The 102,928-nt window shown below is 54.9% G+C and carries 90 protein-coding genes, 2 tRNA genes and 1 pseudogene (1 of these 93 only partly in view); 47 read left to right on the forward strand and 46 right to left on the reverse strand.

Annotation, left to right across the window (positions count from 1 at the left end):
* The 5 genes from ACP7A4_RS17570 to ACP7A4_RS17590 all read left to right on the forward strand — a co-directional run.
* Positions 1 to 66 carry the 3' end of an NAD(P)/FAD-dependent oxidoreductase gene (locus tag ACP7A4_RS17570; RefSeq protein WP_059762447.1) on the forward strand. Its footprint begins 1,182 nt before the window's first position, so the window shows 66 of its 1,248 coding nt (coding positions 1,183-1,248); its start codon lies off the left edge, out of view; it ends in the stop codon at positions 64 to 66.
* Complete coding sequence (locus ACP7A4_RS17575; RefSeq protein WP_426247868.1) at positions 63 to 863, forward strand: DUF1365 domain-containing protein; 801 nt, start codon at positions 63 to 65, stop codon at positions 861 to 863. Before ACP7A4_RS17570 ends, ACP7A4_RS17575 begins: the two co-directional genes overlap by 4 nt.
* On the forward strand, positions 850 to 2,121 hold the full coding sequence (locus tag ACP7A4_RS17580; protein WP_059762441.1) for an SAM-dependent methyltransferase: 1,272 nt from the start codon (positions 850 to 852) through the stop codon (positions 2,119 to 2,121). Before ACP7A4_RS17575 ends, ACP7A4_RS17580 begins: the two co-directional genes overlap by 14 nt.
* On the forward strand, positions 2,114 to 2,641 hold the full coding sequence (locus tag ACP7A4_RS17585) for a DUF2878 domain-containing protein (RefSeq protein ID WP_059762439.1): 528 nt from the start codon (positions 2,114 to 2,116) through the stop codon (positions 2,639 to 2,641). The genes ACP7A4_RS17580 and ACP7A4_RS17585 overlap by 8 nt, the downstream gene beginning before the upstream one ends.
* A gap of 145 nt (positions 2,642 to 2,786) precedes the next feature.
* The gene (locus ACP7A4_RS17590) at positions 2,787 to 3,092 is read left to right on the forward strand and encodes a YkgJ family cysteine cluster protein (RefSeq protein WP_048363115.1); all 306 of its coding nucleotides are present in this window, start codon (positions 2,787 to 2,789) and stop codon (positions 3,090 to 3,092) included.
* 1 nt (position 3,093) lies between these two features.
* On the opposite strand, the gene ACP7A4_RS17595 is transcribed toward ACP7A4_RS17590, so the two are convergent.
* The 6 genes from ACP7A4_RS17595 to hemA all read right to left on the reverse strand — a co-directional run bounded on the left by ACP7A4_RS17595 (position 3,094) and on the right by hemA (position 8,458).
* Complete coding sequence (locus ACP7A4_RS17595) at positions 3,094 to 3,612, reverse strand: acyloxyacyl hydrolase (RefSeq protein WP_426247869.1); 519 nt, start codon at positions 3,610 to 3,612, stop codon at positions 3,094 to 3,096.
* 113 nt (positions 3,613 to 3,725) lie between these two features.
* On the reverse strand, positions 3,726 to 4,517 hold the full coding sequence (gene murI, locus ACP7A4_RS17600; protein ID WP_059762438.1) for a glutamate racemase: 792 nt from the start codon (positions 4,515 to 4,517) through the stop codon (positions 3,726 to 3,728).
* Positions 4,510 to 5,265, reverse strand: a complete 756-nt coding sequence (locus tag ACP7A4_RS17605) for a molybdopterin-synthase adenylyltransferase MoeB (RefSeq protein ID WP_059762437.1) — start codon at positions 5,263 to 5,265, stop codon at positions 4,510 to 4,512. The genes murI and ACP7A4_RS17605 overlap by 8 nt, the downstream gene beginning before the upstream one ends.
* On the reverse strand, positions 5,259 to 6,089 hold the full coding sequence (gene prmC / locus ACP7A4_RS17610; RefSeq protein WP_059762436.1) for a peptide chain release factor N(5)-glutamine methyltransferase: 831 nt from the start codon (positions 6,087 to 6,089) through the stop codon (positions 5,259 to 5,261). The genes ACP7A4_RS17605 and prmC overlap by 7 nt, the downstream gene beginning before the upstream one ends.
* On the reverse strand, positions 6,090 to 7,172 hold the full coding sequence (prfA, locus tag ACP7A4_RS17615) for a peptide chain release factor 1 (protein ID WP_426247870.1): 1,083 nt from the start codon (positions 7,170 to 7,172) through the stop codon (positions 6,090 to 6,092).
* Positions 7,172 to 8,458: a glutamyl-tRNA reductase gene (hemA, locus tag ACP7A4_RS17620; RefSeq protein WP_048363109.1), complete on the reverse strand. Its 1,287-nt coding sequence runs from the start codon at positions 8,456 to 8,458 to the stop codon at positions 7,172 to 7,174. The genes prfA and hemA overlap by 1 nt, the downstream gene beginning before the upstream one ends.
* A gap of 212 nt (positions 8,459 to 8,670) precedes the next feature.
* Here hemA and ACP7A4_RS17625 point away from each other — a divergent pair, with 212 nt between their 5' ends.
* The 19 genes from ACP7A4_RS17625 (at position 8,671) to ACP7A4_RS17715 (ending at position 24,659) form a co-directional block, all read left to right on the forward strand.
* A complete protein-coding gene (locus tag ACP7A4_RS17625) occupies positions 8,671 to 10,395 on the forward strand; it encodes a tetratricopeptide repeat protein (RefSeq protein ID WP_426247871.1) in 1,725 nt (574 codons plus the stop codon).
* Between the two features lie 3 nt (positions 10,396 to 10,398).
* Positions 10,399 to 11,025: a lipoprotein insertase outer membrane protein LolB gene (lolB, locus tag ACP7A4_RS17630; protein ID WP_059762434.1), complete on the forward strand. Its 627-nt coding sequence runs from the start codon at positions 10,399 to 10,401 to the stop codon at positions 11,023 to 11,025.
* A 1-nt stretch (position 11,026) separates the two neighbouring features.
* On the forward strand, positions 11,027 to 11,875 hold the full coding sequence (ispE, locus tag ACP7A4_RS17635; RefSeq protein ID WP_048400283.1) for a 4-(cytidine 5'-diphospho)-2-C-methyl-D-erythritol kinase: 849 nt from the start codon (positions 11,027 to 11,029) through the stop codon (positions 11,873 to 11,875).
* Between the two features lie 37 nt (positions 11,876 to 11,912).
* Positions 11,913 to 11,987, forward strand: a tRNA-Gln gene (locus tag ACP7A4_RS17640).
* 45 nt (positions 11,988 to 12,032) lie between these two features.
* Positions 12,033 to 12,974, forward strand: coding sequence for a ribose-phosphate pyrophosphokinase (locus ACP7A4_RS17645; RefSeq protein WP_019825119.1), 942 nt, complete (start codon positions 12,033 to 12,035; stop codon positions 12,972 to 12,974).
* 140 nt (positions 12,975 to 13,114) lie between these two features.
* Positions 13,115 to 13,705 carry a 50S ribosomal protein L25/general stress protein Ctc gene (locus tag ACP7A4_RS17650; protein ID WP_059762432.1) on the forward strand — a complete coding sequence of 197 codons (591 nt, stop codon included), beginning with the start codon at positions 13,115 to 13,117 and terminating at the stop codon, positions 13,703 to 13,705.
* 165 nt (positions 13,706 to 13,870) lie between these two features.
* A complete protein-coding gene (gene pth, locus ACP7A4_RS17655) occupies positions 13,871 to 14,455 on the forward strand; it encodes an aminoacyl-tRNA hydrolase (protein ID WP_048363104.1) in 585 nt (194 codons plus the stop codon).
* A 23-nt stretch (positions 14,456 to 14,478) separates the two neighbouring features.
* Positions 14,479 to 15,579: a redox-regulated ATPase YchF gene (ychF, locus tag ACP7A4_RS17660; protein WP_059762431.1), complete on the forward strand. Its 1,101-nt coding sequence runs from the start codon at positions 14,479 to 14,481 to the stop codon at positions 15,577 to 15,579.
* A 375-nt stretch (positions 15,580 to 15,954) separates the two neighbouring features.
* A complete protein-coding gene (locus ACP7A4_RS17665) occupies positions 15,955 to 17,007 on the forward strand; it encodes an FUSC family protein (protein ID WP_426247872.1) in 1,053 nt (350 codons plus the stop codon).
* Positions 17,008 to 17,512: 505 nt separating this feature from the next.
* Positions 17,513 to 18,430, forward strand: coding sequence for a sigma 54-interacting transcriptional regulator (locus ACP7A4_RS17670; RefSeq protein WP_426247873.1), 918 nt, complete (start codon positions 17,513 to 17,515; stop codon positions 18,428 to 18,430).
* Between the two features lie 93 nt (positions 18,431 to 18,523).
* A complete protein-coding gene (locus tag ACP7A4_RS17675; protein ID WP_203303678.1) occupies positions 18,524 to 18,712 on the forward strand; it encodes a hypothetical protein in 189 nt (62 codons plus the stop codon).
* 58 nt (positions 18,713 to 18,770) lie between these two features.
* Positions 18,771 to 19,043 carry a hypothetical protein gene (locus ACP7A4_RS17680; protein WP_203303679.1) on the forward strand — a complete coding sequence of 91 codons (273 nt, stop codon included), beginning with the start codon at positions 18,771 to 18,773 and terminating at the stop codon, positions 19,041 to 19,043.
* A 127-nt stretch (positions 19,044 to 19,170) separates the two neighbouring features.
* Positions 19,171 to 19,539, forward strand: a complete 369-nt coding sequence (sctI, locus tag ACP7A4_RS17685; RefSeq protein WP_426247874.1) for a type III secretion system inner rod subunit SctI — start codon at positions 19,171 to 19,173, stop codon at positions 19,537 to 19,539.
* A 9-nt stretch (positions 19,540 to 19,548) separates the two neighbouring features.
* Entirely contained in the window at positions 19,549 to 20,361 is an 813-nt protein-coding gene (gene sctJ, locus ACP7A4_RS17690) for a type III secretion system inner membrane ring lipoprotein SctJ (RefSeq protein WP_426247875.1), read from the forward strand.
* 570 nt (positions 20,362 to 20,931) lie between these two features.
* A complete protein-coding gene (gene sctL / locus ACP7A4_RS17695) occupies positions 20,932 to 21,543 on the forward strand; it encodes a type III secretion system stator protein SctL (protein ID WP_059762423.1) in 612 nt (203 codons plus the stop codon).
* 26 nt (positions 21,544 to 21,569) lie between these two features.
* Entirely contained in the window at positions 21,570 to 21,788 is a 219-nt protein-coding gene (locus ACP7A4_RS17700; RefSeq protein ID WP_059762422.1) for a type III secretion protein HrpF, read from the forward strand.
* A 99-nt stretch (positions 21,789 to 21,887) separates the two neighbouring features.
* The gene (gene sctC, locus ACP7A4_RS17705) at positions 21,888 to 23,972 is read left to right on the forward strand and encodes a type III secretion system outer membrane ring subunit SctC (protein WP_059762421.1); all 2,085 of its coding nucleotides are present in this window, start codon (positions 21,888 to 21,890) and stop codon (positions 23,970 to 23,972) included.
* Positions 23,969 to 24,172, forward strand: coding sequence for an HrpT family type III secretion system protein (hrpT, locus tag ACP7A4_RS17710; RefSeq protein WP_082706766.1), 204 nt, complete (start codon positions 23,969 to 23,971; stop codon positions 24,170 to 24,172). The genes sctC and hrpT overlap by 4 nt, the downstream gene beginning before the upstream one ends.
* A gap of 88 nt (positions 24,173 to 24,260) precedes the next feature.
* A complete protein-coding gene (locus tag ACP7A4_RS17715; protein ID WP_048363091.1) occupies positions 24,261 to 24,659 on the forward strand; it encodes a type III secretion system chaperone in 399 nt (132 codons plus the stop codon).
* A gap of 59 nt (positions 24,660 to 24,718) precedes the next feature.
* Here ACP7A4_RS17715 and ACP7A4_RS17720 read toward each other — a convergent pair whose 3' ends face one another.
* The 12 genes from ACP7A4_RS17720 to sctW all read right to left on the reverse strand — a co-directional run bounded on the left by ACP7A4_RS17720 (position 24,719) and on the right by sctW (position 39,390).
* On the reverse strand, positions 24,719 to 28,933 hold the full coding sequence (locus tag ACP7A4_RS17720) for an AvrE-family type 3 secretion system effector (protein WP_426247876.1): 4,215 nt from the start codon (positions 28,931 to 28,933) through the stop codon (positions 24,719 to 24,721).
* Positions 28,934 to 29,204: 271 nt separating this feature from the next.
* Entirely contained in the window at positions 29,205 to 30,302 is a 1,098-nt protein-coding gene (gene sctU / locus ACP7A4_RS17725; RefSeq protein ID WP_203303684.1) for a type III secretion system export apparatus subunit SctU, read from the reverse strand.
* A complete protein-coding gene (gene sctT, locus ACP7A4_RS17730; RefSeq protein WP_203303685.1) occupies positions 30,299 to 31,096 on the reverse strand; it encodes a type III secretion system export apparatus subunit SctT in 798 nt (265 codons plus the stop codon). The genes sctU and sctT overlap by 4 nt, the downstream gene beginning before the upstream one ends.
* A 9-nt stretch (positions 31,097 to 31,105) precedes the next feature.
* On the reverse strand, positions 31,106 to 31,369 hold the full coding sequence (gene sctS / locus ACP7A4_RS17735; protein WP_048363087.1) for a type III secretion system export apparatus subunit SctS: 264 nt from the start codon (positions 31,367 to 31,369) through the stop codon (positions 31,106 to 31,108).
* A 10-nt stretch (positions 31,370 to 31,379) separates the two neighbouring features.
* Complete coding sequence (sctR, locus tag ACP7A4_RS17740) at positions 31,380 to 32,033, reverse strand: type III secretion system export apparatus subunit SctR (RefSeq protein ID WP_059762417.1); 654 nt, start codon at positions 32,031 to 32,033, stop codon at positions 31,380 to 31,382.
* The gene (locus tag ACP7A4_RS17745) at positions 32,030 to 33,040 is read right to left on the reverse strand and encodes a FliM/FliN family flagellar motor switch protein (protein ID WP_059762416.1); all 1,011 of its coding nucleotides are present in this window, start codon (positions 33,038 to 33,040) and stop codon (positions 32,030 to 32,032) included. The genes sctR and ACP7A4_RS17745 overlap by 4 nt, the downstream gene beginning before the upstream one ends.
* Complete coding sequence (locus ACP7A4_RS17750) at positions 33,037 to 33,243, reverse strand: type III secretion system HrpP C-terminal domain-containing protein (protein WP_165599918.1); 207 nt, start codon at positions 33,241 to 33,243, stop codon at positions 33,037 to 33,039. Before ACP7A4_RS17750 ends, ACP7A4_RS17745 begins: the two co-directional genes overlap by 4 nt.
* 233 nt (positions 33,244 to 33,476) lie before the next feature.
* Positions 33,477 to 33,806 (reverse strand): type III secretion protein, encoded by a 330-nt coding sequence (locus tag ACP7A4_RS17755; protein WP_238938497.1) that lies wholly within the window; start codon positions 33,804 to 33,806, stop codon positions 33,477 to 33,479.
* An 85-nt stretch (positions 33,807 to 33,891) separates the two neighbouring features.
* Positions 33,892 to 35,250, reverse strand: coding sequence for a FliI/YscN family ATPase (locus ACP7A4_RS17760; protein ID WP_059762413.1), 1,359 nt, complete (start codon positions 35,248 to 35,250; stop codon positions 33,892 to 33,894).
* Positions 35,247 to 36,155, reverse strand: a complete 909-nt coding sequence (locus ACP7A4_RS17765; protein ID WP_059762412.1) for an FHA domain-containing protein — start codon at positions 36,153 to 36,155, stop codon at positions 35,247 to 35,249. The genes ACP7A4_RS17760 and ACP7A4_RS17765 overlap by 4 nt, the downstream gene beginning before the upstream one ends.
* Before the next feature lie 17 nt (positions 36,156 to 36,172).
* Positions 36,173 to 38,266, reverse strand: a complete 2,094-nt coding sequence (sctV, locus tag ACP7A4_RS17770) for a type III secretion system export apparatus subunit SctV (RefSeq protein WP_426247877.1) — start codon at positions 38,264 to 38,266, stop codon at positions 36,173 to 36,175.
* Entirely contained in the window at positions 38,263 to 39,390 is a 1,128-nt protein-coding gene (sctW, locus tag ACP7A4_RS17775; RefSeq protein ID WP_338101721.1) for a type III secretion system gatekeeper subunit SctW, read from the reverse strand. Before sctW ends, sctV begins: the two co-directional genes overlap by 4 nt.
* A 251-nt stretch (positions 39,391 to 39,641) precedes the next feature.
* Here sctW and ACP7A4_RS17780 point away from each other — a divergent pair, with 251 nt between their 5' ends.
* Positions 39,642 to 40,181: an RNA polymerase sigma factor gene (locus ACP7A4_RS17780; protein ID WP_059762410.1), complete on the forward strand. Its 540-nt coding sequence runs from the start codon at positions 39,642 to 39,644 to the stop codon at positions 40,179 to 40,181.
* Positions 40,182 to 40,261: 80 nt separating this feature from the next.
* Here ACP7A4_RS17780 and ACP7A4_RS17785 read toward each other — a convergent pair whose 3' ends face one another.
* Complete coding sequence (locus ACP7A4_RS17785; protein WP_059762409.1) at positions 40,262 to 41,479, reverse strand: MFS transporter; 1,218 nt, start codon at positions 41,477 to 41,479, stop codon at positions 40,262 to 40,264.
* Between the two features lie 173 nt (positions 41,480 to 41,652).
* Here ACP7A4_RS17785 and ACP7A4_RS17790 point away from each other — a divergent pair.
* The 8 genes from ACP7A4_RS17790 (at position 41,653) to ACP7A4_RS17825 (ending at position 49,580) form a co-directional block, all read left to right on the forward strand.
* Positions 41,653 to 41,729, forward strand: a tRNA-Met gene (locus ACP7A4_RS17790).
* A gap of 167 nt (positions 41,730 to 41,896) precedes the next feature.
* Positions 41,897 to 43,138, forward strand: a complete 1,242-nt coding sequence (locus ACP7A4_RS17795) for a tyrosine-type recombinase/integrase (RefSeq protein WP_426247878.1) — start codon at positions 41,897 to 41,899, stop codon at positions 43,136 to 43,138.
* 245 nt (positions 43,139 to 43,383) lie between these two features.
* Complete coding sequence (locus tag ACP7A4_RS17800) at positions 43,384 to 44,304, forward strand: hypothetical protein (RefSeq protein WP_426247879.1); 921 nt, start codon at positions 43,384 to 43,386, stop codon at positions 44,302 to 44,304.
* Positions 44,305 to 44,385: 81 nt separating this feature from the next.
* On the forward strand, positions 44,386 to 44,652 hold the full coding sequence (locus ACP7A4_RS17805) for a helix-turn-helix transcriptional regulator (protein WP_097191333.1): 267 nt from the start codon (positions 44,386 to 44,388) through the stop codon (positions 44,650 to 44,652).
* A 2-nt stretch (positions 44,653 to 44,654) separates the two neighbouring features.
* Positions 44,655 to 44,954 (forward strand): hypothetical protein, encoded by a 300-nt coding sequence (locus tag ACP7A4_RS17810; RefSeq protein WP_426247880.1) that lies wholly within the window; start codon positions 44,655 to 44,657, stop codon positions 44,952 to 44,954.
* Between the two features lie 530 nt (positions 44,955 to 45,484).
* Entirely contained in the window at positions 45,485 to 45,769 is a 285-nt protein-coding gene (locus tag ACP7A4_RS17815) for a hypothetical protein (protein WP_055102046.1), read from the forward strand.
* Positions 45,766 to 48,648: a DUF927 domain-containing protein gene (locus tag ACP7A4_RS17820; protein ID WP_426247881.1), complete on the forward strand. Its 2,883-nt coding sequence runs from the start codon at positions 45,766 to 45,768 to the stop codon at positions 48,646 to 48,648. The genes ACP7A4_RS17815 and ACP7A4_RS17820 overlap by 4 nt, the downstream gene beginning before the upstream one ends.
* Before the next feature lie 92 nt (positions 48,649 to 48,740).
* Entirely contained in the window at positions 48,741 to 49,580 is an 840-nt protein-coding gene (locus ACP7A4_RS17825) for a chromosome segregation protein SMC (protein ID WP_426247882.1), read from the forward strand.
* Between the two features lie 504 nt (positions 49,581 to 50,084).
* Here ACP7A4_RS17825 and ACP7A4_RS17830 read toward each other — a convergent pair.
* The 4 genes from ACP7A4_RS17830 to ACP7A4_RS17845 form a co-directional block, all read right to left on the reverse strand.
* Positions 50,085 to 50,843 carry a hypothetical protein gene (locus ACP7A4_RS17830; protein ID WP_426247883.1) on the reverse strand — a complete coding sequence of 253 codons (759 nt, stop codon included), beginning with the start codon at positions 50,841 to 50,843 and terminating at the stop codon, positions 50,085 to 50,087.
* A gap of 500 nt (positions 50,844 to 51,343) precedes the next feature.
* A complete protein-coding gene (gene upx, locus ACP7A4_RS17835) occupies positions 51,344 to 55,159 on the reverse strand; it encodes an anti-phage protein Upx (protein ID WP_426247884.1) in 3,816 nt (1,271 codons plus the stop codon).
* 234 nt (positions 55,160 to 55,393) lie between these two features.
* Positions 55,394 to 56,224 carry a nucleotidyltransferase domain-containing protein gene (locus ACP7A4_RS17840; protein WP_426247885.1) on the reverse strand — a complete coding sequence of 277 codons (831 nt, stop codon included), beginning with the start codon at positions 56,222 to 56,224 and terminating at the stop codon, positions 55,394 to 55,396.
* Positions 56,224 to 57,096 carry an ion channel gene (locus tag ACP7A4_RS17845; RefSeq protein WP_426247886.1) on the reverse strand — a complete coding sequence of 291 codons (873 nt, stop codon included), beginning with the start codon at positions 57,094 to 57,096 and terminating at the stop codon, positions 56,224 to 56,226. The genes ACP7A4_RS17840 and ACP7A4_RS17845 overlap by 1 nt, the downstream gene beginning before the upstream one ends.
* 1,492 nt (positions 57,097 to 58,588) lie before the next feature.
* Between ACP7A4_RS17845 and ACP7A4_RS17850 the strand changes: the two genes are divergently transcribed.
* From ACP7A4_RS17850 to ACP7A4_RS17875, 6 genes are all read left to right on the forward strand, one after another.
* Positions 58,589 to 58,810, forward strand: a complete 222-nt coding sequence (locus ACP7A4_RS17850) for a hypothetical protein (protein WP_314400790.1) — start codon at positions 58,589 to 58,591, stop codon at positions 58,808 to 58,810.
* Between the two features lie 397 nt (positions 58,811 to 59,207).
* On the forward strand, positions 59,208 to 59,738 hold the full coding sequence (locus ACP7A4_RS17855; RefSeq protein ID WP_048363078.1) for a fimbrial protein: 531 nt from the start codon (positions 59,208 to 59,210) through the stop codon (positions 59,736 to 59,738).
* Positions 59,739 to 59,837: 99 nt separating this feature from the next.
* Positions 59,838 to 60,566: a fimbrial biogenesis chaperone gene (locus tag ACP7A4_RS17860; RefSeq protein ID WP_059762408.1), complete on the forward strand. Its 729-nt coding sequence runs from the start codon at positions 59,838 to 59,840 to the stop codon at positions 60,564 to 60,566.
* A gap of 16 nt (positions 60,567 to 60,582) precedes the next feature.
* The gene (locus tag ACP7A4_RS17865) at positions 60,583 to 63,222 is read left to right on the forward strand and encodes a fimbria/pilus outer membrane usher protein (RefSeq protein WP_059762407.1); all 2,640 of its coding nucleotides are present in this window, start codon (positions 60,583 to 60,585) and stop codon (positions 63,220 to 63,222) included.
* 39 nt (positions 63,223 to 63,261) lie between these two features.
* Positions 63,262 to 64,575 carry a fimbrial protein gene (locus ACP7A4_RS17870; protein WP_426247887.1) on the forward strand — a complete coding sequence of 438 codons (1,314 nt, stop codon included), beginning with the start codon at positions 63,262 to 63,264 and terminating at the stop codon, positions 64,573 to 64,575.
* A gap of 2 nt (positions 64,576 to 64,577) precedes the next feature.
* On the forward strand, positions 64,578 to 65,339 hold the full coding sequence (locus tag ACP7A4_RS17875; RefSeq protein ID WP_059762405.1) for a fimbrial biogenesis chaperone: 762 nt from the start codon (positions 64,578 to 64,580) through the stop codon (positions 65,337 to 65,339).
* 12 nt (positions 65,340 to 65,351) lie between these two features.
* Here ACP7A4_RS17875 and ACP7A4_RS17880 read toward each other — a convergent pair whose 3' ends face one another.
* From ACP7A4_RS17880 to ACP7A4_RS17910, 7 genes and pseudogenes are all read right to left on the reverse strand, one after another.
* Positions 65,352 to 65,999 (reverse strand): response regulator, encoded by a 648-nt coding sequence (locus tag ACP7A4_RS17880; RefSeq protein ID WP_059762404.1) that lies wholly within the window; start codon positions 65,997 to 65,999, stop codon positions 65,352 to 65,354.
* A 70-nt stretch (positions 66,000 to 66,069) separates the two neighbouring features.
* The gene (locus ACP7A4_RS17885; RefSeq protein ID WP_426247888.1) at positions 66,070 to 69,279 is read right to left on the reverse strand and encodes an ATP-binding protein; all 3,210 of its coding nucleotides are present in this window, start codon (positions 69,277 to 69,279) and stop codon (positions 66,070 to 66,072) included.
* A 116-nt stretch (positions 69,280 to 69,395) separates the two neighbouring features.
* Positions 69,396 to 70,586, reverse strand: a complete 1,191-nt coding sequence (locus tag ACP7A4_RS17890; RefSeq protein ID WP_059762402.1) for an EAL domain-containing response regulator — start codon at positions 70,584 to 70,586, stop codon at positions 69,396 to 69,398.
* Complete coding sequence (locus tag ACP7A4_RS17895; RefSeq protein WP_059762401.1) at positions 70,576 to 73,407, reverse strand: response regulator; 2,832 nt, start codon at positions 73,405 to 73,407, stop codon at positions 70,576 to 70,578. The genes ACP7A4_RS17890 and ACP7A4_RS17895 overlap by 11 nt, the downstream gene beginning before the upstream one ends.
* A 92-nt stretch (positions 73,408 to 73,499) precedes the next feature.
* On the reverse strand, positions 73,500 to 74,384 hold the full coding sequence (locus ACP7A4_RS17900) for a Dyp-type peroxidase (RefSeq protein WP_203303694.1): 885 nt from the start codon (positions 74,382 to 74,384) through the stop codon (positions 73,500 to 73,502).
* Between the two features lie 97 nt (positions 74,385 to 74,481).
* On the reverse strand, positions 74,482 to 74,913 hold the full coding sequence (locus tag ACP7A4_RS17905; protein ID WP_236442637.1) for a methyl-accepting chemotaxis protein: 432 nt from the start codon (positions 74,911 to 74,913) through the stop codon (positions 74,482 to 74,484).
* Positions 74,914 to 75,021: 108 nt separating this feature from the next.
* Positions 75,022 to 75,798: pseudogene (locus tag ACP7A4_RS17910) on the reverse strand (PAS domain-containing protein); the annotation flags it as partial.
* Positions 75,799 to 76,011: 213 nt separating this feature from the next.
* Here ACP7A4_RS17910 and ACP7A4_RS17915 point away from each other — a divergent pair.
* Together ACP7A4_RS17915 and ACP7A4_RS17920 are read left to right on the forward strand one after the other, a co-directional pair.
* Positions 76,012 to 76,242, forward strand: a complete 231-nt coding sequence (locus ACP7A4_RS17915; protein WP_426247889.1) for a DUF6555 family protein — start codon at positions 76,012 to 76,014, stop codon at positions 76,240 to 76,242.
* A 129-nt stretch (positions 76,243 to 76,371) separates the two neighbouring features.
* On the forward strand, positions 76,372 to 77,790 hold the full coding sequence (locus tag ACP7A4_RS17920) for a short-chain fatty acid transporter (RefSeq protein ID WP_203303696.1): 1,419 nt from the start codon (positions 76,372 to 76,374) through the stop codon (positions 77,788 to 77,790).
* Between the two features lie 54 nt (positions 77,791 to 77,844).
* Here ACP7A4_RS17920 and can read toward each other — a convergent pair whose 3' ends face one another.
* Positions 77,845 to 78,489, reverse strand: a complete 645-nt coding sequence (gene can, locus ACP7A4_RS17925; protein ID WP_426247890.1) for a carbonate dehydratase — start codon at positions 78,487 to 78,489, stop codon at positions 77,845 to 77,847.
* Between the two features lie 152 nt (positions 78,490 to 78,641).
* Between can and ACP7A4_RS17930 the strand changes: the two genes are divergently transcribed.
* Positions 78,642 to 79,055 carry a hypothetical protein gene (locus ACP7A4_RS17930; RefSeq protein ID WP_059762396.1) on the forward strand — a complete coding sequence of 138 codons (414 nt, stop codon included), beginning with the start codon at positions 78,642 to 78,644 and terminating at the stop codon, positions 79,053 to 79,055.
* A 57-nt stretch (positions 79,056 to 79,112) separates the two neighbouring features.
* On the opposite strand, the gene rimI is transcribed toward ACP7A4_RS17930, so the two are convergent.
* Positions 79,113 to 79,565 (reverse strand): ribosomal protein S18-alanine N-acetyltransferase, encoded by a 453-nt coding sequence (gene rimI, locus ACP7A4_RS17935; protein ID WP_426247891.1) that lies wholly within the window; start codon positions 79,563 to 79,565, stop codon positions 79,113 to 79,115.
* On the reverse strand, positions 79,558 to 80,352 hold the full coding sequence (locus ACP7A4_RS17940) for an SPOR domain-containing protein (RefSeq protein ID WP_426247892.1): 795 nt from the start codon (positions 80,350 to 80,352) through the stop codon (positions 79,558 to 79,560). The genes rimI and ACP7A4_RS17940 overlap by 8 nt, the downstream gene beginning before the upstream one ends.
* Before the next feature lie 168 nt (positions 80,353 to 80,520).
* Between ACP7A4_RS17940 and mksB the strand changes: the two genes are divergently transcribed.
* From mksB to ACP7A4_RS17965, 5 genes are all read left to right on the forward strand, one after another.
* The gene (gene mksB, locus ACP7A4_RS17945) at positions 80,521 to 81,801 is read left to right on the forward strand and encodes an Mks condensin complex protein MksB (RefSeq protein WP_059762393.1); all 1,281 of its coding nucleotides are present in this window, start codon (positions 80,521 to 80,523) and stop codon (positions 81,799 to 81,801) included.
* The gene (mksE, locus tag ACP7A4_RS17950; protein WP_059762392.1) at positions 81,791 to 82,453 is read left to right on the forward strand and encodes an Mks condensin complex protein MksE; all 663 of its coding nucleotides are present in this window, start codon (positions 81,791 to 81,793) and stop codon (positions 82,451 to 82,453) included. Before mksB ends, mksE begins: the two co-directional genes overlap by 11 nt.
* Complete coding sequence (gene mksF, locus ACP7A4_RS17955) at positions 82,450 to 85,290, forward strand: Mks condensin complex protein MksF (RefSeq protein WP_059762391.1); 2,841 nt, start codon at positions 82,450 to 82,452, stop codon at positions 85,288 to 85,290. The genes mksE and mksF overlap by 4 nt, the downstream gene beginning before the upstream one ends.
* Positions 85,291 to 85,786: 496 nt before the next feature.
* On the forward strand, positions 85,787 to 86,416 hold the full coding sequence (locus ACP7A4_RS17960) for a response regulator transcription factor (RefSeq protein ID WP_059762390.1): 630 nt from the start codon (positions 85,787 to 85,789) through the stop codon (positions 86,414 to 86,416).
* A complete protein-coding gene (locus tag ACP7A4_RS17965) occupies positions 86,413 to 90,042 on the forward strand; it encodes a transporter substrate-binding domain-containing protein (protein ID WP_426247893.1) in 3,630 nt (1,209 codons plus the stop codon). The genes ACP7A4_RS17960 and ACP7A4_RS17965 overlap by 4 nt, the downstream gene beginning before the upstream one ends.
* A 70-nt stretch (positions 90,043 to 90,112) precedes the next feature.
* On the opposite strand, the gene ACP7A4_RS17970 is transcribed toward ACP7A4_RS17965, so the two are convergent.
* The 13 genes from ACP7A4_RS17970 to ACP7A4_RS18030 form a co-directional block, all read right to left on the reverse strand.
* Complete coding sequence (locus ACP7A4_RS17970; protein ID WP_203303697.1) at positions 90,113 to 91,042, reverse strand: fimbrial protein; 930 nt, start codon at positions 91,040 to 91,042, stop codon at positions 90,113 to 90,115.
* A gap of 102 nt (positions 91,043 to 91,144) precedes the next feature.
* On the reverse strand, positions 91,145 to 92,086 hold the full coding sequence (locus tag ACP7A4_RS17975; RefSeq protein ID WP_059762387.1) for a fimbrial protein: 942 nt from the start codon (positions 92,084 to 92,086) through the stop codon (positions 91,145 to 91,147).
* 68 nt (positions 92,087 to 92,154) lie between these two features.
* Positions 92,155 to 92,709 (reverse strand): fimbrial protein, encoded by a 555-nt coding sequence (locus tag ACP7A4_RS17980; protein ID WP_426247894.1) that lies wholly within the window; start codon positions 92,707 to 92,709, stop codon positions 92,155 to 92,157.
* A gap of 12 nt (positions 92,710 to 92,721) precedes the next feature.
* Positions 92,722 to 93,201, reverse strand: coding sequence for a fimbrial protein (locus ACP7A4_RS17985; RefSeq protein ID WP_203303699.1), 480 nt, complete (start codon positions 93,199 to 93,201; stop codon positions 92,722 to 92,724).
* 13 nt (positions 93,202 to 93,214) lie between these two features.
* Positions 93,215 to 93,709 carry a fimbrial protein gene (locus ACP7A4_RS17990; protein ID WP_059762509.1) on the reverse strand — a complete coding sequence of 165 codons (495 nt, stop codon included), beginning with the start codon at positions 93,707 to 93,709 and terminating at the stop codon, positions 93,215 to 93,217.
* Between the two features lie 10 nt (positions 93,710 to 93,719).
* A complete protein-coding gene (locus tag ACP7A4_RS17995) occupies positions 93,720 to 94,295 on the reverse strand; it encodes a fimbrial protein (RefSeq protein WP_059762385.1) in 576 nt (191 codons plus the stop codon).
* A gap of 21 nt (positions 94,296 to 94,316) precedes the next feature.
* The gene (locus ACP7A4_RS18000) at positions 94,317 to 95,078 is read right to left on the reverse strand and encodes a fimbria/pilus periplasmic chaperone (protein WP_426247895.1); all 762 of its coding nucleotides are present in this window, start codon (positions 95,076 to 95,078) and stop codon (positions 94,317 to 94,319) included.
* Positions 95,075 to 97,645 (reverse strand): outer membrane usher protein, encoded by a 2,571-nt coding sequence (locus tag ACP7A4_RS18005; protein WP_426247896.1) that lies wholly within the window; start codon positions 97,643 to 97,645, stop codon positions 95,075 to 95,077. The genes ACP7A4_RS18000 and ACP7A4_RS18005 overlap by 4 nt, the downstream gene beginning before the upstream one ends.
* Positions 97,646 to 98,212, reverse strand: a complete 567-nt coding sequence (locus tag ACP7A4_RS18010; protein ID WP_371260624.1) for a fimbrial protein — start codon at positions 98,210 to 98,212, stop codon at positions 97,646 to 97,648. It lies immediately after the preceding gene.
* Positions 98,213 to 98,269: 57 nt separating this feature from the next.
* Positions 98,270 to 98,803 (reverse strand): fimbrial protein, encoded by a 534-nt coding sequence (locus ACP7A4_RS18015; protein WP_059762382.1) that lies wholly within the window; start codon positions 98,801 to 98,803, stop codon positions 98,270 to 98,272.
* 460 nt (positions 98,804 to 99,263) lie between these two features.
* Positions 99,264 to 101,567, reverse strand: coding sequence for a PqiB family protein (locus tag ACP7A4_RS18020; RefSeq protein ID WP_059762381.1), 2,304 nt, complete (start codon positions 101,565 to 101,567; stop codon positions 99,264 to 99,266).
* The gene (locus tag ACP7A4_RS18025) at positions 101,560 to 102,183 is read right to left on the reverse strand and encodes a paraquat-inducible protein A (RefSeq protein WP_059762380.1); all 624 of its coding nucleotides are present in this window, start codon (positions 102,181 to 102,183) and stop codon (positions 101,560 to 101,562) included. Before ACP7A4_RS18025 ends, ACP7A4_RS18020 begins: the two co-directional genes overlap by 8 nt.
* Complete coding sequence (locus tag ACP7A4_RS18030) at positions 102,170 to 102,829, reverse strand: paraquat-inducible protein A (protein WP_059762379.1); 660 nt, start codon at positions 102,827 to 102,829, stop codon at positions 102,170 to 102,172. The genes ACP7A4_RS18025 and ACP7A4_RS18030 overlap by 14 nt, the downstream gene beginning before the upstream one ends.
* Between the last annotated feature and the right edge of the window lie 99 nt (positions 102,830 to 102,928).

Raw genomic sequence — 102,928 nt, forward strand, 5'->3', positions numbered from 1 at the left:
GGCTTCCATGAAGACGGCGTGGTCAGCGCACTGCGCGTGGCCAAAGCTTTCGGCCAAACGTTATGAACAGCGCCCTGTACAGCGGCTGGATCGCCCATCGACGCTTTACACCGCGGGATCATGCGTTCCGCTATCGCATCGGCCTGCTGTATCTGGACCTGGATGAGCAAGACGCTGTGCTGGGGCTGTCACCGCTGGCCGGCAAAAGTCGCTTTGCGCCCTTCTCCTTTCGTGAAAGCGATTACTTAAAAACCTACACCGAAACCGGCATGCGCCTGATTGATGCAGTGCGCCAGCAAGTGGGCATAGCATTAGGCCGCACGCCACAAGGTGCGGTTCGTTTATTGACTCAAGCCCGCAGCTGGGGGCTGTCCTTCAACCCGGTGAGTTTCTTTTACTGCTACGAAACGGATGGAAAACTGGCCGCCATCCTGTGCGAAGTGACCAACACACCGTGGCGCGAACGCTACCACTACGTACTCCCCGTCGAGGGTGACAGCTTTGCGCATGTCGCCGTGGCCAAGGCCTTTCACGTCTCGCCGTTTTTACCGCGCGATCTGGAATACCGCATGAGTTTCAGCCCTCCAGGCGCCCGTCTTGGCGTGCACATGGCGGACTGGCAAGGTGAACTGAAGGTCTTTGATGCCACGCTCAACCTGCACCGTACAGAACTGGACCGCGCGAGTTTGCACCGCTACCTGCGCCAATTTCCGTGGATGACGGCCAAAACCTGCCTGGCCATTTACTGGCAAGCCTTACGCCTTTTTCTTAAACGTACACCGATTGTTTCTCACCAGGCCGCCGACGGCGCCTTTCGCATTGCTGCCCTGCAACCCAAGGATCAACGCCATGAAAAGCCCTAGTCTGGTGAGCAAGTCCTCGCTCTCGAGCACCCACAATCTGACCAGCGTGCTGTTAAGGCGCGGGGTGATGCACCAATTGAATCAATTGAAAAATGGCCATCTGGTCATCATCGAAAACGGTGAGCCGCATGTTTTCGGGGATCGCAGTGCGAGCATGGTCGCTGAAGTACAGATTCACGACGCCAGCGTGTGGGGCATGATCGCCAGCAACGGCTCGATTGGCGCAGGCGAAGCGTTCATACACGGCTACTGGAGTTCACCCGATCTGACCAAAGTGATTCAGGTACTGGTCAGTAACATGCAGGTACTGGATGCCCTGGAAGGCGGGCTGGCGCGACTGGGGCGGCCGTTGATTCGCGCTCTGCATTGGGTCAATCGCAATACGCGTAAAGGCTCACAAAAAAATATTGCCGCGCATTACGACTTGGGCAATGAAATGTTCGAGCAGTTTCTCGACCCCACCATGATGTATTCCGCGGCGCAGTTCCTCAGCCCCGACGACACGCTGGAGCAGGCCCAGCTCAATAAACTGGAGCGTATCTGCCAAAAACTCAACCTCAAACCCGAAGACCATTTACTGGAAATCGGTACGGGTTGGGGCAGCATGGCACTGTTCGCCGCACAGCATTACGGCTGCAAAGTGACCACCACCACCTTGTCCAAAGAACAGTTCGACTACACCCAGGCCCGCGTTGAAACCCTGGGCTTACAGGACCAAGTGACCTTGCTGCTGGAGGATTACCGCGACCTGACAGGGCAATACGACAAGCTGGTGTCGATTGAAATGATTGAGGCGGTCGGTCATCGCTTCTTGCCGAACTATTTCAAGCAATGCTCGCACTTGCTCAAACCCCACGGTTTGATGCTGCTGCAAGCCATCACGATTCGCGAACAGCGCTACGAACAGGCCAAAAGCAGTGTGGACTTTATCCAACGCTACATTTTCCCCGGTGGCGCATTGCCCAGCGTGCAAAAAATGCTGGCCATTGTGGGCAGCGATACCGACATGAACCTCATGCACATGGAAGATTTTGGCCTGCACTACGCCAAAACCCTGCGCCTGTGGCATGAGAATTTTCGTCGCGCCCACGGGCGTTTGACGGAGCTGGGTTACGACGAGTACTTCCTGCGCTTGTGGGAGTTTTACCTGTGTTACTGCGAAGGCGGCTTTTTGGAGCGCAGCATCGGCACCGCACAATTACTGCTGGCTAAACCCGCCGCCATGAACCCACCATTACTCGGCCGCTTCAATGCTTGAAAAGCAGCTGGCCAATGCCGTGCTGTTTCAGCTCGGCTGGTTTGCCTGTGTGTTGGGCGGCAACAGTGCCTGGCTCTGGCTGGCGGCTGGCGCGCTGCTGATCCACGTGGTGTGGATAAGTCGCTCATGGGCCGAACTGCGTTTGATGGTGTGCGTGTGCATGCTCGGTACGCTGGTCGACAGCCTGCTCCTCAACGCGGGCGTGTTTGCGTTCACGCAGGCCCAGTGGCTGATCCCGTTCTGGTTGATAGTGCTTTGGGCCTTACTGGCGACGACGCTGAACCATTGCCTGGCATGGACCGCACAACCTCGTTGGCGGGCCGCACTGCTGGGTGCCATCGGCGGCCCGCTGTCCTATTACGCCGGGCAACGGCTGGGAGCCGTGACGTTCCCGTTCGGTGTGTGGCCAACGCTGCTTGGACTAGGCGTGTTGTGGGCGGGATTGTTTGCAGCACTGCAATGGATAGCCGCAAAACACGTCAACACCCGTAGCCGTGAGCTTGCTCGCGACCCGACCTAACCACGGTGCGACGCCTCGGGGGTCGCGCAGTGACAGGGTTTGCGATCGCAGCCTCGCGCTGTTCGCCAGCGACTACAGAACGTAGAGGTGTGCGATTGTCAGCTGTTTTACACCTGAACGCAGCACTGCCTTACACTGCGCGCCTATGACCAACATCCCCCTGACTGAAATTACCGAACCCGCCGTCACCTGTTCGACGTGTGCGGCGTGCTGCTGCCAACTGGAAGTGATGCTGATCACCGAAACCGGTGTGCCTGAACGCTTTATCGACACCGATGACTGGGGAGGCGAAGTGATGTTGCGCCTTGACGATGGCTGGTGTGCGGCCCTGGACCGCAACACCATGATGTGCACCATTTACGAGAAGCGCCCGCTGATTTGCCGCGAGTTCGAGATGGGTGACGTTGAATGCCTCAACGAACGCCAAGGCATCGCCACCGTCTATCGTTAGGCTACAACGGCATCGTGTAATGCAGTGCGTAGCTTTCCACCCCGTCGTTGGTGCTGGAAAGTCCGGCGTTGGAGTAGTGGGTAGCGCGAATGCCCACCTCATGCCCGCCGGTAAAGCGCAAACCGAAACCAATCCGGTCCTCAAACTGAAACGCGGTCCCCAGTTTTTGCTCTTCGACTTCGGTCTTGGAAAACAGCGCGATGCCGATCCCGGCTTCGATGTAGGGCTTTACCGTTTCACCGGCAAATTCGTACACAAATACCGGGGAGAACGACAGGCTGTTGCTGCTGGATGACTTTTTGCCATCCCAATACGTATAAGCGCCATCCCAATACCCCGTCAGACGGCCGACATCGCTTTGTAACCAACTCTTGTCCCAGTCGGACTTAAGGCCCAAGCGATACGTCATGCTCGACTGACTGGTATGCCCTACCCCAAATTCGATACCGGCCGCTTGTGCCGTGAAACTGTGCCCCAGAACGGTTGCTGTAAGAACAGCCAAGCTAAAAAAACGCGTCATAAGAAAATCCTATTTTCGAATGCATAGGTCGTGTGTGGTGTGCCCCATCAGGCAGGCGGTATGAATCCAATCAAAAGGTGAAGTTCAACCCATTTGAACAAGCACACATTTTTTTACAGGTCGAAGCTTCGCACAACGCCAGATTTATTCCACAGCACAGGTAGGATTTTTCGCATTTTTTCAGGTGAAGCGCTGGTCCAGAACTGCGTGTCTTGGGCCGGGCCACTGGCTAACAGACCACGTTCGTGGAGCAAGCGTTGCAGTTGCCGGGCCACGGCGGCACCGGTATCGATCAGACAGATCGAGGGCGGGAGCATCTGACTGAGCAGAGGCTTGAGGAAGGGATAATGCGTACAGCCCAAAATAATCGTGTCGCAACCTGCGGCCAATAACGGCTCCACATAGCCACGCAGCAGCGTGACCAAGGCTTCGCTGTGCAGGTCGCCGGTTTCAATCAGTTCAACCAAACCGGGGCAAGGTTGGGTAATGACGCGTACATCGCTGGCAAATCGATCCAGCAAGGCGGCAAACTTGGCACTTTGTAACGTGCCAGTGGTAGCGAGTACGCCCACCACGCCACTGCGCGTGGCCGCCGCGGCCGGTTTGACGGCCGGCTCCATGCCAACAATCGGCCAGTTCCCATAGCGCTGACGCACATCTGCCACACCTGCGACGGTGGCGGTATTACAGGCCAGGACAAACGCTTTGGCGCCTTGGCGCTGGAAGAAGTCAGCCATCACTACACACCGCTGACGGATGAATTCTGGGGTTTTCTCGCCATAGGGAATATGCCCACAGTCGCCGACGTAGAGCAGCGACTCATTGGGCAGTAATGCGCGGATCTCATTGAGCACCGACAGCCCGCCTACACCGGAGTCGAACACCCCAATCGGCGCGTCACTCATGGGCAGGGCCGCACACACTGCACGCCGGGTCGCGCTTGACCCGCAACTCGCGAAACCGCGTACCCAGCGCATCAATCAATAACAAGCGCCCCACCAACGGCTCACCAAAACCTGCCAGTAGCTTGAGCGCTTCGAGGGCCTGCAAACTGCCCACCAACCCCACCAGCGGCCCGATCACCCCGGCTTCGCTGCACGTCAGGTCGTCATCGCTGCCGTGCCCGTATAAACAGTGATAGCAGGGGCTGGCAGGTTGGCGCACGTCAAACACGGACAACTGGCCTTCAAGGCGAATGGCTGCACCACTGACCAACGGTTTACGCGCCGCGACACAGGCGGCGTTGACCGCTTCGCGAGTGGCGAAGTTATCGCAGCAGTCGAGCACTAAATCCACCGCGTCCACGGCCTTGGCCAGCGAGTCGGCGTCCAGCGCGCAGCGATGGGCCAGCAAGGTGATTTCAGGGTTGATCGCGGCCAGTCGAGCCATGGCCGAGTCGACCTTGCTCTGACCGACACTGGCCGTGTCATGGATGATCTGGCGTTGCAGATTGGTCACATCGACGTGATCGAAGTCAGCCACATGCAGTTCACCCACACCCGCCGCGGCCAAATACAACGCCACTGGCGAACCCAGCCCGCCCAGACCGACGATCAGCACGCGGCTGTGCTTGAGTTTTAACTGGCCGTCGATGTCGACCTGTTGCAAGAGGATCTGTCGGCTGTAGCGCAACAGCTCCTGATCGGTCAGCACGGCAGGCGGCCCAACGTAATGCGCTCATGAGCGCCCAGGTCCTTGCGGCTTTGAACCTGGGTAAAACCGGCACCTTGCAGCAAGTCACGCACGGGCGCGCCCTGGTCGTAACCGTGTTCGAGCATCAGCCATGCCCCCGGGTTGAGGTGCTGCGGGGCTGCGGCGACAATCTCGCGAATATCGTCCAGCCCGTCGGGGCCCGCCACCAACGCACTTTCGGGTTCGAAACGCACGTCGCCTTCAGCCAGGTGAACATCACCCGCCGCAATGTAAGGCGGGTTGCTGATAATCAGGTCAAAACGATGGTCGGCCAAAGCACTGAACCAATGACTGTTGAGCACAGTGACGTTGTCCAGCGCCAAGCGCTGGCGATTACGCTCGGCCAGAGCAACGGCCTCAAGCACACGGTCAACCGCCGTCACCTGCCAGGCCGCACGTTCACTGGCCAAGGCCAGCGCAATGGCGCCGCTGCCGGTGCCCAGATCCAGCACGTTAGCCGGTGTTGCAGGCAGCAGCTGCAATGCTGTCTCAACCAGCAATTCGGTGTCCGGGCGCGGAATCAACGTGTGTGGCGCCACTTCCAGGTCAAGATTCCAGAACCCTTGCTGACCCAAAATGTAGGCCACCGGCTCACCCGCCCGACGGCGTTGCAGGTAGTCGGCAAAGATCAGTGCCGATTCGCTGCTGACAATTTTCTCGGGCCATGTGTGCAGGTAACTGCGCGACTTGCCCAGGGCGGCGGCCAACAACAACTCGGCATCCAGTCGGGCCGTGGGCGAGTCAGGCAATTCGGCAGCCCGTAACAAGCTGGCAATAATGGTCATTTATTCACCCAACGCGGTCAGTTGATCGGCCTGGTATTCGGCTAACAACGGCTCGATCACGGCTTCTACGCCGCCTGCCAGCACTTCATCCAATGAATACAAGGTGAGATTGACGCGGTGATCGGTCACTCGTCCTTGCGCAAAATTGTAGGTCCGGATGCGCTCGGAGCGGTCTCCCGAGCCCACCAGCAACTTACGCTCGCTGGCAATGGCATTGGCCGCAGCGCTGGTTTGCTGGTCATTCAATTTAGCTGAAAGCCACGACATCGCCCGCGCACGGTTTTTATGCTGCGAACGCTCCTCCTGGCACTCCACCACGATGCCCGAAGGCAAGTGAGTGATACGGATGGCCGAGTCGGTCTTGTTGACGTGCTGACCGCCCGCGCCGGAAGAACGGTAGGTATCGACACGCAAATCGGCCGGATTGATCTCGATGGCTTCCTGCTCATCGGGTTCAGGCAACACTGCCACGGTGCAGGCAGAGGTGTGAATACGGCCCTGAGACTCGGTGGCCGGGACTCGCTGAACGCGGTGCACGCCGGACTCGAACTTCAACTTGCCGTAAACGTTGTCCCCTTCGACGCGAGCAATGACTTCTTTATAGCCGCCATGCTCACCCGGGTTTTCAGACAGGATTTCCAGCCTCCAGCCACGACGCTCAGCGTAACGGGAGTACATGCGAAACAGGTCACCGGCAAAGATCGCCGCCTCATCACCGCCCGTACCGGCACGAATTTCAAGGAATACGTTACGCCCGTCGTTCGGGTCTTTGGGCAGCAGCATGCGTTGCAAATCACCTTCGAGCTCAATCAGCCGCTCTTTGGCTTCGCGCACCTCCTCGACCGCCATTTCACGCATGTCGGGGTCGCTGTCTTTGAGTAACGCTTGTGCGCCTTCAAGGTCAGCCTGGACTTTTAGCCATTGGCTATAAGCACCAGCAATAGGCTCAACTTCTGCGTACTCCTTGGAATACGCACGAAATTTGGTTTGATCCGAAATGACCTCGCCATCACCAAGCAACGCGGTCAATTCTTCAAAACGGTCCTGGAGGATGTCCAGCTTATTAAGCAGTGACGCTTTCATTACGATTTTTTATCCGCAGAGCTATCCGATGAGCCCTCACCGAGGGCAAAAAGTTCTTGGGCCATGGCCAGCGCATCGAGGCGGCCTTCGGCGGAAAGCTTTTTCAGCTGCACGCTGGGGGCGTGAAGCAGTTTATTCGTCAAGCCGCGTGCCAGTTGTGCCAGCACGTCTTCAGGGTTGCCGCCATTGGCGAGCATTTTCTGGGCTTTTTGCAATTCTTCGTCACGCAGGCGCTCGCCTTGTTGACGGTAAGCCTTGAGCACATCAACCGCGGCCAATTCACGTAAACGCACCATGAATTCGTCAGCGCCAATACTGACCAGTTCTTCTGCCGCTTGCGCGGCGCCCTGACGGCTCTTGAGGTTTTCAGCCACGACCTCATGCAAGTCATCGACGGTATAGAGATAAACGTCGTCTAACTCGCCGACTTCAGGTTCGATATCGCGCGGAACAGCGATGTCGACCATAAAAATAGGTTTGTGCTTGCGCAGCTTTAAAGCGCTTTCAACCGCGCCCTTACCCAAGATCGGTAATTGGCTGGCGGTAGAACTGATGACGATATCGCTGTGCACCAACTCTTGGGGAATGTCCGACAACAACACCGCATGTGCGCCGAACTGTTCAGCCAAAATGCTGGCGCGTTCAAGCGTACGGTTTGCCACCACGATACGTTTAACCCCCAGGTCATGCAGGTGACGGGCGACCAGCGTAATGGTTTCGCCTGCACCGATGAGCAATGCCTGACTGCGCTGCAAGTCGCTGAAAATCTGCTTCGCCAGGCTGACCGCGGCAAACGCCACCGACACCGGGTTCTCGCCAATAGCCGTTTCAGTGCGCACTTGCTTGGCCGAGTTAAAGGTGGCCTGAAACAGGCGCCCCAACAACGGCCCGACAGTGCCCGCTTCACGCGCCACGGCATACGCCGACTTCAACTGACCGAGAATTTGCGGCTCACCCAATACCAGCGAGTCGAGGCCCGCCGCCACTCGCATCATGTGGCGAACCGCTGCGTCCTCTTCATGGATGTAGGCGCAGGACCTCAGCGCATCGAGGTCGAGCTTATGATAGTCAGCCAGCCATTTCAGGACCGTATCGGCTGAAAGGTGGTCTTGCTCTATATACAGCTCACTGCGATTGCAGGTTGAGAGGATCGCAGCTTCGCGACTGTCGGTGAGTCGGCAGAGCTGCTGCAAGGCCTCAACCAACTGCTCAGGGGTAAAAGCCACGCGCTCGCGCACGTCTACTGAAGCAGTCTTGTGGTTAATACCGAGTGCAAGGAAGGCCATTCAAGATCGCTGATGATGACGAGAAGCCGGCAATTGTCCTACTTCGCCAGATTGAGAACAACCATTGCTGACTATTGTCTCTATAGTTAAGGTCTGTTGACGCCCAATTAGCCATCATCCTGGCCCTTCATATCGATAGTCGCAGCTGTTAGGGTTTGCCCTGTCGCATGTGTCATGATGCCCCGACCGCAGGTAAGTCGCCCTTCTCTTATATGAATAGATCCTCCGCGTTGCTCCTTGCTCTCGTCTTCCTCAGTGGCTGCCAGGCCTTGGCTCCCACGTCGCCGAACGAATCGTCCCCGGTCGAAGACGCCACCTCCGCACCCGAAAAACCAACGGTCTACAGCTCATTCAGCGAAGACACGCTGTACAGCTTGTTAAGCGCCGAATTGGCGGGCCAGCGTAATCGACTGGACCTGGCACTGGATAACTACGTGACCCAGGCCATCAACACCCAGGACCCGGGAATTTCCGAGCGCGCCTTTCGCATTGCCGAGTACCTGGGCGCCGATCAGGCCGCACTCGACACATCGCTGATTTGGGCCAGAAACGCACCGGATGATCTGGAAGCACAACGCGCGGCCGCTATTCAGTTGGCACGCAACGGCCGGTATGACGATTCCATGGTGTACATGGAAAAAGTCCTGCAAGCCAAAGGCGATACTCACTTTGACTTTTTAGCCTTATCGGCCGCCGAAACAGACCCAGACACCCGCAGCGGATTGCTCAAAAGCTTTGATCAATTACTCGCCAGGCATCCGGACAACGGCCAGCTTATTTTCGGCAAAGCCTTGTTGATGCAGCAGGACGGTGACGCACAAGGCGCACTCAAGCTGCTGGAACGCAATCCGCCGCAAGCCGGTGAAGTCGCACCGGTGCTGCTGCGAGCGCGCATCTTGCAAGGGCTTGATCGCGGCGACGAAGCCCTGCCGCTGCTGAAAAAAAGTGTCGAACAGTACCCTGAGGACAAGCGCCTGGGCCTGACGTATGCCCGCACACTGGTTGAACAGAACCGCATGGATCAAGCCAAAGCCCAGTTCGCCAGCCTGCTCCAGCAATACCCCGAAGACGATGAACTGCGCTTTTCGCTGGCATTGGTGTGCCTTGAAGGCAAAGCCTGGGACGAGGCCGAAGGCTATCTGCAAACACTGATTGAGCGCGACAGCCACGTAGACTCCGCGCATTTAAACCTTGGCCGGATTGCCGAGGAGCGCAACGACCCGCAAGGCGCACTGATCGAATACGCCCTGGTGGGCCCCGGCAATGACTATTTGCCCGCCCAACTGCGCCAGGCTGACATTTTGATCAGCCACGGCCGGGGCGCTGAAGCATCCACCAAACTTGCCACTGCACGAGATGAGCAACCGGACTACGCGATTCAGTTGTTTTTGATCGAAGCAGAAACATTGAGTGCGAACAATCAGACAAACCGTGCCTGGAATGTCCTGCAACAAGCGCTGAAACAGTACCCGGATGATCTGAACCTGTTGTACTCACGCGCCATGCTGGCCGAAAAGCGCAATGACCTGCCGCAAATGGAAAAAGACTTGCGCGCCATCATTGCCCGCGAGCCTGACAACGCAATGGCATTGAACGCACTGGGCTACACCCTGTCAGATCGGACGACGCGCTACGCCGAAGCCAAAGCACTGATTCAGCAGGCTTACGACATCAACCCGGATGATCCGGCCGTGCTCGACAGCTTGGGCTGGGTGAATTATCGCCTTGGCAATCTGGATGAAGCCGAGCGTTTGTTGCGCCAGGCACTGGAGCGCTTCCCGGACCAAGAAGTCGCCGCGCACTTGGGCGAGGTGCTTTGGGCCAATGGCAAGCAGCGCGAAGCCAAGCAAATATGGGCCACGTTTCTTAAAGAAAACCCCGACAGCCCTCTCCTGCGCAAAACCGTTTTGCGCCTGACCGGATCCGAGACTCTTTAAATCATGTTTTATCGCCACCTGCGACACCTTATTGCCTTTGGCTTGATCGCCCTTTTGGCCGGCTGCTCGATGTTTGGCGCCCGTGAATCGGTTGAGGGTCACGGCAGCCCGGCGCTGTGGACAGAACACAAACAGCATTTGACGCAACTCGACGGCTGGCAGATCAACGGCAAGGTCGGAATTCGCGCCCCTAAAGACTCCGGCAGCGCGACCTTGTTTTGGTTGCAGCGCCAGGACTATTACGACATTCGCTTGTCAGGCCCACTGGGCCGGGGTGCCGCCCGCCTGACCGGACGGCCCGGAAATGTGAGCCTGGAAGTTGCCAATCAGGGCCGCTATGAAGCGTCCACACCAGAACAACTGCTGGGCGAACAACTGGGCTGGAGCCTGCCCGTGTCACATTTGGTCTGGTGGGTGCGCGGACTACCGGCTCCCGGCAGCAAAAGCCGGGTCACACTCAATGCAGACAGCCGCCTGGCCAATCTGGAACAGGACGGCTGGAAAATTGAATACCTGAGTTACGTCGAACAAAACGGCTTCTGGGTCCCTGAGCGCATTAAGCTGCACGGTACCGATCTGGACGTCACTCTGGTGGTGAAAGATTGGCAACCCCGTCAGTTGGGTCAATGACATGCAAAAAAATCCACTGACTTTGCCTTCACCGGCAAAACTGAATTTGATGCTGCACATCCTTGGCCGTCGCGAGGACGGCTATCACGAGCTGCAAACATTGTTTCAATTTCTCGATTACGGCGATGAAATGACGTTTTCGGTGCGCGATGACGCAAAGATCTGCCTGCACACCGAGTTCCCCGGCGTGCCCCATGATCAGAACTTGATCGTCAGAGCAGCAAAACTACTTCAGCAACACGCCGCCTGCCCGCTGGGCATTGATATCCGGATCAAAAAAGTGCTGCCTATGGGCGGCGGCATTGGCGGCGGCAGCTCCAATGCCGCCACCACATTGCTGGCCCTCAATCATCTTTGGCAACTGGGTTGGGATGAGGATCGCCTGGCCGCATTGGGTTTGAGTCTGGGGGCTGACGTACCGGTTTTCGTACGCGGCCACGCCGCTTTCGCTGAGGGCGTGGGCGAAATCCTGTCACCCGAATACCCCGAAGAGCCTTGGTATGTGGTGCTTGTACCGCAAGTCTCTGTAAGCACAGCAGAAATTTTTTCACATCCTTTGTTGACACGTAACTCTTTGCCCATTAAAGTGCGCCCCGTTCCCAAGGGAAACAGCCGAAACGACTGCGAAGCAGTAGTGACGGAGCTTTACCCAGATGTACGTAAAGCTTTGAATTTGTTAGGTAAATATACCGAGGCAAAATTAACTGGAACTGGAAGTTGTATATTTGGGGCCTTCCCAAACGAAGCAGATGCTGATAAAGTCCTGCACCTTCTTACAGAGACCCATACAGGGTTTGTAGCAAAGGGAAGCAACGTTTCGATGTTGCATCGCACACTACAAAATCTGTAAGCGGAAACGGGTACACGGTACTCGTAGCAACAGATACAGGGGCGTCGCCAAGCGGTAAGGCAGCAGGTTTTGATCCTGCCATGCGTTGGTTCGAATCCAGCCGCCCCTGCCATTTCTTATACTCATCCAGGTTACCCTCAGCCTTCAGGTACTGCGCGTGTCCAAGATGATGGTCTTTACGGGGAACGCTAACCCCGATCTGGCTCGGCGTGTCGTACGTCAGCTGCATATCCCACTCGGTGACATTTCTGTCGGTAAGTTTTCCGACGGCGAGATTACCGCTGAGATTAATGAAAATGTCCGCGGTAAAGACGTTTTCATCATTCAGCCGACTTGTGCTCCGACCAACGATAACCTGATGGAACTCGTCGTGATGGCTGATGCCTTCCGCCGCTCCTCAGCGACTCGTATTACTGCTGTTATTCCTTACTTTGGTTATGCCCGTCAGGATCGCCGTCCGCGCTCCGCACGTGTGGCTATCAGCGCAAAAGTTGTTGCTGACATGCTTACCGTAGTCGGCATCGATCGTGTTCTCACGGTTGATTTGCATGCTGACCAAATTCAGGGCTTCTTCGATATTCCTGTAGATAACATCTATGGCTCCCCAGTTTTGGTGGATGACATCGAAGATCAGCGCTTTGAGAACCTTATGATTGTGTCCCCGGATATCGGCGGCGTCGTGCGTGCACGTGCTGTTGCAAAATCCCTGGGCGTTGATCTGGGTATCATCGACAAACGCCGTGAGAAAGCCAATCACTCGGAAGTGATGCATATCATTGGTGATGTCGAAGGGCGTACCTGCATTCTGGTTGATGACATGGTCGATACCGCCGGCACTCTGTGCCATGCGGCTAAAGCCTTGAAAGAGCATGGCGCATCCAAAGTGTTCGCCTACTGCACACACCCTGTGCTGTCGGGTCGGGCAATCGAGAATATCGAAAATTCCATGCTGGATGAGCTGGTGGTGACTAACACCATTCCGCTGTCCGCTGCCGCACAAGCCTGTTCGCGTATCCGCCAGTTGGATATCGCACCGGTTGTGGCTGAAGCGGTTCGCCGCATCAGCAACGAAGAATCGATCAGCGCGATGTTCCGATAAGGGCCCTGCCCTTCTCGGATATCACGTTGACGAAAAGCGCCCCGCCCCAACAGCCTGTTGGGGCGGGGCTTTTTTGCCCATACCGTCCATAGCGCTGGTCGCAAACGCTAGGCCGGATGTGGTTATTTTGGAGATACAACATGAACGATTTTACTCTGAATGCTGAAGTGCGTTCCGACCTGGGGAAAGGTGCGAGCCGCCGCCTGCGTCGTCTCGCAAGCCTGGTTCCAGCTGTAGTTTACGGTGGCGAAAAAGCCCCTGAATCCATCAGCATGCTGGCCAAAGAAGTTGCCAAACTGCTCGAAAACGAAGCGGCTTACAGCCACGTTATCGAACTGACTGTTGGCGGCGTTAAGCAAAACGTGATCATCAAAGCTCTGCAACGTCACCCGGCTAAAGGCCACGTGATGCACGCTGACTTCGTTCGCGTTGTTGCCGGTCAAAAGCTGACTGCAATCGTTCCAGTTCACTTTGTTGGTGAAGCTGCTCCGATCAAGAAAGGCGGCGAGATCTCGCACGTTGTTGCTGAAATCGAAGTTTCCTGCCTGCCAAAAGACCTGCCTGAATTCATCGAAGTTGACCTGGCTAACGCTGAAGTCGGCTCGATCATTCACCTGTCGGACATCACCGCTCCTAAAGGCGTTGAGTTCGTAGCTCTGGCACACGGTAACGACCTGGCAGTAGCCAACGTTCACGCTCCACGTGTTGCACCAGAAGCAGACGCAGAGTAATTCATTACTCTGTTGTTGGAGTTTTGAGAAACATCGCGAGCTAACACGCAGCGAGTAAAGCGGACAAGATCGCGAAGTTTACTCATGTAAACCCGTATTTTTGTCCGTTTTCGCCGCTGCTGTCAGCGGTGATGTTATTCACAACGCCATAGAAGGGCCCTTGTCGTGACCGCCATAAAACTGATCGTTGGCCTGGGAAATCCAGGCACCGAATACGAACAGACCCGGCATAACGCAGGGGCCCTTTTTGTTGAGCGTCTAGCGTCAGCAAACGGGGTCAATCTCGTTGCGGATCGCAAGTATTTTGGCCTGACCGGGCGTTTCAGCCACCAAGGTCAGGATGTTCGCCTGTTGATTCCCACCACTTATATGAACCGAAGCGGCCAGGCCGTAGCGGCACTTGCCGGTTTCTACCGCATTGAACCGCAGTCCATATTGGTGGCCCACGACGAACTGGATCTCCCTCCCGGCGTTGCCAAGCTCAAGCTGGGCGGCGGCCACGGAGGTCACAACGGGCTGCGCGACATCATCGCGCAACTGGGGAACAACAATAATTTCTACCGTCTGCGGCTCGGCATTGGCCACCCAGGCGTCGCCAGCATGGTGTCCAACTTTGTCCTGGGTCGTGCGCCACGCGCCGAACAGGAAAAACTGGACGCCAGCATCGATTTTGCCCTCGGCGTGCTGCCGGATATCCTCGCCGGGGAATGGAACCGTGCGATGAAAAACCTGCACAGCCAGAAGGCCTGACTCTACTCCTCGGGGAAAACACCATGGGATTCAACTGCGGCATCGTCGGCCTGCCTAACGTCGGCAAGTCCACCCTGTTCAACGCCCTGACCAAATCCGGTATTGCGGCTGAGAACTTCCCCTTCTGCACGATCGAGCCGAACACCGGCATCGTGCCGATGCCCGACCCACGTCTGGACGCGCTAGCTGCCATCGTCAAGCCTCAGCGCATCTTGCCTACCACTATGGAGTTCGTCGATATCGCAGGCCTGGTGGCTGGCGCATCGAAAGGCGAAGGGCTGGGCAACAAGTTCTTGGCCAACATCCGTGAGACCGATGCCATTGCTCACGTGGTCCGCTGCTTTGAAGACGAAAACGTGATTCACGTTTCCAACAGCGTTGACCCGAAACGCGATATCGAGATCATCGACATTGAGCTGATCTTCGCCGACCTCGACAGCTGCGAAAAGCAATTGCAGAAGGTCGCGCGTAACGCCAAAGGCGGTGACAAAGACGCGGTGGCTCAAAAAGCCTTGCTGGAGCAACTGATTGCCCACTTCACCTTGGGCAAGCCGGCACGCAGCCTGATCAAGAACATGGACGCTGATGAGAAACACATCATCAAAGGCTTCCACCTGCTGACGACCAAGCCGGTGATGTACATCGCCAACGTGGCCGAAGACGGCTTCGAAAACAATCCGTTGCTTGACGTGGTGATGGCGATTGCGGCAGAAGAAGGCGCCATCGTGGTGCCGGTCTGCAACAAGATTGAAGCCGAAATTGCCGAGCTGGACGACGGCGAAGAAAAAGACATGTTCCTGGAGGCTCTGGGCCTTGAAGAGCCAGGCCTGAACCGCGTGATTCGCGCAGGTTACGAAATGCTCAACCTGCAAACCTACTTCACCGCTGGCGTTCAAGAAGTTCGCGCCTGGACCGTGAAAGTCGGTGCTACGGCGCCACAAGCCGCCGGTGTGATCCACACCGACTTCGAAAAAGGCTTTATCCGCGCTGAAGTAATCGCCTACGACGATTTCATCAAATTCAACGGTGAAGCGGGTGCAAAAGAAGCTGGTAAATGGCGTCTGGAAGGCAAGGAATACATCGTTAAAGACGGTGACGTTCTGCACTTCCGCTTCAACGTGTAAACACAACACGAAAAAAACCGCGCTCAGGCGCGGTTTTTTTTGGCCTGTTTTTTTAACTTTGCTATCAATGCCTCTTGTTTTTGGTGCTTATTCCCTATCAAGCGTAAGAAGAATCCTTTGATCTTGAAGAAAATTCACTACATCCCAAATGTGTCTTGTGAGTCTAGGTTCGACGCGGCAAGCTCTTGACGTGACGTAACATCTTTCCTACATAAATGGATGCAGCTATGAGTGCGCGCATTGCACTCTACACATCCGATGTAGCCCTCACCGATTCTGGAAAGGAACGGCTAGCGCTTTGCGCAGAGCCAAACCCAGAAACAAAGGATCTATAGTCAGTTACTACGCCCATTGACGGGCCGATCGGGGGGTTCAATGTTCGCCAAGCTGTTCTTCAATCGCTTCACTAATCCCCTGATTGAACGGGTGGTGTCTCGCTGGTCATCCGCTTGGCGAGATGCACTGGCTTCAGCTATTGCGGCCGCGTTGGCATGGATCCTTGCCCAGCACTTTTTCGGTCATGCGCACCCAGTCTTTGCAGCGATCAGTGCGGTTGTGTGCCTCGCGCCAGGCCTCCCTAGTCACGGCAAGCAAGCGATAGGCTTGATGGTAGGTGTTGCAACCGGAATTCTGGTGGGCGAAGCCGCTCTGTGGCTCCCCGACTCTTATCCATTATTACGAATTGGCTTTGCAACATTCGCGGCCATTGCCATTGCAGCCCTATATGGCCTGGCTCCTGTAGTTCCGATTCAGGCAGGAGTCTCGGCTGTATTGATGCTGGCAGTAGGTCCTGAGAGCGCAGGTGCTGTACGCATGCTGGATGTGATCATGGGAGCGGGAGTTGGATTGGTCTTCAGCCAAATACTGATGACCCCCAACCCCATTGGCATTATCGATAGTTCAGCAAAAGAGCTCTTGGAAAAGCTCGCTTCAGGATTTGAAAAAAGCCTTGAGGCTCTCGAAAATAATGACGCGTCCAAAGCGCACAATGCAGTACAGATTTTTTCTTCAGCTCACGACAGCCTCATTACATTGGAAAACGGCATCGCCATGGCACGAAATACTGCTCGGTGGACGTTACGCGGACGTTTTGCTTCACGTGAGGTCAAAGAGATTGCCAGTCGTTACGAACGCCACGCCGTTCGACTTTACGCCAGCGCCTTGCTGTTCTCTGAAGCGTTTGCCAATGCCTTGCGCAAAGAGCAAGGCACACCGCCACCCTCACTGCATGAACGCTTGAGCTGCGTGGCTACCCGTTGCTTAGCCCTTGCCAGGGAAGACAACAACACGCCCCCTACCCCAAACACCCCTTACGACGTAGCGGATATTAGCGCTGCACCTTGGCAACTTTGCTTAGAACACTTACAAACGGTTGAGAGTGCATTATTAACATTCAGACTCACTACACATAGAGATACTGAAAAATGAAAAACGAGCAGGCTTGATATCTAAAGGCGAAAGCAAAACATATTCTTATGTCTCTCGACAGTTCCAGACACCCGAAGCTCACTGACTTCCTTAATTAAAACAGAGAACACATACCGCTATAATCACCCAGCTTTATATATGGACCCAACCCACTGCCAATCATTGTGTAACAACATACAAACCTCACAAAAAATGATTTATGAATGACACTTACCCATCAAACCAAAGAACTTTCCTACTGCAATCAAAGAACATAGGCGCTCAATCCATGCCTCGACCACTCTAAAATCAAAACCTAAGGAGCATGGGAGTTCTCAACATACCTTTCACTCCAAGCACACCGAGCATACTGTGCGCCCTTTATTTTTCACACCCAGGTGGCTGGCCCACAGGAGGGGGTGGTACCGAAATAATTTATATTAAATGAAAACACCTTTTACCTCGATCTTCAGAATAGTGCCCCGCGTGCAAGATCAGTTGAAAAAATGATTATTGGAGTAGAAATATGGTGTCTCCACATAAAAAAAATAATGTTCACGACACATTTCAACTTGAAGATCCCGCGCTAGACGAAATCGTCAACAATATCGCCACACTCAACATTGATATCTTGTTACATGGTGAGACAGGTACAGGCAAAGATACATTGGCAGAGCGAATTCATTGCTTGTCAGGCCGACGAGGCAGTTTTATCGCCATCAATTGCGCTGCCATTCCTGAAACGCTTGCCGAGAGCCAACTCTTTGGTGTGACGCACGGAGCATTTACGGGAACAGTGCAGTCGCGCGCAGGTTTTATTGAAGCCTCAAATATGAGCACCCTGTATCTCGATGAAATAGACAGTATGCCCCTGACCTTGCAGGCCAAATTATTACGGGTACTTGAAACCCGTGGTGTTGAACGCTTGGGGTCTACAAAACTTATAGCGCTGGACATGCGCGTTATCGCCTCAGCCCAAACCTCGTTGATAGATATGGTTGAACAAGGTCTGTTCAGGCGCGATCTTTATTTCCGTCTTAATGTCGTTAGCCTCAATTTGCCGCCTTTGCGTGAAAAGCGGGAGCAAATCATTCCTTTATTCATGAGCCTTATCCAGCAAGAAGCAGAGCATTTCAAATCACTAGCTCCCATTCCCGACAGCTCGCTGCTGCAACAAATGGTGTGCCATGACTGGCCGGGCAATGTCAGGGAATTACGATCCACTGCCAAACGACTGGTACTTGGGCTACTGCCCATTTCATCAGGCGCCAGAGAGGATGCGGACGCCGACATGAGTTTGAAGTTCCGCTTACAACAAATAGAAAAACTTTTGATACAAGACTCACTGCGACGCCACCTGCACAGCATCGATGCCGTGGCCCTTGAGTTAGGGATCGCGAAACGCACGCTGTACCACCGAATGAAACAATTAGACATTTCATAATCAACATTTATTGGAACACCCTGAGAAAAAACAGCACTCACAAGATGAACACAAGACGCACTCCCTTAAACAAGTGTTCCTGGAGGTCAATCAATGATTCCATTAGTCGCGCTATTAGCGCCTCTTGTTGCGCCCATCGTGCAATCAGTCGTTGAAACCGTTGGCAGCATTGCCAAAGACGTTGTTAAATTTGGCTTGGACAATATTTCCAAGGGCATCGATAAGCACTTGGAAAGTATCAAGGCTCCTGATTCACAAACCAAGGAACCTATTTCGTATTGACAACGCGCTCATGCAGTTATTTAAACACCCACGGCAATAACTACACAGGAAATACACTATGATCGGAAATAATAGCGGTTTATTTAACAGCGTCATTGGTGGCAGTGCTGGTTTTGTAGGCAGCGGAGAAAACAACAAATCGGAAGAAGCTTCTCGAAAAGCGTTGAAACTACAAGATGAAGCGCAAGCACGCATGACTGAAATGCAATCTAAAGCGGCTCAGAGCAAGATCGTCACTGACGGCATTAATGCCATCATGGCCGGCGCTATTGATTCCGGTAATAAAGCGTCCAACACTATCAGCAGCTCCGCAAAACAAGTTCAATATTAACCAGTCAGGTTCAGCCCTAGCATTTCGACAGGACTGTTTATCCCCCGCTCTCACAGCGGGGGAACCTTTAACTACGGCACGTGGGCTGTTATCTCTGCCAAGCCTTCTTATCGACCAGAGCGTCTTTATGAATATAAATATCCAGGACGTACAAACACCTTCTTTATCCGCCTATACAAAGACATCTACATCGGCACCCGAGCAACTTGACGTGGGCTGGTTTAATGCTGTTTTAAAAAATAACGACCCCGCATCAGTCAACAGCGTGTCGCTAGATAACAAGGCAGGTCAATCATTGACGCAGCGCTCCGATTTCCTGCAGGGGCTGTCAAATCAGGCTGCACGCGCGCTGCAAAAAGTAGGCCGCCATACGGACCCTATGAACATGGTCAAATCAACCCGCGCCATGTCAGCCTTTCATCTTGAGACTCAACTAACAGCCAAAATGATCAGCAAAACGTCACAAGCTATCGAAAAACTGACCAACCTCTCTTAGGTAAAAAACATGGTGCGTGATCTCTTCAAAGGCCTGTTCTTTATCACCATGTTAAGCATGGCGGGGTGTGGCGAACATGTGGAGCTTCACCGTGAGCTTTCCGAACAGGAGGCTAATGAAGTTATCGCTGAGCTGGCTAACAAGCAGATCAATGCCCAAAAAATTCCTGCTAAAAGCGGTGTGTCCGTACGTATCCGCGCTAGCGATATAAGCCGCGCCGTCAATGTGCTGGAAGCAGCAGGACTACCACGCGCCCAACGCACTAATCTTGGGGACATTTTTCGTAAGGAAGGGGTCATTTCAACCCCCCTGGAAGAACGTGCGCGCTATATCTATGCGCTTTCACAAGAGCTCGAGGCCACGCTGTCAAAGATTGACGGCGTCATTGTGGCTCGCGTGCATGTCGTGTTGCCTGAGCGAGTAGCCCCTGGAGAGCCGGTACAACCTGCGTCTGCATCAGTTTTTATCAAGCACGATACAAAACTGGACCCGGACAGTATTCAGGCACGCGTACGAAGACTGGTTGCCAGCAGCATTCCCGGTATGGCTTCAGCCATTGAAACTCCCAATAAAATAACCACGGTGTTCGTCCCCTCCACCGCTTATCTGGAAAAACAATCACTGGTCTTTCTGGGGCCTTTTCTTATTCCCGAGCAGAACCAGGGATTTTGGAAAAAACTCTTCGTGGCCCTTATTTCCGCTCCGCCGCTGATGATCATTGCGATTCTGATTTGGTTAAAAAAACCTTCGCGTCGACCTAAACCTGAAGACCCTGCAGCGGCGTTGCCTGACAACGAGCCTCACATCACGGGTGCACCATGAGCGAGGGTGAGTTATGGGCACGGTGGTGGGCGATGGCCTGGAAGCAGGCTCACCCCGATTGGTATGACGCCGAACTCGAGGCGTTGCCCATTGAACAGGCACGCACGTTAACCCGTAGCCAGCACGCTCGCACAGGCAGGGCTTTTGCTATTACGCCTTGCCTGCCTGTCGAACCTGATCGCGCCCTACTCCATTTCATATTGGCGCCAGCTACGCACCAGGCATTCGTTTTGACGCTGGTCGACTGTATCTGTCGCCCCCAGCTGCCCAACTCGTTGTGCACGACTCAGCAACTCTGGTGCCAACGTTTATCCAAGGTCTTGCGCCCCACTGACTGGCTAGCGACGAGCGATGACACTCTACAGCTGTTAAGGGCCTGGGTAACGCCAGCCGTTTGGCAACGCCTGCGTTTGAGCTTTGCTCGCTCCAGAGTCAGTGCGCTTGAACTCATAACACCTCACGCCATTGCAGCACTAAAGCTTCAATCACTGTGGCAAGCGGTGCTGTGGAAAAGCATCAAGTTCAACGAAGCAGCCGCAACCTCTCTTTTAGATGAACAGGAGCTTGAGGATGTTGTTACGACGCAAGATTGAACTGCGAGCAGATTTGCCAGGGCTGCCGTCACTACTGATGCCCCATCAAACACTCCTCGACTGCGGCCAGGCTCAACAGATGCTGACGCAGGCACATAGCAAAGTGGATGCGTTGCTCAGGGCCGCACACACCGCTTCAGAAGCAGCATGTGAAAAGGCCCGGTCTGAGTTTTGGGGTATGGCCAATGCACAACTGGCGCAGTGGGCAACCCAACACTCAGCCCAGTGCCAGGCGCTGGAGTCAAACGCCACTCAAGTGGTAAATCAAGCCTTGCTTCGTTTACTTGATGAGGTGCCGCACACATCGCGTATCACAGCGCTACTTGCACAACTGCTACGCGTTCAATGCCCTTCACTTAGCACCGTTTTGCGCTGTCATCCGGACGCCCAAGAAGACATCCAGCAATGGTTATCTACCCACGTAGACAATGTTTGGCAGTTGGAGCCTGATGAATCTCTCCCCCCTTTGTCCCTCGTGCTGGTATCAGAACATGGCGATCTGCATATCGATTGGTTCACAACGCGGGATGCCTTATTGCTACCTGACCCGCCTGATGGAACCGATTCAAAACTCAATACCACACAGTAGTCAGTTCATCACTAGGAGAGAACTACATGCCATCATTCGAAAGCATCCAGCGACGAATTGACAACCGTTTTGAACAGGCGCAAAAAAATATCGACTCTATTGCGATGAGCAATCAGGGCAGTCAACAAGACATGATCAGTTTCCTGAGCGCGTCACAACGAATGGCCTCTGCCACGTTCTCAATGACTGAGCAAACCCGCTTTAAACACAGCCTGACCAAATCCATCATTGATGCAGTGCAATAAATCACCTGCCCTTTGCACGACAACTCGAAGAGCGGTGAATTAAACGTCACCTCGATAAAAGTCGCATCTTGTAACGGTGCAATAAATAGAGTGCTTTCCATGCCTAATACCTCCCCAGGCCCAACCGGCTTGAATCTTTTCCTGCGCGCTTCACTCAGACGCGCGGGCGGTTTAGCATTATTACTGTTCCTTCATATGCACACTCCGCAGGCCATGGCCGCAGTGCCAGAAGAGTGGAAGAAAACACCTTACGCGTATGATGCTGTCAACAGGACACTGCGCGACTTTCTGGAAGACTTGGCTCATTCAGCAGGGCTTCAACTTCAAATTGAGGGCGAGTTAGAAGGCGCCGTGCATGGGAAAATCCGGTCCAATACACTGTTCAATTTAATGGAGCGGTTGGCACTGGAGCATCGCTTCCAATGGTTCGTCTATAACAATACGCTCTACATCAGCTCATTGAGTCAGCAAACCTCTGAACGGCTTGAGGTCGCTGAAGAGGCCGTGTCTGATTTAAAACAAGCCCTTATTCATATCGGCCTGCTGGACGATCGTTTTGGTTGGGGAGAGCTGCCTGAAATCGGCCAGGTCTTGGTGTCGGGCCCAAAACGCTATGTAGAGCAGATCAAATCATTTACGCGCAAAGACTCCGATCTGGCCGAAAAACAGGATGTTTTGACCTTCTCCTTGCAGTTTGCAAATGCGGCGGATCGTCAGATCGACTACCGCGGAGAGAAACTGATAGTTCCTGGAATTGCCAGCTTATTGCGCGGGCTTCTCGATCCTGCCTCGGCAAACAAAACCGGTGTTTTGCCCTCTTCTCAAATGATGTCCAAACTGCCCAACTTGCCGGCCTCTACGCCTTACGACTCCACACTGACGGACATAATCCCGCCGGGCCTGTCTAAAGTTCGGGTCGAAGCCGACGTACGCAATAACAGCGTGTTGATCTATGACTTGCCGCAACGCAATGCGTTGTATCAAACCTTGATCGCCAAACTCGATGTTGCCCGCAAGCTGGTTGAGATTGATGCTGTCATTCTTGATATCAACCGCACCCAACTCAAAGAGCTAGGGGTCAACTGGGGGTTTCAAAACAGCCGTTTCGGGACTGGCATGCAAAACCTCGCAGCAGGCTCTTCGTCAACCTTATCCATTACCAACAGAAGTCGCTTCGCTGCCGACATCAGAGCATTGGAGGAGCGCGGTTTAGCCACTGTCATCTCTAACCCGTCCATCATGACACTGGAAAATCAACCGGCGATTATCGACTTCAACCGTACGCAATACATCAAAGCGGTTGGTGATGGCGTAGCGAATATCATGCCTGTCACAGTGGGCACCAGTTTCCAGGTAATCCCACGCGTTATTAACACCAATGGGGGCAGTCAGATTCATCTGATCGTGGATATCGAGGATGGTAATTTCTCTGAAGTCGCTGGCGGAGATATCGCCTATGACACCCCAGACGTCCGCAAGGCCAGGGTCAGTACTCAAGCGGTGATCGCCGAAAAGCAATCACTGGTGATTGGTGGCTTTCATGTGGCTGAAGAAGTTGACCGCGTTAACAGTGTTCCGTTATTGAGCCGAACCCCGTTGATAGGCAAAGCCCTGTTCTCTTCAACAATAACCAGTAACAACCGACGTGAACGTCTTTTCATATTGACCCCTCGACTGGTTGGCGACCAGGTCAATCCTGTGCGCTATCTGCCACAGTCGGATCAAGATCACCTGAGCGCAGCGTTCGCGCCATTGGCGCGGCGCAGGGCTGAACATCTTCCCATTGTGAAACGCGCAGATGTCGCCGAAACACTCGCCAATCTCGTCACCGGACAAGTGCCCAAGAAGTTCAAGGCGGGACCGATGCCCACTGGCGCAGGGGTTGTCTGTAAAACGCCTAGCCCCTTAAGCCCTGTCCCTGGGGCAAGTCAATGGTACTCAGGCGCGCTTTACAACGTGGCAGTACTGGTCCTGCACAACAAGGGCGATCGCTACGTGCGCATTGATGAAAGTGAATGCAGTAATGAGCATACCTTGGCGGTCAGTATCTGGCCTCAAGCCTGGCTGGCGCCAGGTGAGAAAGCTGAAGTGTTCATTGCCACGCGCACGCGCAATAAAAATGAAAGTACCGCCGTCACACGCCCTTCACTACTAGCCCCTGCGGCGAGGAGCACTCCTAAATGACCCGATTTATACGCATTGGCCTCGCTGCCGGCATCTTGTTCATACTTCAAGGCTGTACTCCCCAATGTCGCGGTGACTCTTGTGAACGTCCGGAGTCGAAGACTGAATCGCTGGTGATTTGGTGGCCTGCAGACATGCGGGTTGAAACAGGGCATAGCACAGAACAGGCAGACCATCAGGCCGTATCGCTAAAACGCTAAGCCTTAATAGGCGCTCAGGCCAATTCGCTTGCAGCGCCTGACTTCATAGCTGACCTGGCGTGTATTCACAATCCCTCAGGAACCTGGCATGCATAAAAATAGCCCTGCGCCGCACCAACTGGTGGCGGCGCTTAGTCAGTACCTCAAGGTTAATTTGCAACTGGAGAATGGGGTGTGCGCTCTGTTCGACAAGCAACAACTGGAAATGTGCATCATCGAGCTTTTACCCATGAGCACGACGGCTATATTGCACTGTGCGATGGGTACTCGCAGCCATGCGCCTGACAGGCACAGCCAGTTGCTCAAGTTGAATCTGCAACCCGATAAGCTCAACGGTTGCTGGTTGGCACTGGATGAAACAGGGGAAGAGCGTTTATGCGCACAGTGCCCGATGGTTTTTTTAACGGAAGAATCATTTTGCCAATGGGTCACAGGCTTTATTGAACAAGTCGGCGAAACCCGCGCACTTCTCAGTCAAACCGCCTAAGCCTTCGCCCCATTGGCGTTACGTTGCATCGTTCGATACAACGTAACGCCAACCCCGCCTTACACCTCTGTTCTGAGCTGATCGCGAATCTTCTGCTCCCTCAACGCCGGGTTTGAATCCGTACGCTCGGGGGCCGCCATCGCATCCTTGAATTTCATTCTCAGGGGCGTGTTCTGATCCTTACCGTATTCAAACTCCGCACTAAGCAATTTATGTGCATGGCTGATTCCAGCAGCACTCGAGATTGAAAGCAGTGGTAAAGGCAGTGGAAACACCCGACGATCCGAGCGGCTGGCGCTGTAACTGACGCCAAAACTTTTCACCCGCACGTTATCGACATTTTGCAAGGCCCGCTCGATTTCACCGTCGCCATCCTGTCCTTTCATCAGCGTGCCTTCAAGTGCGCGTAACACACTCGGCTTCAATTCCAGGCCGATGCTCACAGACGTGCCCTCACTGCTCTCTAGTGACTTAACCGTTCGAGCCAACTCTGGCTGATTCTCGAGTAACTGAATGATTGCGGCCTTGTTGGCAGGTGACGCATCGTTCAGCCAAGAGTGACGTGAATCACCATTCAAGCCCACATAGGAAACCGTGCGAGCCACTGAGCTTAAGGCTCGCCCGTTCTGTGCATGCTGCTGATGCTGGCGTTGAAGGCCGTCGAGTTGATCTTTGAGCGCATGTTGTTGCTCACGCTTATGCACCGGAACCGACGCTGTATCTAATAAGCGCTTAACCGTTTGCAGTTGCTCACCGATGTCTTGTGTCGCCGTCAAAGGTATGGCCTGAAGTGCTGATCTGTATTCAGGGAACACTTGTGCGACAGCATCACACACTTTTGCGAGTGCTTCAGGCTTTACAGCGTCAGGCCGTGTGAACGTAAAGTTAAAGCTGTTCGCCACACTGCGATCGAAACTCACCGCGAAAGACACAGTGGGTGAAGCATAGCTGGCCAACTTTGCACCATTGGGCTCAACTTGTGCCATTCCCAACGTGGCACCCAGAAAATTACCGGCCGAAACGCCACCCCGACTAAGAAGTTGGGTATCCGATCCATGACTCTCACTGATATCCAAATCCCCCTGCGTAACGGAATGGCTATTGCCCCAGTGGGCAAGATTAAGACTGGCCGCCCCCCCGATGGCTGCGCGCATCACACCACTGAGTGTTCCTGAACTTTCTTGACCAATCACATTGGCGCGGGCTTGTGCATAGACACCCACTGTGAGGTCCGCACCTGTTTTCGCTGTTTTACCCGATTTATGGTCCGCACCCAAACTCAGTAAGCCGTCTAAGTCCCCCCCAAAAAGGCTTTCTAGCATGTTAGGAAGATCAGCCTCCTTTACATCAAAATCAATCGCACTCCCTCTGCCATGCGCCACTGTCAATTCAAGTTCAGTGCCCAATCGCACATTCCCCACCAACACCCCGCTTCCTGTCGATAACGGCGTCACCCCGGCACCTATCGAACCTGACAAGGAGTGCGCGGTATTCATGCCGATCTTTACATTGGCCCCGGTGTCTGTTCGGCTAATGCTCACACTGTTGGATTTCTCTCTCGAGGCGCCGACAAAAAACTCAATGATAGGCACAGGTTGAATATCAAACGCTATCAGGCCGACGCTCTTCTTTTTGTCTCTGCTTGAGGTCAGAGATTGCCCGCTGGAAGACTGCAAGATGTCTTGTAACAGCGCTTCTTTGAGACCCTTGCCTTCGGCAACACCCAGCAGGCGGGAAATATGGAAACTCAATGCACCGCCTGGCGTGCCAAGGTCTTTGGATAACAATTTGAAGTTTTTATACAGCGCTTCGGCTTGCGCGAAGTTATTGATGTTTTGCGAGGATTTTTTATGCACAGGACTGTCGTGATAGTCCTGCATGATGCCTTTGAGTTCACCCCCAAGCTTTACCAGGTCCGGCGCTTCGCCCTCCAGTGCCGTGACTAAGTGACTTAACCGAGAAAGTGTTAGCGCATGATGAATCAAACCGCCTTCAACCAACGCGGTCGGGTTTTTCACGTCCCGAGTGACATCAGCTGACCACTTCGATAACGCAACACCCTGCCCCTCATAACTGCGTAGCAAAGCAGCCGTGGCGTTGGTCTGCGAGGGCGACAACCGCTCAAAAGCCTGTCGCATCTGATTAAGGCTTGAGTCGGAAGACGGAGGCTTTTTGGCTGTGACTCCATTGTGCTCAGGGGTGACTGTTGCCCCATGCATCTCACCCAAACGGGTCGCCAGAGGAGCACTTTTACCTTCGACCAGAACCAGCGCGCTTTTGAGCTCATCGGCGAGCGGTTGAGTCGATGTCTTCAGGCTCAACTGCTCTAGGCGTGTGGTCATGTCTGTCGTAGCAGGCTGGGCATTCGCCAGGTTTTTAAGCTCAGTGCGCAACGCCTTGTCATTCGCGTATAAACCCTGCAGCCCCACCCGCCCTTTAAAGTGATGCTGAATATCGCGCCCGACTTCTTTAAAACTTTCTACAGGCTTGAAATGAGTTCCAAAACCCTTGAAGTACCCACCGCTCTCAGTGACACCTTCTTGAGTTTGACCCAAGACCGTTGACGAAGCGCCCCACGCGGTAGTGGCGTTGATGTGCCCTTTCATTTGTCCCTGCATCAGGACCGAACTTATCGGCGATGCATCTTTGTTGCTCGATGAAGTAACCGGCCCCCATTGCAGCGCTCCCTGCGCCGAGATATCCAGTCGCCGGTTTTTCTCGCCCCAACGCTTCTCCTGAGGATTATTTTCACCCCAACTGGCGATCAAATGCTGGTCAGCGCCCATGCGTAATGATTTAAGCGGCTGGTTGTCCGGCAATTGAACACGCGTCCAGGCGAGGTCCGATACGTCCGGGGATTGCCAATCTGCTTTGTCCAGCCTGACTAAGCCATCCGTTTGGGTTTGCCCATAAAGGTTGCCCAGGTGATCCAGCGCCAGGGCCTTCAAAGGGCTGGGAGTGGTAAACGTTAAGGTTTTTTCCTTCCCATCAATGTGCGCGTGCAACTGATTTTTATCATCGAGGCTCACAAAGCGTTTGCCGTTTTCAACTGCAAAGCCAGTGATCATCCGCTCCTCATCGCCAGCCATGACCTCAGTAAGAGTGACGTGTGTCTGTGCACGGGCGGGAGGGGCCAAGTCATAACTGCCGCCCATATGGACCGGCTCTCGGCTTTTGAGTGTTGCCAGTTCTTTCAACTGGCCTGCTTGCAGCGCATAAGCACGACCATCCAGACCGCGCGCCAGATGATCCACATCCACATGCTGGGTCTTGTCCCAACTCTGTGCTGCCGAGTCCCAAGACATCAGCGTGCCACCCTCGAGCGCAACTTTACCCCGCTGCCCAAGATCGATACTGCCCGCCAATGCTTTCAACTCAAGGTCTGGCACCCCTCTGTCGACGACTTTGAGCATCACGTCAGTAAGGTTCCACTCCGGTAACAATCGGGGGTTATCCGTTAATGGATTGCTATGCAGTTGCTTGTAGTTATCAGCCACCAACGCATTAAGCTGGCCATTATCGTCATGCATGAAGCCTTTGACATGAGCGCCGCTTTTGGGCAACTCGACGGGCACCTGGTGCATCTGCAAAAGGCTTTTATCAGCACTTCGCAAATCTGCGCGAAGCAGCTCGCCGTCTTCAGTGGTGGCAAAGAGCGTATGACCTGCCAACCCGATTCGGGTCAGTGCAACAGGCTCACCAGACTCACTGACAGGTGTCAGCCGTGCAGGAGCACCACCTGTTGCCGTGTTAGCAATTTCAAGGGACATGTCGTCTTCTGATTGCATCAGGCTCACCTGCGTGGTGCCCTCAACACTCATGTCACTGATGCCCTGCGGCACCTTCATCAACGCGCCCTCATTGGTCAAACCAAGTCGTTGGTACTGCCCCTGATCTTTGTCGGGTAACCAGGTGTCCGTTTGAGGTTCAAAGCGATGCAAACGCTGTTCTATCAAACGAAACTGATCACCTTCTTGCGTTGTGTGTACACCGCTGACTTGCCCTAAATGCGCTCTCCCCGGGTTATTTATGACCTCAGGACTGGCAGCCTGAGTGCGGCTGCTTTTGAACACAGCCGCAGCGGCCGGCGTACATGAAAGATGAAAAACATTGAGCTTTTGATCCACAAAACGTAGCCCTTGGCCTTTGTCTACCCCCGCAGAGTCTTGCATAAAGCGCTTGGGGAGCTGATTGAGTCGATCGGCCATTTCTCGGCCGGCTTGCGACCCTTGCACAACGACTTTTCCGTGTTGCAACGTTGCGTTGAACGCCATTGAGGACACGTGATAGTGACGAAACTGAGTCAATGCGACAAGTTGCTTGCTGGCTCGCCCTCGTTGAAAGAGGTCACTGCAGCATTTAACAAAACCACGAGAGGCTGGCTTTTGCGCTATGGCGTCATGGCCAGGCTTCGCTGCGCTTGACGTATTGAGCTGACTCAGATTAGGAATGATGCAATCTAAAGGACTTAAGGGCATGAGACACTCGATTGACTGGCTGATATAGCCTGAGTGACCGTTAATTAACACTCGGTTCCCTTAGCCCTTACAACCGATCAAGCTCCGGCAGCTCAAGGGTTTCACGAAGTGCCTCGGCATCCAGTTCATGCAAAGTACGATAAATCACAGCCACAGCCTGTAACGTCTCTCGACTGATGCAATGGCCCAGCTCTTCGCGATACAACGTTCGGGCCAACCATACACATTGAACAACCGGAACATCCGCAGCCTTGGCTCTGACGATCATGTCCCGCGCCTGAGCATCCGTGCCTTTATCGATTAACACTGGCAATGGGGTGTGCGGAGGACGGTAATACAGCGCTACAGCAAAATGGGTCGGGTTCACCAGCAGCATGTCCGCGTCCTCGAGCGGCGGCGGTTTGGCCGACTCTCCCTCTTGCGACATCTCTTGGGCCAATGCCCTGCGCATCATTTTCACGTGAGGGTCGCCTTCCATATCTTTGTATTCCTTGACCACATCGACATAAGTCATGCGCATACGCTTTGCAAAAAAGTACCGTTGAAGCGATAAATCGATCATCGCCAGAACCAACAGCATCCCTAGACAAACGTGCAATAAATGCCGAAACAACACAATCAACGCATCGATGTAACCCGGTAAATCACCGTTGACCAAACCCACCAAGGCGCCCAGGGAAGGCCCGATTACCCGATAGAGCACAAAACTGATCAATACGGCTTTGAACAGCCCCATCAACATGTTCATCACCGACTGGGCCGAGAACATTTGCTTGGCCTGGTTGATCGGGTTGAGGCGGTTGAAGTCCGGCTTGAGCGTTTCGGGGGCAAACAGAAAACCAAACTGAAACCAACTGCTGATCAGCTTCATCAAAATGGCGCCGCCCGTCATCAACAACGCCAAACCAAGAAACACCTGAGTGACCTCTACCACTACCTCTTGTAAAGCACGGATAAAGGGCTGTCCGATCAGGGAAGCAGGCAATACCAATAATTGTTGAAGACGCTGCATGACCCCGTGAGCCGTCATCATCGCCAACTCACTCAACAACGCCAAAACCAGCAACTTGCCGACATCCTGGCTCTGTGCCACTTGCCCTTTCTTGCGTTGGTCCTGAAGCTTTTTTTGGCTCGCTTCATATTTTTTTTCGCCAGAGTCACTCATGAGGCGGGCACTGTGAATAACAACGCCAGCGAGTGCTTCAAGTCATCCAGCAGCCCCATACGTCCCACAATCAAATCCTGCAACTGGGGTAAGTAAATAATCAAAAAACATAACCCGGCCAAACTCTTGGCTGGCATCGATAACACAAAAACCTGCAATTGCGGGCTGTAGAGACTTAGCAGGGCGATGGCGAACTCAACAATCAACAGCAATGCGATAAAAGGCGCTGCGTACAACACCATATGTGTGATGGTATCTCCCAGCAGGGTTAAAAAAACTGCATACCCATCTGCTGCCAGGTTCGGCACCCACAGGGTCGGTGGCCAGATCAAATAACTGTCCCATAGCACCTGAGTCAGGCTGGTCAAACCCAGTGTCACAATCAGCAGAAAAATGCTCAATTCCTTGAACATATGTCCAATGGGCGTGGCATCCGGCCCCAACGAGGGGTTGAGTTGACCACCGATCAGCGCACCTCGTTGATTATCGAGCAAAGCGCCCACTGACTCGAACAGCCAGAAAGGCATGGACAGCAGCATGCCCAACAAAAAACCTAAAATCGCTTCTTTGAATACCAGGCCACAGAGTGCCAACAAGGTGTAATCAAACGCCATCAAATGGTGATGAACCCCCGGGACGGGCATAAGGGCGACTGAAAAAACAATGACGTGACGCGGCATACCGCGCACATGCTGAAAGCAAAAGGCCGGAACCATGTAAAAACAGGGATACAAGCGCGCCATGGCAATGGCCATGCTGGGCAGGTATTCAAGAAAGGGGATGTGTGGCGTCATGACCGCTCCCTATCCGCGCGCCGAGCGCGAAACCATGTCGAACATGAGGTTAAGGAGTTGAATCATCTCGACCCCGATCCAGCGTCCCGTCAACGCCAACGTAATGCCCACAGCCACCAGTTTGATCCCGAACGGCAGGGTTTGATCCTGTATCTGCATCAATGCCTGGACCAGGGACGTCAAGACGCCCACCACCACAGCCACAATCAGCGGAGGCGCAGACAGCAGCACCACCAACAACATGCCTTGTTTGAAAAGCAGCGTAGGGTCCATAGGGCATCTCTCACAGGTACGAAAGAAAAAGACTGTCGAGCAGGCGCGTCCACCCCGATACCAACACAAACAGCAGTAGTTTGAGTGGCAGTGAAATGGTCATGGGTGAAACCATTTGCATACCCAACGCGAGCAACAGGTTTGACACAATCAAGTCGATGACAATGAACGGGATATAAATCAAAAAACCTATCTCGAACCCGGCCTGTAATTGCGAAAGTACAAAAGAGGGCACTAACAAAATCAGGTCATCACGTTGAACATGTTGCGCCATTTCGGGGGGCCACATGCGCTTGGCACTTTCCTGAAGATGAGTGAGCACATCCGGGTCTGTGTTGCGGTTCATAAAAGCCTGCAGCGGTTTTACCGCTTGCAATCCACTTTCTTGCAGTGCTTTTACGCTGCTTAAATCAACAGGTGTCTCTTTGAGGTTTTGTGCAATTTCATACCCCACCGGAGCCATCACGAACATTGTTGCCGCGAGTGCAACGCCATACAGCGCCATGCTTGGAGGCACTTGCTGAACGCCAATGGCATTGCGGGTGATCATCAGCACAATACATATCTTCAAAAACGCTGTGCACACCACCAACAGCATGGGCATCAACGACAAACTGCCAAGAAACAGCGCCAGCAATAGGGGATCAACCCCTTGAACGGTCATTGCGAAAAAATGATGCGTGACAGTTGCAAGCCCAGGCGTCCATCCACCTCCACCAATTGCCCCAGACCAATCGGCCGATCCCCGTAATAGAGTCCCGCCATGCCGGGGCTATAACCTTCAATGTTCAATACCACGCCCGGCGCCAGCTGGCGCAGCTCTCCCAGACTCAACTTCAGTGCGCCACACCTGACGCTCAACGCCAAGGGCAGGTGTTCAAGCGACTGGTCCTCATCCAGCACTCGTTGCGCCTGTGCATTTGCATCAACGTCCGTACTTGCAAAAAAAACATCATCCACAGCCACTTCCTCGATAGAACAAATGTTCAAGCACCTGCGTGCACCTTCATCGTCAATCATCACGTGCAGCCGAAGTTTCCCAACATTCAGTTGGCCAACGCCCTCACCGTCCAATTGCGTGTTCTCCAGCAAGACAACGTCTCCCGGTTGAACGGAGCGCAGTTGCTCAACGGACACTTGCAACTGCCCCAAAATCACTGGGATCAGAAATGGAAAGCGATCTGCCACAGATGCTTTAAGGGGGTGCCAAGGGCCGGACTCATACAGCGCCAGTAACGATTCAGGCGCCATCCTCAGCCGACTGACGCTACGCGCTTGCCCCAACGCAATGCTGGCCCGACATTCAAAAGTCTGCGGTTGCACGTCGCCAATCGGCCGCACATAGCCAAAAACGGAGACCAGTTGCGTACTCATGCGCTGCTCAAATAAAGCCCAAAACCATGAGCACGGATCATTCTCAGTATCAGCCAGCACCACAGGGCAATCGCCCATCAAACTCAGCAGAGGGCCCGCATCGCTGAATGTCATCACTCCACAACGCGTCTCTAATGAGAGCGACACGCCACACTCTGGAGCCCTCCCTGGCTCAAGCAATAGTTCGCCCACCTCACCGGCGACCTCGAACGAAAAACGCAAACCTCGCCCCAACCGGCGGTAAGCCTGGACAGTCAGGCTGTCCAGCACGGGAAGTTTGATCACCGGCGCGCTCACTGCACACGCTCCTGTATCACCAACACTCTGACCGATTGACCCAACGTGCGTGAAAGTCGCGCTTGGCAGTCTGGCTGCTGGCCGATAAGCCATTGATGGGTTGCTGATTGCTCGGCCTCCAACGAGAACGTCCACCCGGCATATTCATGGTGCGCGCGGACATTGATCCGCCCGCGCCGCGCCAGGCTGATCACAAATTGCATGGGTGTGCTAACACCTCTGGTCCAGCGAGGACCACAACGCTCACCGATGGCCTGAAGCAGATCGCACCCCGTACCAGCCCGCGTAAATGATTCACTGCAACCCCAACTTTTTTCAGTGCCCTGTTGCGCCACAAAGCGAGCGAACAGACTGCTGTCAGTCATCCGGGCAGTCGCAGGATGAGCCTCAAACGACAGTGCTTGTACGCGTAAAGGGGTTAAGTCAGGCCGTTGGGTCATTCCTCCTCCTGCGCCAGCAACGCAGACAACTCGCGGAGTTTTTCAACTTGTCGCGAACAGATGCTCGATTGCAATCGAGCCTGTTCAAGCTGTTCGTTCTCGCGTGCCTGTTGATCAAACAGTTCCTGCAAATGTGCTTTTTGCTGAGTCGTTTGCGCCGACAATTTGCGTTCATCCTCATCCCAGCTCGTCAGAGCCTGGGGCGAAAGAACCTGTCCACGGTGACGATTGAGCAACTCATTGCATTGCCGGGTTTCAACCCCTCGCACCTGCTCAACACGCTCGCGGGCCTGTTGGATGCGCCCGCTCAACACACGCTGTGCCATGTAAGCTCTTTGTAACTGCCGAGCGGCCCTGTCTGCGCGATGCTGACGCAGTTGCTGCAAAGCCTGTATTTCACACAAAAACATTTCAGGATGGGACATAGGCAGTCAGTTCACTCAGTTGGTCCAGGGTTGCCAAAAACGGCGTAGGTTCACGCAGGTCCTGGCGCAGAAAAGCATCCACTTGATGTCGGCTCTCTACAGCCATATCGGTCAGCGCATCATTGCCTGCTTGGTACTCACCCAATTTGAGCATCAGCTCGATCTGCTGATGCGCTGACAGCAGTCGCCTTAAAGCCGTCATGTTTTGCACATGGCCCGGCTCGGCAACATTGCTCAGAATCCGCGACAAACTGGCCAGCACATCAATCGCCGGGTAGTGACCGCGCTCTGCCAATTTGCGCGACAACACAATGTGGCCGTCCAGCAGAGAGCGCACTTCATCCGCAACCGGGTCATTCATGGAGTCCTGCTCAATCAGCACGGTGTAAATCGCGGTAATCACCCCTTGCTGGGTCAGCCCTGCACGTTCAACCAAGCGCGGTAACAGGCTGTATACGGAGGGCGGCAAGCCCCCTCGCCCCAAAGGTTCGCCAGCCGCCAGGCCAATTTCACGCTGGGCACGGGCAAAGCGCGTCAACGAGTCAATCAACAATAAAACTCGCTGGCCTTTACGACGAAACCCCTCCGCCAGAGCCGTCGCCGTAAAGGCGGCGCGCGCACGTTCCATACTGGAGCGATCAGACGTTGCACACACCAGAACGGCTTTGGATCGCAACTCGTCATCGAGTTCATGATCAAGAAACTCGCGCAATTCACGCCCACGCTCGCCGATCAACCCGAAGACGATGACATCGCAATCAACATTGCGAGCTATCTCAGCCAGCAGAGTGGTTTTACCGCAGCCGGCGCCCGCAAAAAGCCCGACCCGCTGCCCTTCACCCAAGGTCAGCAGACCATCAATTGCGCGTATGCCTGTGGATAAGGCACGGTTGATACGAGGTCTTTCGGTGGGCAGCGGTGCTTCACACATCACAGGACCCGCGTCGGCGCTGGACGGTGTTGCAAATGCACCCCAGCCGCTGCCTGTGAGTGGGCGACCAAAGCCATCCAGCACCTGCCCCAATAAACTATCTGCAACGCAAATCTGATGCGCTCCGCCCAGTCGCTTGACCGCAGCACCCACACAAATACCTTCCAGGCTCCCCAATGCACTGAGCATCGCGTCTTGTTGATCAAAACCAATAATCTCAGCCAGGATCCAGCTGTTATCAGCCGTCTGAACCTCACACAAATCGGAGATACGCGACTGCGGCAAGCGACATTGCAACAACGTGCCATTGACCCGCTGGATCCGGCCGCACACAGTCACCGGTGAAAAACGAGCCAGATAAGCCGACTGGCGTTGCTGCCAGGACTCAAGTCTTTCCTCAAAAGCCTGACTCACCAACTCACCTCATAGCGCTGGCGCCCTTCAAACAACAGACGATTATTTTCGATAACCGTCAGGCGCACCCCATCCACTTCGTCACCAAAAAACAGACGGCGCCCGTCCCCTAACACCACATGGGCCTTAGGGCCGCCAATGATTTGAACAATTTTGAAAGGCAACTCACGGCTAATGAGCTGAACCTTGTTATGAATGGTTATCGAGGTATCGAATTGAAGCTGGAATCGTTTGAGCATCCGCGAGACCAGCGCTAATTGCTCAACCTGAACGTCCCCCCTCAGCGTCACTTGATGGTTTGTGGACTCCAGAATGACGTGGGCACTCAGTTCACGGTCGCTGAGCATGGAAAGCAGTTGCCGATGAACGTCGATGGCCGTCAGGAGAACGCGTTTTTCATTAACGACAGGGACCGGCACCTCCAAGGGTACGTCCTCATCGCGCGACAGAAAAAAAGAGCCGGCCAGCACCAGTACAAGCGCTGCCAATGCGCCTGCTATTGGTTTTTTTGCTGCCTTTTTCGACGTTTCTGGCACCTTGCCAGTCAGCGTATCGCCAGGTTCAAAGGGCGAATGGCTTGGCGCTTGCGGCCAACTGCTTTCGGTATGAGCAACGCAGAGACGAATGCCACCCAATGAAAACTCGGCTCCAGGAACAAGGTTTGAGATGTACGCCAAGGTAGCGCCCGCATCGTCCTGCAAAAGGCCTTCTTGAGCTTGCAACGACCAGTGCTCGCCAGTGCGCTGCAACTGCGCATGTCGAACATGAACGCCAGGATCATATAAACCCAGGTCAGCTTCTTCGCTGGCACCGATGCTCCAACACTCGCCAAACAGAGGCAAAGCCGCGCCCTGATGCAAACCGCTGAGTACGCGTAGCTCGAATATCTCGCAAGACGTATCCATGCTGTACGTTAGAACGTTCAAAAATCCGCCTCGTGTTCGTCACTGTCGCCTTCAAAATCAAGACGACCCAATACTTTTACCTTTGCCGTGCCCATCAACTCAGCAAAGGACAAAACAGGTACATGGTTAAACTCATCGAACAACAAAGTCCGTATGGGGCTGCGTAAATCATGGGCAACCAACAGCACCCTTTGCTCACGCTGATAGGGTAAAAATGCCTCTTTGAGCAAGTTGATCAGCTGTGCACTGGGACCGCTTTCCAGGGCCAGAAACACACCGGTTTGAGTCTGGCGCAGCGCTTCCCGAAAAATGTTTTCGGCGTTGGATGAAAACAGCCAGGCATGCAGCCCGTCGCTTTCACTGTACTGATGATAAATCTGCGACTTCAGAGCAATCCGCGCGTAGTCCGCAAGCGCATTGACCTCACGCTCATGCTGCCCATACTCATTCAACGCTTCGATAATCAGGCGCACAGCTCGCAGTGGTACACCTTCACTGGCCAAGCGTTGCAGTACGGCAGAAAAACGTGAGAGCGGCATGATGCGCTGCAACTCTTGAACCAACTCTGGCTGACTCTGCTCTAGCCAGGAGAGGATGGATTTACATTCTTGAATACCCAGAAACTGCGGCCCACTGATCATCATGGCCCGCTGCATGCGCACGACGATCAAGTCGTGTGCAGTGAACGGTTCGATCTCTTCACCAGCCAAGAACGGATCTTGCGGTTGCAGCCATAACCACTCCTGCTCATCCCGCTCTTCACTGCCTCGTGGAGCCTCAGGGCATTGGTCCAGATAGCGACCGCGCATCAGTGCGATCAACGGCGAGAAAGTCGCCTTGATCATCGGTACTTCGTGCACACAAAAGCGAAACTCATCATCGGCCAGCGAGGCGCTGTATTCGATCTCAAAGGGAGGGAGGGTTAAACCGATTGCAGTGACAATGCTGTTTCGAGCCTGGCGGATGGAATGAATCAGCTGAAGAGCGCGCTGATCGTCCTGCTGCAGAGCTGAAAATTGCAGCACATAGGGGCGCGTGGGTGTAAAACTGCGCAGGTCCTCATCCCCATTCAACTCAGGGGTGGTCTGGGGCACAGACGCAGACTCGACTGACTCACCTTTAGTGCCGCGAAACCACAGGTAAAAACCCAGCGCAAAGGTGTTCAGTGCAATAAAAATGAACACCAGGGTCGGCATACCCGGGAGTGCGGCAAAGGCCAGCATGCCAGCCGAAGCGATCATCCAGCTCTTGGGCTCACTGGTGATCTGCTGCCCTATTTGCGTACCAATGTTTGCTCTTTCTGAGTCATCATCAGGCGCAACACGGGTGATGATCATGCCTGCGGTCAATGCAATCAGCAGCGCCGGGATCTGCGCAATCAAGCCATCACCAATAGTTAATACCGAATACAGCGTAATGGCGTCCCCAGCGCTCATCCCGTGTTGAATCATCCCGGTGGAAAAACCACCCAATATATTGATAACCACAATAATCAGTCCGGCAACCGCATCGCCTTTAACAAACTTCATGGCGCCATCCATCGCACCAAACAACTGACTTTCGCGCGACAGTTGTTCGCGTTTATAGCGAGCCTGTTTACCGTCTATTAAACCGCCTCTCAAATCGCTGTCGATGGACATCTGCTTACCCGGCATCGCATCCAGACTGAAACGCGCTGCCACTTCAGCGACTCGCTCCGATCCTTTAGTAATCACCAGAAAGTTCACCAGCGTGATAATCAAAAAAATCACCAACCCAACGGCAAGGTTCCCCCCCACTACAAAGTTACCAAACGCTTCCACAATGTCGCCCGCGTCTTGTTCCAACAAGATCAGGCGCGTGGTCGCAATCGACAGCGCCAGGCGAAACATAGTGGTTAACAGCAACATCGAGGGAAAGGAGGAAAAAGCCAACGGGTTCGGTAAATAGAACGCGAGCACAATTAACAAACAAGAAATACAAATATTGACCGCAATCAGAATATCAATCAGCCAGGTGGGAAGCGGGACAATAAAAATAAAGACAATGCCGAGCACGACCATCGCCCCCAGGACTTCCCCTCCCCCGGAGACTTTGGAGAGCACTTTATTGAAGGTGCCAGCCCACGTCATTTAACGATGCTCGAGTACCCGAATGCCTGTGGTACAAGTCCTTCGGACTGAGTCTGCTCATCCATCAAGCCCATCAGAAAACGCAACGTATCCTGGCGGTTTCGCTGATCACACCATATGCCCAACGGAAGACGCTGAATCAGTGGGTAGACACGATTGAGCATGAGCAAATGACTGTCAGGGCTGGTTGCGCCCAAATCACGACCCAACGATTGGCTCTCGCGCAGGTCAATGCCCTCGCTGGCATACCCCAGCAAACGTTGTAACAGCGAAACCGCAGCCTGTTCGATTGATTTTTCGTGCCTGGGCATTTGCTCAATAAATCGGCGACAACTGTTCAATACACTGCCTAATTGCCTGCAACTTTGCAGACCCAACATAACGGCCCTTAACTTGTTGGTCGGCAACGATGGGCGTTGCGCTGCCATGTCGTCAGCCAGTGCCCGACTCATCATTTTTAACCCTACGCTGAACCCTTTGTCCCCAAACATTCCCAGCAGTGCCTGCATGATGATCGCCGGTGACTGGCGCCTTACCACATTGGCGTAATACAGCGTGCGAACTGCCTGGCGCAAAGAAGCATCATCACTGATAGTGCTCAGCCCACGCGCAATGTTCATCCCCGCTTGAACAGGCCCTGCGTGCTGCGTGTGCAGCTGATCCTGATAGCTGTGCGACAACGCAACATCAGCGTCATGACCTTCTGATTGTGCCCATGCAGTTACGTAACTCAGCACTACACTGGTCCGGGCCGGATCACCTCCGGTCAGTTCCATCAGATTGTCCAGGCTAGACCTGGACGACATCTCCTGACGGACCTGTCTGGCTACCTGGCTCAAGTTGGCCTGACCGGCATGGCCCAACTGCTCGTACAAAGCCATGAGTTGCTCGATGCCCTGAATTCTGCGCACTCGAATCTCGGCCCCCGAGGCACGCAACGTTCGCTGCGCCATTTCTTTGCTGCTGCTCTCGGTCTTTTGACTAAACAGCATGCCGACCTCTTCGGCAGAACTTTGCTGAGTGGCCTGAGGTACCGGCGGTCGAACGTTTGTCGCAGCGAGCAAAGAGCTCACTGCTCGCGAGGGGTCATGTCGCACGTCAACTTTCATAGCGTAATCGCCCATCAGAGAAGTTTCGATCTTCTGTGTGGCCAAGTACGCGTGAACAGTTCCTTATTAATGTGCCTATTTTTTAAATTGAAAAAGTTGGCGCACGCGTACGCATGATTATGCAAATAGCGGCACAAAAATAACCGTGCCATTTATAAAAACATATATAAATCAACTTGATAAATCACTTCAAAAGATTGGCACACGCAGTGCTTAGGAGGTCTTCCTCGAAATTATTTCGAGGCCGCTTATCCTGAGGATGAATAATGAATCAGCGTAAAGATGCTTCACTCACCCGACCTGTGGACGCGCCGCAGAACGTGTTGGACATATCACCCGAGCTGCAACGAAAATTGAAGGCATTTATCCACAAACGTGTATTGAACCCCGAAGATGCAGACGACATCTTTCAATTAACCTGCCTTGAAGCATGGCGCGGTAAAGACCGATACAGTGGCCAGGCAACTATCAGCACGTGGGTGTGCGGGATTGCACAAAACTTGATCCGCAATCACTTTCGCCGCCTTTACGCAAAACCCATTCATTGCGAATTTGATGAAGCGCTGTGTACGGACATGGATAACGCTCAAGACTTGGGCGGGCAGTTCGAGATCAAGCAACGCCTTGAGCGCACCCTGATTGCCATTGACCACCTGCCCAAAGAGATGCGCAATACGCTCTATGCCTCTCTGGAAACCGGCGGTAATTACCGAGACACCGCGCTCGCCCTTGAAATCCCCATCGGCACGGTTCGCTCACGCATCTCTCGAGCGAGAGAACAACTCAAGATAGCCACCCACCGTTAAAGACGATTACCGGCGTGAAGGTACTGACTCACCACGGGACTGTTCTGCCAAGTCCCGTGGTTGTGAGTCAGGCAATGGCCTCACGCTTTTTGCGAGCGTGGCAAGAAAATAGCCAGTACACCCAACAGCGGCAGATACGAGCACAAGGTGTATACGTACTCGATGCCATGAATATCAGCCAAATGCCCGAGCAGCGCGGCACCAATCCCTCCAAAGCCAAACATCAGGCCGAAGAAAATACCTGCGATCATGCCCACGTTGCCCGGCACCAGCTCTTGGGCATACACCACAATGGCCGAGAACGCCGAGGCCAGAATAAAACCGATGACCACACTCAGCACACTGGTCCAGAACAGATCGGCATACGGCAGCAGCAAGGTGAACGGCGCCACGCCCAGAATCGAGAACCAGATCACCGCCTTGCGTCCGATACGGTCACCGATTGGCCCGCCAAAGAAGGTGCCCGCCGCCACTGCGCCCAAGAACAAAAACAAATACATTTGCGAGCTGGCGATCGACACCCCGAACTTCTCAATCAGGAAGAACGTGTAGTAACTGGTCAGGCTGGCCATGTAGAAGTATTTGGAGAACACCAACAGCCCCAGCACGACGAGTGCCGCCAATACCCGTTGTTTCGATAACCCGTGGGTCGCCTTTTGTCCGGCCTTGAGCTTGAACAGGTTCAAGTGGCTGCGATACCAGCGGCTGATGGCATACAACAATCCGACCGCGAACAGCGCAAACAAGCCAAACCAGGCGACATTGCCCTGCCCGAACGGAATGATGATCGCGGCGGCCAACAACGGCCCGAACGCAGAACCCGCATTGCCACCGACCTGGAAAGTGGACTGCGCAAAACCATAGCGCCCGCCTGAAGCCAGCCGCGCCACTCTGGAAGCCTCCGGGTGAAAGGTCGACGAACCGATGCCCACCAATGCCGCGGCCAGCAGAATCAAAGGAAAACTGCCCACCTGAGACAGCATCAAAATCCCGACCAGTGTGCACACCATGCCCGCAGGCAGCAGCAACGGGTTGGGGTGTCGATCCGTGTAATACCCCACCCACGGCTGCAACAGCGACGCGGTCATTTGGAAGGTCAGGGTAATCAGGCCGATCTGAGTGAAGGTCAGGTCATATTTAGCCTTGAGCATCGGATAGATCGAAGGCAGAACGGCTTGAATCAAATCGTTGATCAGATGCGCCAATGCGACTGCGCCGATGATGCGCAGCACTAACGGGCTGGTTTGAGCGGGTGGCGAGGCTGTCGTAGTTTTTGTTTGAGCGTTGCTAAGGGCCATAAGCGTTTCCGTACATCAGGTGAATGCGCACTTGCGGGGGGCGTCAATGTGCCACTTTTTTACAACATATTTCCATTCAAACGCTGGAAAACCTTAAGCGGTTGATAGAACAGCAAATTTTTTAAGATATTTGCTTGACACATGCCCCACTCGAGGGAATAATGCGCGCCATTGGCTACATAGCTCAGTTGGTTAGAGCATAGCATTCATAATGCTGGGGTCCGGGGTTCAAGTCCCTGTGTAGCCACCAAACGCTTGTTTACAGATGTCTCCATGAGTCTATAAACAGTACAAGAAGCCCGCCTAGTGCGGGCTTTCTTGTATCTGTGGGTTTCTCCTTGTCTCCCCCTATACCTTCCCTCCGTGTATCCCCCTGTGTATCCTTCGTTAATAATCGAACCGAAGGGATACAAGTCAATGAAGCGTTCAGAGATCAAAAGACGTCCCTTGTCTGACACTGCTTTGGCCAACCTGGAACCCGACACGAAGGAGTACCGGGAACAGGACGGTAATGGCTTGTATTTCCGTGTTAAGCCTGATGGTCAGAAGTCTTGGCAATTACGCTACAAAACTCCGGCGGGCAAATGGAGCTGGATGGGGCTCGGGGGTTATCCAGAGGTAAGTGGTGCGCTGGCACGACTGAAGGCCGCCGAACTGCGCAGTGACGCCGCAGAGGGCAAGAACCCTATCGTTACGAAACAAGCCCGCCAAGCTGCCGAACTTGAAGCCAACAACAGCACCTTCGAGGCAATGGCCCGTGAATGGCACGCGTCCCGAATCAAGTCATGGGATGCAGGCACTGCCAAACGAGTCATGGGCGCTCTGGAACGCCATGTATTCCCCGCTTTCGGCAAGCGCCTGTACACCAGCATCCTTTCAATGGAGTGGATGGGGTTGCTACGCGGGATGGAGCAACAGGGCATTCTGGAACAGATGAGCCGGGTGCGGGCCTACTGCAAAGATGTGTATGACCTTGCTCGCGTAACAGGTCGCGCCGTTAACAACCCGCTCGAAGGTGTGCATAAGTTCCTTTCCACAGCCAAGGCCGAGAACTATGCCCACGTCAGCCTTGAAGAACTGCCCGCCCTGCTCCGCGCTATCCGCTCCTACCCCCACGCCAAAGATGTTCAACTTGGGTTACGCCTGCTGACCCTGCTGGCCGTGCGCCCTAGCGAGCTGCGCGAAGCCCGCTGGGAGGAGTTCGACTTCGACAAGAAGCTGTGGACAATCCCGGTAGAACGTAAAGGTCGCAAGAAAGGGCTTGAGCACTTGGTTCCACTCAGCCGCCAAGCTGTTGAGATACTAAACGAGCTGCGCCCTCTGACAGACGCCTACCCACTGCTCTTCCCCGGCAGAAGCGACCGTACTAAACCCCGTAGCGATACCGTGTTTCTGATGGCTTTGCGTCGCCTGGGCTATGAAGGCCGCCAGACCGGCCACGGCTTCCGTCATATCGCCAGTACCATCCTGAACGAACACGAGTTTGATGCAGACCATATTGAGGCCCAACTTAGCCACAAGGCACCCGGTGTGCGCGGGATCTACAACAAGGCTCAGTACCTGACACAGCGCACAACGATGATGCAGTGGTACGCCGACCATCTGGATCGCCTTGAGCAAGGTAATGTCGTACAGGGGCACTTTGGAAAGGCAAATTGAACACGGCAACCCAGCCCCCACTAAAAACCAGTGTTACGCGTGTTACTCGTGTAACAGACACCATCAAACCACTGAAACCAAAGGGCTTACGGCATGTAACACAACCAAATTGCTCGCTAGGTATTGGTGTAACGGGGCTGAGTTGTGTAACACAAAAACATCCGACCTCGGCGCTGCAGGCAGAGGAAATCCAGAGTATGAAACGCAGAATCATCACCCTACTGCTGGGGCGAGGGGCAACGTGAATGGATGATGAAAACATGCCAATTGGCGTCTTGGAGATTGCTGGCTACGACGTCAGCAGCCTGCTGTGGGAGCAAGACGAAATAGAGCAAGCTGTAAAGGAACTAGCATTGTTCCCCCATTTTCGTGAGCACTTCACAGAAGCCTTTGATCTCATTAACTATGCCACCTCATTTTGGCTCGAGGAGCTCAGCTACTCTGAATGCGCCGGATCAGTGATAGCGACTATTTTTCGTCTTCGTGACGCAATAGATGAGCATGCAGGGTATGCCGATGCCGCATCCCTACCGGATGTCATGAAGCAGTTCTACAGCGTGGACAGAAACGCTACCGACTCCCAGCTGGTGGCCACATACGCATTGGTCCAAGCCGTTCAAGCTGTAGAGGTTCTTGCCAACTGGCTTTTTGCTAGTGAAGTCGACCTCTATGATTTAGACGAAGATCTCATAGTCCATCTGCACGCGACAGATCCAAAAAAATACGCAGAATTAGCCCAGGCAGAGCGCCTTAATAACAGGGACGTGGAAATTGAAGCACGCGAAACCTTTCGTGTATTGATGGGCGATGCTCATAGGGCGTACATGCTGGCTGACCTGTACAAACAAATTGAGAACATTGACGTTTTGAAAGGTACATACAATGTTTCAAGTTTTTTACACAAAGCTCTCAGCAACGCATTTTCTGCCAAGGCTTATCAAAGAGCCTCATCGGCGGGCAAAGCCAACAGCAAACCTGAATCAGAGAAGCAGCAGACAGCTACAGAGCTTTTCGCAAGAGTAAGCCAGTCGGCTAAACGCCGTATTGCTGCAAACCCCACGATTTCAGGGGCTGATCTGGTGAAAGAGCTCGTCGAAAAAGACTACATAGCATCTACACCCACTGTTAGAAAATACCTTAAAAAAGGTCGATTCCTGCCACGTTAAACTCTAATAAAAAAAGCAAACCGTGTTTGCTTTTTCCTCCCTCTCTAGCCTGTGCCTGTCTCTCACCTTACAGGCACGACTATGTCCGACTCACGTGTTTCGACAATCAACCTAGTTGCACAACGCGATCCGGCGACAACTTTAATCCGGATCACTGAAGTGATGGCCATCGTAGGTCTTGCTCGCCCTACCATCTACAAACTGATGCAGCAACCCGAAAGCCGTTTCCCTACTCCCGTGAAGCTGAGCAACAGCAATGCCCGTGGAGCACCTGTCGCCTGGGTATTGGGGGAAGTTCAGAACTGGACACGTGCGCGCATCGCAGCCCGCGACAATGAGGCCGCATAAACATGGGCCTTCCTCAGAAAGCGATCATCAGACCATATCGAGTACTGCGAAATATCGGCTTTTCTGCGTCCCGTATTGCTCGTTTTGAACGACTACGCCGACGCCATGAAGCGCTGGGCCGTGCATTGATCGTAGTGAGCTGGCCAGACGGCGTTTGGTGCGTACTGATCCTTCATACCGAATGGTTCGGAGCAGTTGCTCTTGATCAACTCGAGAAGTCATACGCCTACCGCGAAGCCCGCCAGATGGTCAGTGAAAGCATCACCCCCATTCTGCACCTGCGCCACGAAATCCATGCCTGAAACGAAAACGCCCCCGGGAGCGATCCGGAGGCGTTGAGGTATATCTACATGCCAGCTAAATCTATGCCGCTTCGAAAAAATACGCAAGACCTCAGCACGGTTGCACTTTTGAAATCGGGACGTTATTCTCTTGGCGTCACTGCAAATTCAGTGACCGGGTTTGACGGCCCGACGAATCCAAGGCGCACAGGCGCCCCCATAACGATTGCAGGCGCTTTTTTTGTGCCCGCACATCCTGTTTATGGCGGCTGTGCGCAGGACACCTTCGGGTGTGCCGGTTTCCTTGATTCCCGGTCCGTCAACCTGCGTACAGCTGCCACCTTAATTCGTTTGACGGCGAGTCGTGGCAGTTCCCAAATCAAGGAGCTACGCCACATGCACGCCCTCAATCCGTTCAAAAATCGCGCTGCTGCTCATCGAGCAATGGCTCTCGCCGCTTTACACGCAAACTCCAGCCTCGCTACACGTCTAGCCCGCTACAACGCTCACATGTCCAAAGCTCGCTCCCTCGAATCTGCAGGGGGTGCTCGATGAAAAGCCTGTTGAGCTTCGCCCTGCCCGAAGACCTCCTGTGCGTCAGCAAAGAGGCCGAAGCCGGTATCCCGATTGACGCCATCACCTGCGCCATTGATCGCGCCTCGTCTGTGCTGACCCTACTGGAAGATCACTTTGAAGGTGACACCCCTCGCCTCTCCAACCACATCATCGCGTCCGTGCTTTGGGATGTTCGCGGCACGCTTGGCTTAATCAGAACGCTGGCCATGCATGCTGATACGGCATCGAACCAGAGTGATTCCTCTGGGGGTGCAAAATGAATACTCCCCCAAAAGGTAATTCACGCCGCCCAACTTTTGCCCAAGTCAAAGCCGCAGCTCTGCGCAACATTGATCGCGTACTCACTCAATGGCTACCCAACGGCAAGCGTGTAGACGGCGGTAAGGAATACACAGCACCCAATCCAACCCGCACCGACAAGCGCGCAGGCTCACTCAAAATCAATCTGAGCAAAGGCACCTGGGCTGATTTTGCGACCGGCGATAAAGGTGGCGATCTGATTGATTTGGTGCGCTACCTGGATGGCGGCACGGACGTAGAGGCCTGCAACAAACTTGCGGATCTGCTTCGGCTGAACGCTGAGGATTCGCCATCAAAACCAGCACCGACTAAAAGCCCAGCACCTGAGTGGAAAGCAATTCAACCGATCCCAGCGGAGGCCATGAATAAGTGCCCTGCCAAGCATCGGCAGCACGACGCGCCATCCAAAGTCTGGATCTATCACGATACTCAGGGCCAGCCCCTTATGGTGCTTTATCGCTTTGACCTCGGCCCAGACGAAGACGGCAAGCCCAAGAAAGTCTTCGCCCCGCTAACGTGGTGCCAGAGCTCCGATACCCAAACTACTCAATGGCGCTGGCAAGGCTTGGCCGAACCTCGCCCACTGCTTCGACTGCACGAGCTCAGCCTACAAGCAGGTGCAACCGTGGTCCTGTGCGAAGGTGAAAAGGCTGCGGATGCAGCCGCCGAACTCTTTCCAACCTACGTGGCCACCTGCTGGCCAAATGGCTCGAATGCCTGGCACAAAGCTGACCTGTCCCCGCTCAAAAATCGCACGGTCGTGTTGTGGCCCGATAACGACCCGAGCGGCACAACCTGCATGGAGGCCGTTGCTAAAAAACTGGAAGCAATCGGAGCCGAGTCAGTTCGCGTAATTGAGCTGGAAAACTTCAAACGCAAACCCACCCTCAAAAATGGCTTGCCCGGTTTCACCAAAGGCGGCATGTGGGAGCAAGGCGACGATGCCGCGGACGCACTCGCCAAAGGCTGGACGGCGAGCCACATTGCCGACCTGGAGCGTGCTGGCGAACTGTTTGCTGCGACGCCTGCACCGACTGTAGAGCCCAAGGTAAAAACACCGGCTAAGCGTGCGGCTAAACCTAAGACTGACACACTGCCCAGCGGCTTCCGCCTGACTCACGAAGGGGTGTTTTATTCCGGTGAAGATGGCGAGTCACGTCCTGTTTGCTCACCACTGGAAATACTCGCTCGCACCCGTGATGCCAAAGGTCATAACTGGGGTTTACTGGTCGAGTTTGACGACCCAGACGGCGCAAAAAAACGCTGGAACATTCCGGCGCGCACCATGACCGGCGACTTCGGAAAAGACGTTCTAGGTCCGCTGGTAGATATGGGGCTGCGACTTGCTGGCACGCGCTCCAGCCGCAATGCACGCAATGACTTGCAGAGCTACTTCCAAGGTTTCGACAGCGCACAGCGCGCCCGCTTGGTCACACGACTGGGCTGGCATGACAGCGCCTTTCTACTGCCAGAACAACAAGTCGGTTCCCACACTGAACACCTGCACTTCTATGAAGCAGGTGCCCAACTGCCGCCTATCAGCGAGGCTGGCACCCTGGAGCAATGGCAAGAGCAAATCGGTGCCTTGTGCGTTGGTAATCATCGCTTGGCATTTGTGGCCAGCGTTGCGTTTGCCGGGCCACTGCTGCACATGCTTGGCCATGAGTCAGGCGGCTTTCACCTTTACGGCGATAGCTCGGGTGGTAAAACCACCCACCTGCAAGTCGCTGCCTCGATCTACGGCGGGCCACGCTTGGTGCGGTCATGGCGCTCGACCGATAACGCACTGGAGTCCATAGCAGCCGCGCACTCGGACGGCCTCCTGGTACTCGACGAAATCGGTATGTGCGACCCGCGCATCATTGGCGAGACCGTGTACATGCTCGGCAACGGCACCGGCAAAGCACGTGCTAATGATCGTGGCCAAGCTGGCCGACAGGTTCAAGAGTGGCGTTTGCTGTTTCTCTCTACCGGCGAGAAAACCTTGGCACAACACATGGCCGAAGCCAACAAAGAGCTCAAGGCAGGCATGGAAGTACGCATGCTCGCGGTGCCTGCAGACGCCAGTAAAGGGCTCGGCATGTTCGACGTATTGAATGGGTTCGAGGACGCTGCCGCCCTTTCTGACGCACTCAAGGCCCGAGTAGCCAAGTACTACGGCACACCGCTCACAGCCTTTCTATCAGCGTTGTGCGAGCCCGGCAAAATGCACGGTTGGGCGATCATCCTGCGCCGCACCCTTGAAGGGTTTATTGCTAAGTCCCTGCCCGCCTCTGCTAGCGGTCAGGCACATCGTGCAGCCCTACGCTTTGGCCTTGCGGCTGCAGCTGGTGAGCTCGCTACCGCACTGGGCATAACTGGTTGGCCAGACGGCACGGCAACCACGGCTGCCCGTGTCTGCCTCAACGCGTGGCTGAATGAACGCGGCGGCGCCGGTAACTTTGAAGGTGACGCGATCGTTGCTCGCCTACGCCAAGTCATCGAGCGCTTTGGTGAAAGCCGCTTCACTCGCTGGGAGTCTGCCGCCGCCAAGATTGACGAGCACGGTCCGCGCACCATCGACCGGCTGGGCTTTCGTAAATCGTTGGAGCATGGCATGGGCGACGAGCTGCATACCACCAACACCTACTACGTGCTGCCCGAGGCGTGGCGCTCCGAAGTATTTAAAGGCATGAACATCAATGCCGTGAACAAGGAGCTGCTGCGTCGTGGAGTGCTCGAGCCGGGAAGCGACGGAAAGGCTTCAAGTCTCGTCCGCCTTCCCGGGCTAGGGCCACAACGCTGCTACATAGTAAAGACGATTCCGGGGACGGATGAGAGCGAGGCCAGGGCTGCCTGACGGTTACCCATTGATCGAGGTAATGCCGGCTCATTCCCGGCCTCGCCAGCCATTCAGCCAACCCCAAATCAAATTACATTGAGATAGAACAAATGAACGAGATCCAAGAGCTGAAAGACCGTCGCGAACAAACAATTCTCGAGAAGGAAGCACTTGAGCGGGAACTAGTCCCCTATGCGGCAGCACTCGAAGACTATGACGTGATGCAAAGTTTGGAAGACAACTTGCGCTACAAAATCACCGATAAAAAAAGAGAGGTCGGCTACCGTGAGCGGGACATCGAGACGCTCGATAAGAAGATCCATCGCAGAGAAACACTGGCCAATCACCAGAGCCTGATGGCTGGCTATGTCGAAGCCATCGCTACATGGAAGGCTGACGAAGAAGAGCTAAACCAAAAACGTAACAGCATCAACACGCGCCTTGAGCAGGTCCGTCAGCAAGCGCATGAAGATATGGCAAAAGCGCGGCAGGCAGAGACAGAGGCCGCTACAGCTTATGCACAGGCAGTCGCTTGGGGCGATGTGGAGGGTGAGAAAAAGGCTAATGACGACGCTCAAAAAGCTGCGAAACATCTCACCTCTGCCGCTGAGCATCAGCGTCGGCAACAGCTGATTATTACTGCGCTGGAGCAAGAAATCGTCACTATTGATCGGCATATCTCAGAAGCACAGCAAACGCGCGCAGGCATTGAAGATCAAGCGTCACGCTTGGCAAATATAGTTCTTGAAGAGAAGTGGAATGCTGCTGCAGTCGCTCTGCTCGAGGTAGGCGGCAAGCTATGGGCCGCTCGACGACTTATCGATCGAGACCCTGTGTCACTGTTCAAGCTGAACATTCCTGAACAGGGGGAGAACTTTTGGAGCTGGGGGTGGAGCGAACTTTCAGAACGCTCTCATCAGCATAGCTTCGAAGACGTACTCGCTATGTAGCACAGATATCCCTGAAACGGCCTAGAAGCAAGGCCGTTTCGGTCATCCAAGAGGCTCGACCATGAACACTGCCACACAAAGCAAAATCAGTTATTCGGAATCCTTGAAAGCCAGGAAAACACATCTAAACGGACTAATAAACCTCGTAAAACCAAGGACAGGAAAGACTACAAAAATAGAGGCTATGACGATTACAGCAATTAATGCAGAAATTAGCGTCATAGAACAGCAGCTGGATAAACGGGGTTAATGCTATTGCGGAAGCACACAAGGCTGCCGTCATAGCCCGAGCTTAAAATTTCTACCAACAGCCCTATAACCCTTCACCGAGAATATTCACACTTCCATAATCTATTTCGAAACTACGTATTTGACCGATTGAAGACCTCCGCTCCTGGCCTCTATCGGCCAGGAGCGGCCAGTGATTCTAGTGAATAAATCTGTCCCACTTTCTGTTTCAACCACAGAACAGCGCATAAATAAATTCCGCCAAATGGGTCGGATCTATTCGCTAAACTTAAAAAGTTTTGGATAAGCCAGCTCCAAGTAGGACTTAACAACACCTGTGATAAACTTATGCCCTTCATCAAGAGTCATGATCTTGGCTGTATTTGCATTTGCATTGTCAAGAAATCCGTGCCGACCATCAAATCCTGATAGCTCATAATTATTGGCTGTATTCCTGAACTTGGTTTCTTGAGCGGCAACCCTGACTGCCTTAATACCTTTCTTCTTCTCAAGTGTTTTTATGGTATCAAGGAGCTTGTAATACCCAACCCATCCGTCGTTCAAATCAAGAAACTTGAGCAGAAGATAAACGTCTTCGTTTTCAGTTGCCAAAATCGTCAAGCCGACTGCAGTGGAAGTTTTCAGGCCATTAATTAGTTGCTTCTGCGATACCATTGGGTTCAGCGCTCTAGGCCTTTTCAATAGGCCGGATATCTGCACTCTTTCCCTGTGATTTAGCCTTACTTCTTTCAATGCAATAGCGTGGATCGTGTGTTTTTGATAGTTTCGTTCGAAAAGCTCTGAAGCACCATTGAGCAGACTAATTAACTCATATGCTACGAGCCAGACCTCGTTTTCGGTCAGCCCGTTGAAATAGATCGAGTTGAAGCTGAAGTGGTCGCTTAAGCAATCGTTCCAATGATCAATCCCTCCCCAAACGCGAATATAGTCTTGTGGAAATGGTTGCTCACTGATGTGTCGAAGCACCTGAGGATTCCCGCTGAGCATCACTTCCCAGTCCGCTTGCTCGCTCACTGCTTTACCTCCTTTTTGTGGAACTGCAATGCTAACAAATTAGCCGGTCAGTGGCCGGCTTTCCCTTGCTGCAGGGTTTAGATGTACTCTTCCTTGAACAGCTTCGACAAGCCGGTACCGCTGACGGCTTTGAGCGCAAGCAATGTGCTCTCGATCTACTGCTCCCCCTAGTCAGGTTGTTATTGAAAAGGGGGCAGATTTATAGATGAGAACGACCGAGCGGTGTTGCGCCGATTGCTGTCTTTGGGCAGACCGACAATCGTCCCATAATGTACACTCCAAAATGGCGAAATGTGAGTAACCTTGGTTTAGAGTGGGTGCCCTTTAATTGCAAAGATCCGCGACTCTAAGCTCATCGGGACGCCATGCCATTTCCTGCTAGAGGCGTGAAAACGACGTAACTGTCTAAAAACTGTAAGGTTTAGAGTTTCACTCGTCCGTCGTTCGCTAAAAAATCCATTAGCTGTCAGTTTACGCAGCAACAACCCAGTTTCCTTCGATTAGTATTTGAGAAGGTCGTTTGGTCGCCCGACATGTGTATCTTGCAGTGCAGCGATCTGCGACTGCGCATAAGCGACAGGGGACGCTCCACTGAAAACAAGCCAGGACACGAGCTCTGGATCTTTGACTGACGTGAATCGTGCTAGGTCAGCAAGGTTTTCCCGTGCAAGTGCAACACGCTTCAGATGCCTTTTGAGCTTGTCTGGTTTGCCCTTCATATCTTCACCTTGATACTCGGAGAGCTGGGAAGCGACTTCTGAGTAATTTCGCGCAAGTGAGAGGTCTTTACATTCGACGATGAGCACTTGCTTGCGGTCCGGACGCCAAGCCAACAGATCAATATCACCTGGATCTGTTGGCAGATTTCGCCTCAATATCTCTGGGAAGCCGATGCCGCGTCGAACAGTCCATCCTGCGTAGAGCAATTCTCTTTCTAAGGACTTTTCGAAAGAGTGTCCCTCCCGAGCTTCCCCAAGCCATTCGTCTCTCATCCCCTCCGTCCGGAAGAATTCCCGTTTAAGTCGCCCCGAGTGTGCCCCGTTCAAGATGTAGCGCAGAGAGTTGCCCAGTTGCCCCGGTGAAACGATCACCAGCGGGTCTTGACTTACGTCTATCTGTAACAATGGGCGGGCAACTACAGACAGGCGTCGACCAAAGCGCCAAGGATAGATGTCAGACGGGTCAAACTCGTCTGGCACCTCATCCCACTTTGGACGCGTTCTGAGCACGAACTGGTCGAGGAAAGCAGAAGCGACGTTATCGTCAAGCCCAGCAGACTTTCCTGCAATCTCCAACTGGCTCCGCGTCATTGTGAGAATTGCCGTCTGTTTCTCCATGCCAATCGACTCAAGTGCATCGACGAAGCGGAAGCCTTCATCAAGCGTAAAACCCATCTCCGCATTCCAAAGTGACAGAAAGTTCTCGGTGTCATCATCTAGTGTGCCAGGGTCAAGCCGCCCCCCCTCATCAGCCAACTCTTCGAGGTCGTCCTCTTTAGCGTAATGCTGCTTGAACCGTGCAGCATGGGCTTCGAACCGCTCGTTAGTCGCCTTAGACAGAAGAGGTTCGAGCACCATTTCTCCAAGCTCGTCGCGAAAGAGAAGGTCACCCAAGGGAGATATTTGAACCTCGGCTGGCAGCGCCCCAAAGCGTACCGCGTCAGACATGCCGCCGATGCGAAAGAGTAATGCTGCTTGTGCAAGGAGCCTACCAAGCGCCATGTCGGAGGCTTCAATCCCGCCTTTAGTGGGACACGCGCATAGAGCCAGTTCGGCTACTAACCGAGAGGTCAGTGCCGCGCCGGAAAAACGTCCCAACTGCTTGGCGATCGTTGCCTCGAGACCGACGTCACCAGCATGTAGGCCGAGGACGGCAGCCGCAGTCCGATGCCAATGGGTTTCCTCGCTTCGTGCGCGCTCGCAATTCTCAAGCAAGCGGGTGAGGGATTTCAGACGATCAAAACGAGAAAGCTCCCCCTGCATATCGTGAAGTAGCACATCTACAACGTCGTTGAGGAGCTTGCCGACCGCCTTCTTACCCTTATATTGGGCCGGCGCATCGGCCGCAACCGCACGCCACCCGAGCCCAATTCTGGCCGCACCCGACTCGGTGTTCTCTATGGTCAAAAGTTGTCGCTTCAAGGAGCTGCGCACATGATCACTGAAGTCGAACGTTTCCATAATATGGAAGCTTCGCGCAGCGTTATTAGGAACCGCTATCCGCTCGATTTCTAGCCCCAGGTCAACCGGTGCATCGATACGCAGAAGAGTGGCAAACGCAGTACCGAGCGCGCGCACTAAAGCGCGTTCTGCACGGTTGTCCGGCGCCCGAAAGCCAGCAAGGTACCCGTCTTTGAGCAATACCCGTAGCGCCCCATGTTCGCGTACATGCTCGATTTTCCAGAAGGTATTTAGATCATGTGGAACATTCTCGTCGTGGAATTGGTTAATGTCGCAGTCACCTTCAAAGTGAAGGTAGACCCTCACGGACTTCCTAGCACTCTGCTCACCAATGGCTTCAACCGCCTCACCAATCCGTCCAGCCCACGTGCGAACCATCTTGGCTAATTCAGAAAGGAGCATGTGATCTTGCACGCAGGGTGCTTCAATCGTCACCCAGAGATTGCACTGTCCTTCATACACACAACTTAGACGATATGCTTCGAGCTCATCGATGGATGCATAGCACCTGCTTTCTCGTTCGCTCGGAAAGAAGTGCTCCGCTGAAGGCCGCATAACACGGTGCCACCTACCACTGTTGTCACAAATGCGGTGCCAGTCATAACCCATGTCTGCTGCCAACCGCACATCACGAATAAGATCTGTCGGAATTGTAAGCATCAGAGGGCGCTCTGGAGTAATACGCCCCTCCGGGAGTTGATCGTGCGGGACCATATGGCCGTCATTGGCGCGTGCCCATCCAAGAAGGTTGAGGATGCCGTTGAGATTGATTATTTGCACACCGGCTCGCGCAATTATTTCTTCGGCGTCCTGCACACGCCAGAAGGCAAGCGGGGACATCTCGGGCAGCGAACTTAAGCGGGAAAAATCTGCGCTGGACATCCACTCGAACTGCCATGCTGCAGGCAGTTCGGGCACCGAGCCCACAAAGCCCGCCCCCCAGCCACAGCCTACACGTACGACTATGCCGCGTTGGAAGTCGGGCTGGTTGGCAAGATCAGTAGCGGTATCTGCAGCGCGGGCGTCGAGGAGATCTGCAGTTTCCTTATCGAGCCGGAGCATGCTGCTGAAACCTTTGGTCGGGTGCTGCTGGATGGAGGGCAAGACGAACTGGAGCACCATGAAGTGGCCCACATCGACTGAGGAGTAGACGATCGCCGATCGAGTTGTCCGATCCTTATCCCAGGACAACCGAATCCGCGTGCCGTTACCAAACGCCGGTGTCTGGGACAAAATACGCGCATGGGCATTGGCTAATGCCCTGTCGAGGTTGTTCAACTCTCCCTTATGCACAGCGAACGCTATCACCGCGTGGCGAAGCGCTATAGATAGAGCAGTGGGCAGCAAGACGACAAGGCCGTCACGTGTGAGGAGCAGCGGGCGCTGCTCCAGCATTCCCGCACTGGGCGCCTGGCTTCCGAGGGTAGTTATCTGTGTGTGGTCGAGAATGAAGAGGGAAAGATCTGCAATTGCTACACCAGCCGCCTGTAACATGCGCCTCGTCAAGGTGACACGTGAACGGAGTGCGCTCGCGTCAAGACCACCAGTCTCAAGTGAACCCGTTCTGGTTACACCACCCGGCTCAAAACGATGTAGATCAGAGTTAGCGCAGATGAAGTCCGAAAGCCGTAGAAGCGCCTGCGTGGCCCGCTTAAGCGGGATGAAGTAGCCCTCTTCAGGCATGGCGAAAACGATATCTACCATGAGTTGCGTATAAAAGCCTGCGGCCTCCCATACGCCTTCCAGAATGCGGTAATCGCCCCTCACGTTACCCACCCTGGAGACGAACACATCCTCGGCCGGATCTTCCCCTAATACACTGTTTGACGTGCCAATGGTCGTATACCAGCGGCGCGCATCGTCAACAGTGGCAACCTGTGGGCCTTTGCAGTGAAGGAGGGCAAGTGCAACCAGTAACTCTAACCGTAAGCATTCGGACTGATGTGCAGGAAGGGTTAGCAGGCTGGCTAGCAAAGCCACTGTGTCGTCTCGTTCAAAGTTGGCGAGATCGGCGACAAGTCCTGCGTTGTCGTTCGCGACATCAGCTAACGAGAGGCTGGGATTTACCCAGGTAGCCTTATCGGCCATCGCCTCAAGCAGGGATTGCAAATCTGGTTGAGAGAGGGAGTCGTTCACCTGCAGCTCCAGACAAAGTGATTCACATAGCTGATTCTACGTGAAGGGGAAATAAGGGCCTATGGTAATTGGAAATGGCATAAATAGCAGATCCTGGCCTAGCTCAGTCTGAACCGACTAGGTACGAACTGTAAACTGTGGTCTCTGCCTTTGGGAAGATAAGATTGGAGATACCGCCGACGAAAGTTTTGTAGTTGTAGAGGCTTTCCATGCCTTAAAACACTAGACCTAAAATTATGGTAGAGATAAACGGGTGGATGTATGCATCTCTACTATTCTGGAAATATCAGACTTAAGAGAACTTTTATTGTAGTTGTGATGCTTTATTTTCAGCATGAACTCCTCATCCCGATGTTCCTTGTTCAAAATAGCCCTCTCTACTAGTCTTTCGCTCCAATAGTCTCGTCGGGATAACTTCGTCCAATCGGTCTCTCCGCCTCTGACTACATTGACATCCTTGGATAGGACTGCATAACATGCTTGTTTAGCTTCGCTGGAGTCAAAATAGAATTTCGTGGCAGCTAGACTGTCAGTCGAGTTTCTATAGCGATATTTGCCCTCTCTCAAGAGAAGCATGACTGCGATTTGGTTAGAAGTTAGACTGCAGGCTTTCAATGCATCCAGGTAGCCAAAAGTGTAGATCCCTGCTGCTGCGTTTTTGCAGTACAAGCAGGTCCTAAGGGCAACATAGAGAACATCACATAGCCAGAGCTCGCCGGGAGTATTGTCAGGAAACCACTCCAAACAAGTTACAACGCGCGCTGTATCTTTATATAAGCTATTAACCTGCCTAGTAGACGGGCGAAACCCCCGAAACTCCTCAAGCAATGATTGATCGCCATCAATAAAAACACCATCAACATCCAGATGCGTTAGAAATAGGGAGCCTTTAGCGCGCATCCGCTGGATGGTCTCTACAGAGTAAAAAGTTAACTCACCATACTCATGGGTAAGACGGCTAAAATCTGGCGCTTTTCCCGACCAGATGCAGATAATATCCACATCGCTATTGGCGTTGGCATCGCCCCTAGCAGTAGATCCACATTGAATGATGGCGAATGACACTATTTTACAATCCTCTTCACAATAATCGCGGTAACTACCGCACACCAAGCAATTGATGAAAGAAGCAACAACATTGTAATAGTCAGGGGCATGATTTCATGGACGGGAGTGATCTCGCCATACCCGACTGTCGTCAACGAAACAACTGTGAAATATAAAGTTTCAAAAAAAGTTCCCTTCTCAGAACTTACCTTCCCATCAAGCAAAAAAGCAAAACCAAAAATTGAAACGACGGTCATTGCCAGACTATTCTTAATTCCATAACCATGCCCTAAAAAATAATCGAATAACAACCCCTTCAGAAACTTATAAATATTGGGCCTATTACCATAGAGATATTGATATCTCCGGTAAAATTGAAATCTCCGATCTGCGTGCATGGCAAATTCTTCTTGATGCATGGTCTTGGAGTTCTTATATAAGGACTGAAAAAGACCCGCATTGACATTTGCTCTGATCCAATGCCACTTATTGGTAAAATAAAAAAAGGCCGGATCAATATATGTATCTTTAAATTTTGTCTTGTAGAAGAAGCACTCGCGGAATTCACAATCGTGAAACTCGACACCCACCATTAGCGCCCCATTAAACGCGCAGTCTAAAAACTTGCAATTTTGAAATGTAAAATCCTCTATGACTTTATGCGAAAACAAGCATTTTCTAAAAATCCTTCCTGATATCTGTCTCTCCTTAGAGGTTATTGTCTCAAATTCAAAATCGATGAAAGATAACGAAATTTCAGGTTGGCCCGGTAGGTTCTTAATGGATACGTGCTGTGTGATTGTTTCGGAGATACCAAAACTTCGGTTCCCCTTTGGGATAATCTGGTCTTTAATTTTCTTTATCAACTTGACCTTCATACCGTCAAACATTCATCCAACTCCCTTGCCTGATTTTTCATTCTGAGCTCCCCTGAACTCACTTGTGCTTATTTTGAAAAGCTCAATAGATCGTCTGGCACCAAGCCCAAACACGTTCTATTTCAACCAAACCACACCTGTCCAAAGTCTGAGATGATTTGCCATGTTATCAAGCAAACCTCCTCGAGTGCTTGAGCCATTAAAGTGGACATGGCCATTGCTGAGGTAAATCGGTCTGCCAAAGACCAAACTGAGCAAGTTTTTTGGATCCACAAAACCTTTCAGTCAACCATACACGCATAGATTACGCCATCCGAGGATCAGAGGCGCTGAGATCGTCGGAGGAAAAAATTATCTGCTGGTTTTCAGCGAGCCGCTTTGCACGCAGAGTGATTCCGCCAGCCTGCATCATAACTTTGCTCGGCAATGTGAGTGCAAGCAGTGGATGTCGACCTCTAGGGACGATATGCGTGAATTTCGGCCTCTGTCAGGAAGGACTCAAACGTGAACGCTTGCATCTGCCCGATTGCTGCCTCAGGCCAACTACAAGCTTAGGTTTGATAGCTACATTCTAGTGGGAAATCACATGTAACATCCGTAGCTCTTGTAACACTTCCCTACGGACATTATCCAGAGCCGTGTAACTACTAAAAAACCTTTTAATTCAGATGCTTATCCTAACTCGTAACATCCGTAACACTCGTAACATAGCTGTCGAGGGAACATCCCCTAGCCCCCCCCATCGGTGGTGCCTTCAGCGATAGGAGTAGTGGGACTTCCCTGGGCGTCTAAACTGACGAGGGCCCCTGGGACTTATTGCCCGGTACGGGGCAGGAAACCCGCGGAAGAACGTTAGTGGGAGGGTTCACAACTTAGTTAACAGGTGAACTAGGTTAACTGCAGTTCACCTGTGCATTTGCCCTACCATTTATGCAGCATGCCAGCACCTTTACCAATGCGGTAACGATGCCCCCTTTTCTTCAGCCCACCCTTTCAATTTCAACGATTGAAATTTCAATAAGCTGGGTGCTCTGCTGCTAAAAAAATCCCGCGGGTTTCCTGCCCCGTGTAACAAGAAATCTCTCAGGGTCCCCAGCGTGATTTCCTAGCACCCAAAGGCGGAGCCAGCGAAATTCGCTTGGTAGGCTGGAGCGCAAAACGTCAGTCCACAACACCTGGCTGCTGACTTAGCGTTACACCCACGGGCAGCGTTACATCCGATGTACGCGATGCCGCTCAACTGTGTAACAGGCGTGAAAGCCAATGAAACTGGGCGAATGGCGAAGGCCGTTACACTCGTAACACCGGTTACACCAGTTTTTGAGGGGGACTAGGTATATCCTCTCATACTGCCCTTCCAAATTGGCCCTACACCACAGTGTTGACCTTTAGTGAATCAAGATGATCGGTGTGATAAACGATCACTAGGTGATGAGGGCCACTGATATGCAGTGCCACTGGCTCGAGGTAGATTGACTACCTTACAACACAGCGGGAGAACATCATGGAAGACACACCTTTGCTTGTGTCATTGCTTAAGCGCATGAATGAAAACCAACTGGCATTGGGGGCAGCTATCGAGGAGCTGTCTAACTGGGTTGAGCAAAGAGGATCTACAGTAGTGGCGCAGAACATCCGAGGGGCACTGGACACTCTGGATGGGAATGAAGCATTTATCACCCTTGCCCTAGCTTCATTGGCAGCGGAAGGTCGGACAAAGAAGTAACTACCCTGCCAAATGACAGCACACCACCAATCATCTGATGGTGCTTTACCTAGCGGGATACCACGATATCAGTGGGCAGGAACGTGCAGCGTGTATCCCCACATGTATCCCTAACTGATCACAATACATACAACCCCTTTAATTACAGTCACTTGGAATACCAGTTCAAATGACTGTGTACCACCAATACTAAAAATGGCTTACCGCAAGGTAAGCCATTTTTTTATGCCTGTAGAAAAGTAGCGCCTCTGAACCGCCGCCCGCGGGCTTTTAAGAATCGTCTGATTAAAGCTCTGCCCCCCGCTCGATAACCTGAACTGGCTAAACCTGCTCCTGACCGACTCCACGAAGAATGGGTTGGGCTCGAGCCTCATCTCCAGTTATCAGGATTATTACTATGAAGCGTACTGCTCTGCTCATCGCGATGACGGCATTCCCGGCGATCTCTTTCGCTGCCGCCAGCCAAAACACCATCACCTTCAAGGGCCAGGTGTCTGACCAGACATGCCAGGTGTCGGTCAACGGTAACTCCGGTAGCCCGATCGTGGTTCTGCCCACCGTTGCTTCCAGCGACCTGGACACCGCCGGTAAATTCGCAGGCGAAACGCCGTTCACCATCGCTGTGACCGGTTGCACGGCACCGACCACCGGCGACTTGAACATCAAGACCACGTTCCTGGGCGCTGACGTGAACGCCGGCGGCAACCTGGGTAACACCGGCACCGCACAAAACGTCGCCATCCAACTGCTGGATGCCACCGGCGGCAACCCGATCGCGCTGAGCGGCATGACCTCGGTTTCCGGCCTGATCTTGAAAAAAGACGAGACCGCGACCAGCCACGACTTCGCTGCGCGCTACATCAGCACGGGCGCTGCAACGGCCGGTACCGTATCGGCTTCGGCTCAGTACGCCCTCGACTACCTGTAAGCGTAACCCTCTGACCTGCCGCCTTCGCACCTCGCGAAGCGGCGGGTCCGCACCTCGATTGTCCTTATCTGATCCCCAGCCTTTCGGAAGGAGTTGGTCATGACCTGCCTGAAACGCTTAGCCCTGTCCGTAGGTGTGCTGATCGGCGTCACCGTTGCCCAAAACGCGCTGGCCAGTGTGGTCATGAGCGGCACACGGGTGATCTACCCCGCCAGCATTCGCGAAAAAGCCCTGCAACTCACCAGTCACGATGCATATCCCAATCTGGTGCAGATCTGGGTGGACAAAGGCGACCCGGCGTCCACGCCGCAAACCGCTGATGCGCCGTTTATCGCCAGCCCACAGATTTTTCGGATGAACCCCAAGGCCGGGCAAATCGTGCGCCTGGTGTACACCGGAAAAGACTTGCCGCAAGACCGCGAGTCGGTGTTTTACATCAACTTCATGCAGATGCCAGCCCTCAAGGCCCACGACATGGACGCCAACAAGCTGATGCTCACCGTGAGCAGCCGGATGAAGGTGTTCTATCGCCCTGAAAGCATCGCAGGCAACCCGCAAGACATCACCAAATCAATGACATTCAAGCTGCAAGGCAGCGGTTCAAACCTGAGCGTGAGCGCCGAAAACAACAGCGGTTATCACGCGGTGATCCGTGAGGCCAACCTGCTGGTCGGCGGCAAACCGGTCAACGTGGCCAAAGCCGTGATGATCGCCCCCTACTCCAACGCTCAATGGCCGGTTAAAGGGGCCAACGCTGGCAACCAATTGCGCTTGACGCTGGTGAACGATTACGGCGCTGACGTCACCACTGACTTGCCGCTTCACTAGCCCTGGGAAAATGCACATGACCGTGGCTCATTTCACCCCTTGCCGGATCCGCAACCGCGCACCCCATAGCCGTTGGCTGTGGGCAATGCTGCTGGTGTCGTCGACGATCCTGTGCAGCGGATTGAGCGCGGGCACCGCCCAGGCCGAGACCGAAACCAGCAGCAGTAACGACGACTATCAGTTTGACGACAACATGATGTTTGGCGGCGGCTCGCTGTCGCGCTTCAACAAAATCAACGCCGTCGACCCCGGCCAATACACCGTCGACCTGTACCTCAATGATCGTTTCGTCGAACGCGTACCCGTGCAATTTGTGGCCGGGGCACAGGGCGATGTGCAACCGTGCTTGGCGCGCGCGCTGCTGGAAGGCGCAGGCGTGTTGGCCAGCGCCATTACCGACACGCAAGGCAGCGAATGCCAATTGCTCAGCGACACGGTAAAAGACGCCAGCAGCCATTTTGACTTCGCCCAACTGCGCCTCGACATCAGCATGCCGCAAAGCTTGATGCTGCACGTACCGCGCGGTTATGTCTCACCGCAAAACCTCGACGCGGGCAGCACCATCGGTTTTATCAACTACAGCGCCAACCAATACCACGTCAGTCGCAGCGCCAGTCACGCCCAAGACACCGACTCCAGCTATCTGGCGCTCAACAGCGGCCTGAACCTGGGCATGTGGCGCCTGCGCCAGCAAGCGTCCCTGCGCTACGACTCGCAACACGGCAGCGACTGGAATGCCACGCGCACTTATGTGCAACGCGCATTGCCAAGCCTGCGCAGCGAACTGACCGCAGGCGAAGGCTACACCTCGGGGCGCTTCTTCTCCGGGCTTGGCTTTCGCGGGGTGCAAATCACCTCAGACGAACGCATGTTGCCCGAGTCGGTACGTGGCTATGCGCCGACCGTACGCGGGATCGCCAAGACCAACGCCAAGGTCACCGTGCGCCAAAACGGCAATGACATTTACGAAGCCACCGTCGCGCCGGGGCCTTTTGAAATCAACGACCTCTACGCCACCAACTACAACGGCGACCTCGAAGTCTCGGTACAAGAAGCGGACGGCAGCATCAGCCGATTCAGCGTGCCGTTCTCGGCCGTACCCGAATCGCTGCGCCCCGGCACCTCGCGCTACAGCGCCGCCGTGGGCAAGACCAGTGACGTGGGCGATAACGACCTGTTCAGCGAGTTCACCTACCAGCGCGGCCTGACCAACACCGTCACCGCCAACACCGGTTTGCGGGTGGCGGACGGTTATCAGGCTCTGGTATTTGGCGGCGTGTACGCCAACTGGCTGGGCGCGTTTGGCCTGGACGCTACCTACTCACGCGCCGACATGCCACAAGAGGGCCTGGTCGATGGCTGGATGGCGCGCTTGTCGTACAGCCGCACCTTCGCGCCGACCAACACCACCTTGTCGATTGCCGGCTACCGCTACTCCACCGCTGGTTATCGCGATCTGGGCGACGTACTCGGCGTGCGTGAATCGTTGCGCAAAGGGGAAGAATGGGACTCGGCCAGCTACCTGCAACGCTCGCGATTTGAAGTGTCGGTCAACCAGAGCCTGGCCGAGTATGGATCGATTTACGTGTCCGGTTCGACTCAGGATTACCGCAACGGCCGTGAACGCGATACGCAGTTGCAATTGGGCTATGCCAACACCCTGAAAAACTCGGTGAGCCTCAACCTGTCGGTCTCACGCCAGTCCACGGGGAGCTTCGAAAACACCCGTTACGGCGGCTACGACGGTCACAACAACGGCAACAACGTCAACGGCGGCAGCTGGAACCCTTCCTCGCCCGGCTCGACTGAAACCGTCACCTTGCTCTCGGTGTCATTCCCGCTGGGCAGCCCGTCGAAGAGCAACACGCCGACCTTGAGCAGCTCGGTCAGCCACAGCTCGACCTACGGCAATGTGTATCAAACCTCGTTGTCCGGCACCGCAGGCGCAGAACAAACCCTGAGCTACGGGATGGACGTGTCTCACGACGCCGAGCAAAAACAGAACACCTGGAGTGGCAACCTGCAAAAACGTTTGCCCAAGACCAGCCTCGCCCTCAGCGCCTCCAAGGGCGAAGACTACTGGCAAGCTTCCGGCAGCGCCCGCGGTGCCGTAGCGATTCACAGCGGTGGCGTAACCTTTGGACCGTATTTGGGTGACACCTTCGCCCTGGTGGAAGCCAAAGGCGCCAGCGGCGCAAAAGTCATGAACAGCCAGGGCACGACCATTGATGGCTCAGGCTACGCACTGGTGCCCGCGCTTACGCCGTACCGCTACAACACCGTGGCCATCACCCCGGAAGGCATGAACCAAAAAACCGAACTCGACGACGGTCAGCGCCGCATTGCGCCGTATGCCGGTGCAGCGGTCAAAATCCAGTTCAAAACCCGTAGCGGCAACGCCCTGCTGGTCAAGGCCCTGTTGGCCAATAATCAGGCCGTCCCTATGGGTGCGGACGTGCTCGACGACAGTGGCAGCGTGATCGGTATGGTCGGTCAAGGCAGCCAGGCTTACTTGCGCAGCGAGAAGCCTGAAGGCGCATTGACCCTGCGCTGGGGTGATCGGCCGCAAGAGCAATGCGTTCTGCATTACGACGTGTCGGATCGCGATCTGGAGCAGCCATTGCTGCGCGTGACCAGCGAATGCCGTGCGCTCTGATTCCCCCCTTTATTCACACCCTGAAAATCGAGGCCTTTTATGTTCACTCTACGCCCACGATTGAATCAGTTATTGCTACTGGCGCTGACACTCGCCGCGCTGCCCGCTGCACACGCCACCTGTACCCGCGTCTACAACGGCATTAACGTGCTTGACCCTTACTCGGCGCAAATCAGCTTTGGCCGGGTCAACCTCACCAGCACCTACCTGCAACCGGTCGGGACGCCGCTGGGCACCACCATCGTCGACAGCGCCTCCGCGACGGGGCTAAACAGCGAGACCGTGCTCTGGCAATGCGACCTGGCGGACAAAGATGAGCTGTATGAAGTGTTTGCCACCAACGGCGACGACCGGGTCGGCGGCTACTGGGAAATCGGCAACGGTGCCGGTACGTCCACCAATGACGGGTTGCCCGGCTACTACGCCACGTACTTTCCGTATGTCGGCCTCAAATTGACGCACCTCAATTCCGGCAAAGTGTTCACCCGCTATTGGCAGCAAAGCAAGATCACCCAATACGACGTGGTCGGCAACAAGCTGCAAATCAAACCCAAGCACCTGAGCATGGTGCAAGCCGACCTGGCGCGCGTGTCCAGCCTGCCACCCACATACGGCAGCGGCAGTAACTACTGCGGCGGTCAAGCGGCGGCGAGCGGCAGCGGCAATTACAGCTACACCTGCACCCAACCCAATGGCTATGTGCAATTTCAGGGGCCGGGCTACAAATCCGACACCGTAGGCGCTGACTCCAACACCAGCTACTACTTCTGGGGCCAGTACAACGGTATTGGCTTTGGCATGCGCAGCGCCGCGTCGATCAGCTACACCGCCACCTGCGTGGCGCGCAACGTCACGCCGCTGGTGATGTTCATGCCCGTCACGGCTCAGGAACTGAATGACAACATGACCCGCGAAAGTGATTTCAGCATCGAGATTGAATGCAGCGATCAGGCGGTGTCCGGGGTTAATACCAACCAGACGGCAATGGGCGTGCAAGTGTCTGCCGCCGCGTATGCCAAGGCCGCGGAACTGGGGTTACTGACCGGGTCCCAAGGCGTCACGCATCTGGTTTCCAACGGGTACGGCACAGACCCCTCCATTGCCACCGGGGTTGGCATTGCCTTGAGCAACAACGGCAAGCAAATGAACTTCCTGGGCACGGGTGTGGCGGGCGGCGGTAACGCGAGTGGCTGGTACCCGGTCAAAGACGGCGCCAGCGCCAATGGCAGCGCCGCCTCGGGCTACACCACATATACCCAGACCCTCACCGCCATTCTCAAAACCCTGCCGGGGCGTAAAGCCACACCGGGCAAGGTGAATGCCACCGCTTACGTCCTCGTCAAGGTGCAGTAAACATGACTAAAAAAATAACACTCACCCTCACCCGGCTATTAATGCTCGCCCTGTTGTGTGTGTTCATTCTCCCCGCACAGGCGGGCGTCATGGCGTCACGCACGCGGGTCATTTATGAAGAGGGGCAAAATCAGCGCTCGCTGATGCTGGCCAATATCAATCCGTATCCGGTGGTGGTGCAAACCTGGGTCAACGATGGCGAAGACCAGCAGGCACCGGAAAAAAGCACCTCACCAATGATCGCGCTGCCGTCTGTGTTTCGTATGCAACCGGGGGCGGTGCAAGGCTTGCGCATTATTTATAACGGCGATCAATTGCCCAAAGACCGCGAATCGGTATTTTGGCTCAACCTCTATGAGATTGCCCCCAAGTCCACCACCACACCTGCACCGCAAGCAGCCGTGGCACTGGCCATGAACACCCAGATGAAAATCTTTTACCGCCCTAAAAACCTCCCGAGCACAGCCGAAGACATGCCCAAGGTGCTGACGTTCACCCTGGAGCAACAAGGCGAGCAATGGGTGCTGGTGCTGCGTAACCCGACCCCTTATCACGCCTCGATGGCGTCTTTGCGCCTGGTCGACAACGACAAGCAGATGGCCGTGCCGCAAACCCTGGACATGATGGCGCCACCGTATGGCGAAAAGCGCTATCGCATGGCCCCTGGCAGCCAGATCAACCCCAAAGGGCTGAAAGTGAGCTTTACCTGGGTGGATGATGGCGGTCACTTTCACACCGCCACCGCCCCCGTGCTCAATCCCTAAACCTGCGGCGGTTCAAATCAGGTTCATGCTGATGCAGAAGGTCAGCAAGGCGTGATCGTTTTCCACGTCCAGCTTGCGCATGGCTGAAACCTTCTGCGAACTCACGGTCTTCACACTGCGATTAAGCGAGTGAGCGATATCGCGCACGTTCATCCCCGATGCAAAGCGGCGCAGCACCTCAAACTCCTTGACCGACAGACTGGCGATTCGCGCCTGCACGGCATCTGAACGCTCCACGACACTGGGGGCCCCCTGGCCGGCTTTGCTGTGCCACTTCTCTCCGTTTGCCAGCGCGCTGAGCGCCAGCGGGATCTCATTGAGATCGCCGTTTTTCAAAATAATCCCGCCGACCCCCAAGTCATACAGACGCGACAGAATCAAGTTGTTGGTGAGCATGGTCAGCACCAGGATCTTGACCTGCGGAAAATGCCGGATCAGGTACTCGATGAGCTTGACCCCGTCGCCATAGGTTTCATCCCCCGGCATGCTGTAATCGGTCACCACAATGTCCGGCTGCAAGCGCTGCAACTGCTCAATCAGCTCTGTGGAGGTCTGAGCCTGGCCCACGATTTCATAACGCTCATCACGCTCGATCAGCTCGCTAACGCCCATCAACACAATGGGGTGGTCATCTGCTAATACCACTTTTATTTTTGGCACAGGTACATCCCTGTCAAAAGAACGACTTCATCAAGAGCCGCTCAATCGGTGGAGTGGGAAAGCGAAAATATCAGACCGCAGCTACAGCCCGCTTGATGCGCGCCAACAGCACCTCGATCTGATTGTGCAAAGACTCATCCAAAACATGACCTTCTAGGCGGTGCTCAAGTTCACCGCAGGCCTGGGCCAACTCACGCGCCTGAACCACCGCCAGCGCGCCCCGGATGCAATGCAGGCGGGCTTTGAGCGCATCACTGTCACGCTCGCTCAACGCTTGCTGCGCGGTTTTTATGTCGGCGCCCATGGTGTTGACGAACAAGTCGCGCATTCGTGCAGAGACCACGATCACTGTTTCGCCAGGCTCATGGTCATTGCGCGGTACGGTAGCAAGCTCATGCGGCACCTCACCCGGGACGACGTCACACACACGCGCCAGTTCAGCCCACAACGTTTGCAAAGTCATGGGTTTGACCATATGTGCATTCATGCCCACCGCACGGCAACGCTCGCCTTCTTCTCGCATGGCGTTCGCGGTCACACCAATGATGGGGACATGAGCGTCTTGTTGGCGGATGGCACTGGCCAATTCATAACCGTTCATGATCGGCATATTGACGTCAGTCAGCACTGCATCAAATGCATCCGGCGCCCATAAACTGAGCGCCTCCTGCCCGTGGGAGGCCAGCACCACGCGACAACCCAGCTCTTCAAGTTGCTCTTTGAGAATCGTCTGGTTTATCGGATTGTCTTCGGCCACCAGCACCCGCAATGCGAGTTTTTCGCGCCTCGACGAAGCTTGGCCGGGCGCAGCAGCATCGCGCCCCTGTTGCGCCAACATCACGGCACGGCCTATTGCGCGAATCATGTGCACACCCACCTGCCAGCCATCCGCCAGGTGTTCCGGCTGACCCGCCCCGGACAGCCCCGTTACGCGCGGGCCGTGCCACTCCAACACCGAATGACGACTCGGCAGCAGGTCCACCAGCACCCCACCGGGCGAGGTGTTGATCGCAGCGCCGGGCGCGACCAGCGCATGGCCACCCCAGCGGTTAAGCCAGTCACAGGTGGTTTGCGCCAGCTCAATGGCCGGTGCCCGCACATACACCGGGGTCGGTCGCAGATGCAGGTCGCTGACCGCCGGCAAGGCCCCCTCAAGGATCGGCATCTCCAGCATCAAGCTGAAACTGCTGCCCAGCCCCGGTTCACTGACCACACGCAGCTGGCCGTCCATCAACTGCGTCAGACGCATACAAATTGACAGCCCCAACCCCGTGCCGCCCGCTGAGTGGCCGTTAAACACCTGGTAAAACGGTTCGAACAAACGCTGCTGCTGGGCCTCGGAAATACCTACGCCGGTGTCCGTCACCTGCCACTGCAACGTCACGTTGTGCGCATCCCGGCTTAATACCTTGAGGCGCAGTACCACGCGACCATAGTCGGTGAACTTGATCGCGTTATTGAGCAGGTTGTTGAGAATCTGGCGGATGCGCGACTGATCACCGCTCAACTGGTCGGGCACATCGGCATCGATGCAGGCATAGATTTGCAAGCCCTTGCTTTCGGCGGAGGCCGCGTACGCGTCCACCACGTCCTCGGCCATGTCCAGCGGGCAAAAACGCCCCGTCTCCAGTGCCATTTGCCCGGACTCGATCTTGGACACATCAAGAATGTCGCTGATCAATTGCAGCAAGGTCGACGAGGAACGCGAGATGGTATTGAGGTACACCCGCTGACGGCCGTCCAATGGCGTCAACTCCAGCAACTCAAGGGTGCCGAGTACGCCATACAACGGGGTGCGGATTTCGTGACTCATGGTCGCCAAAAAGGTGGTCTTGGCATGACTGGCCTCTTCGGCCTGATGCTTGGCGCGGATCAGCGCAGCGGCGTCGTCCTTGTGCCCGGTCACATCATTAAAAGCACACACGATGACATCCTGTTCCTGGTAGCGCGTGCTGCTGAAGCTGACGTGCAAATAGCGCCCGCCCACTTCTACGCAGGCCTCTCCCATGTCCGCGTGCTGCTTGCGAATCAGTCGCGAAATGTACTGCGAATTGCCCAACCATTCTTGCGCCCGCTTGTTGGCCAACAACATGTGGTTATCGGACTGGCGTACCACGCATAAGCCAGTGGGCGCCGTGTCGATCACTGCGCGGCTGAATATTTCACTTTCAATCACCCGCCGATGTGCGCGTTCAGCCGGGCGTACCACACGCAGTCGGTACCAGCGATTGACCAACCAGCCCACGTACACACTGAACAGCGCGATACCCAAAATGCTCAACAGTTGCCATTTTGCATAATGAATAAAGCTGTCGTAGCTGATCCGGTATAGCGCCGTCCAGCGATCCTCACCCTCACTGGAGACTTTCATTTCCAGCCCGTGGGAGGTAAAGCGCATGCCATCGGGCCGCGTGTTGTCGTTCACACTTCCCAGCAACACGGCACCCGTTGGCGCGATCAGCGTCAGGTCGTCAAACTTCGGGGTGTTCACACTCGAAGGGGTTTGGGCTAGGCGCCGCACATTGATCAGTGCCGCCAGCAGCACCTCTCGGTCAGTCCCCGCCACATCCAGAAACTTGGAGGGCAAGTTGATTTTTATGAAGGCAAACACCTTGGCATTGCCTTCACTGACACTGCCGGTATTGGACCAGTACACCTGCCCCTCTTGCAGCTCATCCTTGCGCGCCTTGAACAGGTGCAGCAGGCCGCGGCTGGTGTCCAGATACGACTCAAGGCTGAGAATCGCTACATGTCCGCGACGAGCGCCGATGGCGGGTACGGCAAGGGTGAACTCATGGTTGGGCGGCAATAGAAACAATTGCGGCGAGGGGTATACCGACCCCGACCAAAAACCGCTGTAGAAGTTGGACAAGTGCATGCCCAGCGAAAACGCCGACTGGCTAATCGTCTGGCTCGCATCGCTTTGCGCCAGGTTGAACGGTGTCGAAAACGAGAACTCCTTGCCCTCATAGATGTTCATCCCGGCACCTTGAAACACCAGAGCGCTTTGCAGCGGGGTGATGTTCTTGTCCAGTACATCCTGAGCATCTTTGACCGCACTGTTAACGTTGTTCAAAAACAGGCGGTTTTCATTCAGGCTCTCCACCAGCAATGAAAAGTGATAATCGACCTTGTTCACTTCCACTTCCAGCAAGCGCTGCAACGCCCAGGCGCAGGTGCCCACCAGCACCACCGCGACGCCCACCAAAATCAAGACGCCACGGTTCAAGCGCATGGAACTCAATGCGAGTTTGCCCAGTGAGGTGTTGTCGGCGGTCATGTGACTTCCTGTTTTTGGCGTGATGGCCCAACGGGCTCAGGCTCGTAGCGTAGACGAGCGGATGGCGGCGGATAAAGGCGGTCCATTTTCAGGCCAGATGCGGCCTCTTGCCGGGGTCAGTGCAGCCGCGGCGGAGCATCCTCATGCAGCAGGTGCCCGAAGTGGCCTGATGATACGGCACGCGATATCAGAAAACCCTGCACCCGGTCACAGTTGAGCTTGCGCAGCAGGGCCAGCTCTTCCTGACTCTCCACCCCTTCGGCGACCACCTCCAGACCCAACTGGCGACCCAAGGCCACAATACTGGCCAACGCCGAGGCCAGGTTTTCATTTTCGACACAGCCATGCACCAGCGCACGGTCGATTTTCAGTTCGGTGAACGGTGTCGACACCAAATTGAAATACGAGCTGAAACCCTGCCCAAAGTCGTCCTGGGCCAGCCCAAAACCTTTCATGCGCAACCGGCAGGCGCCAGCGTAATACTTGCTGATGTCCTGCGTGGTGGAGCACTCCATCAACTCAAAGGCGAGCTTGGCCGGTATCCCGCCTTCGGCGCGCACGTAATCATGCAAGGCGTCGGCCAGGTCATCGTCATCGAGCAAATGGGTGGGCAAGTTGATCGACACGGGAATGTCATAGCCCTGGCTGGCCCAACTGCTCTGGGCGGCAATGGTTTGCTTGATAAACAGCAGCAACAGCTCTTTTTCCAACCCATGCCCCACCAACGACGGCAAAAAGTCAGCGGGCATCAACAATCCCAGCTCAGGATGAACCCAGCGCGCCAGGGCCTCGGCAGCCACGATGTGGCCGTCATGAAGTGATTTTTTGGGCTGGAACCACGCTTGCAACGCACCACTTGCCATTGCCGCGCGCAGGGCTTCACGCTCCAGCACCAACGGCTCGCGCTTAAGGGGTTGATCGCTGGTGAGTAATTTGTCCAGTGTGGTCATCAAGGTACGGACCGCCGCGGGGACCACGGGTTTGGACAATTGCCCTACCACCGTCAACCCCATGCTTTGCGCCACCAGGCTGGCACTGACAATCATGCGCCGCGAGGCCGCGCTCATGATCGCCAGTGCCGGTTTGTGCGGCAAAGATGCCAGGCGCTGGATCAGTTGCACGCCGTCCATGCCTGGCATCAATAAATCGGTGAGCACCAGATCAAAAGGCTGCTTTTGCAGCCACTCAAACGCTTCATTGCCGTCACGGGCCGCTTCGACCCGAATATTGCCCAAGTCACGAAACAGGTTGAGCAAGTATTCATGCTGAAAAGGATGGTCCTCGACGATCAGAACGCTATACGGCATGCGGCTTGCTCCGGGTTTGCTCAAGGCAAGTAAATAAGGCGCTGAGGCCAAACGGTTTGACCAGGCATTCATTCATCCCCACCGCCAGGCAACGGGCACGCTCTTCGTGCTGCGCGTTGGCGGTGGCCCCAATGATGGGCACGCTGCTATCGAGCTGGCGCAATTGTGCGGCCAGTTCGTAACCATTCATACGCGGCATGTTGACGTCCGTCAGCACCCGGTCAAAGGTCGACTGTTGCCACAGTGCCAGCGCCTCCAGGCCGTCCGAGGCCAGGTCGACCGTGCAGCCCAGCTCTTCAAGCTGGTCTTTGAGAATCAACTGGCTGATGGCGTTGTCTTCCACCACCAATACGTGCAAACCCAAGGGTTTGAAAACACTGGTTGCCAGGCCAGCAGGCCGCGCATACGGGCTTAGCCCTTGCGCCTGACTGACCGCGCGACGCAAATCCTGCAAGTAGCTCAAGTTGACATGCCACTGCGGCGCTTCGTGTTCAGGCTGGGCAAAGCACACATTGCCGCAGGCCACGACCACCGGTCCCGGCCATTCCAGCTCATGGTTATGTGTGCAATCACCGGGGTGAATTTCAACCAGCACCGCGTTGCGGTCGCTGATGTCCATACCGGGGCGCAGCACTTGCGCCCTGGCGCCCCAGCGGCGTAACCAGCCACTGATGTTCTCGGCCATTTCCGGCATCGACGACAGCACAAACACGGTTTCAGGCAGCAACTCAACGGGCGTCGTGATCCGTGATGCATTGCCCTGTTCGAGCGGCAAGCTCAAGGTAAAACTGCTACCCAGCCCCGGCTCGCTGACCACGCGCATGCTGCCGCTCATCAGGTACATCAGGCGCTGACAGATCGACAAGCCCAACCCCGTGCCCGTGATCACGTTGGCACGGGTGCCGGTCTGATAAAACGGGTCGAACAAAAATGGCTGGTCCTGCTGAGCAATGCCCTGCCCGGTGTCCGTGACCTGCCACAGCACCGTCACCCGTTCATCGTTTCGGCTTTCAACCTTGACCCGCACAACGATTTGCCCACTTTCGGTGAACTTGACCGCATTGCTCAGCAAGTTGTTCAGGATCTGACGGATGCGCGGGCCATCACCGATCAGTTGCTCGGGCAACTGCGGATCAATGTGGGCATACAGTTGCAAACCTTTGCTTTGCGCGGCCGCCGAATAGCCATTGACCACGTCCTGGATCAAGTCCAGTGGCGCAAACTCATTGACCTCCAGCACCAACTGACCAGCCTCGATCTTTGACACATCCAGCACGTCGCAAATCAATTGCAGCAAGGTTGATGAGGAGTTCTGGATGGCGTGCAGGTACTCCTTTTGTCGCGGATTCAACTGGGTGCGGCTCAATAACTCAAGGGTGCCCAGGGCACCATAGAGCGGGGTGCGGATCTCATGGCTCATGGTGGCAAGAAACAAGGTTTTGGCTTCATTGGCCTTGTCGGCTTCGCGCTTGGCCTGCTCCAGCGCCAGCTCGACGTCCTTGTGCGCGCTAATATCGCTGAACGCACACAGCAACACGTCCTCACCTTTGTAACGGGTGGCCACACAGCTGATGTGTAAATGCCGACCCGCCACCGAAAACTCGTCGACACGGTGCAGGCCGTCACCGTTGTACGCCTGATCGATCCAGTCATGGCACAACGCGTCGCGCTCACGGCCACGTCCCAGCCATTGCTGGGCCAGGGTGTTTTCCAGCACCACTGCGCCGTTGGCACGCCGTAATACGCACAGGGCCACCGGCGCGGTCTGGATCACTGCGCGACTGAACGCCTCACTCTCTATCAACGCCTGCTTGCGATTAATCGCCGGGTTAATCAATTGCCGCTCAATGCGCCGCACCAACAGGCCCAGCGCCAGCGCGCAGCCCACGGCCAGCAACAGCGCAATCAGCAACGGCTCACGCATGGCCAGCAGCAAATGGCCGAACTCCATCGAATACACCACGTTCAGGTCGGCGTACCCCAACTGGTTGCGCATGATCAGGTAGTCCGGCCACACGCCTTCGCCGGTAAAACCAAAGTGTTTGTCACCGGCAAAACTTTTCAGGGCCTGGCGTAAACCGGGGTTCAAGGCGCTGGCAAAAATCTCTTCGCCCTGGGCATTGAGCACCACAAAATCACCCGCATGCTTGCGGTCCATCGCGGCGGAAATATCAGCCCCTTCTATTTCCAGCCCCAACCAGCCCGACGCGGGATCACGCTTGTCGAGCAACGTGAACAGGTACAACGCGCTGTTTTCAGTGAGCACCAGGTTGGGTGTGGCGTTGAACCAGTGCTCCCCGGCAACCGAAGCCTGCGAGTGTTCGAGCGCTTTGAGCTGGCGCAACACGTCCTGATCCACTGCCACCGGGTTAAGTGTTGTCTGAGTCAAGCGCTCGGCCTGCACGACACTGCCCGCCCTGACGTACAGCAGATTGATTTTTTTACGGCGCAGGTAATCCAGTTCGCGAGAGGTCTGCCACAGGCTCCAGGAGTGGGCGCCCTCACCCAGCACCAACTGGAATTCGTCACTGTCTTCTTCAGGTTCCAGCACCGCCGGTTTGCTGTTGCGCACCGCCGACAAACTGAGGTTTTTGAGAAGAATTTCATGGCCCGTAAAAAAACGCTGGGCCTCAAGAATGGCACCGCTCATGTAACCGCGACGCTGGGAGATTTCACGGTCAAAGCTGGAATTGAGGTAAACGTAAAGCCCGCCGAACAACGAAAGCAACAACGCGACGAAAAAAGAACGCAGTAAGGTACGCGCTGCGATTGAGGTCGAGAACGAGGCATCTAACGGACGGAAAAACTGTTTGAGCTTCATGCCGCCAGACTAGGGATCTGGCAGCCTTTGAAACATCAGACAAACCTTAAAAAAACGGTTCAGCCAACACACTGTATGCGTGCAAATAAAACTCAGGCAGGGCTGACTGCGCTGAAATCCAGACGCCCGTCCTTGAGCGGCGGGCACCAGTAATAGCCGCCATTGAGCGGTCGGCTGTAACGGTACAGGCCGTCAATAATGCCGTCTTCCAGGCCGCTCATGCGGCGCAGTTGCACTTCAAAGGCGTTCAAGGTACGACCGAAGGCGACAAACATCAGACCCGACTTACCGTTCTCGGTCCACGGCATGGAACGGCGCACGATAAAGGCTTCAGGGCTGAAGCTCTCTTGCGCAGTACGTTTGACGTGGGCGGATGCGGGGGCGTCGTCCAGTTCTTCGTTGTCGCTCATGCGACGGCCCATGATGTTGTCCTGCTCCTCGCTCGGCAGTGCCGCGAAACCGTTCAGGTCATGCTGCCACTGTTGAATGGCCACAAAACTGCCGCCATCCAGCCCCGGTCCTGCGTTGGCAACGATGGCGGCGTCGACGGCGGCCTCGTCCACCGGGTTTTCAGTACCGTCTTCGTAGCCGGTCAAGTCGCGGTCGGTCCCGTAGCGAAAGCCTTCGGTGACTTGCAGCAGGTTGAATGCAGAGGCCAGCGCGGTTTCAATCTTTTGGCTGCGGTGCAGCAGCTCGCCACGGTCATCGCCCAGCAGCCACAGCCACAGCGCATGCTGGGTTGACGGGTTTTCGACCATGGCATTGAGCGCCGGGAACACGCGCAAGCCCTGAACTTTAGCGCCCAAAGCCATTACCAGCGGCGAACCAAAACCCGCCACCACGCTTTTGCCGTCCACCCACTGCGACAGAACGTCAAGTGCGGCCGGCAAGGCTTCTACTGACTTGAGGGCGAAAAACATATAACGCGCTTGCGAAGGGATCGGCTTAGTCAGAATGCTCGACTGGTAGAGACTCATAGAAACTCCTTTGGAAAGCGCAGAGTTTACGCCTACCCGTACTTTTTCCGTCACCCGGAGCTTACTTTTCTTGAGTGCAACCCCGGCATATCAATGTTTAAGACGAGAGTTGGTTAGCAAACTGCCCGACCGCGCTCACCACTTTTTGCGCACCGTCCTGAATCTCAACAATCACCGTGCCCGCTTCCGCCGCCAGCGCCAGCCCTTCTTCAGCCTGTAACTTGCCATCGGCCATCAAGGCCACGGCGTCGCGGGCCATGTCCTGATTCTGGCGCACCACATTAATGATTTCTTCGGTGGCTTTGCTGGTACGAGACGCCAACTGCCGCACTTCGTCGGCGACCACAGCAAACCCACGCCCCTGCTCACCGGCACGCGCGGCCTCGATGGCGGCGTTGAGTGCCAGCAAGTTAGTTTGCTCGGCAATGCCACTGATGGTTTTGACGATGGTGCCAATCACTTGCGATTGATCATTCAAGGCCTCAATGCCGTCCCCGGCCTGCTGCATGTGCTTGGCCAGGTCACGCATCACATCCACGGCCTGGGTCACGACTTTGGTACCGCGCTGGGCACTCTCATCGGTTTGCAAAGACGTGCTGTAGGCAATGCCGGCGGCCTCGGACACCGCTTGTTCCTGATGAATTTGATCGGTAATGACCGTGGCGAACTTGACCACTTTGTACAGCGTGTTATTGGCGTCACGTACCGGGTTGTACGACGCTTCGAGCCACACGTCGCGGCCGTGACTGTCAATGCGCTGAAAGCGACCGGCGACAAACTCACCCGCGTTCAGGCGCTTCCAGAACGCTTGATACTCGGCGCTGCCTTGCTCCTGCGGGGTACAGAACATGCGGTGATGCTTGCCTTGAATCTGCGCCAGCGAGTAGCCCATGCCATTGAGAAAGCGGTCATTGGCGGTCAGCACTTCGCCATTGAGGTTGAACTCAATCACAGCGGTGGAGCGCAGCAATGCGCTCATCAGGTTTTCGTGGTCGCGGGACGCTTCGATGGTGCGCGTCAGGTCGCTGGAAAAAATCGAAATGCGCAACACGCGGCCACTGGAATCAAGAATCGGCTGCACGATCGAGCGTAGCCAGGCGTCTTGTCCATTGCCGCGCAGCAACCGTATGGTGCCGCTGAAATGCTCACTGCGCGTCATGGCCGTTTTGAAACGACGCAAGTGCTCGTCGTTTTTCAGGTGCGCAGGGACCAGGTCGTCAATGTGCCGCCCAATCAGCGCGCTATTGGCGTAAAGCATTTCGTGGGTGAAATTGTGATTTGCGGTCTCAATGCGTCCATCTGCCCCCAACGAGAGCACCAGCATTTCGCTGTCCAGGCTCTCTTTAACTTGTTGCAAGCTGGACAGTTCTTCACGAAGAGCCGCTAGCTCTTGCTTCAAGCGTTTGTTAAACATGGGATACCCGGGGCAATGATGGTCTGCGTGAAACAGAATCGGCTAGGAGTGCCTTTTCTGAAGTCCGAAACACGACCGTTGATCAAAAATACTTTACGTACGAAACCTGGCCGATCCACCCCCTTAAACCGGTGTGTATGACACCGACAATTGAAGTGAATTTTTTGAGATGCACGCAATCCCAAATACATCACAGGGAGCCATTGTTAAGCCATGAACTCATCCAAACTTTTCGTTATTGATTACACGCTGCACGGCACACCGAAATCTTTCATCATCCGCCAGACCAGCCTGAACGACGCCACGGCGTGGTATTGGGCCGGTTGCGACGCGGGGGTCGAACGTATCGCGCGCAATGATCGCGATGCTGCGAAAAAACTCAGCCGCGCCGACATGGAAAAAAAAGGCGTCACCAACGTGACATGGCGCTCGGCCTCCACCTAAGCCTGCGCGCGTGCCCATCGGCAATACCTCAGGATTGATTTATGGTGTGCTCAGTCGCCGCCTATGCCTTGAACCTTCAAAGGCTGGGTGCAGGCGTCACCATAATCATAAGAAATTGAGGTATGTCCCATGGCCGCTGAGATTGAAGCCAGCCGTTATGCCCGCTTTGCCCTGCGCTGTTCCAATTGGGCCGAACGCTGGTTCCCCGATTCATGGGTGTTTGCCGCCGTTGCGGTGATCACAGTGGCGCTGGCCACGATGGCAATGGGGGCCAAACCCACAGACGCGGCGATGGCGTTTGGCGATGGTTTCTGGAGCCTGATCCCCTTCACCATGCAAATGGCCTTCGTGGTCATCGGTGGCTACGTAGTCGCCAGCTCACCGCCCGCCGTCAAACTGATCGACAAACTGGCGCAAGTACCCAAGAACGGACGCCAGGCCGTGTGCTGGGTGGCGTTGATTTCGATGGTCGCCTCCTTGCTCAATTGGGGCTTGTCACTGGTCTTTGGGGGCTTGCTGGTGCGGGCACTGGCGCGCCGTACGAACTTGCGCATGGACTACCGCGCGGCTGGCGCGGCCGCGTACCTGGGCCTTGGCGCGGTGTGGGCCTTGGGGTTGTCGTCTTCGGCGGCGCAGTTGCAGGCCAACCCGGGCAGTTTGCCGCCGTCTATTCTGGCGATTACCGGGGTCATCCCGTTCACTGAAACCATCTTTCTGTGGCAGTCCGGCGTGTTACTGGCGGCGCTGGTGGTGGTGTCGTTGATCGTGGCATACGCCACGGCACCCGGCCCGGAGTCGGCGCGCGATGCCGCAGCGTGCGGCATCGACCCCAGTTTCAGCCTGCCCAAGCTGCCTGAACGCACCCGACCGGGCGAATGGCTGGAATACAGCCCGCTGCTGACCCTATTGCTGGTGCTGCTGGCGGCAGGCTGGTTGTTTCACGAGTTCTCGACCAAGCCGGCGATCAGCGCTATTTCGGGGCTTAATACTTACAACTTTTTGTTCTTGATGCTCGGCGCGCTGCTGCATTGGCGACCGCGCAGTTTTCTGAATGCCGTCGCCAGCGCCGTGCCGACCACAACCGGGGTGATGATTCAGTTTCCGCTGTACGGCTCGATTGCCGCATTGATGACCGTGGTCAAAGGCAGCGACGGACAAACCCTGGCGCATCACATCTCGACGTTTTTCGTGCAAATCGCGTCTCACGACACCTATGCCGTATTGATGGGCGTGTACTCGGCGGTGCTGGGGTTCTTCATCCCGTCGGGTGGCGGCAAGTGGATCATCGAAGCGCCGTACGTGATGCAAGTGGCCAATGACCTGGGTTATCACTTGGGCTGGGCGGTACAGATCTACAACGCGGCTGAAGCGCTGCCCAACTTGATTAACCCGTTTTATATGTTGCCGCTATTGGGTGTGCTGGGGTTGAAGGCTCGGGACTTGATCGGGTTTTCGTTCGTGCAGTTGTTGGTGCATGCGCCCCTGGTGCTGTTTTTACTGTGGGCGTTGGGAACGACGCTGACGTATGTACCACCTGTGATGCCGTAAAAACCCTGCGCCCAACCCACTCCCTTTGAGGGAGGGTTGGGCTCAGAGTGCTGTTTAGACCGGTTTTACCGGACGCAAGCGGTATTGTGGCGGTAACTGGTCCAGGCCGCTGATGGTGGTGTTCAGGCTTTTCCAGCGACCGTCCTTGATCCCGTAAATACAGCCATGAACCGACAGGCTCTGCCCGCGGTGCCAGGCGTTTTGCACAATGTTGGTATGCCCCACATTGGCCACCTGTTGAATCACGTTGAGTTCGCACAGGCGGTCAACCCGTTCTTCTTCGGTGGGCAGCAGCGCCAGCGCTTCGCGGTTTTCGTAATACAGGTCGCGAATCGAGCGTAACCAGCCGTCAATCAGGCCCAGTTGCTGGTCCTTCATCGAGGCGCGGACACCGCCGCAACCGTAGTGGCCGGTGACCAGGATGTGTTTGACCTTCAAAACATCGACCGCGTATTGAATCACTGACAAGCAGTTGAGGTCGGTGTGCAGCACCACATTGGCGACGTTGCGGTGTACAAACAGATCGCCGGGCAGCATGCCGACGATCTCGTTGGCCGGTACGCGTGCGTCCGAACAACCAATCCATAGGTATTCCGGCGCTTGCTGGCGAGCCAGCTTGGCGAAAAATTCGGGATCTTGCTGCTTGATCGCATCCGCCCAGCGTGCGTTGTTATCAATCAGATCTTGTAGTTCGTTCATACGGTAAGGCCTCAAGAGTTGATGCGCAGCTTTGACAGCCGACCGGCGGTCGGGGTCACGTGGGCAAATGCCAAATCCAGTGGGCAATCAGGTGGAATCTTCAAGCTTAGCTACAGTCCACCGTATCAGGCCCCACAGTATGAGGATTTACCATGACCGATTCACGCCGCCCATTCGGGGCGCAAGAGCCGTCAGAAATCGACGATACCGAAGACCGCATGGGCTCGGTTGAGCCGCTGGATTTCGACGATGACGAAGACACGCATGAGCCTTTGACTGATTTGCTGAGCGATGAAGAATACGAGCGCCATGTGGCCGCCCATCGTCCCCGTAACAAAGAACTGAGTGGCGCCGCACTGCCTGGCCGGGACTCAAACCCGGATGATCTGGACGCCGACATGCTCACCCCTGAAGACGGCGCACGCGATGCCCAGGAAGCCGCGCAAGCCCGTGGCGGCGCGGCCGATTGGGATTTAAGCGTGGTGGATGAAGACGAGATCGGCGCAGGCCGTGGGCTGGATGAGGCCGAACTGGCCGATATTGACCCGGTGGGACGTAAAGATTAAAAGCCCCTCACCCCCAAGCCTCTCCCAAAAGGCGAGGCCTGGGTGGGGGTCAAACGGTCAGTCCACCAATGTACAGGCCATGACCACCGCATCTTCGCGACCGCCCACTGCCGGGTAATAGTCGCGGCGGCGGCCGATCTCGTTAAAGCCATAGCGCTCGTACAACTTGAAGGCCGCGGTATTGCTGTCGCGCAGTTCGAGAAAGCACTCACGGGCTTCATGCTGATAGGCAATCGACATCAAGTGTTCCAGCAGTTTAAGCCCCAGGCCACGGCCCTGACTTTCAGGTTTGACCGTGATGTTGAGCAAATGCGCTTCGTCCAGAATGATCTGCACCACGCCGTGGCCCACTTGCTGCTCGCCTTCAAACATCAGCCAGATGTGATATTTGCCCAACCCGTCGAGAAAGATGCCTCGGGTCCACGGGTGGCTGAATGCCGCGTATTCAATTTTCAGTACGGCATCGAGGTCCACCTCGGTCATCGGGCGGAACGTTACAGCGTCACTCATTGATAGGTTTCCAGCGCGCCATCAGCCGGCGCATGGCTTGCCACACATCCGCTTTGCGGTGTGGCTCATCCATTAACAGTTCAAGGCCCGGCAGCGCCCATGCGCAGCCCAACCCTTCAATTTCAAGTTCGCGATTAAACGACTCGGCGTTGACCTCACCGGCGAAACGTACCGCAGGCAATCCGATCAACCATAAGCAGGCGCACTCGGCGTCTTCAAGGCGTGCCATCAGAAAGCCCTGGACGAATTCACGGGCCGCTTCCGGCCCTTGATCGACGTTGCCACGGCGCAGCAAAGGCCAGCGAATCGGCTCGCCAATGATTTGCGGGCTGTCGGGCAAGCCCGCAGCACGCAGCATGTCTTTGAGCAACAAATAGGCTGGATCGCGGCTTTGGAACGCCCCTCCTGTGGGTAACTCCACCAACACCAGGCAACGCCCTGCGCGCAGTAACTGCAAGGCAAAACGCGGGGGCGGCACGGGCGCCGCTTTGGCCACCACGGGCGCGACGTCGGCTTCGACCACCGGTTTGCTCGCCGCACGCACGGTGACCGAAGGCCGTGGCACTTCGATCTTTGGCCGCTCGGCAGGTGCGCTCGGTGCGACCACCACCTTGGCCTTGGCCTTGGCCTTGGCCACAGGCTGCGCAATCACGGGCGCTACAGGCACCTCATCAAGCACCAGCAGTTCTGGCCGCGACGGGGCGGCAAACGGCAATTCAGTGCGCGGTAACCAACTGACCACTTGCATGGCGGTCAAGTAAGCGCGGCGGCGGGACTCATTCAACAAGGGTCGGCCATCTGTGGATAACAAAAGAGCGGGGATTCTACCGCCCTTCTGCCCTTCACGCCTGCTGTTGATCGCCCAATGGTTGCTGGGCCATCCGGCAGCAGATCGCCAAGTAAAGATGTGCGCAGTACAATCGCCGCCTTTCATTGCCAATCGACCGGCCCTCCCATGATCGAACCCAAGCGCGTTTTACGTGCCCTCGCCGAGCACTGGGCACTCCTTGAGCCTTTGTGTGAACACTTCGACCAAGGCACCTTGAGCCTCAGCGAGCTGCGTCTGCAATTGGCAGCGCATCAGGTGGACAGCACACCGCAAGACATCACCCAGGTGCTCGACAGCTGGATCCGGCTCGACATTCTGGTGCCGGTCGCCAAAAGCCCGAACCGCTTTGAGCTGAACGCGCAAATCCATGACTTCCTGGCCTATTTGCGGCGTGAACACCGCCTCGGCCTGTGCCTGGAGATCGAAGCCTACCTGCGCCATCTGGAGCGCCTGGCGGGTTATATCCAGGATGCGTTCGATATCCGCGACGGCAACGATCTGGCGCGCCAGCTACGTCTGCTCGATATGCGGGTACGCGATGTGCTGAAAAAACTGGCCAACGATGAACAGGCGCTGGTGGCTGTGGCAGAGCGTGCCAAGACCAGCGACCGGCAGATCCCGTTGCGCCAGCGTTACGCCGAAGTGCTGGCGACGTGGGATGAATACGTCGAGCCGATGATTCAGTTAGTCAATGCCGACGGTGCCTTCGAACAAGGCGTGCGCAAGGTCGAAAATGTGCTGCTGCGCATGCTCAGTGAACAGCAACGTCTTGGCCACTTGGTCGATGACGACATGCTGCTGCGCACCCATGCGCGCATCCTCGAAATGCAAACCAGTGCGCAATTGACGCTGCGCCACGCCCGCGAACTGCTGCTACCGCTGCGTGAAGAGGCCCGCCGCCACAACGCCGTCACCCGTGGCGCGGCATTGGCCCTGGCGGCCATTCGGCGCAAAGGGCTGGACGCGGTGCCGCAAGCGGCGATGCCGATGTTCACTCGCCCGCAAAGCACCTTTTTGGGCAGCGCCAGCCAGGTCGAGGCCTACGTGTATGCGCTCGCGCGCTTTGAACCCAAACCCGCCCGGTTCCCCAAAGCGCACAAAACCCACAAGGTGGGCGAGGCCCCTAAAGCACCGCGCACGGTCAAGGAAATGCTCGACCGTTGCAGTGACGCGCTGCCCATGCCGGACTTGATGAGCTGGTTGCTGGCCCAAGAGCCCAACGGCGACACCGACGAATTGCTGTATTGGTTCTCGCGCTTGTCGCGCGAGAAACGCTTCGTGCGCGAACGTCTTGAGCGTCGCGAGTATCACACCCACGAACATTTGGTCAGCCTGCGCTCCTTCGCCCTGCTTTCACGCAGCGAAGATGCAGCCGAGCCTACTGCGAGCCCTCTCCATGCATCTTGATCTGTCTGAACTTTCCCAACTGGCACCGATTTTTCGTGAATTGTTCAAGGGCTACCACGTCAGCCGACGCGACCCGGAGCTGTACGCGCAGTTGTCGAACTTCCAGGATCAGTACCGTGCCCTGTTCAAGGCGCTGGGCTTTGAGCTGGTGTGTGATACCCGCGGTTTTTATTACTTCGTGCCCGACACCGCCACAGCGCAGGTCAACAAGACCGCGCAGCGTCTGGCGCTGTTCACGTTCATCATCGTCGAGCATTTGGCCGATCAGGGCCGCGACCCGATTGCCGTGCTCGATGGTGGTAGCCTGGGCCGCGACGAACTGCCCGCGCTGCTGGAAAAATACCGCGACCTGTTTGTACAAGCCGAAGTCACGACCCAGGACGAGCTGGAAGAAAAGATCATGCGCCGCATGACGCAACTGGGCTTCGCCAACGAAGAGAACGGGGTTTATCGCTTCTTGCCGCCGATGCACCGTTTTCTCGATGTGTGCCTGTCGGTGCAACAGGACCGCGACCTGGCGGCCAGCCTGCACAGCATCTTGCCGTTACCCACGCCCGTGTTGGCAGGGGACGACCCTGAGGTCGAGGACGAAGACGAAGAAGCCGCCTTGGCGCGGGCCATTGCCGCCGAGCAACAGGAGATGGACGCATGAGCCAGGAACGCTACGGAATACGCCGCTTTGCCTTGTTGAACACTGCCGGTTACAGCTTGGGCCTGTTCCCGCTGGAACATCCGTTGTCGGTGTACGGGGCCAACAACCTCGGCAAGTCGGCGTCGATCAACGCTTTGCAGTTCCCGATTCTGGCACGCATGTCGGACATGAGCTTCGGCAAATACAGCCTTGAACAATCGCGGCGTTTTTACTTCGCCTCCGACACCAGCTATATCCTCGTTGAGGTGTCCCTGCCCCACGGCCCGCATGTGATTGGTGTGGTCGGGCGCGGGCCCGGAGGCGGTTTCGGCCATCAGTTTTTCGCCTACGCCGGCAAGCTGGACCTGGCCCATTACCAAAAAGACGACACCTGTCTGCGGCAAAAAGAGTTGTTCAGCAACCTTGAGCGCAACGGCCTGAAAGCCTACGAACTCAAGCCTGACGAACTGCGGCGCTTGCTGGTCGGCGGTCACACCTCGATCCCGCTCGACCTCACCCTGATCCCGCTGCGCTCCACCAGCGAACAGAGCCTCAAAACTTTCCGCGCGCTGTTTATCAACCTGCTGCACATGCGCGAAATCACGGCCGCCAAGCTCAAGCAACTGTTCCTCGATGCCTTTGAGCACAGCCTGCGCTCGGGCAGTGTCGATTACATCGCCGCCTGTGAAGAAGCGTTCCGCGATGTACGGCGCATGGAGCAGGATTACAACGCACTGGTCGGCGCCGGGCCACTGGTCGAGTCATTGGCTGGCGGTGTGCGCCAGCGCGACCTGCTACGCGGCAAGCTGCATCGCCTGTCACCGGTGCTTGATTCATTGCTCGGCACTTGGCAGGACTATGCCGGGGCGCGCAAAGAGGAGCTGCTGATTCAGTCCGAGCACTACCGCGGCGAGCAAGACGCACTGCAAAACGATCAGCGCAGCAGCACCCAGGAACTGATGCGCCTGGAGCGCGAAATCACCGGCATCCAGCGCTGGCTGGGCGAGCTGTCGGTGCTCAAGCACCGCTTCGCGCTGGTGGACGATGTGAAAGTACTCGAACAACAGTTGCTCGCCGCCAAAGACGCGCACGACGAACTGGCGGGCGCGCTCGCGCAATCGCGTCAGTTCAGCGCCGAAGACCTGGACGAGCGGGTTCGCGATCTGGAAAAACGCCTGAAGTCAGTCAAGCAGCAACTCGATCACGCCGACAACAACAGCTACGCCCGTCTGCGCGAAGAATTTTCGCAGCAGGACGTTGAGCGCCTGATGCGGTTGTTCAACAGCGCTCTGTTCAGCCTGCCGCTGGGCGAGCACGGGATTGCGCTGGACGACAGCGACGCGTGGGTCAAATCGCTGGAAATGATCCTGGAGGGGTTCAAAGGCGAACGCTTTGAAGCACCGGGGCTGTCCATCGACCTCAGCCATATCGAACCGCCTGCCTTGCAAGCACTGGCAGACCGGGCCGCACTGCGCGATCAAAAAGAGCGTCTGGACAAAGAACTCAAGCAACTGAAAACCCAACAGGCCGTGACCTCGGACCGCGCGGCGAGCAAGCACGAAGCCGAGTCGCTGTACCAGCAAGTGCTGGACGCGCAAAAGGCGCTGGAAGACTTGCGCCGCTGCCAGACGCTGAGTGCCGAAGAAGGCGAAAAACTGGAGCAACTGGCTCAGGCTGAAGCGGCGCAAGATGAATTGAAGCGCTCCAGCGATGCGTTCACCGAACGCGTGCAGCAACTGTCGGCCAAGCTGCAACTGGTCGGGCGCCAGCTCGGCGACATGGAAGCCAAGCAGCGCACGCTGGATGACAGCCTGCGCCGCCGCCAACTGTTGCCCGCCGACCTGCCGTTCGGCACCCCGTTCATGGACCCGATCGACGACTCGATGGACAACTTGCTGCCATTGCTCAACGACTATCAGGACACGTGGCAAGGGCTGTTGCGCTGCGACGGCCAGATCGAAGCGCTGTATGCACAAGTGCGCTTGAAAGGGGTGGCCAAGTTCGACAGCGAAGACGATATGGAGCGCCGTCTGCAACTGCTGATCAACGCGTACGCGCACCGCACTGAAGAAGCCCTGACCCTGGGCAAAGCGCGGCGCGCAGCCGTTACTGACATCGCCCGTACCCTGCGCAACATTCGCAGCGACTACGACAGCCTTGAGCATCAACTGGCGCTGTTCAACCGCGAGATCAACAAACGCCAGGTATCGAACCTGCAAAGCTTTCGCATTGTGCTGGCGCCCAACAAGGAAGCGCTCAAGCACATCGATCAAATTATCCACAGCGCCGGGCAATACGAAGAGGGTGAAACATTGTCGGTGTTCGACCTCAGCCAAAGCGCCGAGCAAGACAACAAGAACGAAGAAGCCAAGGAATACCTGGCGCGTCTGGTGGCCGCCAACCATAACCAGTTGGGCCTCAAGGACCTGTTTGAACTGGCATTCGAGATCACCAAGGTCAATGGCCAGCCGGTGATTCATACCGACATCGACGGGGCGGCGTCCAACGGCACCACCATGACGATCAAGGCGCTGACCAACATGTATTTGTTGCTGCACTTGATGGACCGCGACCTGGCCGGGCGCATTCGTTTGCCGTACTACCTCGATGAAGCGGCAGACATTGATGAAAAGAACCAGACCGCGCTGCTCGAAACCAGTTTGCAATTGGGCTTTGTGCCGATTCTGGCCAGCGTCAAGCCGCAAGTGTGCGCCCATGTGGCCATCGACCTTGAGGGTGGCAGCGGGCCTAACGGGATTTATATCGATGAGGATGACTGGAAATACATTCGCCGCCATGACGAGGTGAAACCTGCGCTGGCCGCGGTTGCACAACAGCCAGCGCTGGACGAGGTCTGACGCAACCAGGTTGTACACCACAAGGCCGCGATCACTGATCGCGGCCTTTTTTTTGTTCAACAGGCGAGTAAGACGTAAAGTCGATCACACTCGAAGTTATCCACAACCGCAGATATCGAAACGTCTACAAATATGTCTTACATCAGAAACTAAAATATATTTTTATTTTCAGAAAATTCCTACCAATCATCCAACAAACAAACAGCACACTGCTAAATGCTTTAACGCCGCAGTGCTTGGCACTCTAACAACACTGCTTATCCGGGTTTTAGATGCTTTTTCGGTGACCACTGAGGTATCTCATACCTATTTCATCTACCTCAGGCACTTCAGAAAGCCGTAACCTTTACACGTTGCGTGACTTAAAAAGAGATATGTTTATCCAACTAGTGACTCACTACACTCTTTCAGATCCGAAAATGCTTTTCTATCAACATGTTGGGATAGCTAAAGTCAGCAGCCTACAAAGTATTCTTAAAAAGTTGTAGGAGATATCATGCGTAAGGCCCTAATTGTAGACGACCATCCTTTTATTCGACGCATTGTCAGGTTGGTATTAGAGAAAGCCAATTTCCAGGTAGCGGCAGAAACAGATAATGGGGCAACCGCTCTGGACTTGGCGCGATCGCATGTTCCGCATCTAATTGTTCTTGATCTATCAATGCCCAAGCTGGATGGGCTGGAAGTGTTGAAGCGCCTGCACATACTCGGTTTACCCATAAAAGTATTGGTCCTCACCTCCAAGGGGTCTGCATTTTTTGCTGATCGCTGTATCCGTGCAGGCGCCATCGGTTTTATTGAAAAAACCGAAGATGTGGACGCGTTAACTCACGCTATCCATCGCGTGATGAGTGGCGGCATTTATTTAAATGACATTAACGCCAATGTCGCCACTGCGGGGAACGACAACCAAAGCGATCAACAACTGATCAAGACACTGTCTGATCGAGAACTGAGAACGCTGCAATATTTAGTATCAGGTTTATCCAACAAAAAAATATCTGAAACCATGCTGTTAAGCGAAAAAACCGTCAGCACCTATAAAACCCGCGTCCTCAACAAGCTCAATATCAAGTCTGTGGTCTATTTGGCTGAGTTCGCAAAACGCAACAATCTGGTCGAATGAGCACATTGGCACGTCGACAATACCTGCCCTTGTTCTTCTCGTTATGTATGACGTCGACGGGTTGTGCAGGCTCCGTCGACTTGCAACTGCTGGCTCGTTCGCACATAGATATTGCGCCTCTGGGCCTGAGCGAGGGCGACAAACAATGGTTAATGAGCAAGGGTTCGCTGACGCTGGGCACCTCAGCACCAGACTATGCGCCCTTTGATATTTCAACCGGCAGCGATTATTTCGAAGGATTGACGGCCGACTATGCTGGGTTGCTGAGCCAGCTGCTACACATCCCGTTCAAGGTGCGCCGGTATGATTCTCGCGCCGAGGTCATTGAGGCGTTAAAAAAAAGTGACATTGATTTACTGGGAACGGCCAATGCCTATGAGATGACCGATCCCGCGCTGGCATTCTCCTCACCGTATGCACTTGATACGCCTGTGCTGGTCACGCGCGCGGGCAACAATCTGCAAAACGCTGCGCAACCAAAAGGGCTGCGGCTGGCCATGCTGTATCACTACCAGCCACTTGAAGAGGTCAAAACGGTATATCCGCATGCGGATGTGCAGCTATACGCCTCAACCCTGAGTGCTATTGGCGCGGTCGCTTTTGGTCAGGCGGACATGTACCTGGGGGATGCCATCAGCACCAATTACCTGATCAATAAAAACTATTTGAACAACGTTTATCTCAAAGACTTCTCCCCTATTGAGGGGCATCCTTTTTCTTTTGCAGTCCATCACCCCAATCCGCGTTTACTGCGAATAATCGATGCCGCGCTGGCTCGCATTCCCCCGGACGAAAGTTATGCAATTTTAAGCCGCTGGGGGGGTAGCGGCATGAGATTCGAGGGGCGCGACCCGTTGCACTTTTCGCCGTCAGAGCAGCTCTGGATCACTCAGCATCCCCGGCTGAAAGTGGCGATCACCGAAGATTTTTTGCCCTTTAACTTTTTTGATGATCGTGGCGTTTTCAGCGGGCTGGCGGCCGACCTGCTGGCCAAGATCAGTGCGCGTACAGGGCTGAAATTCGATTTGGTACGCAGCAATTCCGTGGCGCAATTGACGGACATGATCAAGCAGGGTGATGCCGACCTGACCCCCGCCTTCACCCCCAGTAACAGCCGAGAAAATACCCTGCGTTTTACCAAGCCCTATCTCACCACCCCTTTTGTATTGGTCACACCTGTAAAGCCGGGGAGCGCGCTGACACTGGATATGCTGGAAGGTAAGCGAGTGGCGTTGGTGATCGACAACACGACGCACCCTTACCTGAAACAATACTTCCCGGGCGTGAAACTGATTGCGGCCACTAACTCCGCACAGGCCTTGGCGATGGTTGCCAGGGGGGAAGTTGAAGGGGCAGTCAACTCATTGATCAGTGCACGTTATTTGATCAAACAGCACTACAGCGGCCAATTAAGAATTCGTAGCACCGTGGGCATTACGCCTGCCCAGTTTTCGTTGGCGGTCGGTGCGAATGCGCCAGCGCTGTACTCAATTTTAGGCAAGGCGCTGACCAGTATTTCCCCGGAAGAAATGGATGTGCTGACCAAACGCTGGCAAAGCGCAGTCGTGCTGGACAGTCGATATTGGGAGCGTCACCGCTCAACGTTTCTAAAAGTCTCGATGATTCTGGCAAGCATCTTGGTACTGGGGGTTGTGTGGATTGCTTACCTGCGCGGGCTCATTCAGAAACGCGATCACGCTGAGCGCGCATTAAGTGATCAACTGGCGTTCATGCGCACCTTGATCGACGGCACGCCCCACCCTATTTATGTGCGTGACCGTGAAGGACGTTTGTTGATTTGCAATGAAGTGTATCTAGAAACCTTTGGCGTCAGTCGCGAAGCCGTCATAGGCAAAAGCCTGCTTGAACTGTCGTTTAGCCCCAAACAACAAAGCACGGCCTACCACAATGACTATATGAGCGTGATGCAAGACGCTCGCCCACTGCTACGCGACCACCCGCTGACACTGCCTGACGGTCGGGTGCTGACGATTTATCACTGGGTGCTGCCTTATCGGGGTAGCGACGGTGCGGTGGCAGGCATGATCGGCGGCTGGATCGACATCAGTGAACGCGCCCAACTGTTTGAGCAGTTAAAAGAAGCTAAAAATCACGCCGATCAGGCCAATCTGGCGAAAAGTGATTTTCTGACCACCATGAGTCACGAAATCCGCACGCCGATGAACGCCGTAATCGGGATGCTTGAACTGGCTTTGAAAAAAGCCGAACAAGGCGTTGCCGATAAAGAGTCGATCAACGTGGCGTCTGAAGCGGCACATGGGTTGCTTGAACTGATTGGTGAAATCCTGGATATCGCGCAAATTGAATCCGGGCGCATGTCACTCAATCAGCAACGCACACACTTGATGGCATTGGTCCAGTCCACCGTTCGGGTATTCGAGGGCATGGCCCAACAAAAAGGGCTGTTGATGAGCGTCGAGCTTGACCCAAAAATCAGCACCGACGTATTGATCGACCCGCTGCGTTTCAGGCAGGTTCTGTCCAACCTGCTCAGCAATGCGATCAAGTTCACAGAGGCCGGACAAGTGCGTTTGAGTGTTCGCGCCAAGCGTTCTGATGATGGTGAAAGACTTCACCTCTCTGTGCAGGTTGAAGACACGGGCATCGGTATTTCAAACGACGATCAACAACGTTTGTTCAGTTGTTTTTCCCAGGTCAACCCTCAGCAGCAAACACCGGGCGGATCGGGACTGGGGCTGATGATCAGCCGTCAGTTGTGCGCCATGATGGGCGGCACGCTGACGTTGGAGAGCACGCTGGGCAAAGGGACATGCATCAACATGCAACTGGAGATCGTGACGTTGCTGTCACAGATGCCGGTTGCACCTGTCGCCAGTGTGGCGGGCTGTCAAACTCGACCTTTAAAAGTATTAGTGGTTGACGATTACCCCCCCAATCGCAGGTTGCTGACTCAACAGTTGGGGTATCTGGGGCATACCGCGATTGAGGCCACAGACGGTGCGCAAGGGTTGAAAGCCTGGCGGGCAGAACGCTTTGACATGATCATGACCGACTGTTCGATGCCGGTCATGGATGGTTACGAACTGGCCCGCACCGTACGTGCAGAGGAGGCAGCCACTGGCGCCAGCGCCATTTTAATCGTGGGATTTACCGCCAATGCCCAGATCGGGGAGGCCGAGCGCTGCTTGGCAGCGGGAATGAATGATTGCCTGTTCAAACCCATCAGTTTGCAAAGCCTGGAAGCCCGACTAATGTCGGCGAATCGGATCAACGTCGATCCGCATAGCGAACATTATGTTTCGCCCTCAAGCCAACTGATCGATCTGCAAGCCCTCGAACAACTCACCGGCGGGGACGCCAATACCCTGAAAAGTCTGCTTGAGCCTTTGATCGATAGCCTCGAAGACGATATGGCGTGCCTGTTAAAAGCATTCACCAAAAACGATTTACCGGGCCTCAGTGATATTGCCCATAAGGTCAAAAGCGGGGCAAGAATGATCAAGGCAAAGCATTTGGCGCGCTGCTGTGAAAGCCTGGAACAGGCATGCTTGAGCCCCGAGTGGAGCCAGTTGGCACAACGCGTCGATGAACAATACGAAGCAATGGCGCAAGTGATGGAAGTGATTGAGGTGTATCGGGTTTGAGCATGGCCCGTGCGTACTGAACATTCTCGTCGCACGGTATCCATCAGCGCAGGTGCGCATCCCTTGGGGCTTAAGGTATGCCCATGACTAACGTGCCGCTCCCGGAGAAAGCACCGGTGGCTGGAACGCTGCCGGGTCGACGGGTGAGCGCGAACGTCACATCGTCCCCGCCCGAACTGTTGACGATGTTGGTTGAGAAGGCACTGCCGGGGCTTACTTGCCCTGCCCCTCGCAGCATTCCCGTGCCCAGGTTCGGATTGCTCGTACTCAGCACACCGGCGTCAAACGAGGCAGGAATGCCCTGTAGCGTAATGGTGATAGGCATCGTAATGCCGGGATCTGGGCAAGAGTAGTTCAAGCGGATGTTGGTACGTATTGGCGTACTACTGGCGGCTTCGCCAATGAGTGTACGGTCGACGGTGTTGAAGTTGACGTCGATGGGACGATTGCCGTTGATCGTGCAGGTGGACGGTTCAGTTATAAAGTCATTGCCTGCATACAGCAGCACATCCACATCATGGTCAGTATGAAAGCCGTCTTGACGAAGCTGGAAGGTGGCGAACCAATCCCCCGCACGAATATTAATAGGTTTGCCCGGAGAGCCTCGGGTCAGGATGTACATGAAGGTCTCAAGATTGCGCCCCCTTCCGTCATTAGGCATCGTGGCCAGCAGGACATTTCCCGTCACGGGGCTGGGGTAGTCCCTGCCACGTATGCGCAACCCTACCGTGTAGTTACCAAAATAAGGAGACAGTAAGGCCCCCGGCTTTGTGTACAAACGGTCCGTGCTTGAGGCAGGCCACCCATCCGGTGTGTAACGGCACTCCATAATGTAACCATCAAGATCAATTCGCCCCGTACTGGGGTGAGCAATCAAAGGCACGGTGAGCGGAAACCAGCCGCCGGCCACACTCTCCCAAGGACCATTGTTCACTCGGCATTGTGAAGCCGACACGGACTGCATGAGCAGCAACAGCACTGTACCGATTATAAGTTTCATTGTTTTCTCACTTGTATTGACTCAAGAAGACAGTCTTTAAGCGTTAGGCGGTTCGCTTGAGCGCGCATCCTTGAACACGTATTTATTCAACATGATGTTGTTTCAGGGCACGCCCATCACTAGCGTACCGCTCGCGTTAAAAGCCCCCGCGGCCGGAGTGCTACCCGATTGCCGTATGAGTGCGAAGACCACATCGTCGCCGCCCGAACTATTATTGATCATGCTGTTAAATGATTGCTCTGGCCCAATCAACACCCCGGCACGTAACAGTCCAGCCCCTAAATTGATGTTACTCATGCCCAGCACATTGGCATTGAAGGAGGACGCCGTACCTTTGAGCGTTATTTTGATTGGCAAGGTGACCCCCGGGTCGGGACACGAGTAATTCAACCGTACCGGCATGCGGATCGGTGTACTGCTAACACTCTCACCAATCTGGGTGCTGTCCACTGTACTGAAATTGATATCAATGGATTGATTGTTATTGATGGTGCACGTCGACGGTTCAACGACGAAGTTGTTATCGGCATATAGATAAACCCTCACCACGGGCTCAACCGGGTTGCCCGTATTGTTGGTTTGTTTTAAAACCATCGTGCCTAGAAGGTCCCCGCGGCGAATATCAATCGGGCTGCCGGGCGATCCTTGAGTGAGGATGTACATATACGTGCGCAAGTCGACACCCCGCCCATTGTTCGACATCGTGGCAAGGTGAATGCGAGGGCCTACCGGTATCGGGTAATCAACATTGTTAATGCGCAATCCCATCCTGTAGTTCAAGAACTTCGGCCCGGGGACTAACGCATTCGTGTAGGTGTGCCAATAATCTTTGACCGTTGCCGGAAAACCATCCGGGGTATAACGACACTCCATCAGATACCCATCCAGCAAAATCCGCCCCGAACCGGGGTGCGTCAGCACGGGGGCGTAAATATAAAGAGAGTTATAGGTCACGTCTTGCCAAAGCCCGCCATTCACTCGGCATTGCGAAGCCATAGCGGTATGCATGAACAACAACAGCAAGAGGCCGGTCAGGTAATTCATATTGAAGTGTTCTCTTCACACGAGAGCGTCGGTGCACCCCGCGCGGCAGGAGGGTAAGAGTTAAACCGTTAGGGGTAATCCAGGGTAAACGTGGAGATCGCACTAAATACACCAGCGCTAATCGATTGATCCGCCAAGGCTTGGGGTTCACCCCTTATATAAGCTTTGAAAGCAATTACGTTGTGACCGTCGCTGAGCGCTTGTTCATCGCTGACCACATTCAAAGGCAACGGTTGGTCGGCCGGTGTTTCAAGCCCTATCGCAATACCCTTCGCAACGCTGCCGCCGTCCAGCGCCAACAGCCCGGGAAGTTCAATATTTTCCACACCACTGAACGTCGTAGTGACCGAATCAGCAGTACTCGAATCGCAGTCTTCAAGATGGATTTCGAAAAGCCTGCCCACCGTGCGAGTGTTTGTGTAGAGGTCGCGGCTTGAGACCTCTCCCATCTCAACCGCCAACGCCTCATCACCTGGACGAAGGGTGCAGGCCTCAGCCACCAAATTGCCTTTGAATATAAGGTTATCCGCGGCCTGCCCTTGGCCTGGCGTCAGTAAAAAACCCGCCAGTAAAAAAAATAACCTGCCCACCTGAAAACCGTTGGCTTGCATTGCACTTCTCATAACCACCCTTCCTTACTGAAACTCAGCCAACAATGTGGCCGAAGCCGTAAACCCGCCCGTGGCGAGCAGCACGCCTGGCCGCTTGATCGGTACGGCTTCCAGCACTGGCGGAGTTGTAGGGTTGATGATCAGAAGCGTGTTTAGGTTCAGGGGCGTGCCGTCTTGCAAGAGTTGAACGCCCAGATCAGCGACGCTGGTTTGCACGGCGGATGATTCGAAAGACGTGGCGACCCCCTTGACCGTCAATACCATTTCCCATGGCAAGGTTCCCGACGAGCACGTAATCGTGTAGCTCACCGGTCGACGATAGTTAATGCCATCAACCTTGCTAATACCGACATCCATGAAGTCGGTTTCTATCAAGCCGCCGCTGTTGATCGTGCACGGCGGCGGTTCGACCAATGTGCCGTCGAACGTGAGGTTCGCCATTGCATTGCTGCCAAGCCCCATGGAACACAGTGCGAGCAGAGCAGGCTGGAGCCAGAGTCTCATGTGTTTTTCCTTGTCATTGCAATGCAACCACGACCGTTGCCGACGCCGAAAAAGCACCGGCGCTGAGCACGCTGCCAATCCTTTTCACGGGCACAGCCTCCATGCGCGGTAAGGTCGGGTAGGTGAAGTTCACCGTGTTGTTGAGGGGCCAGAGCGCACCATTGATGAAGAGTTTGATGCCCAGATCTGCGTTGTTGGTACTCAGAGACGTGCTGTCGAAGCCTGCCCCGGTGCCTTGCAGTTTCAGGGTCATGCCATTTGAGGGCAGGCCCGTACAGGTGACCGTATAAGGCACCTGGCGGCGATAATTCACACCGTCGATTCGGGTCGTCATAAGGGCATTACCAAACGGAACATTGAGCGTGTTCCCGCCATTAATGATGCAAGTCGGAGGCGCAATGATGACCCCGCGGATCGCCAGAGAGACCTGTGCCAGAGCCGCTTCGCTGATGGCTAAAAGCAGCAGAGTGCACACACATAAGGTTCTGGCATTGACGGCTTTAGCCATGGTTGCACCCTCACTCATAATTGAGCCTGAAATCCACCACGGCCCTGAACGCGCCATTGCTCAGCGCTGCCGGGGTACGGGTGGGCTGGACATACCACGTCAAGGTGTCACTGCCGTGGGCCAAAAATAAAGGTTCGCCTCTAGACCCCAAACGCACATCCCGCCCCATTGAATCGCTTAGGCGCAGCCCTAACCCGGAGATGCCGCGTACCTGGACCAGGCGGGAGTCATCCGCATCGGCAGGCGCCAGAAATGCAACCGACACCACCGGGTGATAAGCACTCCAGACCAGCTTGCCCGTCCGTTCATTGGTGATACTGCCCGCTGCCCGTCGACAATCAAAAAATCGCAGGTGGAACGCAATGGGCGTCGCCCCATCACCGGGTTGTTGCAATTGACTGCGCGGGATATTGCCTAGCTCCACGGTCTGATACGCCGAGGACATTTCCACCATGCAGGCGGAATGGTGCAGGGAACCTGAAATGTCCAGTAATCCGCCCATACCGTCCTCATCCGCAGCCTGGGTGCCGGGCGTTAGTAGCACACACAACAGGCAAACGAGGGTCTTTGTACTGTCAGGTTTCATAAGCGCCTCCTGTAGCGTGCATTACTCATCCCCCGGTGAGGCCGCCAGGTTCACCGTGCAGGTATCGCCCGAACAGCTGAAAGCGAGCGTCGGACGACCGCCGTAGTCATTCACATAAGTCATATACGGTGTAACGCCGAGTGCTTTGGCACTGGAGGACAAGGTGAGCGACCCTTTGGGCGGCACCATTAACGGCTCAAAACCTTCGACTGTCTTGGCATCTTTGCTGCGTCGGGCATCGACGAGCGTGACGTAATACGGGGTTGGATTATTCACCCGGTATTGATCCCCAACCCGCGTAAGAGTCAGCTTTTGCTGCCAGGGATTGGACAGCTGCTGCTGGCTGGGAACGATCGCGGCTGGCCGATAAAACAGCTTGATCCGGGTTTGCAGGGCAATTTGAAGCGTGTTGGCCTTGTCTGTACGGGGCGGAATTTCACGCAGGTTGAAGTAGTAGACGCTCTCCCGGTCTTGGGGAAGCATTTTAGCGGCGGGCAATGCCTGAACTTTTACCTGGCTCTGCTTACCCGGCTCCAGGCGTTGAACAGGAGGAAGCACCGTCAGCGGGGTGCTGATCTTGTTACCTTGTTCATCCTCGATCCAACCTTGAGCCAGATAAGGGAGCTGTGTGTTGTTGTTGGTGATGCTCATGCTGACAGCGTCTTTACTGCCATCAAAAATGACCCGGGTTCGATCAAGGCCAATGGCCGCTTTGGCGTTGTTAAGCAGGCACAACGCAACCAGCGCAAGTGCCAACGGCGTGAAACGCGATGTAGGCGTCATAAGTGTTTGTTCTCCGTGTCGTTGTCAGTCAAGGGGGTGAGTGCAGGCGACTTGTCATTCGCACTTGCGCCTTCGCAAAGCAGGTTCAGCGCAGACACCAAACCATCGGCTGGCACGCTCGCAGGTAACATCAGGGTGCAGCGTTCAGTACCGCCCCAACTGACGGTCATCTGTTTGCCAGGCTCAATACCACTCAGGTAAACACTTCCGTCCTCGTTGACGATGCCCGTGTCCTGCTGCCTCTGATTTTTCACTGTGGCGCCAAACGGAGGCGTACTGCCATCAAGTAGCCGGATCACCGCCATGGCTTTCTCGCCTGAGATCACATCCAGTGAGCGGTAGCCAATAGCCCCTTCAGTCAAGGTCAGTTGGGTCACGGATTGAGTCGCTTCGGCATTGGCTGGCAAGTTTTCCAGATCAACGCTCGCCGCCGTACGGTGATAACTGCTGATGTCTGAAATAACGGTTTTACCAAACGCGTTACTGCGACTCGCCGCACCATATCCACGGATCGGGATATCGGGCACACCGGCGGTGTCGACCATCAAACGCGTGCCGCCCATACTGCCGCTTCGATGCAAAGCCCCCCCTTTGGCGGTGAGGGTGCCGCCGCCGCGCGCAGAAAGACTGAGGCTGGTGTAGTCGTTTTCTTGTGCGCTGGCGCTGAAGTCCAGGTTGGCGCGATCACCCACATGGCTCAGGTATCCGCTGACCGAGTTATCACTGGCCGAGAGTTGATAGCTATTGCGCTCATCGAGTCGATCACTGAATCGCGCTGAATAGCTGTTTTTGTCCATCGTTCTGCTGGCGCTCGTCGATAACGTCCCCGATCTGCCCAACGGCAGGCTGAGCGACAGGTACATCCCGGTACTGCTTTGTGCTCCGCTGCGTTGATCGCGCTCCTGATTGCGGAACAGATTCATCGACAGGCTCATATTCTTGATCGTGCCCATATTGAAATAACGCGCCAACGATAAATTCCATCGCTCGCTAGCCGGACGGTCCCAATAAGACTGGTTGCTGTAGTTGAGGTAAACAGAGACTCCCGCATCACGGAACTGCTTATTGAATGTTGCGGTATAGAGCGACTTACTGCCTCCCACGGGGCCGCCGTACTGACTCGCATCCAAATATTCACTTATGCTCAGGTAGTTTTTTTCGGAGAAGCGGTAACCGGCAAAAGTGATTTGGCTGTCAAATTCTTCAAATCGCTTCGAATAACTCAAGCGGTAAGAAGCACCCGACAAGGTTTCATCCGACAGGGATGTTTGAGCACGCGTGGCATCAAATGACAGCGCTCCAAATGCAAGTAAGTCACGTCCTACACCCAGGGAAAATGCTTTGTAATTGTTGTCTGTGATTGCACCGCCATACAGAGACCAGCCATTGCTCACCCCCCACGAGAACTCACCCGTGGCGAAAGCATTGCCTTGCCCTCCCTTATGCAGGTCTGATGGCCGGCCACCTGCCACTTTGTAACGAACAGTACCGGGGCGTGTCAGGTAGGGAATACTTGCCGATTCAACCTGGAAAGTGGTGACGGTGCCATCTTGCTCTTCAACGCGAACATCCAGAGAACCGCTGACGGCATCATTGAGGTCTTGAATGCGAAACGGTCCGGCTGCCACGAGCGTTTCGTAGAGCACACGGCCCTGCTGGCTGATGACGACTTTAGCGTTGGTCAAGGCCACACCTGACACTTCAGGTGCATAGCCGCGCAAGTTGGGAGGCAACTGCGTGTCGTCGGAATTCAGCGAAGCACCGACAAACCGAAAGCTGTCGAAAATATCTGAATACAGGTAGTTTTCACCCAATGTCAGGCGCGACTGGATAGAAGGTAATGCGCGATAAGCGTAAAAACGGCTCCATTCCAGTTTTTGTGTATTGCCAGTATCAGCGCTGTCAGCCCGGCCTTGCCAGTCGGCGCGAAAACGCCAGGGGCCAGCATTAGCACCCACGGTGCCGTTACCGCTGAAATTGTTGCGTACCGATTCGTCTCGCTGATGGATGTTCTGCGCAGTGATGTTGTAATCAAGCAGCAGACCCGGAACGCCTTCATCCCAACGCGACGGCGGGTCCCAATTGGGAGCGCTGTATTCAAAGTAAGCCTGAGGCAGCGAAATGTGCAGCGTGGAGCTGCTCAAATCACCCGAGACTTCCATTCCGGGCAAGCTGCGGGTGTCTAGACACTCACCACTTTTCCACCAGGTCAGTTGAGCTGAATACTCTTTTTTCAAGCCCATTTGCCCCACCAACTCTGGGGTCAAGCAAGCCAGGCTGTCTTTCGGGTCCTGTTCGGAGGAGTGAAACGCCACCGACTGCTCAGGGAGTGTGTCGCTGTTAAGCTGCACAGCCATCGGATAAGTCCCCGGCAGGATAAAACCACTGCGCGAGAATTGAGACAGGTCAAAATTGCTACGATCATGCAGATCAAGAATATCGGTGTTGAACTGGATATCCCCAGCAGCCAATACCCCACTGCTTATCGACAGGAGTCCTGCGAGCAAACCGGGTTGAAGTCTTGGCTTGCCTATCAAAGGGTTTAATAACGCGCACAGCCCATACATTCAGTAATACTCCAGCCTGAAACGCACCGCAGCACGATGAGTTCCGACAGCTATTGGCTGATCATTGCCAACCAGTTGAAGCACGTAATTGAGCACCATGTCCTCTCCCGCCAAGGGCATCAGGTCCATGGGCACTCCCGGGATACTTTCCTGACCGTTTACATCCGTTATGTGCAAAGCCACACCCTGCGAAGATCCCAAGGCAGCAAAAGAGCGCCCCTCACGATCAGTCAAACCTTCAAAGGTCACCCGTACATGTTCCGAATCCGGTAAGTATTGACCTGGACGATCAGGATCAGGGCGGGTCAGCGAACACTGGATCAAGCGCAATGAAAAAGGATGTGGATCGCTCTCTCCTTCGCGAACTAATCGCCCGACAGGGACAGGCGTCATATCAATTACTTGATAAGCGCTGTTAGCATCCAGAGCACATGCGGAATCAAGTATTTGCCCACCTAACGTGACGACACCACTGCCTTGTTGGCGTGGCTCGGCAAATACCGACAGACAGGAAGTTAGAAACATGGCAAGCACGCAACTAAACGCTGACGCCGTAAACACTTTCACATTGATTCCCCCTCCTGTTTTGTCCTGCCGCCGACTACACGGCGGCAGGACTAACATTTATTGGTAAGCCAAGGAGAAGTTCGTCACGGCGCTAAACTCACCCGGCGTAATGTCGCCCGTTGCCTGACCTTTCAAGAAGGCGCCAAAAGACAGTTGGTTATTACCGTCCTGAAGGAGTTGAGGCTTGGTTGCCGTGCCCAGTACCACCGCGGTGCCACTGCCATCAACCATCATGACGCCAGCGCCTTTGGCAGTCCCGACGATGCCCAACGCACCGGGAACATCGGCTGATTCAGCACCGGTAAAAGTCGTGGTGACCGTTTTATCGGTCAGGCTGGTTACGTTGCAGCCCACCAGTTTGATGTAGAAATCTTGAGGCGTTGCAGTGCCCCCCCCGGTCAGTGCCGACTTTGCAACTTGGCCCAGACCGATGGTTTGATCCACACTTTCGGGGTCAATGGAGCAGGCGGCTTCGATAATCGCCCCTTTAAACGTAACAGTGCCTTGGCCTGCGCCTGCCGCATGAACAACAGAGGCAGAACCTGCCAGAAAGACCATGGAAGCCAACGCAGTTTTTATTGCAATGTTCATCTAAATTGTTCCTATGTAAGTCAATTAAAAATACGTTGCTTTAATTACTCACACGTTTACGTGACCGTGGACACTTGAAAAACACCTTGCACCCGAGCAAGGTGTTTAAACACGCACCAGTTCACAACGGCGCTCATCACTCAAGGACAAATGAATGCCCCGTGATTATGCGAACACCGAAACAACGCACAATTAAAAGCAATCGTTAATTTCAGCATTGTTTTATCAAAGGCTTAAATATCGCCACGCACTGAGCACAAAGACTTATATACGCAGAGCAACTCTCTACCCTTGATGAAACAGTGAAGAATCTAACTGTTTATTTTCAATTCGCTTGTAGGAATTTACTGAACATTAAAAAATCGTTCCGGCGTGTCATACAGGCCACGGGAGCGTGGTGGTGAAAAATGAATAAAAAAAACCGCGATCAGTGATCGCGGTTTTAAAGGCTATGGGGGGGTTACTTGCCGAGTGGTATTTTCGGCGCCCATTGAAGCCATTCATCTTCAAAGGCATCGAACAACGGGAAGGTTTGCTCCGGCCGGGCCTGATTGCCCATTTTGCCGTCATCCGGCGTTGCAAATGCGATACCGCCTTGGATCAGGGTCTCAAGTGATTCGGTGCGCACTGTCGCGCCTTTAAACAAGCCAAAGTCGACACCAAAACCACTGGTATTCCAAAAGCGGCTGCCGCTGCGCACCAGAGGTGCGTAACGTGGCTCGATCAGGATGTGCACCAGCACTCGGTCCGCCGTATTGCCCAGCTCATATCCGGTTACCTTGCCCACGGTAACTTCGCGGTAGGTCACCGGTACACCTTCTTTCAGCGATCCGCGGCGCGCAGCACTCAGCACCAAACTAAGCCCGGCCTGAGGCAGAGCAGCATCAGGCGCGCGATCCAGTGCTACGAAGCTGGTTTGCTGGCCTCGGTCTTTGGCCGCAGGCTGCACCTCAAGGTATTGACCCGTGACGAGGGTTTCCAGGTTGGCCGTTTTCATCAAACCCAGTTCCGGTTTAACCACCCAAAACTGTGAGCCGACCCGTGCAATGCGATCAGGAACTTCGGTAATACGTGCCTGAAGCAAGACAGATTGCAGATCATCACTCAGATCAACGCTTTCAACTTTGCCGACTGTCAGTCCTTTGAAACGAATGGGTGAACCGCTGCTTAAGCCGTCAGCACGGTCTACTTTGATCGTGATGGGCACGCCTTGCTCCATGGCCGCATCGCGATCAGTAAACAAGCGGAAACGTGGAATGCGCTTTTGCAAAGGGGCCGTCGCTTTCGGCGTTTCGAAGGCAATGCCTCCTGCCATCAGGCTTTGCAGGGATTCGCTTTTAACCTGAATGCCGCCCGTTAATCCGCCTGTCAGGGTTATGCCACTGGCATTCCAGAATCGCGTAGAGGCATTCACCAGATTTTCATATTCTTTTTCAATGTGAACGCCAATGATCAGTTGCTTCTTGGTGCGAGAGAACTGATAGCTCTGAACCGATCCGACTTTAACCTGTTTGTAGAGAATCGGACTGCCCACATCCAGCGATCCCAAGTTGTCAGTGAAAAGCACCATGTGCAGACCTGGCGAACGTAAATCCAACGGCGGCGCTTTAGGACGGGCAATGAACTCGCGCTCAGGTGTGCTGCCCTTATCGCCAGGACGTATGGCAATGTAGTTGCCTTTGACCAACGCTTCCAGACCGGTAATGCCCGCCAGTGATATAGAGGGTTTGACGACCCAGAATTGAGTGCCTTCTACCAAGTAGTCTTCGGCCAACGGGTCCAGCGCCAATTCAGCGCTTGCGCTGGTTAGATCTGGATCAACCTTTAAGCCTTTGAGACTACCGACTTGAATGCCTTTGTACATGACCGGCGTACGGCCTGCCTGTAAACCTTCGAAGTCGCTGAGTTTAACTTTGACCTTGATCCCGGCCTGCGCCGCATCAAAGTCCTCATACAAGCGGAACGGCAAGCTTGAGTCGGTCGGCGGGCTGTCTTTACGATTCTCCGGTGTCGCAAAAGCAATGCCGCCAGCGACGATGCTGGCCAACGACTCACTTCGCAGCTTTACACCGGACAGATTGGCGTCAATGCTGATGCCGCTGGCATTCCAGAAACGTGTGTGTTTACGCACCAGGTTGGCATAAGTCGGCTCAATGAAAACTTTGACCTCAACAGTGCTCTGGTCTTCAGACAACACATAACTCTTGATTTGACCGACCTGGATTTGTTTGTAGAACACCGGACTACCGCGGTTCAGTGAACCTAAACGATCTGCCTTGAGCGTGAGGTGCAACCCAGGCTTTGCGTCAGACAGCGGCGGCTCTTGCGAAAGAGCTTTGAACTTGCGCGTAGGCCCGCCATCCGCCGGGCTAACAGCGATGTAGTTACCGGACACCAGGGTTTCGAGGCCAGTAATGCCTGCCAATGTCACGCTCGGTTTGACCAACCAGAAGCGGGTGTTGGTTTTCAGATACTGCTCAACATCCTTGTCCATTTCGACTGTGGCGATGACGCCTTTACTAGGGCCTTCTTCATCCAGCGCCAAGGTCTTTACCTTGCCTACTGGCATGCCCTTATAGACCACTTCGGTTTTATTGGCGACGATCCCTTCCCCGCTTTCGAAACGAACCTGGATGTTGATCCCGGTTTCGCTGTAAGCACGCCAGCCCAGCCAGCCGCCAATAATCAGCGCGATGAGGGGAAGAATCCAGATGGCCGACCAGTTAGAGGCCGGGCGGGTTTTAGCGGTAGGTAAATCACTCATGGTCGTCGTCCGACTCCGTGTTATCCCAAATTAGTCGGGGATCGAAAGTTACAGCGGCAAGCATTGTTAGTATCACCACACTGGCAAACGCCACAGCGCCCAGGTTGGCCTCGACACTGGCTATACGGCCAAAGTTAACCACTGCTACCAAGATGGCAATCACGAAAATATCCAACATCGACCAGCGGCCAATGAATTCGATAAATCGATACATGATGATGCGTTGCCGGGCGGATAAAGGCTGGCGGCGCTGAACAGAGAACAGCAGCAAAGCAATACCCACCAATTTAAAGGTTGGCACCAGAATACTGGCAATAAATACCACGGCAGCAATCGGGATCATGCCGTGCTGCACCAACTCGATAACGCCAGCCATGATGGTACTGGGCGAACCCTGCCCTAACGAACTGATCGTCATGATGGGCAATAAGTTGGCGGGTATATAAAGAATGGCTGACGTCAGCAACAGTGCCCACGTTCGCATCAGGCTGTCGGGACGACGCGCGTGTACTAAGGCGCCGCATCGAGTGCATGTTTGTTCATCTGTTTGAGGGTCTTGCCGGTTCAGTTCGTGGCACTCGGTACAGATCAAGATCCCGGCATCAATCGCACGCATGAGCATCCTCCCCTGAGAGGGCCTGCCATATCTGGTGAGGTGACATGACGACCTCCAGCCAGACTTGAACCAGTAACAGGCTGACGAAGCAGGTCAGGCCAAGTCCAAGGCTGAGTTCCGCCAGGTCGGCCAACTTCACAATCGCCACCAGCACCCCCATCAAGTAGACCTCAAGCATGCCCCAATCTTTCAGGTGGTGATAAATACGGTAAATAAGCAGGCCATATTCGCGTCCTATGTTCCAACGAATACTGAGTAACACAGCGAGCTGGCAGAGTAGCTTGAGCAGTGGGATGCCCATGCTGCACAGGAACACGACAACAGCGATACCTTGCATACCCGTATCGAACAACCCGACTACGCCGCTCCAGACGGTATCTTGTGAGACTTGGCCCAAAAGATTGAGTTGCATGATGGGCAGAAAGTTCGCAGGCACGTAGAGCAGCAGAGCCGCAATCACCAGCGCGAGACTGCGCTCAACCACATTATGACGATGGGCATAAAGCTCATATCCGCAGCGCGGGCATTGAGCTTTCTCGCCGAGGGCAAGATGCGGCTTGCGCATCAAAAGATCACACTCATGGCAGGCCACTAACTCGTCCAGCGGTAAATCTGACACCCTGCGGGCGTCAACCGGATCTGGCATATAAGGAGTCTCTGGCTTTGAAATGACTGCGCCCATTCTAGTGTGCGGAGCATGAAATGACTGCGTCTATTTGTAGGACTTTAGGTGAAGCACGCCGCA

The sequence above is a fragment of the Pseudomonas sp. TWR3-1-1 genome (genome assembly GCF_049896545.1).
Classification (GTDB): Bacteria; Pseudomonadota; Gammaproteobacteria; order Pseudomonadales; family Pseudomonadaceae; genus Aquipseudomonas; species Aquipseudomonas weihenstephanensis.

Coding starts and splice junctions, on each gene's coding strand:
- prfA (WP_426247870.1), bottom strand. CDS start 7,172: ATGAAAGCGTCACTGCTTAATAAGCTGGACATCCTCCAGGACCGTTTT.
- ACP7A4_RS18020 (WP_059762381.1), bottom strand. CDS start 101,567: ATGAGTGATTTACCTACCGCTAAAACCCGCCCGGCCTCTAACTGGTCG.
- ACP7A4_RS17575 (WP_426247868.1), top strand. CDS start 63: ATGAACAGCGCCCTGTACAGCGGCTGGATCGCCCATCGACGCTTTACA.
- ACP7A4_RS17845 (WP_426247886.1), bottom strand. CDS start 57,096: ATGTTTGACGGTATGAAGGTCAAGTTGATAAAGAAAATTAAAGACCAG.
- ACP7A4_RS17890 (WP_059762402.1), bottom strand. CDS start 70,586: ATGCCGTATAGCGTTCTGATCGTCGAGGACCATCCTTTTCAGCATGAA.
- ACP7A4_RS17920 (WP_203303696.1), top strand. CDS start 76,372: ATGGCCGCTGAGATTGAAGCCAGCCGTTATGCCCGCTTTGCCCTGCGC.
- ACP7A4_RS17915 (WP_426247889.1), top strand. CDS start 76,012: ATGAACTCATCCAAACTTTTCGTTATTGATTACACGCTGCACGGCACA.
- sctI (WP_426247874.1), top strand. CDS start 19,171: ATGAATATAAATATCCAGGACGTACAAACACCTTCTTTATCCGCCTAT.
- mksF (WP_059762391.1), top strand. CDS start 82,450: ATGAGCCAGGAACGCTACGGAATACGCCGCTTTGCCTTGTTGAACACT.
- ACP7A4_RS17970 (WP_203303697.1), bottom strand. CDS start 91,042: ATGAAACTTATAATCGGTACAGTGCTGTTGCTGCTCATGCAGTCCGTG.
- ACP7A4_RS17720 (WP_426247876.1), bottom strand. CDS start 28,933: ATGGCGTTCAACGCAACGTTGCAACACGGAAAAGTCGTTGTGCAAGGG.
- ACP7A4_RS17650 (WP_059762432.1), top strand. CDS start 13,115: ATGAACGATTTTACTCTGAATGCTGAAGTGCGTTCCGACCTGGGGAAA.
- ACP7A4_RS17965 (WP_426247893.1), top strand. CDS start 86,413: ATGAGCACATTGGCACGTCGACAATACCTGCCCTTGTTCTTCTCGTTA.
- mksE (WP_059762392.1), top strand. CDS start 81,791: ATGCATCTTGATCTGTCTGAACTTTCCCAACTGGCACCGATTTTTCGT.
- ACP7A4_RS17680 (WP_203303679.1), top strand. CDS start 18,771: ATGATCGGAAATAATAGCGGTTTATTTAACAGCGTCATTGGTGGCAGT.
- ACP7A4_RS17850 (WP_314400790.1), top strand. CDS start 58,589: ATGGAAGACACACCTTTGCTTGTGTCATTGCTTAAGCGCATGAATGAA.
- ACP7A4_RS17750 (WP_165599918.1), bottom strand. CDS start 33,243: ATGCAATTTGTGATCAGCCTGGCGCGGCGCGGGCGGATCAATGTCCGC.
- ACP7A4_RS17665 (WP_426247872.1), top strand. CDS start 15,955: ATGTTCGCCAAGCTGTTCTTCAATCGCTTCACTAATCCCCTGATTGAA.
- ACP7A4_RS17975 (WP_059762387.1), bottom strand. CDS start 92,086: ATGAATTACCTGACCGGCCTCTTGCTGTTGTTGTTCATGCATACCGCT.
- ACP7A4_RS18025 (WP_059762380.1), bottom strand. CDS start 102,183: ATGCGTGCGATTGATGCCGGGATCTTGATCTGTACCGAGTGCCACGAA.
- sctV (WP_426247877.1), bottom strand. CDS start 38,266: ATGACGTGGGCTGGCACCTTCAATAAAGTGCTCTCCAAAGTCTCCGGG.
- ACP7A4_RS17590 (WP_048363115.1), top strand. CDS start 2,787: ATGACCAACATCCCCCTGACTGAAATTACCGAACCCGCCGTCACCTGT.
- ACP7A4_RS17960 (WP_059762390.1), top strand. CDS start 85,787: ATGCGTAAGGCCCTAATTGTAGACGACCATCCTTTTATTCGACGCATT.
- ACP7A4_RS17980 (WP_426247894.1), bottom strand. CDS start 92,709: ATGAGAAGTGCAATGCAAGCCAACGGTTTTCAGGTGGGCAGGTTATTT.
- can (WP_426247890.1), bottom strand. CDS start 78,489: ATGAACGAACTACAAGATCTGATTGATAACAACGCACGCTGGGCGGAT.
- sctU (WP_203303684.1), bottom strand. CDS start 30,302: ATGAGTGACTCTGGCGAAAAAAAATATGAAGCGAGCCAAAAAAAGCTT.
- ACP7A4_RS17930 (WP_059762396.1), top strand. CDS start 78,642: ATGACCGATTCACGCCGCCCATTCGGGGCGCAAGAGCCGTCAGAAATC.
- ACP7A4_RS17885 (WP_426247888.1), bottom strand. CDS start 69,279: ATGACCGCCGACAACACCTCACTGGGCAAACTCGCATTGAGTTCCATG.
- sctR (WP_059762417.1), bottom strand. CDS start 32,033: ATGACCGTTCAAGGGGTTGATCCCCTATTGCTGGCGCTGTTTCTTGGC.
- ACP7A4_RS17785 (WP_059762409.1), bottom strand. CDS start 41,479: ATGGCCCTTAGCAACGCTCAAACAAAAACTACGACAGCCTCGCCACCC.
- ACP7A4_RS17810 (WP_426247880.1), top strand. CDS start 44,655: ATGGGCCTTCCTCAGAAAGCGATCATCAGACCATATCGAGTACTGCGA.
- ACP7A4_RS17820 (WP_426247881.1), top strand. CDS start 45,766: ATGAATACTCCCCCAAAAGGTAATTCACGCCGCCCAACTTTTGCCCAA.
- ispE (WP_048400283.1), top strand. CDS start 11,027: ATGCAAAAAAATCCACTGACTTTGCCTTCACCGGCAAAACTGAATTTG.
- ACP7A4_RS18030 (WP_059762379.1), bottom strand. CDS start 102,829: ATGCCAGATCCGGTTGACGCCCGCAGGGTGTCAGATTTACCGCTGGAC.
- murI (WP_059762438.1), bottom strand. CDS start 4,517: ATGAGTGACGCGCCGATTGGGGTGTTCGACTCCGGTGTAGGCGGGCTG.
- ACP7A4_RS17800 (WP_426247879.1), top strand. CDS start 43,384: ATGGATGATGAAAACATGCCAATTGGCGTCTTGGAGATTGCTGGCTAC.
- ACP7A4_RS17985 (WP_203303699.1), bottom strand. CDS start 93,201: ATGAGACTCTGGCTCCAGCCTGCTCTGCTCGCACTGTGTTCCATGGGG.
- sctC (WP_059762421.1), top strand. CDS start 21,888: ATGCCTAATACCTCCCCAGGCCCAACCGGCTTGAATCTTTTCCTGCGC.
- sctW (WP_338101721.1), bottom strand. CDS start 39,390: ATGGGCGATTACGCTATGAAAGTTGACGTGCGACATGACCCCTCGCGA.
- ychF (WP_059762431.1), top strand. CDS start 14,479: ATGGGATTCAACTGCGGCATCGTCGGCCTGCCTAACGTCGGCAAGTCC.
- ACP7A4_RS17815 (WP_055102046.1), top strand. CDS start 45,485: ATGAAAAGCCTGTTGAGCTTCGCCCTGCCCGAAGACCTCCTGTGCGTC.
- ACP7A4_RS17700 (WP_059762422.1), top strand. CDS start 21,570: ATGCCATCATTCGAAAGCATCCAGCGACGAATTGACAACCGTTTTGAA.
- ACP7A4_RS17805 (WP_097191333.1), top strand. CDS start 44,386: ATGTCCGACTCACGTGTTTCGACAATCAACCTAGTTGCACAACGCGAT.
- ACP7A4_RS18005 (WP_426247896.1), bottom strand. CDS start 97,645: ATGTATGGGCTGTGCGCGTTATTAAACCCTTTGATAGGCAAGCCAAGA.
- sctJ (WP_426247875.1), top strand. CDS start 19,549: ATGGTGCGTGATCTCTTCAAAGGCCTGTTCTTTATCACCATGTTAAGC.
- ACP7A4_RS17905 (WP_236442637.1), bottom strand. CDS start 74,913: ATGCGTGACCTGGCCAAGCACATGCAGCAGGCCGGGGACGGCATTGAG.
- ACP7A4_RS17870 (WP_426247887.1), top strand. CDS start 63,262: ATGTTCACTCTACGCCCACGATTGAATCAGTTATTGCTACTGGCGCTG.
- ACP7A4_RS17865 (WP_059762407.1), top strand. CDS start 60,583: ATGACCGTGGCTCATTTCACCCCTTGCCGGATCCGCAACCGCGCACCC.
- ACP7A4_RS18015 (WP_059762382.1), bottom strand. CDS start 98,803: ATGAACATTGCAATAAAAACTGCGTTGGCTTCCATGGTCTTTCTGGCA.
- ACP7A4_RS17765 (WP_059762412.1), bottom strand. CDS start 36,155: ATGGATACGTCTTGCGAGATATTCGAGCTACGCGTACTCAGCGGTTTG.
- ACP7A4_RS17715 (WP_048363091.1), top strand. CDS start 24,261: ATGCATAAAAATAGCCCTGCGCCGCACCAACTGGTGGCGGCGCTTAGT.
- ACP7A4_RS17855 (WP_048363078.1), top strand. CDS start 59,208: ATGAAGCGTACTGCTCTGCTCATCGCGATGACGGCATTCCCGGCGATC.
- sctS (WP_048363087.1), bottom strand. CDS start 31,369: ATGGACCCTACGCTGCTTTTCAAACAAGGCATGTTGTTGGTGGTGCTG.
- ACP7A4_RS17625 (WP_426247871.1), top strand. CDS start 8,671: ATGAATAGATCCTCCGCGTTGCTCCTTGCTCTCGTCTTCCTCAGTGGC.
- ACP7A4_RS17795 (WP_426247878.1), top strand. CDS start 41,897: ATGAAGCGTTCAGAGATCAAAAGACGTCCCTTGTCTGACACTGCTTTG.
- ACP7A4_RS17670 (WP_426247873.1), top strand. CDS start 17,513: ATGGTGTCTCCACATAAAAAAAATAATGTTCACGACACATTTCAACTT.
- hrpT (WP_082706766.1), top strand. CDS start 23,969: ATGACCCGATTTATACGCATTGGCCTCGCTGCCGGCATCTTGTTCATA.
- ACP7A4_RS17990 (WP_059762509.1), bottom strand. CDS start 93,709: ATGGCTAAAGCCGTCAATGCCAGAACCTTATGTGTGTGCACTCTGCTG.
- ACP7A4_RS17860 (WP_059762408.1), top strand. CDS start 59,838: ATGACCTGCCTGAAACGCTTAGCCCTGTCCGTAGGTGTGCTGATCGGC.
- ACP7A4_RS17895 (WP_059762401.1), bottom strand. CDS start 73,407: ATGAAGCTCAAACAGTTTTTCCGTCCGTTAGATGCCTCGTTCTCGACC.
- prmC (WP_059762436.1), bottom strand. CDS start 6,089: ATGACCATTATTGCCAGCTTGTTACGGGCTGCCGAATTGCCTGACTCG.
- hemA (WP_048363109.1), bottom strand. CDS start 8,458: ATGGCCTTCCTTGCACTCGGTATTAACCACAAGACTGCTTCAGTAGAC.
- ACP7A4_RS17675 (WP_203303678.1), top strand. CDS start 18,524: ATGATTCCATTAGTCGCGCTATTAGCGCCTCTTGTTGCGCCCATCGTG.
- sctT (WP_203303685.1), bottom strand. CDS start 31,096: ATGACGCCACACATCCCCTTTCTTGAATACCTGCCCAGCATGGCCATT.
- ACP7A4_RS17900 (WP_203303694.1), bottom strand. CDS start 74,384: ATGAGTCTCTACCAGTCGAGCATTCTGACTAAGCCGATCCCTTCGCAA.
- ACP7A4_RS18000 (WP_426247895.1), bottom strand. CDS start 95,078: ATGACGCCTACATCGCGTTTCACGCCGTTGGCACTTGCGCTGGTTGCG.
- mksB (WP_059762393.1), top strand. CDS start 80,521: ATGATCGAACCCAAGCGCGTTTTACGTGCCCTCGCCGAGCACTGGGCA.
- rimI (WP_426247891.1), bottom strand. CDS start 79,565: ATGAGTGACGCTGTAACGTTCCGCCCGATGACCGAGGTGGACCTCGAT.
- ACP7A4_RS17995 (WP_059762385.1), bottom strand. CDS start 94,295: ATGAAACCTGACAGTACAAAGACCCTCGTTTGCCTGTTGTGTGTGCTA.
- ACP7A4_RS17825 (WP_426247882.1), top strand. CDS start 48,741: ATGAACGAGATCCAAGAGCTGAAAGACCGTCGCGAACAAACAATTCTC.
- ACP7A4_RS17780 (WP_059762410.1), top strand. CDS start 39,642: ATGAATCAGCGTAAAGATGCTTCACTCACCCGACCTGTGGACGCGCCG.
- ACP7A4_RS17875 (WP_059762405.1), top strand. CDS start 64,578: ATGACTAAAAAAATAACACTCACCCTCACCCGGCTATTAATGCTCGCC.
- sctL (WP_059762423.1), top strand. CDS start 20,932: ATGTTGTTACGACGCAAGATTGAACTGCGAGCAGATTTGCCAGGGCTG.
- ACP7A4_RS17595 (WP_426247869.1), bottom strand. CDS start 3,612: ATGACGCGTTTTTTTAGCTTGGCTGTTCTTACAGCAACCGTTCTGGGG.
- lolB (WP_059762434.1), top strand. CDS start 10,399: ATGTTTTATCGCCACCTGCGACACCTTATTGCCTTTGGCTTGATCGCC.
- ACP7A4_RS17580 (WP_059762441.1), top strand. CDS start 850: ATGAAAAGCCCTAGTCTGGTGAGCAAGTCCTCGCTCTCGAGCACCCAC.
- ACP7A4_RS17585 (WP_059762439.1), top strand. CDS start 2,114: ATGCTTGAAAAGCAGCTGGCCAATGCCGTGCTGTTTCAGCTCGGCTGG.
- ACP7A4_RS17755 (WP_238938497.1), bottom strand. CDS start 33,806: ATGGCACAGCGTGTGTTGAGCGGGCGCATCCAACAGGCCCGCGAGCGT.